At 67.5% G+C, this 112,944-nt stretch carries 100 protein-coding genes (2 of these 100 only partly in view); 52 read left to right on the top strand and 48 right to left on the bottom strand.

Features of this window, described 5'->3' with window-relative positions; translation table 11 throughout:
• Window positions 1-1,179 carry the 3' portion of a PLP-dependent aminotransferase family protein gene (locus tag ACP7AZ_RS05090; protein WP_426036689.1) on the top strand. It extends 255 nt beyond the left edge of the window, so only the last 1,179 of its 1,434 coding nucleotides appear in the window; the start codon falls outside the window, past its left edge; it ends in the stop codon at window positions 1,177-1,179.
• A 4-nt stretch (window positions 1,180-1,183) separates the two neighbouring features.
• Here ACP7AZ_RS05090 and ACP7AZ_RS05085 read toward each other — a convergent pair whose 3' ends face one another.
• Window positions 1,184-2,281, bottom strand: coding sequence for an alkene reductase (locus ACP7AZ_RS05085; protein WP_426036687.1), 1,098 nt, complete (start codon window positions 2,279-2,281; stop codon window positions 1,184-1,186).
• Window positions 2,282-2,442: 161 nt separating this feature from the next.
• Here ACP7AZ_RS05085 and ACP7AZ_RS05080 point away from each other — a divergent pair, with 161 nt between their 5' ends.
• Window positions 2,443-3,693: a hypothetical protein gene (locus ACP7AZ_RS05080; RefSeq protein WP_426036910.1), complete on the top strand. Its 1,251-nt coding sequence runs from the start codon at window positions 2,443-2,445 to the stop codon at window positions 3,691-3,693.
• Here the strand turns inward: ACP7AZ_RS05080 and ACP7AZ_RS05075 are convergent.
• Both ACP7AZ_RS05075 and cysQ read right to left on the bottom strand, forming a co-directional pair.
• Window positions 3,690-4,097, bottom strand: coding sequence for a hypothetical protein (locus ACP7AZ_RS05075; protein WP_426036685.1), 408 nt, complete (start codon window positions 4,095-4,097; stop codon window positions 3,690-3,692). The two genes, ACP7AZ_RS05080 and ACP7AZ_RS05075, sit on opposite strands and share 4 nt — an antisense overlap.
• 120 nt (window positions 4,098-4,217) lie before the next feature.
• Window positions 4,218-5,000, bottom strand: coding sequence for a 3'(2'),5'-bisphosphate nucleotidase CysQ (gene cysQ, locus ACP7AZ_RS05070; protein WP_426036683.1), 783 nt, complete (start codon window positions 4,998-5,000; stop codon window positions 4,218-4,220).
• Between the two features lie 97 nt (window positions 5,001-5,097).
• Here cysQ and chpT point away from each other — a divergent pair, with 97 nt between their 5' ends.
• The 8 genes from chpT (at window position 5,098) to recA (ending at window position 12,793) form a co-directional block, all read left to right on the top strand.
• A complete protein-coding gene (gene chpT, locus ACP7AZ_RS05065) occupies window positions 5,098-5,778 on the top strand; it encodes a histidine phosphotransferase ChpT (protein WP_426036681.1) in 681 nt (226 codons plus the stop codon).
• 88 nt (window positions 5,779-5,866) lie between these two features.
• Window positions 5,867-6,238, top strand: a complete 372-nt coding sequence (locus ACP7AZ_RS05060; protein ID WP_303695196.1) for a response regulator — start codon at window positions 5,867-5,869, stop codon at window positions 6,236-6,238.
• A 32-nt stretch (window positions 6,239-6,270) separates the two neighbouring features.
• Window positions 6,271-7,086, top strand: a complete 816-nt coding sequence (locus ACP7AZ_RS05055; RefSeq protein ID WP_426036678.1) for a CheR family methyltransferase — start codon at window positions 6,271-6,273, stop codon at window positions 7,084-7,086.
• Between the two features lie 61 nt (window positions 7,087-7,147).
• Window positions 7,148-9,031, top strand: a complete 1,884-nt coding sequence (locus tag ACP7AZ_RS05050) for a M20/M25/M40 family metallo-hydrolase (RefSeq protein WP_426036676.1) — start codon at window positions 7,148-7,150, stop codon at window positions 9,029-9,031.
• A 58-nt stretch (window positions 9,032-9,089) separates the two neighbouring features.
• A complete protein-coding gene (locus tag ACP7AZ_RS05045; protein ID WP_426036674.1) occupies window positions 9,090-9,782 on the top strand; it encodes a methyltransferase domain-containing protein in 693 nt (230 codons plus the stop codon).
• A gap of 67 nt (window positions 9,783-9,849) precedes the next feature.
• Entirely contained in the window at window positions 9,850-10,626 is a 777-nt protein-coding gene (locus ACP7AZ_RS05040) for a DUF1223 domain-containing protein (protein ID WP_426036672.1), read from the top strand.
• A gap of 85 nt (window positions 10,627-10,711) precedes the next feature.
• On the top strand, window positions 10,712-11,533 hold the full coding sequence (locus ACP7AZ_RS05035) for a DUF4344 domain-containing metallopeptidase (RefSeq protein WP_426036670.1): 822 nt from the start codon (window positions 10,712-10,714) through the stop codon (window positions 11,531-11,533).
• A gap of 177 nt (window positions 11,534-11,710) precedes the next feature.
• Complete coding sequence (gene recA / locus ACP7AZ_RS05030) at window positions 11,711-12,793, top strand: recombinase RecA (RefSeq protein ID WP_303695191.1); 1,083 nt, start codon at window positions 11,711-11,713, stop codon at window positions 12,791-12,793.
• A 276-nt stretch (window positions 12,794-13,069) separates the two neighbouring features.
• On the opposite strand, the gene ACP7AZ_RS05025 is transcribed toward recA, so the two are convergent.
• Entirely contained in the window at window positions 13,070-13,423 is a 354-nt protein-coding gene (locus ACP7AZ_RS05025) for a thiol-disulfide oxidoreductase DCC family protein (protein ID WP_426036668.1), read from the bottom strand.
• Window positions 13,424-13,526: 103 nt separating this feature from the next.
• Here ACP7AZ_RS05025 and ACP7AZ_RS05020 point away from each other — a divergent pair, with 103 nt between their 5' ends.
• The 3 genes from ACP7AZ_RS05020 to ACP7AZ_RS05010 all read left to right on the top strand — a co-directional run bounded on the left by ACP7AZ_RS05020 (window position 13,527) and on the right by ACP7AZ_RS05010 (window position 18,522).
• Window positions 13,527-13,727 (top strand): hypothetical protein, encoded by a 201-nt coding sequence (locus tag ACP7AZ_RS05020; RefSeq protein WP_426036666.1) that lies wholly within the window; start codon window positions 13,527-13,529, stop codon window positions 13,725-13,727.
• Between the two features lie 91 nt (window positions 13,728-13,818).
• A complete protein-coding gene (alaS, locus tag ACP7AZ_RS05015; RefSeq protein WP_426036664.1) occupies window positions 13,819-16,491 on the top strand; it encodes an alanine--tRNA ligase in 2,673 nt (890 codons plus the stop codon).
• A 249-nt stretch (window positions 16,492-16,740) separates the two neighbouring features.
• The gene (locus tag ACP7AZ_RS05010; protein WP_426036662.1) at window positions 16,741-18,522 is read left to right on the top strand and encodes a DUF885 domain-containing protein; all 1,782 of its coding nucleotides are present in this window, start codon (window positions 16,741-16,743) and stop codon (window positions 18,520-18,522) included.
• Between the two features lie 108 nt (window positions 18,523-18,630).
• On the opposite strand, the gene ACP7AZ_RS05005 is transcribed toward ACP7AZ_RS05010, so the two are convergent.
• The 3 genes from ACP7AZ_RS05005 to ACP7AZ_RS04995 form a co-directional block, all read right to left on the bottom strand.
• On the bottom strand, window positions 18,631-19,221 hold the full coding sequence (locus tag ACP7AZ_RS05005) for a DUF2939 domain-containing protein (protein ID WP_426036660.1): 591 nt from the start codon (window positions 19,219-19,221) through the stop codon (window positions 18,631-18,633).
• Window positions 19,218-19,814 (bottom strand): DUF2939 domain-containing protein, encoded by a 597-nt coding sequence (locus ACP7AZ_RS05000; protein WP_426036658.1) that lies wholly within the window; start codon window positions 19,812-19,814, stop codon window positions 19,218-19,220. The genes ACP7AZ_RS05005 and ACP7AZ_RS05000 overlap by 4 nt, the downstream gene beginning before the upstream one ends.
• 116 nt (window positions 19,815-19,930) lie before the next feature.
• Window positions 19,931-21,151 carry an NADP-dependent isocitrate dehydrogenase gene (locus ACP7AZ_RS04995; RefSeq protein ID WP_426036656.1) on the bottom strand — a complete coding sequence of 407 codons (1,221 nt, stop codon included), beginning with the start codon at window positions 21,149-21,151 and terminating at the stop codon, window positions 19,931-19,933.
• Between the two features lie 192 nt (window positions 21,152-21,343).
• On the opposite strand from ACP7AZ_RS04995, the gene ACP7AZ_RS04990 reads away from it, so the two are divergent.
• Genes ACP7AZ_RS04990 through ACP7AZ_RS04975 form a run of 4 tightly spaced genes read left to right on the top strand, consistent with a single transcriptional unit; the run spans window position 21,344 to window position 23,724 of the window.
• Window positions 21,344-21,478: a hypothetical protein gene (locus ACP7AZ_RS04990; protein WP_426036654.1), complete on the top strand. Its 135-nt coding sequence runs from the start codon at window positions 21,344-21,346 to the stop codon at window positions 21,476-21,478.
• Window positions 21,479-21,685 carry a DUF2945 domain-containing protein gene (locus ACP7AZ_RS04985; RefSeq protein WP_426036908.1) on the top strand — a complete coding sequence of 69 codons (207 nt, stop codon included), beginning with the start codon at window positions 21,479-21,481 and terminating at the stop codon, window positions 21,683-21,685.
• Between the two features lie 30 nt (window positions 21,686-21,715).
• Window positions 21,716-22,816, top strand: coding sequence for a DUF1176 domain-containing protein (locus ACP7AZ_RS04980; RefSeq protein WP_426036652.1), 1,101 nt, complete (start codon window positions 21,716-21,718; stop codon window positions 22,814-22,816).
• Window positions 22,813-23,724 (top strand): NAD(P)/FAD-dependent oxidoreductase, encoded by a 912-nt coding sequence (locus ACP7AZ_RS04975; protein WP_426036650.1) that lies wholly within the window; start codon window positions 22,813-22,815, stop codon window positions 23,722-23,724. The genes ACP7AZ_RS04980 and ACP7AZ_RS04975 overlap by 4 nt, the downstream gene beginning before the upstream one ends.
• A 235-nt stretch (window positions 23,725-23,959) precedes the next feature.
• Here the strand turns inward: ACP7AZ_RS04975 and ACP7AZ_RS04970 are convergent, their stop codons facing one another.
• Both ACP7AZ_RS04970 and ACP7AZ_RS04965 read right to left on the bottom strand, forming a co-directional pair.
• Window positions 23,960-25,759: a DUF885 domain-containing protein gene (locus ACP7AZ_RS04970; protein WP_426036648.1), complete on the bottom strand. Its 1,800-nt coding sequence runs from the start codon at window positions 25,757-25,759 to the stop codon at window positions 23,960-23,962.
• 24 nt (window positions 25,760-25,783) lie between these two features.
• On the bottom strand, window positions 25,784-27,613 hold the full coding sequence (locus ACP7AZ_RS04965) for a DUF885 domain-containing protein (RefSeq protein ID WP_426036646.1): 1,830 nt from the start codon (window positions 27,611-27,613) through the stop codon (window positions 25,784-25,786).
• A 351-nt stretch (window positions 27,614-27,964) separates the two neighbouring features.
• Between ACP7AZ_RS04965 and ACP7AZ_RS04960 the strand changes: the two genes are divergently transcribed.
• A complete protein-coding gene (locus tag ACP7AZ_RS04960) occupies window positions 27,965-28,885 on the top strand; it encodes a LysR substrate-binding domain-containing protein (protein ID WP_426036644.1) in 921 nt (306 codons plus the stop codon).
• Here the strand turns inward: ACP7AZ_RS04960 and ACP7AZ_RS04955 are convergent.
• The 7 genes from ACP7AZ_RS04955 to ACP7AZ_RS04925 all read right to left on the bottom strand — a co-directional run bounded on the left by ACP7AZ_RS04955 (window position 28,872) and on the right by ACP7AZ_RS04925 (window position 39,243).
• Window positions 28,872-30,653, bottom strand: a complete 1,782-nt coding sequence (locus ACP7AZ_RS04955; RefSeq protein ID WP_426036642.1) for a DUF885 domain-containing protein — start codon at window positions 30,651-30,653, stop codon at window positions 28,872-28,874. The two genes, ACP7AZ_RS04960 and ACP7AZ_RS04955, sit on opposite strands and share 14 nt — an antisense overlap.
• Window positions 30,654-30,910: 257 nt before the next feature.
• On the bottom strand, window positions 30,911-32,740 hold the full coding sequence (locus tag ACP7AZ_RS04950; RefSeq protein WP_426036640.1) for a M61 family metallopeptidase: 1,830 nt from the start codon (window positions 32,738-32,740) through the stop codon (window positions 30,911-30,913).
• A gap of 231 nt (window positions 32,741-32,971) precedes the next feature.
• On the bottom strand, window positions 32,972-35,035 hold the full coding sequence (gene cckA, locus ACP7AZ_RS04945; protein ID WP_426036638.1) for a cell cycle histidine kinase CckA: 2,064 nt from the start codon (window positions 35,033-35,035) through the stop codon (window positions 32,972-32,974).
• Between the two features lie 42 nt (window positions 35,036-35,077).
• Window positions 35,078-36,148: a flagellar biosynthesis protein FlhB gene (flhB, locus tag ACP7AZ_RS04940; protein WP_426036636.1), complete on the bottom strand. Its 1,071-nt coding sequence runs from the start codon at window positions 36,146-36,148 to the stop codon at window positions 35,078-35,080.
• The gene (fliR, locus tag ACP7AZ_RS04935) at window positions 36,141-36,914 is read right to left on the bottom strand and encodes a flagellar biosynthetic protein FliR (RefSeq protein ID WP_426036634.1); all 774 of its coding nucleotides are present in this window, start codon (window positions 36,912-36,914) and stop codon (window positions 36,141-36,143) included. The genes flhB and fliR overlap by 8 nt, the downstream gene beginning before the upstream one ends.
• Window positions 36,915-36,923: 9 nt before the next feature.
• Complete coding sequence (gene fliQ / locus ACP7AZ_RS04930; protein WP_425987983.1) at window positions 36,924-37,187, bottom strand: flagellar biosynthesis protein FliQ; 264 nt, start codon at window positions 37,185-37,187, stop codon at window positions 36,924-36,926.
• A gap of 247 nt (window positions 37,188-37,434) precedes the next feature.
• Window positions 37,435-39,243, bottom strand: coding sequence for a hypothetical protein (locus ACP7AZ_RS04925; protein ID WP_426036632.1), 1,809 nt, complete (start codon window positions 39,241-39,243; stop codon window positions 37,435-37,437).
• 92 nt (window positions 39,244-39,335) lie between these two features.
• Between ACP7AZ_RS04925 and ACP7AZ_RS04920 the strand changes: the two genes are divergently transcribed.
• Complete coding sequence (locus ACP7AZ_RS04920; protein WP_426036630.1) at window positions 39,336-40,487, top strand: acyltransferase family protein; 1,152 nt, start codon at window positions 39,336-39,338, stop codon at window positions 40,485-40,487.
• Window positions 40,488-40,619: 132 nt separating this feature from the next.
• Here the strand turns inward: ACP7AZ_RS04920 and ACP7AZ_RS04915 are convergent, their stop codons facing one another.
• Window positions 40,620-41,000 carry a VOC family protein gene (locus ACP7AZ_RS04915; protein WP_426036628.1) on the bottom strand — a complete coding sequence of 127 codons (381 nt, stop codon included), beginning with the start codon at window positions 40,998-41,000 and terminating at the stop codon, window positions 40,620-40,622.
• Window positions 41,001-41,106: 106 nt separating this feature from the next.
• Between ACP7AZ_RS04915 and ACP7AZ_RS04910 the strand changes: the two genes are divergently transcribed.
• The 3 genes from ACP7AZ_RS04910 to ACP7AZ_RS04900 are packed head-to-tail and all read left to right on the top strand — an operon-like array spanning window position 41,107 to window position 43,900.
• Window positions 41,107-42,249, top strand: coding sequence for a beta-ketoacyl-ACP synthase III (locus ACP7AZ_RS04910; protein WP_426036626.1), 1,143 nt, complete (start codon window positions 41,107-41,109; stop codon window positions 42,247-42,249).
• Window positions 42,249-42,944, top strand: coding sequence for an iron-containing redox enzyme family protein (locus tag ACP7AZ_RS04905; RefSeq protein ID WP_426036624.1), 696 nt, complete (start codon window positions 42,249-42,251; stop codon window positions 42,942-42,944). The genes ACP7AZ_RS04910 and ACP7AZ_RS04905 overlap by 1 nt, the downstream gene beginning before the upstream one ends.
• Window positions 42,945-42,946: 2 nt before the next feature.
• Window positions 42,947-43,900 carry a DUF6999 family protein gene (locus ACP7AZ_RS04900; protein ID WP_426036906.1) on the top strand — a complete coding sequence of 318 codons (954 nt, stop codon included), beginning with the start codon at window positions 42,947-42,949 and terminating at the stop codon, window positions 43,898-43,900.
• Window positions 43,901-44,045: 145 nt separating this feature from the next.
• Here the strand turns inward: ACP7AZ_RS04900 and ACP7AZ_RS04895 are convergent, their stop codons facing one another.
• Window positions 44,046-45,881, bottom strand: coding sequence for an AMP-binding protein (locus ACP7AZ_RS04895; RefSeq protein ID WP_426036622.1), 1,836 nt, complete (start codon window positions 45,879-45,881; stop codon window positions 44,046-44,048).
• Between the two features lie 128 nt (window positions 45,882-46,009).
• Here ACP7AZ_RS04895 and ACP7AZ_RS04890 point away from each other — a divergent pair, with 128 nt between their 5' ends.
• A complete protein-coding gene (locus ACP7AZ_RS04890) occupies window positions 46,010-46,966 on the top strand; it encodes a winged helix-turn-helix transcriptional regulator (protein ID WP_426036620.1) in 957 nt (318 codons plus the stop codon).
• Between the two features lie 6 nt (window positions 46,967-46,972).
• Here the strand turns inward: ACP7AZ_RS04890 and ACP7AZ_RS04885 are convergent, their stop codons facing one another.
• On the bottom strand, window positions 46,973-49,186 hold the full coding sequence (locus ACP7AZ_RS04885) for a TonB-dependent receptor (RefSeq protein WP_426036618.1): 2,214 nt from the start codon (window positions 49,184-49,186) through the stop codon (window positions 46,973-46,975).
• A 116-nt stretch (window positions 49,187-49,302) separates the two neighbouring features.
• Here ACP7AZ_RS04885 and ACP7AZ_RS04880 point away from each other — a divergent pair, with 116 nt between their 5' ends.
• The 9 genes from ACP7AZ_RS04880 (at window position 49,303) to ACP7AZ_RS04840 (ending at window position 60,423) form a co-directional block, all read left to right on the top strand.
• Entirely contained in the window at window positions 49,303-50,205 is a 903-nt protein-coding gene (locus tag ACP7AZ_RS04880) for an SDR family NAD(P)-dependent oxidoreductase (RefSeq protein WP_426036616.1), read from the top strand.
• A gap of 65 nt (window positions 50,206-50,270) precedes the next feature.
• Window positions 50,271-51,737: a carotenoid oxygenase family protein gene (locus ACP7AZ_RS04875; RefSeq protein ID WP_426036614.1), complete on the top strand. Its 1,467-nt coding sequence runs from the start codon at window positions 50,271-50,273 to the stop codon at window positions 51,735-51,737.
• A 22-nt stretch (window positions 51,738-51,759) separates the two neighbouring features.
• The gene (locus ACP7AZ_RS04870; RefSeq protein ID WP_426036612.1) at window positions 51,760-52,908 is read left to right on the top strand and encodes an acetyl-CoA C-acyltransferase; all 1,149 of its coding nucleotides are present in this window, start codon (window positions 51,760-51,762) and stop codon (window positions 52,906-52,908) included.
• A complete protein-coding gene (locus ACP7AZ_RS04865; protein ID WP_426036610.1) occupies window positions 52,908-54,596 on the top strand; it encodes an aldehyde dehydrogenase family protein in 1,689 nt (562 codons plus the stop codon). Before ACP7AZ_RS04870 ends, ACP7AZ_RS04865 begins: the two co-directional genes overlap by 1 nt.
• The gene (locus ACP7AZ_RS04860; protein WP_426036608.1) at window positions 54,593-55,819 is read left to right on the top strand and encodes a thiolase family protein; all 1,227 of its coding nucleotides are present in this window, start codon (window positions 54,593-54,595) and stop codon (window positions 55,817-55,819) included. Before ACP7AZ_RS04865 ends, ACP7AZ_RS04860 begins: the two co-directional genes overlap by 4 nt.
• Entirely contained in the window at window positions 55,816-57,303 is a 1,488-nt protein-coding gene (locus tag ACP7AZ_RS04855; RefSeq protein WP_426036606.1) for a class I adenylate-forming enzyme family protein, read from the top strand. The genes ACP7AZ_RS04860 and ACP7AZ_RS04855 overlap by 4 nt, the downstream gene beginning before the upstream one ends.
• Entirely contained in the window at window positions 57,300-59,015 is a 1,716-nt protein-coding gene (locus ACP7AZ_RS04850; RefSeq protein WP_426036604.1) for a class I adenylate-forming enzyme family protein, read from the top strand. Before ACP7AZ_RS04855 ends, ACP7AZ_RS04850 begins: the two co-directional genes overlap by 4 nt.
• Window positions 59,012-59,965 (top strand): NAD(P)H-dependent flavin oxidoreductase, encoded by a 954-nt coding sequence (locus ACP7AZ_RS04845; RefSeq protein WP_426036602.1) that lies wholly within the window; start codon window positions 59,012-59,014, stop codon window positions 59,963-59,965. The genes ACP7AZ_RS04850 and ACP7AZ_RS04845 overlap by 4 nt, the downstream gene beginning before the upstream one ends.
• Window positions 59,962-60,423, top strand: coding sequence for a PaaI family thioesterase (locus tag ACP7AZ_RS04840; protein ID WP_426036600.1), 462 nt, complete (start codon window positions 59,962-59,964; stop codon window positions 60,421-60,423). The genes ACP7AZ_RS04845 and ACP7AZ_RS04840 overlap by 4 nt, the downstream gene beginning before the upstream one ends.
• Before the next feature lie 144 nt (window positions 60,424-60,567).
• On the opposite strand, the gene ACP7AZ_RS04835 is transcribed toward ACP7AZ_RS04840, so the two are convergent.
• Window positions 60,568-61,785, bottom strand: a complete 1,218-nt coding sequence (locus ACP7AZ_RS04835; RefSeq protein ID WP_426036598.1) for an acetyl-CoA acetyltransferase — start codon at window positions 61,783-61,785, stop codon at window positions 60,568-60,570.
• A 12-nt stretch (window positions 61,786-61,797) separates the two neighbouring features.
• Window positions 61,798-63,327: a carotenoid oxygenase family protein gene (locus tag ACP7AZ_RS04830; protein ID WP_426036596.1), complete on the bottom strand. Its 1,530-nt coding sequence runs from the start codon at window positions 63,325-63,327 to the stop codon at window positions 61,798-61,800.
• A 134-nt stretch (window positions 63,328-63,461) separates the two neighbouring features.
• Between ACP7AZ_RS04830 and ACP7AZ_RS04825 the strand changes: the two genes are divergently transcribed.
• Complete coding sequence (locus ACP7AZ_RS04825; protein WP_426036594.1) at window positions 63,462-64,649, top strand: acyl-CoA dehydrogenase family protein; 1,188 nt, start codon at window positions 63,462-63,464, stop codon at window positions 64,647-64,649.
• A gap of 133 nt (window positions 64,650-64,782) precedes the next feature.
• Here the strand turns inward: ACP7AZ_RS04825 and ACP7AZ_RS04820 are convergent, their stop codons facing one another.
• Window positions 64,783-67,110, bottom strand: coding sequence for a TonB-dependent receptor (locus ACP7AZ_RS04820; protein WP_426036592.1), 2,328 nt, complete (start codon window positions 67,108-67,110; stop codon window positions 64,783-64,785).
• Window positions 67,111-67,466: 356 nt separating this feature from the next.
• Here ACP7AZ_RS04820 and ACP7AZ_RS04815 point away from each other — a divergent pair, with 356 nt between their 5' ends.
• The 5 genes from ACP7AZ_RS04815 (at window position 67,467) to ACP7AZ_RS04795 (ending at window position 72,296) form a co-directional block, all read left to right on the top strand.
• Complete coding sequence (locus tag ACP7AZ_RS04815; RefSeq protein WP_426036590.1) at window positions 67,467-68,825, top strand: spinster family MFS transporter; 1,359 nt, start codon at window positions 67,467-67,469, stop codon at window positions 68,823-68,825.
• Window positions 68,822-70,465, top strand: a complete 1,644-nt coding sequence (locus tag ACP7AZ_RS04810; protein WP_426036588.1) for an AMP-binding protein — start codon at window positions 68,822-68,824, stop codon at window positions 70,463-70,465. The genes ACP7AZ_RS04815 and ACP7AZ_RS04810 overlap by 4 nt, the downstream gene beginning before the upstream one ends.
• A gap of 31 nt (window positions 70,466-70,496) precedes the next feature.
• Window positions 70,497-71,435: a winged helix-turn-helix transcriptional regulator gene (locus tag ACP7AZ_RS04805; protein ID WP_426036586.1), complete on the top strand. Its 939-nt coding sequence runs from the start codon at window positions 70,497-70,499 to the stop codon at window positions 71,433-71,435.
• 94 nt (window positions 71,436-71,529) lie between these two features.
• On the top strand, window positions 71,530-71,931 hold the full coding sequence (locus ACP7AZ_RS04800) for a nuclear transport factor 2 family protein (protein ID WP_426036584.1): 402 nt from the start codon (window positions 71,530-71,532) through the stop codon (window positions 71,929-71,931).
• A complete protein-coding gene (locus tag ACP7AZ_RS04795; protein ID WP_426036582.1) occupies window positions 71,928-72,296 on the top strand; it encodes a nuclear transport factor 2 family protein in 369 nt (122 codons plus the stop codon). Before ACP7AZ_RS04800 ends, ACP7AZ_RS04795 begins: the two co-directional genes overlap by 4 nt.
• A gap of 114 nt (window positions 72,297-72,410) precedes the next feature.
• On the opposite strand, the gene ACP7AZ_RS04790 is transcribed toward ACP7AZ_RS04795, so the two are convergent.
• From ACP7AZ_RS04790 to ACP7AZ_RS04770, 5 genes are all read right to left on the bottom strand, one after another.
• Window positions 72,411-73,916: an AMP-binding protein gene (locus ACP7AZ_RS04790; RefSeq protein WP_426036580.1), complete on the bottom strand. Its 1,506-nt coding sequence runs from the start codon at window positions 73,914-73,916 to the stop codon at window positions 72,411-72,413.
• An 11-nt stretch (window positions 73,917-73,927) separates the two neighbouring features.
• Window positions 73,928-74,764 carry a DUF1295 domain-containing protein gene (locus ACP7AZ_RS04785; protein WP_426036578.1) on the bottom strand — a complete coding sequence of 279 codons (837 nt, stop codon included), beginning with the start codon at window positions 74,762-74,764 and terminating at the stop codon, window positions 73,928-73,930.
• 30 nt (window positions 74,765-74,794) lie between these two features.
• Window positions 74,795-75,553, bottom strand: a complete 759-nt coding sequence (locus tag ACP7AZ_RS04780) for an SDR family oxidoreductase (RefSeq protein ID WP_426036576.1) — start codon at window positions 75,551-75,553, stop codon at window positions 74,795-74,797.
• 11 nt (window positions 75,554-75,564) lie between these two features.
• Entirely contained in the window at window positions 75,565-76,098 is a 534-nt protein-coding gene (locus ACP7AZ_RS04775) for a nuclear transport factor 2 family protein (RefSeq protein ID WP_426036574.1), read from the bottom strand.
• Window positions 76,099-76,181: 83 nt separating this feature from the next.
• Window positions 76,182-77,204: a hypothetical protein gene (locus ACP7AZ_RS04770; protein ID WP_426036572.1), complete on the bottom strand. Its 1,023-nt coding sequence runs from the start codon at window positions 77,202-77,204 to the stop codon at window positions 76,182-76,184.
• Window positions 77,205-77,342: 138 nt separating this feature from the next.
• On the opposite strand from ACP7AZ_RS04770, the gene ACP7AZ_RS04765 reads away from it, so the two are divergent.
• From ACP7AZ_RS04765 to ACP7AZ_RS04745, 5 genes are all read left to right on the top strand, one after another.
• A complete protein-coding gene (locus ACP7AZ_RS04765) occupies window positions 77,343-78,305 on the top strand; it encodes an SDR family NAD(P)-dependent oxidoreductase (RefSeq protein WP_426036570.1) in 963 nt (320 codons plus the stop codon).
• 39 nt (window positions 78,306-78,344) lie between these two features.
• Window positions 78,345-82,025 (top strand): hydantoinase B/oxoprolinase family protein, encoded by a 3,681-nt coding sequence (locus tag ACP7AZ_RS04760; protein ID WP_426036568.1) that lies wholly within the window; start codon window positions 78,345-78,347, stop codon window positions 82,023-82,025.
• A 158-nt stretch (window positions 82,026-82,183) separates the two neighbouring features.
• Window positions 82,184-82,909, top strand: a complete 726-nt coding sequence (locus tag ACP7AZ_RS04755; protein WP_426036566.1) for a DUF969 domain-containing protein — start codon at window positions 82,184-82,186, stop codon at window positions 82,907-82,909.
• Window positions 82,906-83,871 (top strand): DUF979 domain-containing protein, encoded by a 966-nt coding sequence (locus ACP7AZ_RS04750; RefSeq protein WP_426036564.1) that lies wholly within the window; start codon window positions 82,906-82,908, stop codon window positions 83,869-83,871. The genes ACP7AZ_RS04755 and ACP7AZ_RS04750 overlap by 4 nt, the downstream gene beginning before the upstream one ends.
• Before the next feature lies 1 nt (window position 83,872).
• Complete coding sequence (locus ACP7AZ_RS04745) at window positions 83,873-84,892, top strand: DUF2891 domain-containing protein (RefSeq protein ID WP_426036562.1); 1,020 nt, start codon at window positions 83,873-83,875, stop codon at window positions 84,890-84,892.
• 84 nt (window positions 84,893-84,976) lie between these two features.
• On the opposite strand, the gene ACP7AZ_RS04740 is transcribed toward ACP7AZ_RS04745, so the two are convergent.
• On the bottom strand, window positions 84,977-87,979 hold the full coding sequence (locus tag ACP7AZ_RS04740; protein ID WP_426036560.1) for a TonB-dependent receptor domain-containing protein: 3,003 nt from the start codon (window positions 87,977-87,979) through the stop codon (window positions 84,977-84,979).
• A gap of 249 nt (window positions 87,980-88,228) precedes the next feature.
• On the opposite strand from ACP7AZ_RS04740, the gene ACP7AZ_RS04735 reads away from it, so the two are divergent.
• Both ACP7AZ_RS04735 and ACP7AZ_RS04730 read left to right on the top strand, forming a co-directional pair.
• Entirely contained in the window at window positions 88,229-88,774 is a 546-nt protein-coding gene (locus ACP7AZ_RS04735) for a hypothetical protein (protein ID WP_426036558.1), read from the top strand.
• A gap of 16 nt (window positions 88,775-88,790) precedes the next feature.
• Window positions 88,791-90,140 carry a putative 2OG-Fe(II) oxygenase gene (locus ACP7AZ_RS04730; protein WP_426036556.1) on the top strand — a complete coding sequence of 450 codons (1,350 nt, stop codon included), beginning with the start codon at window positions 88,791-88,793 and terminating at the stop codon, window positions 90,138-90,140.
• A gap of 64 nt (window positions 90,141-90,204) precedes the next feature.
• Here ACP7AZ_RS04730 and ACP7AZ_RS04725 read toward each other — a convergent pair whose 3' ends face one another.
• Genes ACP7AZ_RS04725 through ACP7AZ_RS04715 form a run of 3 tightly spaced genes read right to left on the bottom strand, consistent with a single transcriptional unit; the run spans window position 90,205 to window position 91,391 of the window.
• Entirely contained in the window at window positions 90,205-90,504 is a 300-nt protein-coding gene (locus ACP7AZ_RS04725; RefSeq protein WP_426036904.1) for a flagellar hook-basal body complex protein FliE, read from the bottom strand.
• A gap of 16 nt (window positions 90,505-90,520) precedes the next feature.
• Window positions 90,521-90,955 (bottom strand): flagellar basal body rod protein FlgC, encoded by a 435-nt coding sequence (gene flgC, locus ACP7AZ_RS04720; protein ID WP_303695124.1) that lies wholly within the window; start codon window positions 90,953-90,955, stop codon window positions 90,521-90,523.
• Window positions 90,956-90,974: 19 nt separating this feature from the next.
• On the bottom strand, window positions 90,975-91,391 hold the full coding sequence (locus ACP7AZ_RS04715) for a flagellar basal body rod protein FlgB (RefSeq protein ID WP_426036554.1): 417 nt from the start codon (window positions 91,389-91,391) through the stop codon (window positions 90,975-90,977).
• 120 nt (window positions 91,392-91,511) lie between these two features.
• Between ACP7AZ_RS04715 and ACP7AZ_RS04710 the strand changes: the two genes are divergently transcribed.
• The 3 genes from ACP7AZ_RS04710 (at window position 91,512) to ACP7AZ_RS04700 (ending at window position 93,151) form a co-directional block, all read left to right on the top strand.
• Window positions 91,512-91,781 carry a flagellar biosynthetic protein FliO gene (locus ACP7AZ_RS04710; protein WP_303695122.1) on the top strand — a complete coding sequence of 90 codons (270 nt, stop codon included), beginning with the start codon at window positions 91,512-91,514 and terminating at the stop codon, window positions 91,779-91,781.
• Between the two features lie 239 nt (window positions 91,782-92,020).
• Window positions 92,021-92,755: a flagellar type III secretion system pore protein FliP gene (gene fliP, locus ACP7AZ_RS04705; protein ID WP_426036902.1), complete on the top strand. Its 735-nt coding sequence runs from the start codon at window positions 92,021-92,023 to the stop codon at window positions 92,753-92,755.
• 117 nt (window positions 92,756-92,872) lie between these two features.
• Window positions 92,873-93,151 (top strand): HU family DNA-binding protein, encoded by a 279-nt coding sequence (locus ACP7AZ_RS04700; RefSeq protein WP_303695120.1) that lies wholly within the window; start codon window positions 92,873-92,875, stop codon window positions 93,149-93,151.
• Window positions 93,152-93,160: 9 nt separating this feature from the next.
• On the opposite strand, the gene ACP7AZ_RS04695 is transcribed toward ACP7AZ_RS04700, so the two are convergent.
• The gene (locus ACP7AZ_RS04695) at window positions 93,161-96,079 is read right to left on the bottom strand and encodes a hypothetical protein (protein WP_426036551.1); all 2,919 of its coding nucleotides are present in this window, start codon (window positions 96,077-96,079) and stop codon (window positions 93,161-93,163) included.
• 111 nt (window positions 96,080-96,190) lie between these two features.
• Between ACP7AZ_RS04695 and ACP7AZ_RS04690 the strand changes: the two genes are divergently transcribed.
• From ACP7AZ_RS04690 to ACP7AZ_RS04680, 3 genes are all read left to right on the top strand, one after another.
• Window positions 96,191-96,607, top strand: a complete 417-nt coding sequence (locus ACP7AZ_RS04690) for a DUF983 domain-containing protein (RefSeq protein WP_426036549.1) — start codon at window positions 96,191-96,193, stop codon at window positions 96,605-96,607.
• A 399-nt stretch (window positions 96,608-97,006) separates the two neighbouring features.
• Window positions 97,007-97,246 carry a hypothetical protein gene (locus tag ACP7AZ_RS04685; RefSeq protein WP_426036547.1) on the top strand — a complete coding sequence of 80 codons (240 nt, stop codon included), beginning with the start codon at window positions 97,007-97,009 and terminating at the stop codon, window positions 97,244-97,246.
• A 123-nt stretch (window positions 97,247-97,369) separates the two neighbouring features.
• Complete coding sequence (locus ACP7AZ_RS04680) at window positions 97,370-97,942, top strand: hypothetical protein (protein ID WP_426036545.1); 573 nt, start codon at window positions 97,370-97,372, stop codon at window positions 97,940-97,942.
• Between the two features lie 210 nt (window positions 97,943-98,152).
• On the opposite strand, the gene ACP7AZ_RS04675 is transcribed toward ACP7AZ_RS04680, so the two are convergent.
• Window positions 98,153-98,947, bottom strand: coding sequence for a DNA adenine methylase (locus tag ACP7AZ_RS04675; RefSeq protein ID WP_426036543.1), 795 nt, complete (start codon window positions 98,945-98,947; stop codon window positions 98,153-98,155).
• Window positions 98,948-99,257: 310 nt separating this feature from the next.
• Between ACP7AZ_RS04675 and ACP7AZ_RS04670 the strand changes: the two genes are divergently transcribed.
• Entirely contained in the window at window positions 99,258-99,461 is a 204-nt protein-coding gene (locus tag ACP7AZ_RS04670; RefSeq protein ID WP_426036541.1) for a hypothetical protein, read from the top strand.
• 70 nt (window positions 99,462-99,531) lie between these two features.
• Here the strand turns inward: ACP7AZ_RS04670 and ACP7AZ_RS04665 are convergent, their stop codons facing one another.
• The 15 genes from ACP7AZ_RS04665 to ACP7AZ_RS04595 all read right to left on the bottom strand — a co-directional run.
• A complete protein-coding gene (locus ACP7AZ_RS04665) occupies window positions 99,532-100,284 on the bottom strand; it encodes a hypothetical protein (RefSeq protein WP_426036539.1) in 753 nt (250 codons plus the stop codon).
• Between the two features lie 175 nt (window positions 100,285-100,459).
• On the bottom strand, window positions 100,460-100,786 hold the full coding sequence (locus ACP7AZ_RS04660) for a hypothetical protein (protein ID WP_426036537.1): 327 nt from the start codon (window positions 100,784-100,786) through the stop codon (window positions 100,460-100,462).
• A gap of 225 nt (window positions 100,787-101,011) precedes the next feature.
• Window positions 101,012-101,689 carry an N-acetylmuramidase domain-containing protein gene (locus ACP7AZ_RS04655; protein WP_426036535.1) on the bottom strand — a complete coding sequence of 226 codons (678 nt, stop codon included), beginning with the start codon at window positions 101,687-101,689 and terminating at the stop codon, window positions 101,012-101,014.
• A 575-nt stretch (window positions 101,690-102,264) separates the two neighbouring features.
• On the bottom strand, window positions 102,265-102,702 hold the full coding sequence (locus tag ACP7AZ_RS04650) for a hypothetical protein (RefSeq protein ID WP_426036533.1): 438 nt from the start codon (window positions 102,700-102,702) through the stop codon (window positions 102,265-102,267).
• A complete protein-coding gene (locus ACP7AZ_RS04645) occupies window positions 102,699-103,172 on the bottom strand; it encodes a hypothetical protein (RefSeq protein ID WP_426036531.1) in 474 nt (157 codons plus the stop codon). The genes ACP7AZ_RS04650 and ACP7AZ_RS04645 overlap by 4 nt, the downstream gene beginning before the upstream one ends.
• Window positions 103,173-104,265: 1,093 nt before the next feature.
• Entirely contained in the window at window positions 104,266-104,715 is a 450-nt protein-coding gene (locus tag ACP7AZ_RS04640; RefSeq protein WP_426036529.1) for a hypothetical protein, read from the bottom strand.
• Window positions 104,716-104,719: 4 nt separating this feature from the next.
• Window positions 104,720-105,514 (bottom strand): hypothetical protein, encoded by a 795-nt coding sequence (locus ACP7AZ_RS04635; protein ID WP_426036527.1) that lies wholly within the window; start codon window positions 105,512-105,514, stop codon window positions 104,720-104,722.
• 21 nt (window positions 105,515-105,535) lie between these two features.
• Complete coding sequence (locus tag ACP7AZ_RS04630) at window positions 105,536-105,856, bottom strand: hypothetical protein (protein WP_426036525.1); 321 nt, start codon at window positions 105,854-105,856, stop codon at window positions 105,536-105,538.
• Complete coding sequence (locus ACP7AZ_RS04625; RefSeq protein ID WP_426036523.1) at window positions 105,856-106,203, bottom strand: hypothetical protein; 348 nt, start codon at window positions 106,201-106,203, stop codon at window positions 105,856-105,858. Before ACP7AZ_RS04625 ends, ACP7AZ_RS04630 begins: the two co-directional genes overlap by 1 nt.
• A gap of 57 nt (window positions 106,204-106,260) precedes the next feature.
• Entirely contained in the window at window positions 106,261-106,467 is a 207-nt protein-coding gene (locus ACP7AZ_RS04620; protein ID WP_426036521.1) for a hypothetical protein, read from the bottom strand.
• Between the two features lie 90 nt (window positions 106,468-106,557).
• Entirely contained in the window at window positions 106,558-111,186 is a 4,629-nt protein-coding gene (locus tag ACP7AZ_RS04615; RefSeq protein ID WP_426036519.1) for a hypothetical protein, read from the bottom strand.
• A gap of 14 nt (window positions 111,187-111,200) precedes the next feature.
• Window positions 111,201-111,653, bottom strand: a complete 453-nt coding sequence (locus tag ACP7AZ_RS04610; RefSeq protein WP_426036517.1) for a DUF6950 family protein — start codon at window positions 111,651-111,653, stop codon at window positions 111,201-111,203.
• Window positions 111,653-112,276, bottom strand: a complete 624-nt coding sequence (locus ACP7AZ_RS04605) for a hypothetical protein (RefSeq protein ID WP_426036515.1) — start codon at window positions 112,274-112,276, stop codon at window positions 111,653-111,655. The genes ACP7AZ_RS04610 and ACP7AZ_RS04605 overlap by 1 nt, the downstream gene beginning before the upstream one ends.
• Window positions 112,276-112,866 (bottom strand): hypothetical protein, encoded by a 591-nt coding sequence (locus ACP7AZ_RS04600; protein ID WP_426036513.1) that lies wholly within the window; start codon window positions 112,864-112,866, stop codon window positions 112,276-112,278. Before ACP7AZ_RS04600 ends, ACP7AZ_RS04605 begins: the two co-directional genes overlap by 1 nt.
• Window positions 112,866-112,944: the end of a phage tail length tape measure family protein gene (locus tag ACP7AZ_RS04595; RefSeq protein ID WP_426036511.1), read on the bottom strand. It continues 2,342 nt past the right edge of the window; 79 of the gene's 2,421 nt are visible here — the last part of the coding sequence; its start codon lies beyond the right edge, outside the window — the gene reads right to left on this strand; its stop codon occupies window positions 112,866-112,868. The genes ACP7AZ_RS04600 and ACP7AZ_RS04595 overlap by 1 nt, the downstream gene beginning before the upstream one ends.

Raw genomic sequence — 112,944 nt, 5'->3', positions numbered from 1 at the left:
ACCTACACCGCCCTGCCCTTCCGTCGGGCCGAGCGGCTGGAAGGCCTGTTCCACGTCGCGTCGGGCCCTGAGGTTGTGAACATGGCGACAGCAGTCCTCCCGGCGGGCGCCCATGTCCATGCGGCCTATGCCCGGGCGCTGGAGTCGCTGCCGGCCCACCTGCCGGGCCACGGCTACGACCCCATCGGTCTCCTCCCGCTCAGGCGCGCGGCAGCCGAGGCCTATGATCGCGCTGGATTGCCGACGGCGCCCGACCAGATCGTGGTCACGGCCGGGGCGCAGAACGGCCTGGCCATCCTGCTCCGCGCCTTCGGGCGACCGGGCGACGCGGTGGTGATCGACCACCCGACCTACCCCCATGCCATTGAGGCCATCGTCCGCGCCGGAATGCGGCCAGTGCCCGTCGCCCTGACCTCGGCCGGCTGGGACATTGACGGACTGGTCGCGACCATCGAGCGGGTCCGGCCCCGGCTGGTCTATCTCGTTGGCGCGCACCAGAACCCGACCGGCCACGTCATGACGGCCAAAGACGAGGCGACAGTGGCCCGCGCCGTCGCCCGCGTCGGCGCCCTGATGGTCATGGACGACACCCAGCGCGAGCTCTGGTTCGACCAGCCGCCCCCGGCCCCTGCCGGGCCCGGTCCGCACGTCGCCCGCATCGGCTCCATGAGCAAGACCTGGTGGGGCGGTCTCCGGATCGGCTGGATGCGGGCGGAGACCGAGGTCGCCGACGCCGCCGTCCGCGCACGGGCCTCTCTCGATCTCGGCGCCGCGGTGATCGAACAGCTCGCCGCCGCCCACCTGCTGGCCGGGGATCAGACGCCTGTCGTGGAACGGCGCGCTGCCCTGGCCGTGCGAGAAGCGGCGCTGCATGCCCGCCTTCAGCATGTTCTACCGGACTGGAAGACGACACGGCCTACAGGCGGCCTCTCTCTGTGGGTCGCCCTGCCCCGCCCCGTCGTCGGGGCGCTCGTTGTTGAGGCTCAAAAGTCCGGGGTCATCATCGCGTCCGGCGCCCGCTTCGGCGTCGACGGCGCCTTCCAGCGCTTCGTCCGCCTGCCCTACTGCCTGCCGGTGCCGGAGCTAGAAGCAGCGATCGATACCTTGGCGGACGCCTGGAGCCGCATCGGCGACCGCCCGGCCCGGCGCGCGAAGACGCCGGAGCCGGACGTGTTCTGAAGGCCTACGCCTCCGCCGTTTCCAGAAACGGATAGTCGGTGTAGCCCTTGGCCCCGCCGCCGTAGAAGGTGGCCTTGTCGGGAGTATTGAGAGGCGCGTTCCGCTTCCAGCGCTCGACGACGTCGGGGTTGGCCAGCACGGGCACGCCGACGCTGACCAGATCGGCTCGCCCTTCGGACAGCGCCTTCTCGGCCGTTTCGCGCATCAGGCCGCCGTTCAGCATCAGCGAACCGCCGAACGCATCGCGGATGTCAGCGGCCAGCTGCGGCGCGCCGAACTTGATGTCCATCGGCGTGCCGGGCTCGCCCTCGATCAGGTGCAGGTACGACAGGCCGAAAGGCTTCAGCGCGCCTGCGGCGTGCAGGAAGATCGATGCCGGGTCGCTGTCCTTCGAACCGTTCGCGCCGTTCGACGGCGACAGGCGCACGCCCACGCGGTCGGCGCCCCAGACCGCGACGACGGCGGCCACGACTTCGAGCAGGAAGCGCGAGCGGTTCTCGACTGAGCCGCCATAGCTGTCGTCACGCTGGTTGGAGCCGTCCTTGAGAAATTGGTCGATGAGATAGCCGTTGGCTGCGTGGACCTCGATGCCGTCGAAACCGGCCTTCTTCGCCTGTTCAGCCGCGTGGACATAGTCGCCGACGATGCCCTGGATTTCGTCGACCGTCAGCGCACGAGGCATCTCGAACGGAGTCATCGAGAAGTCACGCTTCATCGCGTTGCCAACGGCGGCGATAGCTGACGGCGCCACGGCCTGGCCGCCGCCAGGCTGATAGTCGGGGATCGAAATTCGGCCGACGTGCCAGAGCTGGGCGACGATCTTGCCGCCCTTGGCATGCACTGCCTCGGTGATCGGTTTCCAGCCCGCGACCTGGGCGTCGGTGAAGAGGCCGGGGGTGTTGGGATAACCCTGACCCGACTGGCTGATCTGGGTGGCCTCGGAGATGATCAGGCCGACCGAGGCGCGCTGGGCGTAGTACTCGACCGCCAGCGGGTTTGGAACCTCGCCCTCGATCGCCCGGCTGCGGGTCAGGGGGGCCATGACGATCCGGTTCTTCAGATGGATCGCGCCGAGGTCGATAGGGTCGAAGAGGGTCGTCATGTGAAACACCTGGTGTTGCGGTCGCGAAGAGGTAGGCGCCCCAACTGTGCGGCGCAACAGGGCGCGCATGGAACCCGGTCGCGGCGTCGGGTTTGCTAGACAAGGGAGTGAACGCCTGAGACGGTCCCGATGCGGGACGACCGGAGAGTAGTGACGTGGCCATGTTCGAGTTCGGCAAGGATCTGAGACGGCTCTTCGTTCAGGCGCGCGAAAGCGACGACCTGGGCTGGCTGGAGCTGATCGGCATCGACCTGCTGGCGCGCGAGGCGAAGGCGTTGACCACCGACGGTGGCCGCGTTTCCTGTTCGCGGCCGTCGCAGACCTGGCATCGCGCCTCGATCCTGTGGCGAGAGCATGCCCGTCGCAGCGGCGCCCCCGACAGCATCGCCCGCGCCCTGGTCACCGCCGACGACTCCCTGAAGGCCGCCCGCACCGAGGACGAACGCGCCCGCGCCCTGCTGTCCGGCGCCCAGGCCCTGATCACGAAATTCGACCTGTTCGGAGACCGCAACGCCATCGTCCAGGCGGCGGAGTGGGCCCGCGGAGCGACGTCGAGACGCCTGCCGACCCTCGCCTCTTGCGCCGGGGTCCATGCCCGGATCCGCGCGCGTCAGGCCCGTTTGAGCGAAAAGGCGGCCGACCGCCAGGACGCCGCGGCCCTGATGGACGCGGCCCTGCACGCCCTCACCAAGCACAATCCGCTCGAGGCCGACGACCTGCGCCTCGACAGCGCGGCGCTAGCGCTGGAAGGCGGCATCATCCAGCGCGACGCCCGCCTGCTGGACCAGGCGGGACGCGACCTGACCGCTCTGGTGGAAGCCTGCTCGCCGGACACCCGCCCACTGACTCGCGCCCGGGCGCTCGCTCTCTGCGCCGCCGGCCTGTCCGCCCTCGCCGGCATGGCTGACGACGAAGCCGCGATGCAGACCGGGCACGAGATGTTCGACGCCGCCGCCGACCAGTTCTTTGTCGACCACAGCCCCCTCGACTGGGTCGCCATCCAGATCGCGCGTTCCATCGACCCGACCGCCCCCATCGAGCCGATCCGCCAATCCGTTGCGCTGACGACCGGCCACGGCACGATCCTGGGGGCGCTCGCCCTCGACCTGCTGGTCGCGCGCGAGATCGAGACGGCCGCGACCGCCGGCGACCTGACCGAACTCTCGAAGATCGAGACGCGCGTCCGTCGCCGCCTCGCCGACCGCACCGGCGCCCCATCGGTCATCGACTGGGCCGTCGACCAGATCGCCATGGCCCGGCTGATGATCGCCCGCAGCGAACTGATGGGTTCCGACCCCGATCAGGCCGCCTTCGTCCTCGCAGAGGCCGCCGAGGCCGCCCGCGAACACGGGGTTCCGGTCATCGCCGACCGCGCCAGGGGACTGATGATGGGGTTGCCCGTCCGGGCCTAGTTCTGGCGGGACCAAAGTCCCGAGACGCGGCTGTCCCGGATCGGACCAGAGACCCGGGCCACGCACTGCTGGCCGATCCCGCCGCGCCACTGCGCGATGTAGACGGCCGTCTCCTCTCCCACGCAGATCCCCTGGTTGCTCAGCCGGTGGTGAGGCACCGAGAGGCTGATCACCCCTTCATCGAAGCAATCGCCGAGGCTCTCGAGCCTGTAGACGTAACCGCGCCGCGTGGAAACATAGGCATTGTATCCATCCTTGACGTTGAAGTTGTTGACTTCTTCGCCCCGGAAGCACTGACCGGTGCGGACCAGCAACTGGCGTGCTTCCAAGCTATCGGGCGGGCCCGAGACCGCGCAACTGCCCAGCAGCATGGCCACAACGATGAGAAGCCGCTTCGATGACATAGGCGCCCCTTTGACCTGGTCGGTCGACAAGACCACGCGCGAAGAGGGAAGGCCAGTTCTGGAGCGCGGCCCGCACGGATGCAAAACCGCGACCAGCCATCCCGTCAGCTTGGTATCGCCCTACCCGCCCATCGCCACGAACGGCCCGTTCAGAAACCCCGGCTTGCCGTAGGCCAGCGGCTGACCGTCCGGGCCCAGCACTCGCCCTCCGGCGGCCTCCAGGACCGCCTGCCCCGCGGCCGTGTCCCACTCCGAGGTCGGACCGGTGCGCGGATAGGCGTCGAACCGACCCTCTGCGATCAGGCAGAACTTCAGCGACGAATCCGTGCCCTGCCACCGGGTGCAGCCGTGGCGGGCGGCGAGACGAGCGGCTTCTTCATCGGTGACGCTGTGGCTCAACAGGGCGAAGCCCTCGTCCGGCCGATTGCGCACCCGGATCGTGCGCCAGGCGTCGCCATAGCGGCGCATCTGGGCCCCGCCGCCGGGCGCGGTCCGCCAGGTCAGCGATGTCGCGGGCGCCGAGACCACGCCGACCGTCGGACGGCTTCCCTCGATCAGGGCGATGTTGACGGTGAAGCTTTCCTTGCCCTGGACGAAGCCCTTGGTGCCGTCCAGCGGATCGATCAGCCAGAAGCGATCAGCGGCGCGCTCGGGCTTGCCCTGGGCCTCCGACTGCTCCTCGGCCACGGCCTGGACTTCGGGATAGAGGGCGGCAAGGCGCGACAGAATCAGGGCCTCGGCCTTCTGGTCCGCCAGGGTGACCGGGCTGTCGTCCGCCTTGGAGAACACCTCTCCGCCCGCCCGCCAGTAGGGCAGGATGACCGCGGCGGCCTCCTCCGCGATGTCGGCGAGGGTGTCGTGCAGGGCGCCGGAGGCGAGGTCGGAGGACAGTCTGTCGGTCATTTGCCGGGGGATAGACCATCGCGGGCGGTTTCACGACGGCGCAAATCACGCGAGGGTGCGGGCCGATCTTGAAGCCTCTCCCGAGCCCGAGCCCCGCATGACCGACGCCGCCGTCTCCGCCCAGTCTGGTTCGCAGTTGGGCGAACTGCCCGTCGATGGCCAGGAACTGGCCAGCCTCATCGCGGCCAAGCTCTGCCACGACTTCATCTCGCCCTCAGGCGCGATCATGTCGGGGCTGGACCTGCTGGACGATCCGACGGCCCAGGACATGCGCGACGACGCCATGAGCCTGATCGCCGACAGCGCCAGAAAGATGGTCGCCCTGGTCCAGTTCTGCCGCGTCGCCTTCGGGGCCGCGACGACCGCCGAACGGTTCACCGGCGCCGAACTCACCGACCTGGTCGACAACGTCGTCTCGGGCGGTCGGGCGACCCTGGCTTGGAACCTCGGAGAAGGCGACTTCGGCAAGCCCCAGGCCCGCGCCCTGGTCAATCTGGCTTATCTGACTGTAGGCGCCTTGCCGATGGGCGGCGCGGCGACGGTCGCTGTGCGGCGCGAGGGCGCCCAACTGGTGATCGAGGGCGTAGCCGAGGGCGCGCGGGCCCGGCTGAAGGCCGAGGCGGCGACGGGTCTGGCCGGCCTGCGGCTGACCGAAGGCCTCGCGGGCCAGTGGATTCAGCCTTACTGGCTGTGGCTCACAGCCGATCAGGCGGGCGGAACGCTCACGGTCGAAGCTGTGGAAGGCCGCGTGTCGATGACCGTACGGATGCCGTCTTAATCCCGAATCCCAACGCCTCGTTAACCGCCCGGAAGCGATATTGGCGGTTGAAGCGGCGCTTGATTCGAGCCGTTTGGAGAAGACCGCGTTGGACGTCCGCACCTGCCTCATCGTCGACGACAGCCGGATCATCCGCAAGGTCGCGCGCCGCATCGTGGAAGGCCTCGGGTTCGAGGTCGACGAAGCCGCCGACGGGATCGAGGCCTTGTCCTACTGCACCGGCATGATGCCCGACGTCGTCCTGCTGGACTGGAACATGCCCGTCATGGACGGGCTGGCCTTCCTGCGCCGGCTGCGCACCACCCCCGGCGGGGACAAGCCCAAGGTCCTGTTCTGCACCATTGAGACGGCACCCGAACGCATCGCCGAGGCCCTGTCGGCCGGGGCGGACGACTATGTGATGAAGCCGTTCGACTCGGAAATCCTGCACTCCAAATTCAGTGAAGTCGGAGCGGTCTGAAGCCCAGCCATGACCCGCGCTGTAGCCGTCACATGATCCAGGACGATTTCGACCGCCTGCAGGCCCTGATGGCCTCTCGCGCCGGCTTCCGGCTGGGGCGTGATCGGATCCACCTCGCCGAGCACCGTCTGGCCCCTGTCGCACGGCGCGAGGGCTTCGACAGCGTCGACGACATGCTGGCCAGCCTGTGGGCCAAGCCGGTGGCCAGTCTCGGCTGGGCGGTCATCGAGGCCCTGCTGAACCCCGAGACCTGGTTCCGCCGTGACCGGACAGTGTTCGACACCTTCGCACGCGAGCTACTGCCCGCCATCGCCCGCGCCCGGCCTGAGGGTCTGGTGCGCGTTTGGTCCGCCGGCTGCTCGCACGGCCAGGAGCCCTACTCCCTCGCCATGGCCGGCCTCGAAGTCGGGGCCAATGTCGAGATCGTCGCCACCGACCTGTCACAGCGCGCGATCGAGCGCGGCCGTGCGGGATCCTACACCGCCTTCGAGATCCAGCGCGGCCTGCACGCCCAGACGATGCTGAACTGGTTCGATCCGGCGGACGACGCCTGGGTCGCCAAGCCGGTCCTGCGTAACGCCGTCCGCTTCGCCCGCCACAACCTGCTCGACGCCCCGGCCGACGCCGCCCGGTTCGACGTCATCCTGTGCCGAAACATCCTCTCGGAGATGGATCCGGCCCGGCGCGGCCAGGTCGTGGACGGTCTGGAGCGGCGACTGGTGGACGACGGCGTCCTGATTCTGGGAGCCGACGAGCGAATCGACGCCGACACCGTCGCCTTCCGCCCCGTGACCGGCCGCAAGGGCCTGTTCGTCAAGGCTCCCTCAGCCCTCAGCCGCGCCGCCTGATCCCGGTCGACACGGCCACGCCCGGCCCCCTATGGTCGCCGCAACGTCGGAGGGGATGACGATGCGTTGGGCTCTGTTTCTCGGATCGCTGGCAGTCGCTCTGCTGATCGGCGTGTGGGCCCTTCAGGTTCCCGGCGCGCGCGGGACCGACACGCCCGCCGCCGACTTCTCCGCCGTCCGCGCCATGGCCGATGTTGGGGCGATCGGCGCCCGCCCCCACCCCGTCGGCTCGGCCGACCACGCGCGGGTACAATCCTGGCTGTTCGGTCGCATGGCGGCGCTGGGGCTCAACCCGGCCCTGCAGGCCGGGGTTCTGTCGCCCGAAGCCATCGAGCGTCTGCGCCGTTGGGGCGGGGATCCGGCGTCAGCAGGCAATATGGCCGTCAATATCGTCGGCGTCCTGCCCGGCCGCGATCCATCGGCGCCGGCCGTGCTGATGATGGCCCACTACGACAGCGCCTGGAACTCTCCCGGCGCCGCCGATGACGGCGCCGGCGTTGCGGCGATCCTCGAAGCCGTGCGCGCCATCAAGGCGCGTGGCCCTGCCGACCGCAGCCTGATCGTGGTGTTCACCGATTCCGAAGAGCTGAATCTGGACGGCGCCCGCATCTTCTTCTCCGAACACCCCCTGCGCGACCGCATCGGCGCCGTGGTGAATCTGGAGGCCCGGGGCGGCGGCGGCCGCGCCTTCATGTTCGAGACCGGACGCGGTAACGCGGAAACCATCGACCTGTTCAGCCGGGCTGCCCGGCGGGCCGACGGCGGGGCTTCGTCCAGCTCCCTGTCGATCTTCGTCTATGAAAACATGCCGAACGGCACCGACTTCACAATCTCCAGGAACCGGGGCATCGCCGGGGTCAATTTCGCCTTCGTCGGCCGTCCGTCCCAGTACCACTCCCCGACCGCCACCCCGGACAACCTTGATCAGGGCGCGGTCCAGCATATCGGCTCCCAGGCGCTGGAGGCGACCGACGCCCTGCTCCGCGCCGACGCCTTGCCGATCACGGGCCGCAATGTCGTCTACGGCGACTATCTGGGTCTGTTCACCATCGTTCATTCGCTCGACCTCGGCTGGACCCTGCTGGCCCTGACTGCGGTGCTCGGCGCCTTTTCAGCCTGGGGGGCGCGCCATGCGACCGGGTTGACCGCCACCGACGTTGGACGCGGGATGCTGTCGGGCCTGTGGGTCGTGGCCATGGGGATCGTCGTCGCCCACGGCGTCCGAGTGCTGGCCGGGCCGATGTTGTCACGCGCCGAGTCCGCCGACGTCTACTACACCCTGCTCCGCCGCCTGCCGTGGATGGAGGCCGGAACGGGCCTTGCGATGGCCGCCGTCGCCCTCGCCCTGCTGGCGGGTCGTCAAGCCTTCGGGCCCAAACTGCTGGCCGGCGTCATCATCGTGGCGGTCGCGGCCGCCCAGACCCTCGGTGGTTTCGATCCCGTGGTGCTCGGTGCCGGTGTCGTGGCTCTGGGCCTGACGGTCTGGTCGCAGAGTGCGCCCAGGACGGTCTGGGGCGGTTGGCTCGGCCTGATTGCCCTGATCTTCGTCTTCGGCTTGATGGCCCAGGCTGCGGCGCCGGAAGCCGCCCTGATCTTCATCTGGCCGGGCCTGCTCGCGGCCATCGCGGCGGCGGCCTGCGCCTTCATCGGCGCGCGGCTGGAGAGCCCCCGCTCCCTGATCCCGGCGGTCGTCGCCACGGTCGTCGGCGGGGCCTGGATCCTGAACCTGTCGCACCAGGTCTTCCTCGGCGTCGGCATGGACCTGCCCGGCGTCCTCGCGCTCATGACCGTGCTGGTGCTGCTGTTCCTCGTCCCGCTCGCCCCGCGCTCGAAGGGCACGCTGGCGGCGGCGGCGGCGGCCTGTCTGATCCTCGCCTGCGGCCTGTCGCTGACCGCCCGATTCGCCGAGCCCGCGCCCCCGCCTGCCGCCGACGGCCCCACTTAGGCTTCCGGTAACCCTGCCACTTAAGCGGACGGCAAAGCCGGTCCTTTAACAGGGGCGCATGAACCTGATCCACGCCCTCCAGGACAACACCGATCCCAACTCGCTGGTCTCGCGGTTCCGCCGCGCCCGTGCACGAAGGATCATTGCGATGATCACCAGGATCCACGCCGAGAAGGGCGAGGTGAACATCATCGATCTGGGCGGCGAGGCCAACTACTGGACCCTGTTCGATCGCCAGTTCCTGGACGCCTCGAGGGTCCGGATCACCCTCGTCAATCCGGGCGGCATCGACGAGGTCGCGGACCCACGCCTGTTCACCATCATTGACGGCGACGCCTGCACCCTGCCGCAATACGAAGACCACGCGTTCGACATGGTCCACTCCAACTCGGTGATCGAACACGTCGGCGATTGGGCGCGGATGGAGGCCTTCGCCGCCGAATGCCGCCGCCTAGCCCCGCGCTACTACGTCCAGACGCCCTATTTCTGGTTCCCGGTGGAGCCGCATTTCTCGGCCCCCTTCTTCCACTGGCGTTCGGAACAGAGCCGCGCTCGCTCCCTGCTCAAACGCCGCCACGGCTTCTCGCAGAAGGCGCCGGACATGGGCGCGGCCATGCGCGACGTCCAGCACGCCCGCCTGCTGGACAAGGCCCAGTTCCGCTTTCTGTATCCCGACGCGGCCCACCATGACGAGGTCGTGGCCGGTCTGACCAAGTCCCTGATTGCGGTTCGCGACCCCACCTCGCACTGACACCCTGTTTCGTAACCTTCGCGGACCGGTCGGCGAACGCCGGGGCATGAACCGTAGAGAAAACCCGATGCCCGCCAAATCGCGCACCATGCCCGTGCAGGATGATCTGCGCCGCCGCCTGACCCTGTTTGCCGCCGTCGGCGTCGTCGCCGCCGCCCTTATCGCAGGTCACGTCACCACCCGTTCGGCCGAGGCCGCCGTGCCCGCCCCACCGCGTGCGGGCGACCTGACCGTGGTGGAGCTCTTCACCAGCCAGGGTTGCAGTTCCTGCCCGCCCGCCAATGACAATCTGGTCCGGCTGTCGACCCGATCCGACCTGCTGACGCTGAGCTTCAACGTCACCTACTGGGACGACCTGGGCTGGCCCGATATCTTCGCCAAACCCGCCTACACCCAACGCCAGCGAGACTATGAACAGGGCCTCGGAACCGACAACGTGTGGACGCCCCAGGTGGTCGTCGACGGCCGATCCCATGTCGTCGGCCAGCGGATGTCGGACATTGAGCGCCTGATCGCCGCCCATCGTCCCTTCACCGGTCCAACGGTGATCTTCCGCAGCGGCGGCGTGGGCCTGGCCGGCGGTTCGCCGCTCGCCGACCCCGCCGACGTCTGGCTGGTTCGCTACGAACCCCGACCGATCGCGGTCCCGGTGGCGCGCGGAGAGAACGGCGGCCGCACCCTCCCCCACGCCTCGGTCGTGCGCGATCTGGTTCGGCTGGGTCCATGGTCCGGCGGCCGGGCACGGGGGTTCGCCCTGCCCGCCGCCAGCCGGGCTGGCCTGTTGACCGCCGTCCTCGTCCAGGCGCCGAACGGCGGACCGATCCTGGCGGCGGCCAAGGGCTGACCTGACGTCGCCTGACGACCTGGCTCTGGCCATTGGCGTCGCCCCCTCGTGACCGCTAGAGCATGATCGTTCAGGGGGGAACACCATGTCCATGTCGATCGGGACGCACGCGCGTCGCTTCACGCTTATCGCCTTCGCGGCCCTGGCCATCTCCGCCTGCGAGGACGGGACCGCCTCGGCCGAGGCCTCTGCCGCCCGACCTGCCCAGGATCGCGGCGACTTCGTCGTCCGCCCGGCCGTGCTGGAAAGCGACGACTACACCGATCTGGCCGCCCAACTGAGCGAGGAGCGCTGGCTGGAGGACGTCGCCGACGTTCTGAACGAGAGCCTGATCCTGCCCGTCGATATCGGCCTGCGCTTCGCCGAGTGCGGCGAGAACAACGCCTACTACATCCCCGAGGATCGCGAGATCCAGATCTGCATCGAGATGTTCGAAGGCGAGCGCGAGACCTTCGGCGCCTACTACGAGACCGACGAAGAGATCGAGGATGCGGTCAACGGCTCCTTCCTGTTCACCGTCTTCCACGAAGTCGGCCACGCCCTGGTCGACGTTCTGGAAATTCCCTTCACCGGCCGCGAGGAAGACACGGCCGACAGCCTGGCCGCCTGGTGGCTGATCGACGGCGATGAAGGCGAGGAATCGGCCATCGCCGGCGCCCTCAGCTTCTACACCGACCCCGAAGAGGCGGCCGAGGTCGACGAGAGCGACTTCGCCGACGAGCACTCCCTCAGCCAGCAGCGCTACTATACCCTGACCTGCCTGGTTTACGGCTCCGACACCGACAAATACGCCAACCTCCTCGAGGAGGAATGGCTGACCCCGGAACGCGCCGAACAGTGCCCGGCCGAGTTCGAGCGCCTGACCTCGACCTGGTACACCCTGCTGGATGCTCATCTGAAGGAGTAGGCGTCAGAAACGGACGTAGCCTCACGGCTGCGTTCACCGTTCCGTAAAGAACATATTGGCAACCAGAACAAACCATGCACATAGTCCTGCTCACAGGGAGCGGGTCACGGTCATCGGACCGAGGGCGGGCCTCTCCCCAGGGTCTCAACGGGAATCATGGCAAGGGAGAGTGGCAAGGTGGCAGCTCAGGCGAATCTGAAATTGGTGGGCAAGGACGACGGCGACAAGCAGCGCGCGCTGGAGGCGGCGATCGCACAGATCGACCGCGCGTTCGGCAAGGGCTCGGTCATGAAGCTGGGCAAGGGAGGCGTCGCCGACGTGATCCCCTCGGTGTCCACCGGCTCGCTGGGCCTGGACATGGCGCTGGGCATCGGCGGCCTGCCGCGCGGTCGGGTGATCGAGGTCTTCGGTCCTGAATCCTCCGGCAAGACGACTCTGGCCCTGCACACCGTGGCCGAGATCCAGAAGGCCGGCGGCACCGCCGCCTTCGTCGACGCCGAACACGCACTCGACCCCGGCTATGCCCAGAAGCTCGGCGTCAATCTGGACGACCTGCTGGTGTCTCAGCCCGACACGGGCGAACAGGCGCTGGAGATTGTCGACACCCTGGTGCGTTCGGGCGCCGTGGACATCGTGGTGATCGACTCGGTCGCCGCCCTGACCCCGCGCGCCGAGATCGAGGGCGAGATGGGCGACAGCCTTCCGGGCCTTCAGGCCCGTCTGATGTCCCAGGCCCTGCGCAAGCTGACCGCCTCAATCTCCAAGTCGAACTGCATCGTCCTGTTCATCAACCAGATTCGCCACAAGATCGGCGTCATGTACGGCTCGCCGGAAACGACCACGGGCGGCAATGCGCTGAAATTTTACGCCTCGGTCCGCCTCGACATCCGCCGCACCGGCGCGATCAAGGACCGCGACGAGGTCGTCGGCAACACCACCCGGGTCAAGGTGGTCAAGAACAAGGTCGCCCCGCCGTTCCGCGAGGTCATCTTCGACATCATGTACGGCGAGGGCATCTCCAAGCTCGGCGAGATCATCGACCTGGGCGTCAAGGCCGGGATCATCGAGAAGTCGGGCAGCTGGTTCTCCTACGACTCGACCCGCATCGGTCAGGGCCGCGAGAACGTCCGCGCCTTCCTGAAAGCCAACCCCGACATGGCCGACGCCATCGAGGACAAGGTCAGGAAGTCCACCTCGAGGATCGCCGACGAGCTCCTGGGCACACCCGAGCCGGACGAAGGTCAGGATCTCGACGGCTAGATCCTCCCCCATCGGGGGAGGGGGACCGCGTCTTCGTGGTGGAGGGGGCAACGCCAGACACCGAATTCGCGGCCGCCTCCCTCCGTCACGTCGCTGAAGAGGCGACGCGCCACCTCCCCCGACGGGGGAGGACCAAAGACACTCCGTCCGGCCGGTCCCTGCGACCCGCCGCCGACCCCCGCGGGGCTCGGGCTGGACGGAGCCGCCCGCCCGGTTCGTCCGGGCGGGCTCTTTTCTGTTCCAGTCAGGCCGGCACCCACATCTGCAGACCGGCGCTCAACCCCGTCCACCCAGTGCGCGCTGCAAGCCCGGCCGCACCCTCAGAAACACCAGATAGAGCCGCTCAAGAACGCCCAGCACATGCCGGTTTCTCGCCAGGCGGCCGAGAGGGGCCAGCAAAGGGATCGCCCGCCACATCGCCGCGAAGGCCTCGGCGCCGGACACCAGACGCCCGTCCTCCCGTGCGTGAAACCGGCTAAGCAAGACGGCGCGGTCGATGGGACAGTGTCCCTCACCCGTCGCCACATCGGTGAAAGCGATCGCACCCTTTCGATCGAGACGCCGCAGCAGGGCGATCTCCCGCCGGCAAAGCGGGCAATCGCCATCGAACCAGACTTCAAGCGTGGACATTCCCCAGCATAGCACCCCAACTCGGCATTGCCCCGCGTCACGCCGACGCCCTAGAACGCCAGCCTTCCGCCTGCGGGCGGTTCATTCGCCGAGGAGATTCCCCGTGGCCGAAGACAACCCGACCCTGACCCAGTTCAACCTCGCCGAAAGCGACGACGGCTACCTGCTGGAGATCGCCGGCAGCGACGGCGCCGTACTTCGCGTCGCCGCCAGCGCCGAACAGATCGGCGCCATCATGGAGGCCCTCGACGCCCTCCTCTCGGACGGAGACGACGCGGTGGACGAGACCGTCACGCCCGACTGACCCGCCTTGGCCGGAAAACCTTGGCTCACGGCCCCGCCGGTCTCTATATGCCCGTTCCCAAATCCTCGACGCGCAAACGACTGAACCGACCATGGCCAGCCTGAAACAGATCCGCTCGACCTTCCTCGACTATTTCGCGGCCGACGGGCACACGAAGGTCCACTCGGCCCCGTTGGTGCCGCAGAACGACCCGACGCTGATGTTCGTCAACGCGGGCATGGTGCCGTTCAAGGATTACTTCACCGGCGCCGCCGTGCCGCCCTACCCGCGCGCCACCTCCTCGCAGAAGTGCGTCCGCGCCGGCGGCAAGCACAACGACCTGGACAATGTCGGCTACACCGCTCGCCACCTGACCTTCTTCGAGATGCTGGGGAACTTCTCCTTCGGCGACTATTTCAAGGAACACGCGATCGAGCGCGCGTGGAACCTGGTCACCAGGGACTACGGCCTCGACCCGAACCGGCTGCTGGTCACCGTCTACATCGACGACGACGAGGCTGCAGCGATCTGGAAGAAGATCACGGGCTTCGGCGACGACAAGATCATCCGCATCGCCGGCTCGGACAATTTCTGGGCCATGGGCGACAACGGCCCCTGCGGCCCCTGCACCGAGATCTTCTGGGACTACGGCGACCATATCGCCGGCGGCCCTCCCGGTTCGCCGGATGAGGACGGCGACCGCTATGTGGAGATCTGGAACAACGTCTTCATGCAGTTCGAGAAGGAGAACGACGAGATCGTTCGCAGCCTTCCCAAACCCTCGGTCGACACCGGCATGGGCCTGGAGCGGATGACCTCGGTGCTCCAGGGCAAGAACTCGGTCTTCGACACCGACCTGTTCCAGATCCTGATCGCCGCTTCCGAAGACGCCACCTCGACGAAGGCCGAAGGCGCACAGGCCGCCAGCCACCGCGTCATCGCCGACCACCTGCGCTCGTCGTCCTTCCTGATTGCCGACGGCGTGACCCCGTCGAACGAGGGGCGCGGCTATGTCCTGCGTCGCATCATGCGTCGCGCCATGCGTCACGCCCACCTGCTCGGCGCCGCCGATCCCCTGATGCACCGCCTCGTCCCGACCCTCGTGGACCAGATGGGCGAGGCCTTCCCCGAACTCGCCCGCGCCCAGGCCTCCATCGAAGACACGATGAAGCAGGAAGAAATCCGCTTCCGCACCACCCTGGGCCGCGGCATGGGCCTGCTGGACGAGGCCACCTCGGGCCTGTCCGAAGGCGGCGTCATCTCGGGCCAGACCGCCTTCAGCCTCTATGACACCTACGGCTTCCCCCTCGACCTCACCCAGGACGAGGCGCGCCGTCGCGGCCTGACCGTCGACAACGACGCCTTCGAAGCTGCGATGGCCCAGCAGCGCGGACGCGGCAAGGCCAACTGGAAGGGCTCCGGCCAGACGGCCTCGGCCGGCGAATGGCTGTCCCTGCGCGACCGCCTTGGACCGACCGTCTTCACCGGCTATGACGCCATCGAGGGCTCGGGCGAGGTCCTGGCTCTCGTCCGCGGCGGTGAATCCATCGACGCTCTCGAGCCCGGTCAGACGGCCGACGTCCTGTTCGACCAGACCCCCTTCTATGGCGAAGGCGGCGGCCAGACCGGCGATCGCGGCGAGGTCGAATGGACCGATGCGAGCGGCCAGCAAGGCTTCGGCGTGGTGCTCGACGTGCAGAAGCACGCCGGCGGCGACCTCTACGCCCACAAGATCGAGATCGAGTCCGGGACCCTGACCATCGGCGCCCGCGCCCAGCTCCGCGCCCATGCCGAACAGCGTCTGACCACCCGCGCCAACCACTCCGCCGCCCACCTTGTGCACGCGGCGCTGAAGAATGTGCTCGGTCCGCACGTGGCCCAGAAGGGTCAGCTGGTCGACGCCGAACGCATGCGTTTCGACTTCAGCCACAACGCCCCGGTGACCGAGGACCAGCTGGCCGCCATCGAGACCGAGGTGAATGCGGTCATCCGCCAGAACGTCCCGGTCACGACCCAGCTTATGACGCCCCAGGACGCTATCGACGCCGGCGCCGTCGCCCTGTTCGGCGAGAAATACGGCGACGAGGTCCGCGTGGTCACCCTCGGCCGCGCCCTGACGGGCGACAACAACGGCCCCTACTCCGTCGAGCTTTGCGGCGGCACCCATGTCGCCCGCACCGGCGACATCGCCCTGTTCAAGATCACCGGCGAGACCGGCATCGCCGCAGGCATCCGCCGCGTCGAGGGCGTGACCGGCGAGGCCGCCCGCCAATACCTGCTGGCCCAGGCCGGCGTCGCCAGGACGCTCGCCCAGTCGTTCAAGGTTCAGCCGCTGGACGTCCCCGCCCGCGTCGAAGCCCTGTCGGCCGAACGCAAATCGCTGGAGAAACAGGTCGCCGACCTGAAGAAGCAACTGGCCCTGGGCGGCGGCGGCGCATCGGCCAACGCCGCGTCTGAGGAGATCAACGGCATCAAGCTGATCGTCCGCATCCTCGACGGCGTCGACGGCAAGGGCCTGCGCGGCGTGGCCGAGGAGTTCCGCACCCAGGTCGGCTCCGGGGTCGTCGCCCTGATCGGCGTCACCGACGGCAAGGCGGCGGTCACCGTCGCCGCGACGTCCGACGTCACCGACCGCGTCAACTCGGCCGACCTCGCCCGCGCCGCCGTCATCGCGATGGGCGGCCAGGGCGCCGGCGGCAAGGCCGACTTCGCCCAGGGCGGCGCGCCGGACGGGTCGAAAGCCGAGGAAGGCCTCGCGGCCGTTCGCGCGGCGCTGGCGGGGTAAGACAAGCCCCCTCTCCCCTTGCGGGAGAGGGAGCTCGCGCACGGCGGCGCAGCCGTCGTCCTTGCGCGATCGGGTGAGGGGTCACACCAGCCCTTCCGCTGAACCCCGCCCTCATTCCACCCGCCGGCGTGACCCCTCATCCGTCAGCCTTCGGCTGCCACCTTCTCCCGCAAGGGGAGAAGGGAACACGCCCCATTGACCTCCCGCCCGCGTTCGGGTCCCCATGCCGCCCTCAGTTCGGGGATCTCCATGAATCGCTTCGTCGTCGCCGCAGGCGCGGGTCTGCTTCTGTCCACCTCGGCGATGACCGCCTCCGGCCAGACCCCTGCACCGCCGGCCGCCATGGCCGAGAACCCCGCTCTCGCCTCGATCATCGCCGACTACGACGCCTGGCAGCTCAGCCTGAACCCGATCCAGGCCGGCCGCGAGGGCGACCAGGCCGCCAAGTCCCGCCTGTCCGACCAGTCCCGCGCCGCCGAGCTCGCGCGCCTCGAGCCCCTGAACGGGTTCAAGCGCCGCCTAGCCGCCGTCGACGTCTCGACCCTGTCCTCGAACGACGCCCTGAACCGCGACTTCCTCGCCATCATCGTCGACCGGTCGATCGAGTCCATCGCTCTCGACGGCGGCCGTCTCGCCTTCAACTCCGAGGGCGGGCCCGGCCAGAGCGCGGGCTTCCTCGCTGCCGGGACGCGCATCACCAACCGCGCCGACGCCGACGCCTGGCTGAGTCGCCTCGAAGGCCTGTCCGCCTGGTACGACGAAGGCCTCGCCGACGCCCGCCGGGGTCTGGCGACCGGCTTCGTCCAGCCGAAGTCCGTGGTCGAAAGCGCCCTCGCCATCTTCCGCAACGAGGCGGCCTTCACGCCTGCGACCGACCCCCTGCTGCGGCCCTTCGCCAGCCTGCCCCCGTCCATTCCTGCGGCCGATCAGGACGCTCTGCGCACCCGCGCCGCCGCCATCGTCGCCGAGCGGATCGTCCCCCGTCGCCAGGCCTGGGTCGATTTCACCGCCAGTGAATACCTGCCCGCCGCCCCGGCCGAGGTCGGCATCGGCTCACGGCCCGGCGGGCGCGAGTTCTACGCCTTCGAGGCGCGCCGCTACACCACAACCGACCTGACCCCCGACCAGATCCACCAGATCGGCCTGGACGAAGTCGCCCGCATCCGCGCCCGCATGGACGCGGAGATGATCGCCTCCGGCTGGACCGGCGACTTCCCCGGCTTCCTCAACCACCTGCGCACCGATCCGCAGTTCTACGCCACCTCGCGCGAAGACATGCTGGAGAAGGCCTCGGAGATGGCCAAGCGGGCCGACGGCGGTCTGCCGGCCCTGTTCCGCACCCTGCCCCGCCTGACCTACAACGTCCGGCCGGTCCCTCTGGACATCGAAGACAACTACACGACCGGCCGCTACAACGGCGGCTCGCTCGAGGAGGGGGTGCCCGGCGGCTATATCGTCAACACCGGCAAGCTGGACCAGCGGCCGCTCTACGAACTGCCCGCCCTGACCCTGCACGAGGCGGTCCCCGGCCACCATCTCCAGATCGCCCTGCAGCAGGAGGCGGCTGCGGGTCCGGCCTTCCGTCGCAATGCGGGCGTCACCGCCTTCACCGAGGGCTGGGGCCTGTATTCGGAATTCCTCGGCGAGGAGATGGGCTTCTACCGCACGCCGGAGGAGCGGTTCGGCCGCCTCAGCTACGAGATGTGGCGCGCCTGCCGCCTGGTCGCCGACACCGGCATGCACTGGATGGGCTGGACCATCGAACAGGCCCGCGCCTGTTTCACCGACAACTCCGCCCTGTCGCCGCACAACATCGAGACCGAGCTGCAGCGCTACATCGGCTGGCCGGGTCAGGCCCTGGCCTACAAGATCGGTGAAATTCGCCTGCGCGCCATCCGCACCCGGGCGGAACAGGCCCTGGGCGAACGGTTCAACCTGCGCGACTTCCACGACGCCCTGCTGGTCGACGGCCCCCTGCCGCTCGACCTGCTCGACCGCCGCATGGACGCCTGGATCGCGACGCAGCAGTAATCCTCCCCATCGGGGGTCGAGGAGGGCTCGCATGCGAGCCAACGAGGGGACCGCGAAGCGGTGGAGGGGGCTAGCCGCAGACGCGGAGTATGGGGCGAGCCCCCTCCGTCACTCCGCTGCGCTCCGTGCCACCTCCCCCGACGGGGGAGGATTGGGCAGGTCGATCCCCGCCAGCTTCCAGCCGAACAGGCCCTGGCGCTTGAACAGCAGCTTCAGCTTCTCTTCCGGCCGGTCCGGATCGGTCAGGCCCAGCACGAAGGTGTTCAGGTCGCGATAGGCGTAGCTCTGGCGTATGTCCCTGTCCTCGCTCTCTGGCTCAGGCGTCGTCGCCGTCGCCGTCGCGGCGTCGATCGCATCGGGCGTCTCGGCGGTGCGCACCATGGCGGCGATGGTCGGGGCGTTGACCAGGGCGTCCACCGCCCCGCCGACCAGCATGGGCGCCAGCATCATGCCCAGACCGCCCAGGGCGCTGTCGCGGACGTCAGGATCAGCCTGGGCCTCCGCCATCAAGCGAGCGGTCAGTCCGTCCTTCAGGCTGTCGCGGAAGGCCGGGAAATCGACCATCCGCTCCAGCGCCGCCTCATCGCCTGCCTTGGCCGCCGCGACGATGGCGTTCACCGTCAGGGTCGGCGAGGCCAGATAGGCGACGAGGAAGGCGACGACCGCCAGGACGACAACCCCCTTGATGAAGCCTTTCATCGTGTCGTCTCCGGAGCGGGCGTGACAGGCGCGGCAACTGCCGCGACAGGTTGCGGCGTCGCGCCGTCCGGCAGGCCGATGTGGACCAGCTTCCACTCGAACGGCCCCTTGCGCTCGAAGGTGAAGACCGTGTCCGACCCGCCCTCGTCGGTGACCGCCATCCGGGCGCGGTTGATCCCCCAGTAGATCGGCCTCGGCCAGGGCGCCGAGGCGTCATCCGTGCCCGGCCGGGCCGTGCGCACGGCGGCGTAGCGGCCTTCGGCGCGCGTCAGGCCATCGATGGCGTCCGGCGTCAGATAGGCATCCGGGTTCGGCCCCTGGGGCGCGGCGGCCTCCTCGAACTGGCGGCGGACGGCGCCGATGGGGTCGTTCATAAAGGACGGCGGCGGCGTCAGGGCCTCCGGCCGCCCCGACAGCTGGGGCCGCAGCGAGGCGCGCACCGCGTCGAAATCGACCAGTCTCTGCAGCCCCGCAACATCGTCCGACTGAGCCGCCGAACGGATGCCGAACAACGCCACGGCCGGGGCCGCGAAGAAGCTGACCACCGCCAGGGCCATAGCGACCAGCACCAGTTTGCCGAATACGTTTTTCACGCGGTGGTCTCCCCTCCTCCGACGCAGACGCCATCAATGCACGTCGAGGCTCACCGCTCAAACGAAACCCCGCCGGAGAAGCTCCGGCGGGGTCGAAAGATTCGAACCGGGTTCGCTTAGCCGACCGACGGCAGCGCCTTCTTCAGGTTCTCGGCCACCTTGTCGAGGAAGCCCTCGGTGGTCAGCCACGACTGCTGATCGCCGACCAGCAGGGCCAGGTCCTTGGTCATGAAGCCGGCCTCGACGGTGTCGACGACGACCTTCTCCAGGGTCTCGGCGAACTGGGCCAGCTCGGCATTGTCGTCCAGCTTGGCGCGGTGCTTGAAGCCGGCCGTCCAGGCGAAGATCGAGGCGATCGAGTTGGTCGAGGTGGCCTCGCCCTTCTGGTGCTGGCGATAGTGGCGCGTCACGGTGCCGTGGGCGGCCTCGGTCTCCATCACCCTGCCGTCCGGCGTCAGCAAGACCGAGGTCATCAGGCCCAGCGAGCCGAAGCCCTGGGCGACGATGTCGGACTGCACGTCGCCGTCGTAATTCTTGCACGCCCAGACGAAGCCGCCGGACCACTTGATGGCCGCGGCCACCATGTCGTCGATCAGACGGTGCTCGTAGGTCAGGCCGGCGGCCTTGAACCTGTCGGCGTATTCGGCGTCGAAGATCTCCTGGAAGATGTCCTTGAAACGGCCGTCATAGGCTTTCAGGATCGTGTTCTTGGTCGACAGATAGACCGGATAGTTGCGCGCCAGGCCGTAGCTGAACGAGGCGTGGGCAAAATCACGGATCGAGTGGTCAAGGTTGTACATGCCCATGGCGACACCCGAGGACGGGAAATCGAAGACATCATAGTTCAGTTCTTCGCCATTGGCGCCGACCCACTTCATGGTCAGCTTGCCGGGGCCGGGCACCAGGAAGTCGGTGGCCTTGTACTGGTCGCCAAAGGCGTGACGGCCGACGACGATGGGCTGGGTCCAGCCCGGAACCAGACGGGGCACGTTCTGGCAGATGATAGGCTCACGGAAGACCACGCCGCCCAGGATGTTGCGGATGGTCCCGTTCGGAGACTTCCACATCTTCTTCAGGCCGAACTCGGCGACCCGCGCCTCGTCAGGCGTGATCGTGGCGCACTTCACGCCGACGCCGTGCTTCTGGATGGCGTAGGCAGCGTCGATCGTCACCTGGTCATCGGTGGCGTCGCGGTGCTCCATGCCCAGGTCGTAGTAGTCCAGCTCGACGTCCACGAACGGGAAGACCAGCTTGTCCTTGATCCATTGCCAGATGATCCGGGTCATCTCGTCGCCGTCGATGTCCACGATGGGATTGGCGACCTTGATCTTGGCCATGCGGCTTCGTCCTGTTCTGCAAGTTTCCGGAGGTGGCGGCGGTATAGCGAGCGCGGGCGCGCGAGGCAAAGGGGCAGACGCCGGCGATTAACCCTGCCTGAAAAAAGCCGCCTGCGGTCAAGCTGAACCCGATCCTGCCAGGAGGGTTCTCCGCGGTGGAAGGGCGTGCCCTACTCCAGAGGGATACGCGACGTGGACACAGAGACCGAACGCCTGATTCAACGCTGGATCACCGCCTTTTGTGAAGTGCCGATCCTGGTCGACGCGGAACTGATGCGGACGGTCCTTGCTGATGTAGAAGCGAAGCAGGAGACACCGAACCCATGACTGAAAAGACCTTCAGACCGGCGAACGGGTAGAATAAGCCACAGCCGGGGGACCACGGCCGGCAGGATCGTCCACAAGCTGACCAGTCCCGCAGCCATCAAGACCCACACGGTTGCGGCCTCCCCCGATAACTCCGATTATCTGGTCGACAGCGGCAAGACCGGCGCCCGCGCCGCGCACAAGACATCGGAACTGCGCGAGGCCTGAGGCAGCGTCTGCGCATTGGGGGGAAGAACGATGCGTATGATCGCACTGACGGCCGTGGCCGCCTTGCTGGCCTCCTGTGGCGATGGCCAGTCCGCCATGGCTGGTCCCGCAACGGGCGTGCGCGGCGCGTCGGCCGGCGCCGAGGCTGACGCCCAGAACCCCAACCAGCGCACCTTCCGCGACTGGCTGGTCGTCTGCGACAACATCCGGACCTGCCACGCCTTCGGCCATGCGACCGAGGGAACCGGCTGGGTCCGGATCACCATGACCGCCGGACCGGAGGCGACGCCCCGGATCGCCGTCGGTTTCTGGCCCGAGAACGGCACGTTCGGCGGGCCGGTGACGGTGCGCGTGGACACGACCACCTTCAACGGCTTGACGGCGGCGACCGGCGAAGACGCCCCCTCCCTCGCCACGGTCGGTTCCGGGATGGCCCGCGCCCTGGTCGATGAGATGGCTCGGGGCCAGACCATGACCCTGAATGCCGGCGCCGAGACCGTGCCGATCTCCCTGAGCGGCGCCGCCGCCTCCCTCTTGTGGATCGACGAACATCAGGGGCGGCTGGATACGACCACCGCCCTGATCCGCAAGGGGTCGCGCCCCGCCTCCGCCGTCCCCGCTGCGGCACCCGTCCCCCGCGTCACGCCGGCGCCGGCCGTGTCCCAGACGGAATACGGCGACCAGGAGGGCCAGACCCTGCCGGCCGCGATCGACGCCCTGCCTGCCGTGGTCCAGTGCCGAGCCGACACCGATTTCAACCCCGACCTGCAGAGGGTGATCTCTTCCGCCCGGCTGGACGCGAACACCGTACTCTGGAGCGTGCCCTGCGGGGCCGGGGCCTACAACTTCTCCAGCGCCTGGTTCACGGCGACGCCCCAGGGCGCGAACCCGCGCCGGGTCAACTTTCCCACCGCGTCCGGGGAGGCTCAGGATCAGTTGGTCAATGCCGCCTATGACCCGGCGACGCGGGTTATCGACGCCTTCAACAAGGGCCGAGGCCTCGGCGACTGCGGCATGGCCGACAGCTGGACCTGGACCGGCCAGGGCTTCGTTCTCAAGTCGTCGTCGGAGATGTCCGAATGCTGGGGCGTGCCCAGCGAGTACTGGCCGACAACCTGGGTCAGCAAGTGACCGATCGCACGGACATCGACGTCCTCGTCGTCGGCGCCGGCCCTGGGGGGCTGACGGCCGCCAACTATCTCGCCCGCTTCCGGCGCTCGGTCCTTGTCGCGGACGGAGGCTGTCCCCGAGCGAGCTGGATCCCCCTCAGCCACAACACGCCGGGCTTTCCCGCCGGGATCAGCGGCGACGCCATCCTCGCCCGGATGCGCGAACAGGCCGAGGAATATGGGGCGCGGATCGAGCCCGGCTGGGTGCATGGCCTCGTCCGCGACGGCGCGGGGTTCACCGCGTCGATAGACGGCCGCGAGGTCCGGGCGCGGGCTGTGTTGCTGGCGACCGGCGTCGTCGATCATCACCCGGATCTGCCGGGCGTCGAGCGCGCCATCGAGCGGGCGCTCGTCCGCATCTGTCCGATCTGCGACGGCTATGAAGCCACCGAAAAGGCGGTCGCGGTTCTCGGTCACAGCGACAAGGGCGCGAGCGAGGCGGCCTTTCTGCGCACCTATTCGAACCGTGTGACCCTGATCCACGTCGGACCGCCCGGCGACCTGACCGAGCGCGAGGCGCTGGTGCGTCTGGGCATCGAACTGGTCGAGACGACGATCGAAGCCGTTCGGCTGGAAGGCGACCGGGTCACCGCCTTCTGCTGGGGCGGCGCCGACCGATCGTTCGACCTCGTCTATTCGGCGCTGGGCACGTCGCCGAACGCCGGGCTGGCCCAGGCGCTCGGCGCTCGACTGGCCGACGATGGCCGCCTCGAGGTCGATCTGCATCAGAAGACCAGCGTCCCCGGCCTCTACGCCGCTGGCGACGTCGTGCGCGGCCTCAACCAGATCGCCGTCGCCACCGCCGAGGCCGCCGTCGCCGCAACGGACATCCACAACACCCTGCGTCAGCAGGATGGGCAGACCGTCTAGTTTCTCTGCCAAAAGCGGGATGAAGCATTTATTCTTATCCTCCCCTTGCGCAGCATGACCCTGCTTCCCACGTCCGGGCCGGATGTTTGACAGTTAAATCCGGCACCGGAGGCGAATGCCTGGACTGCGGTCGAACCGGACATTTCGGGTCGAACAAGGTGTTGATTTCTCTCAACCGACTAACCCGTTCGTCCGTTTCGTCATCCTGTTTTGGGTCCGGACGATCCGGACAGGATCAGGCGAAGGCTGCCCTCACCCGGCGCTCCAGGACCGTCAACGGCATCCGGCCGCCGTCCAGAACGGCCGAGTGGAACCGCTTCAGGTCGAAGCCCGGTCGCCCCTTCATGTCCTCCCGCAGGGCCGTGATCGCGATCTCGCCCATCTTGTAGGAACAGGCCTGGCCCGGCGCTGAACAATAGCGGTCGATCTCCGTCTCGTTCGGATCGCCGACGTTCTCGGCCATGTAGCGGATCGCCTGTTCGCGGCTCCAGCCCCTGGAATGCAGGCCGGTGTCGACCACCAGACGGCAGGCACGGAACAGGAAGCTCTCCAGATAGCCGATGCGGCCGAATGGATCGCCGTCGTAAAGGCCCAGCTCATCGGCCAGCCGCTCCGCATACAGACCCCAACCCTCGCCATAGGCCGAGAAGCCCACCGTCTTGCGATACAACGGCAGGTCCGACGACTGCAGCGCCAGCGCGCCCTCGAACAGGTGACCCGGCGCCGCCTCATGATAGGTCAGGGTCTTCAGCGTCCAGCGCGGCCAGTCCGCCGTGTCCTTGAGGTTGATGAAGTAGATGCCCGGCCGCGTCCCATCCAGGCTGCCGCCCTGGGCATAGCCGCCGGGCGCCCCGGCCTCGATCGCGGGCGGGACCCGGTTGACCAGGAACTCGCTGGTCGGAACCCGGGCAAAGACCTCGGGCATGCGCGCGCGGACGCGGTCCATCTCGGCATTCACGTAAGTCAGCAGGTCCGCACGACCGGCGTCGGTATTAGGCCACACGAACCGGGCCTCGGTCCGCAGGGCCGCCATCCGCTCGGCGACCGACCCCTGGGAATAGCCCTCGCCCTTCAGCAGCAAGTCGGCCTGGGCCTGAATCTCGGCGACCTGGTCCAGGCCCAGCTGGTGGATCTCGGCGGCGGTCGCGGTCGTGGTGGTAAAGGCCTTCAGGTTCAGGGCGTAGTAGGCGTCGCCACGCTCCAGCCGTCCGATGCCCGCGTCGTGGACGGCGCTCTCGCGCTGGATCTTCAGGGCCTCGATCTGGCGTTCCAGCGCGACGCGCACCGGTCCGTCCAGCAGGGTCGTCGCCCGCTCGACGTGGTCACCTTCGATCCCGGCCTCCGACATCTTGCGGGCCAGGCTGCTGACCATGGCCTGGTCTGCGCCCGGCTGGTCCCGCAGCGCCGTCAACTGCCGGATCGTTGTGTCGAGGATGAAGTCGGGCGCGACCACCCCCATCCCGGCGTGGGCGACGCTGCGTTCGGTGTCGCCGTCCAGCGCGCCTGCAAAGGCGTTCAGCCGCTCGATGAAGGCGTCGGCGTCCTCGCGGGTTTTCACCGGATGGGTCGTGTCGAGGAAGCTCGGCACGTCGATATAGGCGCCGTTGATCTGGCTGACCGCGTAGGGGGTGCGCCGCCAGCCGCTGGCCGTGTGCCACGGGAAGTCTGCCGCGGCCGCGGCGACCTCCTTCTGGAAGCCCAGGATGTCGTAGCTCAGTCGCCCTGCGTTCGAGAGGGCGGCCGGATCGATGGTCTGGAGTTCGGCCAGCTGCGCCCGCGCCACGGACCGGCCGGCCTCGGCATGGGCGAGGGAGCGATCGTTCAGGCGGGCGCGCTGGCCGGCACGCGCGCCGACATCCAGACCCAGCGATGTCGCCTGTTGCGGGGCGTCGTTCAGGTCGGCCTCGAACTGGCGGGACAGGATCGCGTCCAGGCGGGCGTCCTCATCCGCAGGACGAGCGAAGGCCAGGGTCGGCAGGGCGGCGAGCCCCGCAGCGGCGGCGGCGGAGCCGAGCAGGCGGCGACGGTCGATCATGTCGGTATCCTTGAGTTTCGAGGGTCAGGTGGCCGCCTGGGCCGCCGTCCATTCGGTGATGACCCGCTCGAGCACCGTCAAGGGAACCCCCCCGGTGTTCATGCCCGTGTCGTGGAAGGCCTTGATATCGAACTTGTCGCCCAGCGTCGCCTTTGCCGTCTCGCGCAGCTCGACCCATTTGGTGTGGCCCAGCTTGTAGGAGCAGGCCTGGCCCGGCCAGACGCAGTAGCGTTCGATCTCCGTCGTCACCGCGCTCTCGGCGTCGCCCAGCGCATCGACCATGAAGCGGATCGCCTGTTCGCGGCTCCAGCGCTTGGCATGCATGCCGCTGTCGACCACCAGACGCGTGGCCCGGAACATCAGCGACTGCAGGTATCCGATCTTCCCGGTCGGATTATTCTCGTACATGCCGATCTCGTCGGCCAGCTGTTCGGCGTACAGACCCCAGCCCTCCGAATAGGCCGAAAAGCCCAGCACCTTCATCAGCAGCGGCGTATTCGCCTTCTCCTGCGCCAGGCTGATCTGGTGGTGATGGCCCGGCACTGCCTCGTGATAAGTCAGGGTCGGCAGCTGCAGCTTCGGCCACTCCGCCGTGTCGCGCAGGTTTATATAGTAGATGCCGGGCCGTGACCCATCGAGCGCTGGCGAGTTGTAGTAGCCGCCCGGCGCCCCGGCCTCGATCGCCTTGGGGACGCGCCGGATCTCGACGGCGGCCTGCGGCAGGCGGCCAAAATAATCGGGCATCCGCCGGCGGACCTCGATCACCTGGGCGTTCAGGTCGGCCAGAAGCTGTTCCTTGGCCTCGTCGGTATTGGCATAGAGCTGGGCCGGGTCTTCGCCCAGCGCCTTGATCCGCGCGCCCACAGATCCCTGGGTCAGACCCTGAGCCTTCAGCAGCTCGTCGGCGCTCGCCGACAGCTCGGCCAGTTGAGCCAGCCCGATCTCGTGGATTTCGTCGCCTGACAGATTGGTCGTCGTATAGCTCTGAATGCCATAGCGGTAGAAGTCCTCGCCGCTTGGCAGCCGCCAGACGCCGGCGTCATGGGTCGCCCCGGCCTGACGCGCTCGCAGCGCATCCGCCTGACGCGCCAGAGCCGGGAAGACGGCGTCGTTAACGATGGTCTCGGCGCGTGAGCCCCAGTCGCCGGAGATCGACTTCTCACCCGTCCGGCGGACCACCGACTGGACCAGGGTCGTCCCCGCCGCGCCAGGCGACATAAGCGACTCCATCTGGCTCAGGGTGCGGGCGATGATGAAGTCGGGCGGGACCGCCCCGGCCTCGAACTCGGCCTCGATTCGCGCCGTCTCCTGATCCAGGGCCGTGGCGAAGGCCGAGACGCGGCTGAGGTAGGCCTCGGCGTCCTCGGACGTCTCGATCGAATGCTGGCTGTCGAGGAAATCGGGAATGCCCTGATAGGAGCCGGTCAGTTGACTGACGCTGTAGGGAGACGGGCCGAACCCGCCGCCGCCGTAGGGGAAGTCGTAGCCGATCATGGCCGTGTCGCCGAAATACTCGAGCGAGTCGTACCAGACCTTCTCATCGGTGCTCAGGGCGGCGCGGTCGACGGCCTTCAGATCGGTCATCTGGCGGCGGAACGTCGCCTTGTCGGCGTCGATCTTGGCCTGGGACCGGTCGTCGAGCAGAGCCTTCTTCGCCGCGTTGGGTCCCTTGTCGAAGCCGAGCGAGGTCAGCAGCTCCGGAGACGTCATCAGCGTCTCCTGAACGATCGAATTCATGACCGCCATGAAGGCCGCCGATGCCGTTCCGGCCTGGGGCCGGGCGATGACCTGACCGGCCGCCATCAGGCTGGCTCCGGCGGCGGCGGTGAACATCAGGCGGCGGCGGTCGATCATGGCGGGCTCCCGAAAACAACGACCCGCATTGGTCACCAACCGCGCCGCCTGGACAAGCGCTCTGTCGTTACAAATCCGTCAGGCGGACCAGCCGCTGGGCGAATGGTGGCTCCAGGGCGTCACTACGTCCGTCGAACGGCGTCGCGCCGCCGGCGTCCGCGTACGGCGCCGGGGAAATCCGTAGAGGACGGCGACGACCACAGCCAACCAGCCCCACGCGGTGCCCTTATGTTTATGATGGATCTCTTCCATGGCGGTCTCCCGTTCCGATTGCCTTCGATATTGGACGTATCGGCTTGACAACACCCGTTCGCAAACCAGTAGTATGACAGGTTAGCCCTAGGTGCCCTTATGCCTGATCCGCTTGCCGGCCTCCCCCTGTCGTCGATCCGCGTGTTCGAGGCGGCTGCGCGTCTGACCAGCTTCACCCGCGCGGCGGAGGAACTGGGCATGACCCAGGCAGCGGTCAGCTGGCAGATCAAGGCGCTCGAGACGCGGCTGGGTTTCAGCCTGTTCCGGCGCCTGCCAAGGGAGGTGCAGCCGACCGAGCCCGGTGAGCGGCTGGCGCGGGCCGCGACCGAGGCTTTGACCTTGCTGCGGCGGGCCTTCGCCGAAGTGACCGAAGCGGATCAGGGGGTGCTCTCGATCACCACCCTGACGACCCTGGCGACCCAGTGGCTGGCGCCCCGGCTGGGGGCGTTCCAGGTCGCCAATCCGGGGCTGGCGGTGCGGCTGGACACCAGTCCAACGATCATCGACCTGGCGCGCGAAAACATGGACATCGCCCTGAGGTCCGGGGACGGCGACTGGCCCGGCGTCGAGTGCGCCATGCTGATGCCCAGTGTCTTCACCCCCCTTTGCAGTCCCGCCCTGTGCGAGCGGCTGGCGCTGGAGAATCCGGCCGACCTGGGCGATGCGCCACGGGTCGGGGATGAGAAGGAGTGGGCGGCCTGGTTCGCCTGCGCCGGGGTCACGACGGCGGCGACGCCAGCGTCCCGGCTGCGGGCCGATATCCAGGGCCTGGAGGTCGCGGCGGCCATGGGCGGTCAGGGGGTCGCCCTGGGGTCGCCCATCCTGTTCGCCCGGGAGATCAAGGCGGGGCTGCTGGTCCGGCCGTTCCGCCAGACGGTGAGACTGTCGAAAGGCTATTTCATCGCCTGGCCGCAGGACCGCAGGCGGTCGCCCAAGATCGCCCGCTTCCGCGACTGGCTGCTGGCCGAGGCGGCGGCCGATCCCGACATCGCCGCCGAGATCGCGCTTACGCCCGCATGATGCCCTGAAGCACCGCCAGCGGCACCGAGCCGTTGAGGAGCATCCGGTCGTGGAAGGCCTTGATGTCGAAGCCGGGCTTCGCCTGGGCCTCCTGACGCAGGCCCTCGATCACGGTCTGGCCCAGCTTGTAGGAGCAGGCCTGACCCGGCCAGACGATGTAGCGATCGACCTCGGACTGGGCCGAGTTGGCCGGGGTCGCGGCCTCGGCGATCATATAGGCGATGGCCTGTCCGCGGCTCCAGCGCTTGTCGTGCAGGCCGGTATCGACGACCAGGCGGACGGCGCGGAAGAGGTAGGCCTGGAGGTAGCCGATCCGGCCCAGCGGGTTGCCCTCGTACATGTTGAGGTCATCGGCAGCGACGCGCTCCGAGTACAGGGCCCAACCCTCATTGTAGGCCGAGAAGCCGCTGGCCCGACGATAGATCGGCAGGGTCCCGGCCTCGCGCGCAACCGAAATCTGGAAGTGATGACCCGGCACCGCCTCGTGATGGGTCAGGGTCGGCAGCGACCATTTCGGCCGGTTCGCCGTGTCGCGCAGGTTGATGTAATAGGCGCCCGGTCGCGAGCCATCCAGCGACGCCGCCTGGTAGTAGCCGCCCGGCGCCCCGATCTGGATCGACACCGGCACGCGACGGATCTCGACCGGCGCCTGGGGCAGGGTCGAAAAGACCTCAGGCAGGCGCGGCGTGATGGCCGCGACCATGTCGTTCAGCGAGGCGATCAGGGCGACCTTGCCCTCGTCGGTGTTGGGCCACAGGTGCTGAGGGTCCTGGCCGAGCGCATTGACGCGTTCGCCGACCGTGCCCTCGGTCATGCCGAGGCTCTTGAGGATGGTGTCGATCTCGGCCTGGATCGAGGCGACCTGCTGCAGGCCGATCTCGTGGATTTCCGAGCCGGTGTAGGTGGTGGTCGTGTAGCCGCGAAGCCCGAGATTGTAGAGGGTCTCGCCCTGCGGCAGGCGCCAGACACCGACATCGTTCGAGGCGGTCGGGCGCTGGGCCTCGAACACCGCGATCTGACGGCCGAGAGCCGGCTTTATCTCCGCGTCGACGATGACGCCAGCGCGGGCGCCCCAGTCTCCGGCCAGCGACTTCTCGCCGGCCTTGCGGACCAGGGCCTGGACCATGGCCATCTCGGCGGCGGGCGTATCGCGCAGCGTCTTCAGCTGGGTCAGGGTCTTGTCCATGATCACGGCCGGCAGGGTGATGCCCGCCCCGGCGTCCGCCTCAAGCCTGGCGTTCTCCTGATCCAGCTGGACCGCGAAGGCCTTGAGCCGCGACAGGAAGGCCTCGGCGTCGGCCGGGGTCTCCAGCCGGTGCTGGTTGGTCATGAAGTCGGGGACGCTGAAATAGGCGCCGCCGTTCTGGGCGACGATATAGGGCGATCCGGCGAAGGGCAGGTCGGCCCGCAGGGCGGCGGTCTCGGCCTGGAACTGCGAGACGGCCAGAGTGACCTTCATGCTGTCGGACAGGCCGTCGGTCGACCAGCCCTTCAGGCGTTCCCAGCGGGCGAGGTCGCGCGCCTTGTCCTCGCGCTCGGCCTCAAGACTGAGATCGCCGAGGCGGCCCGCCAGGTGGGCGCGGTCGTCCTTGTCGATGCCCAGGCTGGTTGCGAAGGTCGGGCTGCGCTCGACGTTGTCGTAGAACCACTCGGTCAGCAGGGCGTCGAGCGCGGCGTCCTGTTGCGACTGGGCGAAGGCCGCGACCGGCAGGGCGGCGATGAGGCCGGCGCCGGCGGCGGAGAGCATGAGGCTACGACGATCGAGCATAGTAGAACCTTCCAGAACGCGGGTCCGGCGGCTTTATCCGGACCAAAAACAGGGTGACGAAACGGACGAACTGACGAGCCGTTTTAGTAAAATCAAAGATTCGCCTGAGCCCGAAGGGGCCGGCGGCGGGATTATCCGAAATTTTCGGTCGAAACGGACCGACGGAAAACCCTGGGACGTTTCAAAGATGACTCGCCTTCAGATGGCTGTCGGTCCCATTCGGCGCAAGGGCGGGGCCGGAATAAAGTCCTTGACCGTCATTCCATCGCGACGCCGAGCCAGGCTTCGCGGAAGGCCAGTTGTGCGGGCGTAACAAGCCCGCCGCCAGCCTCGACGCGTACCAGGGTGAACGACGGATCGGGGGCGAAGCGCAACATGGCGGATCGCTCCACCCCGCGCTGGAGGAAGCGGATCGAGACCTCGTCGCCGGGCTTCGCGGCGGCGAGCGCGGCGGTCCAGTCCGTCTGGCCGGCGATGGCCTTGTCGCCCACCGCGACGATCTGGTCGCCACGATCCAGGCCGGCGGCGTAGAGCGGCGTGCCGGGCGCGAGGGCGGCCGCGATGACGGGAGCGCCCGTTGCCGGAAGGCGGACCGCTCCCGCCCAGGCGGCGGTCGGACGGACGGGCTGGATCAGGACGCCCGCCTGGGCCAGCAGCGGGCCGAAGTCGGGCAGGTCGCTGCCCTCGATCGTGCGGGCGAACCAGTCCCGGGCGAAGGCGGGATCGCCGGTGACCTCGGCCAGAGCAGCCTCGATGTCGGCGGGCGCATAGGGCCGCTCGGGCACGCCGTGGGTGCGCCACATCGCGCGCATCAGGTCGTCCAGCGTCACGCCGGGGAACCGCTGGCGCAAGGTCAGATCCAGACCGAAGCCGATGACCGCGCCATACGGATAGTAGGAGACGAAGATGTTCGGATTGGTCGGGTCGATGGACGTGGCCGCATCGACGAACGGCGCTCGCAGGCTCATCTCCTGGGGCGAACCGAAGCGACGGCCGGCCGCGTTCTGAACGAAGTCCAGCTGGCCGCCCATCTCACCGAGGAAGGCGTCGGTATTGGCCACGCCCGCCCGGCGGATCGTCAGAGGGCCGTAGTAGCTGGTGAAGCCTTCGGCGAACCACAGGGACGGGGTCGGATTGGCGCGGGTGAAGTCGAACGGTTCCAGTTCGTCGGGGCGGATGCGCTCCACATTCCAGGAGTGGAAGAACTCGTGGCTGAGGGTTCCCAGCTGGTCGAAGTTTGCGTCCTTCAGGGAACGGGTGTCGTTGATGATGGTGGAGTTGCGATGCTCCATCCCGTCGCCGTTCACCCAGGGCAGGTAGTCGGCGATGAAGGTATAGGTCCCGAAATCGTAGTCGGGCACGTCGCCGAAGACGGCGATCTGCTGGTCCACGATTCGGCGGGCGCGCTCGGTGAAGGTGTCCATCTCCGCGTCCGTGCCGGCATGGTGCATGGCGATGCGGATGGTGCGGGGAACGCCCGCGTCATCGACCGTCCACTCGCGCACCATGTGAGCGCTGAGCTCGGTCGGACTGTCCATCAGATACTGCAGGTTCGGGGCGGCGAAGGTGTTGGGCTCTGCCTGCGGCTGGAGCTGGGTCGCGACGATCCAGTCGGGCGAGAACGGCTTGAAGCGCACGGTAACCGGCCGGTCGTCGAAGCCTGTCGCCCAGGCGAGGGTCGCGGGCATGTTCAGGTGGGCGTGGCTCGCGTCGATCTGGGAATAGGTGCCGTCCGAGCGATCGGCGAACAGGGTGTAGGAAAGGCTGACCGTGCCGTCATGGCCCGGAACGGTCCAGCCGTAGGGATCGGTCCGATCGATGGTCAGCGGACGCCCGCGCCCGTCGACCGCGGAAACGGAATAGATGTTCTTGGCGAACTCGTGGATCGCATACCGGCCGGGCGAGGAGCGCGACATCTGGAACCGCACCGGGGCCGAACCGACCTCGCGATAGGTGACGGTGATCCGCGCCTCGTGGTGAACGGCGTTGTCGAAGCTGACGTCGTAATCCTGGGCCTGTGAGATGCCGGCCCCGAAGGTCAGGGCGGCGAAGCAGGCGGACGCGGTCAGCAGGCGACGAACGGACATGGGAACTCCGGAACTGGGACGGGCACATAGGGGCGCAAGCGGGGCCGGGAGGCAAGGGGTGGCTCATTCTCCCTCCCCCTCGGGGGAGGGTCGTCGATGCGCTTGCATCGACGGGGTGGGAACGGCCGGTGATGCGGACACAGGACAATGGAGTTTCGCCTTGCCGCCCCCACCCGGTCTCCGCTGCGCTCCGACCACCCTTCCCCGAAGGGGAGGGACAGAAGTATCGCGTCAGCCCGGACGCAGTTCCTGTTTTACCCGTTCGGCGAGCGTCTTGATGTCCAGCGGCTTGGGCAGGAAGGAGACGCCAGCCTCGTCCTGCAGCAGGTCGGAGAAGTCGCTCTCGGCATAGCCGGAGATGAACATGACCGGGGCGTCGCCGAGGTACTGGCGGGCCTTTTTCAGCAGGCTCGGTCCATCAAGGCCCGGCATGATCACGTCCGAGATCATCATATCGATCTGGCCGGCCCACTCCTCGGCGAGCAACAGGGCTTCCTCGCCGTCGGCCGCCTCGATGACCTCGTAGCCGCGCTGGCGCAGCAGGCGGGCGGCGATGCCGCGCACTGCGGCTTCGTCTTCAACGAACAGGATGCGGCCGTTGCCCGACAGGTCGCGGGGGGCGCTCTTGACCTTGGCCACGACCGGGCCGACCTCGATCAGCTCCTGTTCCGAGGCGGCGGGCAGGAAGATGCGGAAGGCCGCCCCCGCCCCCTCCAGATTGGTCACACCGATATGGCCTCCGGCCTGCTGGACGATGCCGTAGACGGTGGCCAGGCCCATGCCGGTCCCCTCATTGACCGCCTTGGTGGTGAAGAAGGGTTCGAAGATCTTGTCCAGCAGTTCGGGCGGGACGCCGGGGCCGGTGTCAGAGACCTCGATCAGGGCGCTCTCGCCGTCGGGCGCCTCAAGCCAGCCGAGGGTCCGCGCATCCGCCTGGGTCAGACGCAGGGTCTTGATGGTGACGACGCCTGCGCCGGGCTCGACCACGCCGCGCATGGCGTCGCGGGCGTTGACGGCAAGGTTCATGACCGCCGTCTCCAGCTGGGACTTGTCGGCCATGACCACCGGCAGGTCGCGCCCATAGTCCGTCTCCAGCCGCACGTCCTCCCGCAGCAGGCGGCGCAGCAGGACCGCAAACTCCCCGACCAGCTCGCCGAGATCGAGCCGCTCGCGACGCACGGTGGACTTGCGCGAGAAGGCCAGCAGCTTGCGCACCAGGTCGGCGGCGCGGATGCCGGTCTGACGGATCTGGTTCAGGCCATCATAGGACGGATCGCCGACCGGGTGGCGTTCAAGCAGCTCGGACAGCTGGAGCTGGATCGCGGTCAGCAGATTGTTGAAGTCGTGGGCCACGCCGCCGGCCAGCTGACCCACGGCCTGCATCTTCTGGGCCTGAGACAGCTGCAGCTCCATCGACTTCTGGGCCGAAACGTCGAACAGCCAGACGCGCCGCTTGTCGCCTTCCGGGGCGACATAGAGGTGCAGCATCCTGTCGGGATGGGCGCGAGCGACCAGCTCGATCGGGCCGGTCGATCCGGCGGCGATGCGGGCGCGGGCCTCGGTCACTCCGGCGGGATCGAACAGATGGCCGAAGGCGGCGTCACGGGCCGAGGCGGGGCCGGTCAGGGTCGCCAGCGCCGGATTGGGCTCCTCCGCGCGGCCGGCGAAGATGTCGTCCCCCGCGATGACAGCCGAGCCGAACGGAGCGCCGGCGGCCATGGCGCGCGCGTCTCCGTTCGAGGCGGCATAGGCGGGCGCGGGGACGGCGGTCGGGGTGTTGCTGAGCGTCGCCTCGGGCGCCTCACGGACCAGGAAACGCCCCTCCCCGGCCTGGCCGATCAGGACCTCGATCTCCCGGTCGCCGATCAGGACGATGGCGCGACCCTGCTCGCCTTTGCGGGCCTGGGCGAAGGCCATATAGAGGGCCTGGGCCGACTTGCCCTTGGGCAGATTGACAGTCGCGCCATTCTGGGAGGCCCAGGCGCCGTTATAGGCCAGCACGGCGCCGGAGGCCCAGACCAGGGCGGCGGGCTCGGCCATGGCGTCCAGCATCTCCACCGCCACGTCGCCGGCGGGCCGGTCGCTGCGGCTGTGGACATCGATCCGGTTGAAGGCGAACAGGCCCATCAGGGCGACCGCGGCCACCGTGACCAGCAGGATCATGTGCGGCGTCGTCAGGGGCCCGGCCTGGAAGGCGGGCCAGGCCAGGGCCGCGATGGCCACGGCGAAACCGACCGCCATCAGGATCACGGTGATGTCGAACTTCGGCGCCGACGGCGCGTTGGAAACGGTCATGGCAAGTCAGCCCCCGCGAATCAGTGGGCTGATCATACAGCGCTATCGCCGCTTCCGCTTCTGCATGACGAAGCCGATGATCCTGGCCGCCGCCTCGAAATGTTCGCGCGGGATGGTCTCGTCGATATCGACGGCGGCGTAGAGGGCGCGGGCCAGGGGCACGTTCTCGACGATCGGGACGTCGTGCTCGCGCGCAACCTCGCGGATGCGCAGGGCCAGGGCGTCGACGCCCTTGGCGACGCAGACGGGGGCGGCGTCGCCGGCCTCATAGCGCAGGGCCACCGAATAGTGGGTCGGGTTGGTGACGATGACCGTGGCTTTCGGGACGTTCTGCATCATCCGCTGGCGGCTGCGCTGCATGCGGATCTGCCTCAGCTTGGCCTTCACGTGGGGGTCGCCCTCGGTGTTCTTGTACTCTTCCTTGACCTCTTCCTTGGTCATGCGCTGACGCTTGGCGAACCGCATCCGCTGCCAGATGAAGTCCGCGCCGGCGCCGAGAACCAGGAAGACCAGGGTCGAGGCCATCAGAGCGATCATGAGGTCGCGTGTGAGCGGCAGGATCGCGGCGGGCGACATCGCCGCCATGTTCTCGAACTCGCGCATGTGCGGCTTCAGGACCATCCAGCAGATGACCGACACGGCGACCAGCTTGGCGAAGGTCTGGGCGAACTGCATCAGGCCATCGGGGCCGAAGATGCGTTTGAGCCCCCCCATCGGGCTGATCTTTTCCCATTTGGGCTTCATCTTCTCGGCCGAGAACAGGAAGCCGGACTGGAAGACGTTGCCGCCCACCCCGCCGATGATGGTGGCCAGCATGACCGCACCGAGGAAGGGCGCCACGGCCCAGACGGCGTTCATGCCGATCTCGACGCCCGCGCCCGCCTCCAGCCCGCCGATCAACAGGTGGGGCGAGGCAATGAAAGGCATGAAGGCCTCGCCGATCGAGGTGGCGAAATAGCCGCCGCCCATGACGATGACGGCGGTGGCGCCGAGGAGGCTGAGGGCCGGGGCGACGTCGGCGGATTTCGCGACGTCGCCCTTTTTTCGCGCTTCCTCGAGTTTCTGGGGTGTCGCCTCTTCTGTCTTCGAGTCGGGATCCTTGTCGTCAGCCACCGACCCCTCCCGAGACGAACAGGTTGGCCAGGTTGCGGTAGCGGTCGATGAAGACCGTTCCCAGCGCGCCGAGCGACAGGGCGAAGATCGACAGGCCCAGAATGATGCTGAGCGGGGCGGCGGCGAAGAAGATCTGGAACGCCGGCATCACCCGCCCGATCAGGCCCGCAGCGAGGTTGAAGATGAGGGCGAAGACGATCACCGGCGCCGACAACTGGACGCCCAGAATGAAGCTGTCGCCCACCGTGCGGATGGCCAGTTCGACGAAGTCGGCGGCGATCAGGGGACGCGCCGGGGCGATCAACTCGTAGGACCCCACCAGCCCGGCGATGAACAGGTGATGGGTGTTGGTGGCGAAGACCAGGACCGTGCCGAACAGCATCAGGAAGGCGGCGATGGTGGTGTTCTGGCCGCCCATGAGCGGGTTGGCGGTCTGGGCGAAGCTGAGCGTGGTTTGCAGCGAGACGATCTCGCCGGCGGTCGACAGGGCGCTGGTGAAGATCCGCAGGATGGAGCCGATCATCAGGCCGGTGATCACCTCGCGGATGACCCAACCGACCGTGGCGCCGAGGCTGTCGGGCAGGGCCGGAAGGGACCCGCCGATGACAGGCCACAGGCAAAGCGAGATGACGAGGGCCAGGGACAGGCGGATGCGCGGCGGGACGTAGGTCTCGCCGATGCCCGGCAGGGTCAGGATGATCGCGCCGATGCGGGCGAAGATCAGCCCGCCGGCCCAGACCTGATCGGCGGTGGCGTAGGGCTCCATTCAGCCCCGCTACATGCCCGAGATGCGCGCCGCGATGGTCCGCATGAAGGCGCCGAGAAGGCCGCCCATCAGCGGCAGGAACAGCAGCAGGGAGATAAAGATGGCGATGATCTTGGGGGCGTAGACCAGGGTCTGTTCCTGGATCTGGGTCAGGGCCTGGAACAGACCGATGCCGACGCCCACGACCAGACCGACGAGGAGCACGGGCGCGCACAGCTGGATCGTCAGCCACAGGGCGTCGCGGCCCACATCCAGAACTTCCGCGCCGCTCATTGTCCAACCCTGGTAACTACTGGGCAGAAAATGCCGGGAGCGTGGTTAACGGGGGGTTAGCGTGACGACGGAACCCCTGTCTTAGACGGGTATATTCCCGCCCGCGCCAGCCGTGGGCGCCGCCGCCGTCCTGTCGAACGACGGCGATCCCGGCGTCGAATGAAGCCCCGCGGTCTGAGACAGCGACGAACATGTCGACGCCCGAGGCCGACGACACCGGCGAGGTCGTCGGGCTCAAGGCCTGGTTCTAGGTCGCCGCCTTCTCGCGCTGCGCTTCGGCGTCCTGCCGTCGCCCCAGCCGGTCCAGCGCCACAGCGTGAGCCAGATGCAGCTCCCGCCATTCGGGAGCGAAGGGTTCCGCCTCGACGTATTTCGCGGCGGCCTCGGCCCAGCGGCCCTGGGCGGCCAAGGCATCGCCCCAGCCCTTGAGCGGATCAGCCCAACGCGGGCCGCGCTGGTGGGCGTCGCGGAAGCGGGTGACGGCGCGGGCCGCGTCGCCGCGCGCCAGCAGGGTCAGGGCGCGGCGCTGATAGGCGAACGGCAATGACGGAGCGAGGCGGATGGCGACGCCATACTGGCGGTCAGCCTCGGCGTGCAGGCCGCGCGCCTCCAGCACATCGGCGCGGAAGGCGGCGCAGGACATGTAGCGGTCGCCGCGCACGAAGGCGGCCTCGGCCTGGGCATACCGTCCGGACAGCCCCTCGGCGAGACCAAGAAAACAGGGCGCCTCATAGAAGGTGAAGGCGACATCCTCATCGGACTGCCAGATCGCATCCAGCGCCTCGGCGGCGGTGAGAGCCCCGGCGCGGTCGCCTGAGCCGAGAGCGCGGTAGGTCTCGATCATGCGCCGGGCCGCGAGGGTCAGGGGAGCGTCGGGAGCCGCGCCGGCGAGATGGCGGAATGCGCCGGCGTAGTCATGACGGCGGCCTTCGGAATCGGCGAGGCTGATTTCCTGACCGCCCAGGGCGCCCTCCCCGCCGGTCCTGTCGATGTCGGCCTCGGCGCGCTCGATGGCGCCGGTCCAGTCCTGGGTCAGCAAAAGGCCATTGGCGCTCAACATCGGCTCGCCGTCGGGGGTGGATCGCGCCGCCATCTGGCGCGCCGCGCGGGCGGCGGCTTCCTCGCCCTCCGCGTCGAACAGGGTGGTGACGAGCATCTCCCAGACATCCGGGTCGCCAGGCTCGATGTTGAGCGAGAGCCGGAGCTTGTCGGCCGCTTCCGCCGGGCGGCCGAGGGTCGCCAGCAGGATGCCCCAGTCATAGGCCAGCGCGGCCCGGGACGTCGGATGGGCCGCATAGGCGACGGGGATGAACCGCTCGGCATCCTCGTAGCGCCGGGTCTCGAGCAGGTAGCTGGCGAACAGCTGGGGCTCGAACCGGCCGTAGATGTATTCCGCCGCCTCGGTGATCAGGCGCGGCATCTCCGCTTCCGGGCCGGTGAAGGTGCGGCCGCGCACGCCGTCGGCGCGGATGGTCAGGGAGACCTCGCCGTCCTGGCTGACAGTCACGGCGCCGCCGATGTGGGTCTCCTTGCCGAACCAGCCGCGCAGCAGCTTGTCGATCTCGCCGAGCGAGACTCCGGTCGAAGGCACGACGACTGCGACGTCGCGGGTCCAGTTCAGGGCCACGGCGCGGCTCTCGGCGGAATTTCGAGCGTCCGTGCCGATGGTCGTGACCACGTCGGCGACGCCGCGGGCGATGACCTGGCCCGTGTGCCCCCTGCGGGTGAGGCCATAGGGGCTGTCGAACGGATCCACGACCACCGCGCGCGAGTTGGCGGCGGTCCAGACCATCATGGCCAGGCCCGCGACGAAGACGACTCCGACCAGGGCGGTCATCACGCGCAGGACGAATCCCATCCGCTCGTTTGAGACCTGGGCCTTGATCAGGCGGCGCTGTTCCTCGACCAGAAGCACGGCAGGGTCGGGCGGTCCCATGGCCTCTTCCGTGGCCTCCATGACGTTCTCGGCCATCTCGATGGCGTCGAGGCTCTCGGTCGCCTTGTCGCGACGCCGGCCCAGCCGGATGCGTCCCTCGCGCGGATCTTCGTCGGTCATCCAGCCCCCTGAAGGCGCCAGACTAGACCGATGTTCGCTGAGGGCAAAGCGGCCCGATCCTTGCGGATTTCGCCTCGGAAGAGAGATTTCCCATGGCATGGACCGCGAATTCGACCCGAAACGAGACACCGCCCATCGCGCGCGGCGGGTGGCTCGACGCCCTGCGTTTCATTGTGGCCTCGATGATCATCCTGCATCACTTCCAGGCGGCGGGCCCGGTTCCGCTGGCGGAAAGCCTGCATCCGGTGTTCGAGCGCGGCGGCTTTCTGCTGACCAACTTCTTCCTGATCGACAGCGGCTATGTGCTGATGCGCGTCTATGGCGGCGCCGTCGGACGCGGCGCGATGTCGCCGGGCGACTTCTTCATCAAGCGGTTCCTGCGCGTCTATCCGGCGCATCTGATGATGGGTCTGGCGCTGGTGGCGCTGGTGTTGCTGAGCGCCGCGTTCGGCATGTCGCCGCGCAATCCGGAATGGTTCGCCTGGGACCAGTTGCCGGCACAGCTGACCCTGACCCAGGCGTTCGGCATTCACGGCGGCCTGGGCTGGAACGCACCGAGCTGGTCGATCTCGGCCCTCGTCGGCTGCTATGTCCTGTTCCCCTATGTCCTGCGGACGCTGAAGAGCGTCGGGCCGTGGGGCGCGCTGGCGGGCGTCATCCTGCTGTATCTCGTCGCCAACGAAGCCTGCCACGCCTTCCTCGGCTATCCCGTCTATCAGATGCCCCTGAAGTTCGGCTTCCTGCGGGCCCTGCCGCTGTTCATTCTCGGCATGGGGCTGGCGGTGTTTTCGGAGAAGGTGTTCGTGGCGCCGCGCATGGCCCGGATCATCGGTGTCGCGGCGGCGGTGGGGCTGGCGATCGTGCAGTTCGACGGCAAGAACGCCTTGATCTCGTTGACCTTCATCTCCCTGATCATCCTGGCGGCAGGCGCGATCCCGGTGCTGCGACCCTCGAAGCTGATCGAGCGGGCCAGCGTCGTCTCCTTCTCGATGTTCATCACCAATGAGGTGGTGCGGATCGCCTGGTTCGGCGTCGCCAATGTCCTGATCGCCAAGTACGCCCTGTCCACTGACGCTCAGTGGGCCATCTGGGGTGCAGGCGTCCTGGCCGCCGTCGGCTTCGCCTTCGCCTTCCACGCCTTGATCGACGACCCGATGCAGACCTGGATCAAGCGCCGGCTAGCGCGCGGTCGGACCTCGCGCCGGCCGGTCGAACAGGGCGCGGTGGTCTCGATCGAGGGGTAGCCGCAATCCTCCCCATCGGGGGAGGCGGCTCGAAGCGCAGCGCAGAGAGGGATGGGGGCATCCGCGAACGCCGGCGTGAGCCATTGGCCCCCTCCACCGCTTCGCGGTCCCCCTCCCCCATCGGGGGAGGATTTAGTCGCCCGAGTTCAGGAGCAGAATGTTGCCGTCCGGATCCTTGAACCAGACCATTCGGAAGTCGCCCATTTGGTGGACGCCGTTCTCGTAGGTCGCGCCCTCCATGTCATAATGCTCGAAGGTCACGCCCTTGCCGGCCAGTGCAGCGACGATGCTCTCGATCTCGTCGCCGACGCCCCAGACGACGGCGTTGGCCTTGTTGGTCCCGGCAAACTCAGAGACGTAGACGCAGATCACCGTCCCGCCGGTCTTGTACATGGCGACGTCGTCGCCGGATTTCGGCTCGAGTTTCAGGCCGAGCGTCTCGCCGTAGAAGGCCTTGGCGTGGTCCAGATCCTTCACGCCGACGATGGCGGCGGAGTCCTTGTCCTTCAGCATGTTCGTCTCCCTTGGCGGTTTATAGAACAGCGTCCGGACCCCGACCTGCGTTCCGTCAGGGATCGTCGGCTTGCGGGCGGACGCGCAATCGTGCGCATTGGGAGCCATGTCTCCGGGTCTGCTTCGCGACGTCTACATCACGGGAACCGGCGCGTTCCTGCCCGGCGACCCTGTCGGCGTCGAGGCGATGGAGGACTTCATCGGCCGCATCGGCGGGCGCAGTTCCGCCGTCGGTCGGCGGGCCCTGCGCTGGAACGGGGTCGAGACGCGCCACTATGCCCTGACGCCAGAGGGGCGCCCGCTGCATTCAAACGCCTCGATGACGGCGGAGGCGACGAAGGCGGCGCTGGAGGATGCGGGGTTGTCGATCGGCCAGCTGGGCCACCTCGCCACGGCCACGACCCAGGGCGACTATATCGTGCCCGGTCACGCCAGCGCGGTGCATGCGGAACTGGGGGCGGGCCCCATAGAGATCGCCAGCTATCAGTCGGTCTGCGCGTCCGCCCTGATGGCGGCCAAAGGGGCGTGGCTGCAGATCCGGGCCGGAGAAGCCGAGGTCGCGGCGGCGGCGGCGGGGGAGTTCTCGTCGCGCTGGTTCCGGCCGGAGTTCTATGAGGGCACATCGCTGCTGGACGCCAAGGGCAGGGTGCCGGTCGAGGCGGACTTCCTCAGGTTTACCCTGTCAGACGGCGCGGGCGCGGTGGTGATGGAGCGGAAACCCAGACCGGACGGCCTGTCGCTGAAGGTCGACTGGATCGACCTGACCTCCCTGGCCGGGCGGTTCGATCCCTGCATGTGGGCCGGCTCCACCTTCGCCGACCGCGCGGACATGAAGTCGGCCTGGAGCCATGCGGGGCCGGTCGCGGCCCATGCGTCGGGGTCGATCGCCCTGGTACAGGATTTCGAACTGCTGAAGATCGTCATCCGCGCCTGGATCGGGGTCTGGCTGAAGAAGGTCGATCAGGGGCGGATCGTGCCGGACGAGGTCGACCACCTGCTGTGTCACTATTCGGCCCGGTCGCTGCGGGAGGAGATCGTCTCGGTCCTGAAGAGCACTGCCGCCATGATTCCCGAGGAAAAGTGGTTTTCGAACCTGCCGACCGTGGGCAACATCGGCGCGGCCTCGATCTGGGTCATGCTGGATGCCTTCATGCGGTCGGGACGGGCGAAGCGAGGCGAGAAGGTCCTGCTGATCGTGCCCGAGAGCGGACGAGCCATGGTCGGTTTCATGATGTGCGAGGTGGTGTGATGGCGGACGGAGCGCGCATTGAGCAACGGGGGGACGACCAGGTCGCGGACACCCTTCGGAAGCTGGCGGTGGTCTTCGCCGATTTCGAACAGCGGCTGGAGGCGACGCCCCTGATCCGCAAGCTGACGCGCGGACGGTTCGAACTGACCGACTACCAGCTGTTCCTGATCAACCTGCGCCAGCAGGTGAAGGACGGCGCGCTGTGGATGTCGCGCGCGGCGTCGAACGTCGGCGAGAGCCACCTCGAACTGCGCTCGACCCTCATGCGCCATGCGGTGACCGAACATCGCGACTTCCGCCTGCTGGAGGCCGACTTCGTCTGTTCGGGCGGCGAGGTCGAGGAGATCCGCTCGGCGCCCAAGAACGTCGGCTCCGAGGCCATCTCGGCCTGGATGTTCCATGAGGCGTCGAAGCCCGATCCGTTCGGTCTGCTGGGGGCCATGTTCATCATCGAGGGACTGGGCTCGATCAAGGCCGCGCCCTGGGGCCGGCTGGTCAAGGAAAGGCTCAGCCTGCCCGACGAGGCGGTGCGCTTCCTGCTCTATCACGGCGAGAACGACGCGGAGCATATGCGCGAGTTCGAGGAGATGCTGCGCATGGTCCTGCCCGACGACGCCGTGGCCGAGCGAATCGTCATGACGGCCAAGGTGACCGCTCGCCTCTATGCGCTGCAGATCGAGGAGATCGCAGCGTGAGCCTGTCCGACGGCGGCGATACGGCCGGGTGGAAGACCGATCCGTTCGACGCGCGCCGCTATGACGCCAACGATCCCGACCCGTGGCTGGCGCTCTATCTCGACCACTCCCTGCCGATCGATCCGCAGGCCAAGCGGGCGCTGTTGCTCGGCGCGAGGTCATGGTCCCGGCGCTGGCTGTTCCCGGTCTCGCGGCCGCTGGTCTTCCTCTTCTTCGGCCTCGTGAAGGTGTTGCGGGCGATCTCGCCGAGGTATCCGAACCTGAACGGCCTGTTGCACAAGTCCATCCACTGGGGCCTGCGAACCTTCGGGTCTCCCGAGTGCAACACATTGATCCTGCGGCATTTCCACGTCGGGACGGAGCTGCTGGCCTTCATGAAGGCCAATGCGGGGATCGACCCGGCCATGGTCAAGACCGTGCCGCTGAAGCCGCTGACGCTGAAGGACCTGGAGGACAATGTCTTCCTCCAGCACGACCTGAACATCTTCAACTTCATCATCGAGCTGAACATGGCTCTGCGGGCCGCCGGCAAGGAGATCACGCCACCCGAGCGCGTCGACTTCTCCATGCTGTCGGACATCGAACCGGCGTTCGAGACCTTCCCGACCGGGTTGCTGAATCGGATCGACATCCAGACGGCGGTGGAGTTCTACACCCCCTTGTATGCCCTGATGCTGCCCCGCGCCGACTTCATGCGGGCCAGCCATTCGCTGCAGCTGGACGAAATCGTCGGCATCTATATCGGGCGGATTCTCGGGACCGACTACCACATGCATTTCGTCAAGAACGGCCACCCGCTGGTGACCCTGTCGACGCTGCAGGCGGGGTTCCGGCTGATGATGCACGGTCTGGACTGCGAGGCCATGCACGGCTGGCTGCGGGTGCTGAAGGCGAGACAGGCGGCGGGGCTGCCGCTGGATCCGAGGGACCCGACGGGCGGACCGGAGCTGGGGTAGGCCCTGTCAGTCCGTGCATCCCCGCGAAGGCGGGGACCCAGGGCTTTGGGCGATGACCTTCACCCGGCGCGCGCAAACCTCGATCCCGAGCACCGAGGTGCAGGTGAAACCTGGGTCCCCGCCTTCGCGGGGATGCACGGAAAATCTAGGGCGCTGGCGAGATGCAGACAGCCGCGTTGGCGAACAGCCGCGCCACATCCTCCGCCCGACGGTTCAGCACCATCCGCCGGTTGATCGAGCCCTTGTCGGAGACCTCGTGCGCCTCGGGGTCCGGCGGATCGGCGAGGAACAGCAGACGACCGATACGGCTGGACTGGCCGGGATTGTCGCGGTTGTGGGCGGCAAGCGCCCCGGCGACGGCCGACACGACGGCGGGGTGTCCGGTGTCCGCCCCGCCGGTCAGGCGACGGAGCCCCTCCGGATCAGCCCAGGCAAGGACGGCGACCTCGGCCTCGCCATCACCGCAGATGACGACCTCGCGCACCACGCCGGCGAGCCGGCCGAGCAGGGAATCCCTAAGGCGACCGGCGATGACGAAGGTGCCGTTCATAAGCTTGAACTGTTCCGCACGGCGGCCGGCGAAATACAGGCCGCCCTCCGGCCGGTCACGGTCGTGGAAATCGGCGAGATCCTCCATGCGCAGGAACCCCTCCTCGTCGAAGGCCGCAGCGGTCTGGTCCGGGTCTGCGAAATAGCCGGGCGTGACGGACGGTGCCTTGACCCGCACCTCATAGACGCCGTCGCAGGGCGCCAGCTTGAACGCCGCACCCGGGACCGGCAGGCCGATGCCGACGCGGGTGTCCTCCCACCAGGTGTAGCTGATCGCCGAACCGGTCTCGGTCGAGCCGTAGCCGGAGACGAAGACGAACCGCCGTCCCGTGGCGCGCACCGCGATCCGTTGCAGCCGGTCATGCAGCGCCTGGGGCAGGCCCGCGCCGCCGAACAACATGGCGCGCAGCTCGGTAAAGAAGCGGCGGGCGAAGTCGCCATCGGCCTCCAACGCATCGGCCAGCATCGCATAGCCGTTCGGCATGGTCCCGTAGTAGCGAAGCGGAAGCTCCTTCAGGTTCCGGATCGTCTCGTCGAACTTGCCGGGCATCGGTCGCCCGTCGTCGATGTAGAGGGCGCCGCCGAGGCAGGTGATATTGGTCATCAGCGACGAGCCGGCGATGTGGCTCCAGGGCAGCCAGTCGAGCGCCTGACGGTCCCAGGCGAAGGCGTCACCCATGGCCTGGAAGCCCGAATGGGTGTTGCCCGTCGCCATGGCCATGGTGTGGATCACCGCCTTGGGCCGTCCGGTCGATCCGGAAGTCAGGAGGTAGCGGGCGGGTTTCGTCGGATCGAGGGCGGCGATGTGAGCGGACAGGTCCGGCGTCGGGAAGCCGACAGCCTCGCTCCAGTCGACGGCGCCCGGAATCCCGGACGCGGCGGTGACAATGATCGCGTCATCGGGTGCGACGGCGGCGATGGCTGCGGCGAAGAGCCCGCCCTGTTCCGCATAGACCAGGCCTGGCCGGATCAGGTCGACGACATGACGCAGCCGCTCGAAGTCGGTCGACAGCAACGAATAGTTGACGCTGACCGAGGTGACCGGGACGCCCGCCACCATTCCGGCGAAGATCAGGACCGCGTGGTTCAGCGAATTTTCCGACAGGACCAGGATCGGCCGGTCGGCGGTCACCCTGCGAACCATGAGCCAGGCGGCGACCGAAGCCACGCGCGCCCAACCCTCGCCGTAGGTCAACCGGGTCCAGTCCCGCTCCGGACCCTCTCGCCTCGCCAGCCACAGCCTGTCCGGCGTCGCATCGGCATGACGCCGGAAGGCAGCGGCCAAATTGGGGTCGTAGGGTTTCAGCGGCGCCCTGCCAGAGACGATGACCACCCCGTCGGGACGACGCTCGATCTCCACCCCCACCTCTCCGAACCGCACCGGGCGACAGGGCGCGGCGGTCAGGTCGATGGCGGAAAGCGTGTCGATCATGGGGCGATCCTAAGCCCGGCAAAGTCACTTGCAAATAAGGATTTATCGACGGGCGACGTGTGGCGCGATCTGATGCTAGGATCGACTCGGCCCAACGCAGATCGGGTTGAAGACAAAGACCAGTCCGCGTGACGCTTCCTTCCACCCGCAACCTGATCATGGGCAATCCCGTGGCCCGCGCCTTCGCCGTTACCGGCGACGCCTGGACCCAGTTGATCCTGCGCGAGGCCTTCTATGGCGCGCGGCGCTTCTCGCACTGGCGCGATCGGCTGGGTATGCCGCGCAGCGTCCTGACCGACCGGCTGAACCGGCTGACGGCGGCGGGCCTGCTGGAACAGCGCGAGGCCAAGGGGTCGGCGACGCGGATGGAATACCGGCTGACCGAGATGGGTCTCGACATGTTCGGGGTCGCCGTCATGCAGGGTCAGTGGGAGCGGAAATGGGCGCGTTCGCCGCTGCAGGAACGCTACGCCATGGCCTTCTTCGACAGGGAGACGGGCGCGCGGGTCACGCCTGCGGTCTTCGACCATGAGGGCGGTCGATCGATCGAACCGCATCACGTCCGCTGGGAGGCACGCGAGGGCCTGGTCCCCATCGCCCCGCCGACCTCGCGGCGGCGTCGTACCCAGCCGATCGAGACCGACCGGGCGATCATCGATCGCTCGACCGACATCATGGGCGATTACTGGAGCTGGGCCGTGCTGGCCGCCGCCTTCTTCCGCCTGCGCCGGTTCGACGAAATCCACGAAGCGCTGGGCGTGGCGACCAACATCCTCGCCGACCGGCTGAAAACCATGGTGTTGCAGGGGGTGCTGGGGAAGCGCCTCTATCAGCAGGCGCCGCCGCGGTTTGAATACCGGCTGACCGAGGCAGGCCGCGACCTCTATCCGATAATCATGGCCATGCACGGCTGGTCGGAGCGATGGCTGTGCCCGGACGGCTCGCCGCTGCGGCTGATCGAAACCGGGACGGGCGATCCGATCTCGGCAGTGGTCTGCGACATCGCGACCGGGCGGAAGATTGACCCGCGCAACATCCGCTGGGAGGTCGAGGCGGCGGCGCCGGTCGAGACCAGCGCCGCCTGAGTCCGATCAGAAGCTGCGGCTGATCGCGATGCCGTAGGAGCGTGGCGGACCGAAGACGCTGAAGCCCACCCCGACGTTCTTGATGATGTGCTGCTGGTATTCCTCGTCGCCCAGGTTTTTGCCGTAGACGGCGATCTTCACCCCGTTCGCGGCCTCCCATGACGCATAGGCGCCGACCAGGCTGTGGGCCGGCGAGCGGACCTCAGGATTGTTCGACGGGTCGAAGAAGAAGTCGTCCGTCCATTGATAGTCGATGCGGGCAGCCAGCTCGCCGCCCCACATGTCCCACTCGCCGTCGGCGTACAGGGTGTACTGGCTCTCGGGCGAACGCGGCAGGGTCAGGCCGTCGTAGCGGAGGATCGAAGCGCCCGAGACAGCGTTCGAGGTGAACTGGGCATCCAGCGAGGTGTAGGAACCGCCGATCGTCAGGTTGTTCGTGACCGCGAAGGCGCTCTCGATCTCATAGCCATTGACCTCGGCCTGGGCGTTGGACGTGACCAGGTTTAGACCCAGCAGTTCATAGACCTGCAGATCGTCGTACTCGAGCTTGAAGGCAGCGGCGTTGAAGCGCAGCCGGCCGTTCATCACAGTCGACTTGAGGCCGAGCTCGTAGTTGTCGAGCAGTTCCGAGCGCAGCGGCGTGCCGGCCTGGACGCCCGTCTGGGCGCCTGACGGGAAGGACCCGGCCTTGTAGCCCCGGTCGTAGGAGGCATAGAGGCGCACGTTGTCGAACGGCTCGACCGCAAGGGCGATCTTCCAGGTCGGCTCCTCGAAGCTGGCCTCAGCGCGGACGTTGTAGGGGGACCCGGTCGGCCCCAGGGGGATGCCGACGGGGGGGTTGAGACCAAGGTCATTGTCCAGGGCGACCTGATGAATCTCGCGCTCGTCATGGGTCCAGCGGGCGCCGAGAGTCAGTTCCCAGATATTGGCGAACGGAATGGTCGCCTGACCGAAGGCGGCGTAGCTCGAGTTCGCGGCCGTCTGGTTGAATGTGGTGTCACCGCCGAACGATGGCGGCGCGATCGGCAGGGCGGCCTGGACGATGAAGCGCTCCGAGCGGTCCACGTCCTCGCTGAAGTAGTAGACACCGGCGACCCAACTGACCGCTGAGTCCGGCTTGGAAACCAGGCGGACCTCCTGGCTGAACTGGCTGGCGTCCTCTGTGGCCCGGTCATCGACCATCAGCGGGAAGTTCGGGAACGGCAGCCCGCCCAGGTTATCGCGCCAGCTGTATTCGTTGTTGCGATAGGAGGTCAGGGAGACGACGTCGAAAGCCTCGGCAGCATACTCGGCCCGCACCGTGGCGCCCCAGTTGTCGCGGTCCTGATAGTTGTCGGGCGAGGAATAGCTCTGGCGAACATCCAGCCCGGTGCGAAGGCCGTTAATGAGGGCGACAAAGGCCGGAGCCGTGCTCGACGTCGTGACCGGAATACGGGCGTGACCGTCCATCCGGTCGCGAGAAACATCGACCGATCCGGTGAGGGTCCAGGGACCGGCCTCGGTCATCAGCGAGACTCGCGCGCCGAACTGGTTGCCGCCCTCCAGCCCTCGCTCTGAGGGTACGTTCTCGGCATAGCCGTCGTTGGAGTTGACGCGGACGGCCAGGCGGGCGGCCGAAGCCTCGCCCATCATGCGGTTGATCACTGCCTCGCCGCCCCATTCGTTGAAGCTGCCATAGCGCAGCAGCGCCATCGTCGTGTCTTCAAGCTGGGGCTTGCGGGTATAGACGTTCAGCGCGCCGCCCGAGGCGTTGCGGCCGTAGAGGGTGCCCTGGGGCCCGCGCAGGATCTCGACCCGCTCGATGTCGAGGAAGGCCAGGGAACTGGCTCCAGCTCGACCGATGGACACCTCGTCAATGGAGACCCCGATGGAGGGGTCGCTGGCGGCCGAGTCGCTCGTGGTGCCGACACCGCGGATGTAGAGCTGGGGCTCGCCGATATTGAACTGGGTCAGGGTCACGCCCGGCGCCTTGGACGCCACATCCTGGATGCCCTGTGCCGCCGTACGCTCCAACGTCTCGGCGTCGAAGGCGGTGATGGCGATCGGCACGTCCTGCAGCGACTGTGCGCGACGCTGGGCGGTGACGATGATGTCGTCCAGCGAGGCGGCCTCGTCCTGCGGTGCGGGCGTTCCAGTGCTTTGGGCGAAGGTCGGCGTAGCCAGGCCGGCGGCCAGAATCAGCACGGCGGCGGACGCGGTCTTCTCGATGATGGTCTTCATGTTGGCGGTCCCGTTCCCATGATTGGCCCCCTGTTGCCGGAAGCTCTACCGAGAGGCTTGCGCCAACAGACCAGATTTGCAAGTCCTTTTACGCAAGTGTTGAGCGAGGAGAGTTCATGGCCGACCGATCGCTGGAGAACCGTGTTGTCATCGTCACGGGCGCAGGGCGCGGCCTGGGTCTGGCCTATGCGCTGGATCTGGCGGCGCGGGGCGCGAGTGTGGTGGTCAACACCCGACCCAGGGCTCAAGGCCAACCGGCCTCAGCGGATGCGGTGGCCGCCCGAATCCGCGCGGAGGGCGGCAAGGCTGTGGCCTGCGCCCTGGCCGTCGAGCAGGACGGAGCCGGAGACCGGCTCCTTGCGGCGGCGCTGGACGGGTTCGGTCGCATCGACGGGCTGATCAACAACGCCGGGGTGCCCGAGGCGATGAGCCTGCACAAACAGAGCGTCGAACAGGTGCGGGGCGTCTTCGACATCAACTTTTTTGGAACCCTGACGGCGACCCTGCCGATCTATCGGCACATGCGCGAACAAGGGGCGGGCCGAATCGTGATGACCACCTCGGCGGCCGGGCTGCACGGGGTGCACGGCATGGCGGCCTATTCGGCGTCGAAGGCAGCAGTGATCGGCCTGATGCGGGTCATCGCCCTGGAGGGCGCGTCCAAAGGCGTCCACGCCAATGCCGTCGCGCCCTACGCCCTGACCGCCATGACCGAGAAATACGTCAATGACGCCACCGCCGCAGCCATGCCCGCCGAACTGGTCGCGCCCGTGGTCAGCTGGCTGGTCAGCGCAGGTTGTCAATTGAACGGCGAGACCCTGGTCGCCGGGGCCGGCAAGGTACGGCCCGCACATCGGATCGAGGGGCCGGGACTGGATTTCGGGCGGGATCCGGACATGCCGCTGGAACGGTTCAACGCGGGCCGCGAGGCGATGATGTCTGTCGAGAGCTGGACGCGTCCCTCTGACGGCAACACCGCTTTCGAGGAGTTCCTGGCCGCCACGCCTCCCGGGGCGTGAGACCTGACTTGCGTTAAGATACCGCCGCGCGTAACTTGCCTTTCTGGATGGATGGAGCTTGAGCCATGGCCGACGACGCCGCCGTAGCCCGCAGGATCTCGACCGGCGAATTGACCGGCCTTAACACCCTGAATCCCTATCTGCAGGGCCTGTACGAGCCCGTCGCGGCCGAGACGACGGCGCTGGAACTGCCGGTCATCGGCGAGATCCCGAAGGATCTGCACGGGTCCTTCGTCCGCAATGGCCCGAATCCACATGAGGCGGCCGAGGGGATGCACCACTGGTTCGACGGCGACGGCATGATCCACGCCGTCTATTTCGAGAACGGCAAGGCGGAGTACCGCAACCGCTATATCGGCACCGACGACTATCGCGCCGAGAAGGCTGGCAAGGCGATCGGCGCCGGCGGTGTCCTGATGCCGTCGTCGAAGTCGCGGCCGGATTCGACGCGGGGCGAGCTTGTCTACAAGGACACGGCCAACACCGACCTGGTCTTCCACAACGGCTCGCTGATGGCCCTGTGGTACATCTCCGGAAAGCCGGTGCGGGTCGATGCGCGCACCCTTGAGACGCTCGGCAACGAGACCTTCGGCGGCGGCCTGTCACGCCACGTCTCGGCCCATGGAAAGGTCGATCCGAGGACCGGTGAGTTCTGCTTCTTCGACTATTCCCTGACAGAGCCTTGGATGACCTGGGGCGTCGTGTCGAAGGACAATGTCCTGACCAACTTCCAGCGCGTCGACCTGCCCGGTCCGCGCCTGCCGCATGACATGGGGCTGACCGAGAACTACGTCATCCTGCACGACCTGCCGGTGGTCTTCACCGAGGGCGGGCTGCGCAACCACATGTGGCAGATCAAGGTCGCCGATCAGCCGGCCCGGTTCGGCGTCGCGCCCAAGAACGGCAGGGGCGACCAGATCAAATGGTTCGAGACCGACACCTGCTACATCTATCACGTCGTCAATGCCTGGGAAGACGGCGACGAGGTCGTCATGACCGCCTGTATGATGCAGCCGAACGGCTTCCCGCCGAACCCGGCCTATGGCCCCTACGCCTCGATGGTCAACGTTCTGGCGCTGAACGCCGTGCCGGTCGAGTGGCGGATGAACATGGTCACGGGCGAGGTGAAGAAACGCCAGCTCGACGACCGCATCGGCGAGTTCCCGGTGATCAACCTCGACCACACCGGCGCCAAGACGCAATGGTCCTACCATGTGTCGATGGCGCCCGAGGAACTGCAGCGGTTCGATGGTCTGCTGAAATACGATCTCGGCACCGGTCAGGCGCAGGAATACAAGTTCGGCGGCGGCATCGGCGGGTCCGAGCCCGTGTTCGCACCCCGCGTCGGATCGACCTCCGAAGACGAAGGCTATGTTGTGGTCTTCGCCACGGCGCCGGACGGAACCTCCGAGGTTCAGGTCCTGAACGCCCAGGACTTCGACAAGGGCCCGATCGCACGGATCCCCCTGCCCGTCCGCGTTCCAGCCGGATTCCACGGAACCTGGGCGCCCGGCGACCAGATCGCGTCCTGATCCGAACCTCGGGGAGTAGCTTGTGACCGCATACATTCTGGACGCCGTGCGCACGCCGCGCGCCAAGGCCCGCCCCGACGGAGGCCTGGCCTCGATGAAGCCGCATGAGCTGATCGGCGGTTTGATCGACGCCCTCGACGCCCGCAACGGCGGCGCGGCGCGGAAGGTCGACGCCCTGATTCTGGGAGCCGTCGGCCAGGTCGGGGCGCAGGGCGCGAACGTCGCCCTGGTGTCCAAGATGTACGCCGGCCTGCCGGACGAGGCCTATGCCTATTCGATCAACAACTACTGCGTCTCGGGTCTGACCGCGATCGGGCAGGCCGCGCAGATGGTCGAGGCGGGCGGGGCGAAAACCGCTCTGGCCGGCGGGGTCGAGATGATGTCGCGCGTGCCTTTCATGGGTGACAAGGCCGACTACTACGAGGACGCCAGCTTCCCGCCGCGCACCCGCTACATCCCCGTCGTCATCGCCGCAGACCGGTTGGCAGAGGACCTCGGCGTCAGCCGCGAGGAGATGGACGCCGCGGCCCTCACCTCGCAGCAAAGGACGGCCGCCGCCGAGGGCACGCCGCTGGTCAAATCCCGAATCCCGCTCAACGGCCTCGACAAGGAGGAACCGGCCCGGGGCTCGACCACCGCCGAGAGCCTGGCCGCCATGCCCGCCGCCTTCGGCGCGCTGGGCGAACAGTATGCCGAGGCTCTGGAAGGCAGGGTCATCGACCACCGACACACCGTCGCCCACGCCCCGCCGATGTGCGACGGCGCCGGCCTCGCCATCGTCACCGGCGAGGCGGCCGGGGCGCGCGCGAAGATCGTCGCCTATGCCGAGGCGGGCGGCGACCCGGCCGCGTCCCTGACCGCCGGGTTCACGGCCATGGACCGGGCGCTGGCCAGGGCGAACCTGAGCCTCGACGACATGGACCGGATCGAGTTCATGGAGGCCTTCGCCGTCACCATCGTCAAGTTCATGCGCGAGCGAAAGGTCGACCCCGACAAGGTCAATGTCGGCGGCGGCCACATGGCCAAGGGCCACCCGATGGGGGCGACCGGCGCCATCCTGCTGTCGTCGCTGCTGGATGCGCTCGACGCCTGCGAAGGACGCTACGGCATCGTCGTGGCGCACGGAGCTCAGGGCGTCGGCTCGGCGATGATTGTCGAGCGACTGGGCTGATGGACGGGTCCGCGACCAGCCTGGACGACCGCCGCAGTGCGCTGATCGCGCGCCATGCCCCGACGCTGGCGTGCGCCATCGACGCGGTCGAGACCCGCAAGAGCTGGAGCCCCTACAGCGACAGTCCGTCCACGAAGATCCACGGCCCCGACAAGCCGGGCGCCGGCAAGGCGGCGTTCGAGGCGCGTCTGGGCACGGCCTTCGACCTGGGCCAGCCCGGCGGCGTCGGCGAGGTCGGCGAGGAGGTCTCGCCCTTTACCCAGAAGCCGCTCGGCATCCGCTATCCGCAGAGCGATCCGGAGGCCCTGGTCGCTTCGGCCGTCAGCGCCATGGGCGACTGGCGCGAGGCCGATTTCGAACTGCGCATCGCCCTGTGCCTGGAGATCGCAGCCCGTCTCTACGACCGAAATTTCGAGATGGCCCACGCGGTCATGCATGTCGCCGGCCAGAGCTATACCCAGGCGTTCAGCGGCTCCGGCCCCAATGCGCTGGACCGGGGCGTCGAGGCGCTCGCCTATGCTGCCAAGGCGATGCGCGATGTGGCGCCGTCGGCGACCTGGCGCCGCACCTTCGCCGGTGAACAGGTCACCCTGGAGAAGACCTATGTGCTGGTCCCGCGCGGCGTGGGGCTGGTGATCTGCTGCGCCTCCTTCCCGACGTGGAACGCCTATCCGGCGATGTTCGCCAGCCTGGCCACCGGCAATCCGGTCATCGTCAAGCCGCACCCCATCGCCATCCTGCCCATGGCCATCGTGGTCGAGACCAGCCGCGCGGTCCTGGCCGAGTTCGGCTTCGACCCCAACCTGGTGACGCTCGCCGCCGATACCCTCACAGAGCCGGTCGCGCAGACGCTGGTCGACGACCCGCGCGTGCAGATCATCGATTTCACCGGCAGCCCCCGCTACGGCGGCTATCTGGAACGCACCGTCGTCGGCAAGCAGCTGTTCACCGAGACGGCCGGGGTCAACACGGTGGTCATCGAGAGTGTCGCCGATCTCAACGCCGTCGCGCGCGCCGTCGCCCGTTCGTCCAGCCTGTTCTCGGCCCAGATGTGCACCAGCCCGCAGGTGATCTACATCGCGCCCGATCTGTTCGAGCCCATGTCCGCCGCCATCGTCGAAGAGATCGACGCCATCGCCTCCGACCCCGCGCAGGCGGCCGGCATCATGGGCGCGATCCAGGGCGAGGTGTCCCTGACGGTCGTGGCCGAGGCGCGCGCCGCCGTCACGGACCTGGCCGGGGTGCGGACGCTCCGCGAACCCGCACCCTACGCCCATCCGCAGTTCCCGGCCGCCCGCACCCTGACCCCGCTGGTCATCGCCGTGGAGGACGGCCAACACGGCGATCTGTATGCGGAGGAACGGTTCGGTCCGGTCCTGTTCCTGGTAAGGAAGGACGCCGGCGAGGCGGTCATGGAGGCGACCTGGCTGGCGAAGACGAAGGGGTCGATCTCGTCCTACCTCTATTCGACCGACGAGGATTTCATCGACAGCGCCACGCCCGCCTACGAGGCCGCCGGAGCGAACCTGTCGATCAACCTGACCGGCGCGATGTGGATCAACTTCGCCGCCGCCTACAGCGACTATCACGTCACGGGGCTGAACCCGGCGGGCAACGCCTGCCTCGCGGACCTCGCCTTCGTCGCTTCGCGTTTCCGCATAGTCCAACGAAGACGGCCCGGGGCGTGAGCGGCGACGTCTTCATCGCCGGGATTTCGATGACCCGCTTCGGCAAGCGGCCGGACGACAGCGTCAAGTCGCTGACCGCCGAGGCCGTGAAGGCGGCCCTTGCCGACGCGGGCGCCGCCGTCAGCGACATCGAGGCGGCCTGGTTCTCCAACACGCGCCAGCCGATGCTGGAGGGCCAGAACACGGTACGGGGCCAGATCGCCCTGCGGCCGCTGGGCCTGACCGGTATTCCGGTCGTGAACGTCGAGAACGCCTGCGCCTCCGGCTCTACGGCGCTCCTCTCGGCAATCCACTGGATCAAGGCCGGCGCGGGCGATATCGCCCTGATCGTCGGGGTCGAGAAGATGGTCTGGCCGGACCGCCCCGAGCGCGTCGCTGCGGCCTTCGCCGGCGGCACGGACATCCACGACCGCGAGGGGGTCGTCGCCTATATCCGGTCGATGGGCGGCGAGGACCCCGGGCCCGATCGCAGCCTGTTCATGGACCTCTATGCCGCCCAGGCCCGCGCCCATATGGCTCGCCACGGCACGACCCAGGAAGACTTCGCCCGTATCGCGTCCAAGAACCACACCGTCGGCGCCCTGAACGAGCGCGCCCAGTACCGCACGCCCATGACGGTCGACCAGGTCCTGGCCGACAAGCCCGTGGTCTTCCCCTTCACCCGCGCCATGTGCGCCCCTGTCAGCGACGGTGCGGCGGCGGCGGTGGTCTGTTCGGCGGCCGGTCTGGCGCGCCTGTGCGGGCCGGGCCGGGCTGTCCGCGTGCGCGCCTGCGTCCTCGTCAGCGCCAGCGACCGGGCGGCAAACGACCTCGAGAATCATATCGGCCGCCGCGCGGCGGCGAAGGCCTACGAACAGGCCGGCATCGGGCCGGTCGCCGTCGATCTCGTTGAGGTCCATGACGCCACCTCCTATGCCGAGGTGCAGCAAATCGAGAACCTGGGTCTGGCCGAACCGGGCACCGTCGGCGCCCGCCTTCGCGCAGGCGACTTCGCCCTGGGCGGCCGGACGCCGGTCAATCCGTCGGGCGGTCTCGTGTCCAAGGGGCATCCGGTCGGGGCGACCGGGATCGCCCAGCTGTTCGAGTTGGCCACCCAGTTGCGCGGCGAGGCCGGGGCGCGGCAGGTCGAGGGGGCGCGCATCGCTGCGGCCGAGAACGGCGGCGGCTTCCTCGGCGTCGAGGAAGCCGCGACCGTCGTGACCATTCTGGAGCGGGCGGCATGATCCACCCGATCCGCGCCCTCTATGACAACCGGGCCGCCAAGGCCGATCGTCCCGCCCTGTTCGATGGCGATGTGACCCTGACCCACAGCGAATTGATCTCACAGGTCGAGGCGGCGGCCGGCGATCTGGCGGCGCGCGGCGTCGGACCGGGCCACCGTGTCGGACTGTGCGCGCGGAACAGCTGGCGCCACGTCGTGGCCTCTCTGGCCATCCTCCGGGCCGGCGCGGTGTGGACGCCGCTCAATCCCCGCAACGGCGCCCGTTTGAACAGCGACTTCCAGGCGCGCGCGAATCTCGCCCTGACCCTGATCGACGCCGCATCGAGCGAGTCCGCCGGCGCCTCAGCCAACCCCCTGTCGCTGGAGACCTGGCTGGATGGCCTGGGCGCGGCGACGCCGCCTCCGATCACGGATGATCCCGACGCGCCGTTCGCCCTGAAGTTCACCGGCGGCTCCACCGGCGTGCCCAAGGGCGTTGTCCAGAGCCAGGCCAGCGGCGCGGCGGCGTTGCGCTCGCTGTCCGACTTCTACGGTTTCACTGCCGGCGACATGAACCTGGCCGTCGCGCCCCTGACCCACGGGTCATCGCACTACGTCCTGCCGGTGCTGGCGGCGGGCGGAGCGCACATCCTGCTGGCCGAACCCGACCGCGCGGCGATACTGACCGAACTCAAGACGAGGGTGACCACCGTCTTCATGCCGCCGACCCTGATCGCCTTGCTGATGGGCGAGGCCGAGTTCCAGCCCGACGACTTCCCCCGCCTGCGCCACCTGACCTATTCCGCCGCGCCCATGTCGCCGGACCGGATCGCCCAGGCTATCGCCCGTTTCGGCCCCGTCGTCTCCACCCTGTACGGCCAGACCGAGGCGCCCATGACTATCGCCGGACTGTCGCCCGCGGAGATGGCCGATCCCGATAAGAGGGCCAGCGTCGGACGGCCATTCGCGGACACGCCCGTCCGCTTGCTGACGGCCAACGGAGATCTGATCGAGCGGGGCGAGGGCGAGATCGTGGTCGGCGGCGACCTGACCCGGACCCACTATCTGGACGCGCCCGAGTTGACGGCGGCTTTGCGCCTTGAGGGCTGGCTGAAGACAGGAGACATCGGCCGGATCGACGACAACGGTCTGCTGAATCTCATCGGCCGGTCCAAGGACCTGATCATTACCGGCGGCTACAATGTCTATCCGGGCGAGGTCGAGGCGGCGCTGAACCTGCATCCGATGGTGCGCGAGGCGTGCGCCTTTTCCGAGCCCGACGACGTCTGGGGCGAGCGTCTGGAGGCGGCGGTCTCTGTAGCCCCCGATGCGGACGCCGCCGCCATCACCGCCTTCGTCCGGGACCGGATGGGCCCGGTGCGCACGCCCAAGCGGCTGCACCTGCTGGACGCCCTGCCCCGCAATCCGGTCGGCAAGGTGGTGCGAGACGACGTCCGCGCCCTGTGCCGCCGAAGCCAATCCAAGACGCTGGAGACCGTCCCATGATCGTGATCCCGAAGGACCGCATCAAGGAGATGAAGTCGAAGGGCTGGTGGGGCGACCAGACCCTGGACGACCTGTTCCAGAAACATGTCGCCGCCCATCCTGACATCGAGGCTCTGGTCGATCCGTTGAACGCAGCCGATGTCGTCGGCGGCCAGCCCGACCGCCTGACCTGGCGCGAAACCGCCCATGCCGTCGATCGGCTGGCGGCCGTCCTGGTCGCGCATGGGATCACCAAGGACAAGGTCGTGGTCATCCAGCTGCCCAATATCGCCGAACTCAGCATCGCCTATCTGGCCTGTCTGCGTCTCGGCGTGATCGCCAGCCCGGCCCCGGTCCAGTACCGCGAGAGCGAGCTGGCCTACATCATCGACCGGACCGATGCCGTCGCCGCGATCACCGCCGACCGGATCGGGAAGCAGCAGCACGGCCAGATGATCGTCGCGCTCAAGGCCCGCTGCCCGACGCTGAAGACCGTTTTCGTCCTGGGCGAGACCTGTCCGGCCGGCGCGCTCGATCTCGAACCCCTGATGGACGGGGTCACCGGCAAACAGCACCGCGCGGCGCAGAAGGCGGCCAGGGACGCCCGCATCACCGCCGATGACATTGTCACCATCTGCTGGACGTCCGGCACCGAGGCCCAGCCGAAGGGCGTGCCCCGCAGCCATAACGAATGGATCATCATGGGCGCCGGCGTCATCGACGCAGCGGACCTGGAGCCGGGGGCGAGGCTTCTGAACCCGTTCCCCATGGTCAATATGGCCGGCATCTCGACGGCCTTCGTCGGCTGGCTTCTGCTGGGCGGCGTGCTGATCCAGCACCAGCCGTTCGACCTGCAGATCCTGCTGCGCCAGATCCGCGAGGAGAGGATCGACTACACCGTCGCCCCGCCCGCCGTGCTGAACCTGCTGCTGCAGAACGAGGCGCTGCTGGAGGGCATCGATTTCAAACGATTGAAGTCCATCGGCTCGGGCTCTGCGCCCCTGTCGGAATGGATGGTGCGGACCTTCCACGAGAAGCACGGCGTGCAGATCGTCAACTATTTCGGCTCCAACGAAGGGGCCTCCTTCCCCAGCGCTCTGAAGGACATTCCGGACCCGGCCGAGCGCGCCACCCTGTTTCCGCGCCTGGGCGACGGGTTCAAATGGAACTGCCTGCTCCATGACCGGATCTTCACCCGGCTGGTCGATCCGGAGACGGAGCGGGAGATCACTCAATCGGGCCAGCCCGGCGAGCTGCGGGTCAAGGGCGCGACCATCTTCTCGGGCTACTGGCGCGCTCCGGAGATCAATGCCCGGGCTTTCGACAAGGATGGCTGGTTCCGCACCGGCGACCTGTTCGAACTGGCCGGCGACCGGCTGCAGTATCTGAAGTTCGTCGGCCGGCTGAAGGACATCGTCATCCGGGGCGGGATGAACATCTCTTCCGAGGAGATCGAGAACCATCTCGTCGCCCATCCGGCGATCGCCGAGGCCGCCGTGGTCGGTTCGCCCGACGCGAACCTGGGCGAGCGTCTGGCGGCCTTCGTCGTCTATCGGCCAGGCCAGACGGCGACGATGGAAGAGATCAATCGCTTCCTCACCGTCGAGCGTCAGGTCGCCGTCTACAAGCAGATCGAGCGGCTGGAAACGCTGGACGCCCTGCCCCGCAATCCGGTGGGCAAGGTGCTGAAACGCGACCTGCGCGCTGCCTTCAACCAGACCGAGACCGTATGACCCCCCCCTTCGACACGCTTCGCCTCCCCGTCTTCGCCGCGCCCATGTTCCTGGTCTCTGGACCAGAGATGGTCATCGCCGCCTGCAAGGCCGGGATCGGCGGGGCCTTCCCGACCACCAATTGCCGCACGGTCGAGGACCTTGATGGCTGGATGGCCCGGATCACCGGAGCCCTGAAGCCCGGCGACGCGCCCTGGATCGCCAACCTGATCACACATTCGACGAATGCGCGTCTGGCCGAGGATCTGCGCCTGGTGGCTCAGTACAAGCCGCCAGTCGTGATCACCGCCCTGGGGTCGCCGAAGCCGGTGATGGAGACGGTCAAGGCCTACGGCGGGCTGGTGTTCGCCGACGTCATCTCCATGACCTTGGCGAAGAAGGCTGCAGCTGCCGGGGTCGACGGTCTGACCTGTGTGAGCGCGGGCGCGGGCGGACACACCGGGCACCTGTCGCCCTTCGCCTTCATCTCGGCGGTGCGTGAGTTCTTTGACGGCTATATCGCGGTCGGCGGCGGCGTGGGCGACGGGGCCGGGATCGCAGGAGCGGTCGCGGCCGGGGCGGACTTCGTCTACATGGGCACCCGCTTCCTTGCGACGACCGAGAGCATGGCCCAGCCGGCCTACAAACAGATGGTCATCGACTCCGGGCCGGACGATCTGGTGGTGTCGGACTCGGTCACCGGCACTGCCGCCTCTTGGCTTAAGCCATCGCTGGCGGCCGCCGGTCACGACCCTGACAATCTGGGCGGCCCGGCCGAGCGCAACTATGCATCCGGCGGCGACAACAAGCGCTGGCGCGACATCTGGGCCGCCGGCCAGGGCGTCAAGTCGGTCAAGGCCGTGGAGCCGGTCGCCGACGTCGTCAGCCAGCTTGAGCGAGAGTACATCGCCGCAATCGAGCGCTTCGAACGCAAGACATCCAAGCGTCCGGCCCTGCGCGGGGCGGCGTGAGCGAACCTGTCCGGTTCCTGCTGGATCCGACCCTCGACGGACTGGACCTGCTGCGGCGCTGGATGGCGGCGGGCGACGGGGTCGGCGGCTTCCTGAAGCGACTGGGCGCGCATCCGGTAGAGGCGCGCGAAGGCTTCGTGCGGGTGGCGCTCGACATCGACCCGGGTCACGCCAACTTCATCGGCCTGGTCCATGGCGGAGTGACGGCGGCCCTGATCGACATGGCCGGCGGGGCGGCGGTGATGAGCATTCTGAAGCCCGGCCAGACCCTGGTGACGAGCGATCTGACAATGCGGTTCCTGAACGCCGCGCCCAGCGAGACAGCGCGGCTGGAGGCGACGGGGACGGTCATCTATCGGGACGACCGCAAGGCCGTGGTCGCGGCAGAGGTACGTTCTGATAAGGGCTTGGTGGTGGCTCAGGGGACCGTCGGCGTCGCGATCCGGGCGGTGCGCTAACATCCGTGCATCCCCGCGAAGGCGTGGACCCAGGTTTTAGCCAAGAGCACGGTGCGTGGTATCCGGGTCAACGCGCACGCGATGAGTCCCATCGCCCAAAGCACTTGGTCCCGCCTTCGCGGAGATACACGGAAACAGGGCGCCCTAAACCCCCACCACGAAACTGACCGTCGTCGTGGTCGATCCGCCGATGTTGAGGGTCTGGACGGTCTTCGCACCCTCGACCTGATAGTCGCCGGCCGTACCCGTGGTCTGCTTGAAGGCATCCAGCGCCATTCGCACGCCCGTGGCTCCCACCGGATGCCCGCAGCCGATCAGCCCGCCAGAGGCATTGATCGGCAGTTTCCCGCCCATCTCGATGTCGCCGGCCTCGATCGCCTTCCAGCTCTCGCCCGGGGCGGTCAGGCCCAGGTGGTCGATGGCCATATATTCGGTCATGGAGAAACAGTCGTGGGTCTCCACCGCGTCGATGCCCGACAGGTCGAGACCGGCCCGGGCGCGGGCGTCGTCGATGGCGCGCTTCACCTGCGGGAAGACATAGGGCTGGCCCTCGCTGGCCTTGATCTTGCGGCCGTAGTCGATCGGCGCGTTGCGGTGGCCCCAGCCCTTGATGCGGGGGATGCTCTCCAGCGGGATTCCGCGTTTCCGGGCATACTCAGCGGCGCGCTCGGGTGAGGCCAGGATGACCGCAGCGGCGCCGTCGGTGACCTGGCCGCAGTCGGTCTTGCGGACGCGGCCCTCAATGACCGGGTTGGCCTCGTCGTCGTCGGTGAAGCTGGCGTTCGAGAAGCTGTAGTTGCGGGTCTGGGCATTCGGATTGCGCCGGCCGTTCTCGAAATTGATTTGCGAGATGCGACGCAGGTGCGCCTCGTCGATGCCGTAGCGGCGGTCGTATTCCTCGGTCAGGTCCGAGAAGGCGCGTGGCCAGGCGTAGGTCGCGTCCAGATATTCGTGCCCGGCCCAGGCCGCAGCGCCCAGATGCTCGGCGGCCGTCACGCCGGGGACATTGCGCATCATCTCCAGACCCAGGACCATGGCCGTGCCGTAGCGGCCGGACTCGATATCGGCGGCGGCGGCCATGATGGCCAGACTGCCCGAGGCGCAGGCGGCCTCGTGGCGCGAGGCGGGCATGCCGGTGAACCGCTCGTCGGCCATGGCGAAGAAGCCGCCCAGCATCCCCTGCCCGGTGAACAGGTCGCCGACGAAGTTGCCGACGTGGCCCACGTCGATGTCCTCGGGCTCCAGACCGGTCTCGGCCAGGGCGCCGTGGACAGCCTCCGCGAAGCCGTCGCCGATCTCCAGCCCCTCGCGAGCATAGTTGCGCGCGAAGTCCGACTGCCAGCCGCCGAGGATATAGGTCATGTCAGGTTATCCTTACGCTGCCTTGGCCGCCAGCATCGCCTTCGAGGCCCGGATGGTCGCGCCCTGCTCCCAGGTCGCATGGGTGCCGCTGGAGATCCGCCCCGGCAGAATGATGCGCGCCACCGGACCGTCGGCCAGTTTGCGCGCATCATAGATGACGCATTCGGACCGGTCCTCAATCATGTCGGTGACATAGGTGATCAGGTAGCCGTCGTCCTCCTCGGTCGCCCCGACACGCGGCGCGAAGCCGGGCTCCGAGCCATACCGTTCCGGCCCGAAGTCGATGGCCCAGCTCTCGAGCGAATCCATGTCGTGCTTGACCAGTCCGGTGAACAGGAACCAGCCGGGCCTGGACACCGCGGAATAGGCGTAGCGGTATTTCACGCCAGCGAACTGGTTGCTGATGATGCCGAACTCCAGCACCCGGTCGTCGAGCCGCTGTTCCGTCGTCTCGCCCGTCGTCAGGTTGAAGCGCCAGCGGTGCAGCTTGGGCTCCAGCATGTTCTGATCCAGGAAGGTCATGATCCGCTCATGCCCGGGCCAGGCGTCCGGACTGGTCTTGGGCACCGGATTGTCCTGGAAATAGCCGTCCAGAACGACAGTGTCGCCGTCCTCCCAGGCGTTCAGGAAGTGCAGGACGTAGGTGGCGTCGCCCTCGAACCAGCGGACGTCATTCTCGCCGCCGAAGCGCGGAACCAGGCCGAAGCGGGACTTCAAGTCGGCGTGGAAGCGGGCGACGTGGAAGCCCTTTGGCAGCAGATCCTGCTCCCAGAACAGGGGGAAGTCGTTGAGGATCGACCAGTTCGTAGTGAAGGCCATGTCGTGCGGCAGGCGCGGCCCGGGCAGGGGCACGGGTGTGAGGTGCTTCAGCCGATTATCGGCGCCGACAACGCCGTAGTGCATGTAGGGCGCGGCCTTGGAATAGTTGAAGAACAGCAGTTCGCCCGTCTTCGGATCGACCTTGGGGTGGGCCGAGATACCCTCCGGCGGGCACCAGCCGTCCGTACCCATCGGCTCCAGCGTATAGGGATCGATCCGATAGGCCTCGCCGCACTGGTAGAAGGTCGAGAGGATGGCGCCGGCGTGAATGATGACATCGGTCGAGGACGAGTCCTTCAGCCCCCCGTGAGCGCCCCAGCCGGGCTTCTCGGACAGCGACGGATGCTCGGCCAGACCGGCCCACAGGGCGCGACCCGCCTCCTGCTCCGCCTCGAAGCCCTTGGTGCGGACGAAGCGGTTGCGATAACTGGCCTTGCCGTCCCTGAACGAGATCGCATGCAGCATGCCGTCGCCGTCAAAAGGATGATAGCGGCCGAGAGGCTGATGCACCGGGTTTTCGGTGTTGCGCACATAGACGCCGTCGATATCGGTCGGGATCACCCCAATGACCTGCATGTCGTCGGCAGTGTGCTCATAGTGCTGAGGCGTCCAGGCGCCCTGCATATAGGGATGCTCGCGGTCGGTCAGTGTGACCTTCAACGGCGTCTGTGCGACGCCGTCCTTGAAGGATGTGCGGGCCTCGCCCGTCTGTTCCAGTCCCATCGGTCGCTCCTCAAGCCGCCGGGCCGTCGCCCAGTGGGTTGCGTTAGCATACCATGCTTGCGGCGGATGGCGAGGGGGGATTAGTATGAAAGTGAAAGCGATGCCGGACACGCCGGCAGTTGAGGGAAACGACCATGGCCGATCATACCCCGCCCGCGCTCGATTTTGACGGCCTAAGGCCGCCCAGCCCCTTCATGACGCCGGAGCATGACGCCTGGCGGAGCAAACTGCGCAGCTTCGTGAACGGCTATATCGCGCCGCATCTGGACGAATGGGACGCGGTCTCCGACTTCCCCGACAGCCTCTACAACGACGCCGCCCGGGAAGGGATCAGCGGCATGGGCTTCCGTGACGACCTGGGCGGCACCGGCGAGAACGTCGACCTGTGGCATCGGATCATCTTCGCCGAGGAGTTCTTCCGCATGGGCTCAGGCGTGGTTTTCGCCGACCTCGCCACGCCCTGGATCGCCCTGCCGCCCATCATCAATGGCGGAACGCCCGAAATGCTGGGCCGCGTCGCCCGGCCCGTGCTGGCCGGGGACAAGAAAATTGCCTTCGCTGTTACCGAACCCGGCGGCGGGTCCGACGTGTCGGGCTTCACGGCGACCGCTGAGCGCAAGGGCGACGTCTTCGTTGTCAACGGCGGCAAGACCCTGATCTCCGGCGCCATGAAGGCCGACTTTCTGCTGACGGCGGTTCGCACCGGCGGCCCGGGCATGGGCGGCCTGTCGATGCTGCTGATCGAGACGGATCGGCCGGGCGTGACACGCGGCTCCCTGCCCGGCCTGCAATGGTACAACCGAAACAACGGCTGGCTGAACTTCGACAACGTCGAAGTGCCCGTGAGCAATCTGGTCGGCGTCGAGAACCGGGGATTCGCCGGCCTCGCCAGCCAGTTCAACATCGAGCGGTTCTCCGGCATCGCCGCCACCCTCGCCATGACCCGGACCTGCGTCGCCGAGGCCATCGCCTTCGCTCGCGAGCGCCAGACCTTTGGCAAACGGCTGATCGACCACCAGGTCATGCGCCACAAGATCGTGGACATGGTCCAGCGCATCAAGGTCGCCTACGCCATGCTCGATATCCTGGTCTGGCGCTTCGGCCGTGGAGAGGTTCCGGTCGCGGATCTGGCCCTGCTGAAGGTCCAGGCGACGATGACGCTGGAGCACTGCGCGCGTGAGAGCCTGCAGGTTCTCGGCGGCCGCGCCTACACCGGCGGCAACCGGGTCGAACGCATCTATCGCGAGGCCCGCATCTTCGTCATCGGCGGGGGTTCGGAAGAGATCCTGCGCGACCTGGCGGCGAAGCAGATGGGGTTCTGACGTCGCGCTGGTTCTCCCTCCGCCTGCAGGGGAGGGAAACCACCGCTTAGTGATCCGCACGCAAAAAACAGGCCCCGCTGCTCACACAGCGGGGCCCAGGTGTCTCAGGTCAGGAAAACCCGGAAGAAGCGGCTCAGAAGTTGCGCCGCAGGGTGACCCCGTAGGTGCGGGGGTCGCCTAGGAAGGCCGAGTAGGATCCCGCCTGGAAGGTCGCGGGGATCACGCGGCGATAGTAGTCCTGGTCGAAGACGTTCCGGGCGAAGACGTCCAGCTGCCAGGCCTCGTTCGCGTCCCGCAGGGAGAAGCGGACGTTGGCGGTGGTGAAGCTGTCCTGTACGCGGTTCGGGTCGAACCCGCCGGTGAAGAACTCGGAAGAGTAGCGGGCGTCGGCATAGGCGACCCCGGTCAGGCTGTCGCCGATCGGGAACTCCCAGGTGACCGACGAGACGTTGACCCAGTCCGGCGACTGCTCCAGCTCCCGGCCGGAATACTGACGGTTCAGTACGTTCGTCGGATAGTAGGCGTCCGTATAGCTGAGACCGTTGGTCAGGGTCAGGCCGGGGGTCGGCTCCCAGGTGACTTCCAGCTCGGCGCCCTTGGTGATGACCTCGGCCAGCGAACGGACCACGAAGCTGACGCCCGTGAACTCGATCAGCTGGAAGCCTTCGAACGTCTGGTGGAAGGCGGCGAAGTTGGCGCGCAGCGAGCGATTGAAGAACTCGCCCTTGATGCCGATCTCATAGGCGTCGACCGTCTCCTCGACGAAAGCAAGGTCGGCGGCGTTGGGCGTCGCCGGGGTCGTGAAGGCGGCGCGGTCGAAGTTGTAGCCGCCAGACTTGTAGCCCCGCGAGTAGGACGCATAGGTGTTGAGCGACTGGCTGACCCGATAGGCGATGTTCACCGTTCCGGTCGTGGCCTCTTCGGTGCGCGCGTCCGTGTCGCCCGAGGGGTTCAGGCGCGTGTCCCAGAAGGGGGCGCAGAACCGGGTAATGCCGGCGGCGTCACTGGTGCGGACGGCACTGTCGCAGGCCGGGTTGAAGTTCTCGCCCCGGTAACTGATCTCCTTGTCGTTCTGCGTGTAGCGCAGGCCTGCAGTAATGCTGAGCGCATCCGTGACGCGGAAGACGTTGTGGGTGAACAGGGAGACGTCCTGTCCGCTCTGCTCGCCGATGCCCCGCGCGCCGTCGCCGGGCTTGAATGCCGCCAGGGTCGAGGCCTGGAAGGTCGCCGCGCCGCCGTAGATCAGCGGATAGTCGGCGCCCATCCGGAAGGCGCTGTCGTTCAGCACCGTCTCGTCGGAGTAGAACAGGCCCACTAGCCAGTCGAGACGGCCGTTTTCACCCTGTAGACGCAGCTCCTGGGTCAGAACGTCGAATTTCTGGTGCAGGCCGTCGGGCGCAAAGAACCCGAGGTCGGCGCCCGAGTGGTCGAAGTCCTGGGAGCGGAAGGCTTCCCAGCTGCGGAAAGCGCTGACCGAGTTCAGCTTCGCCCAGCCCAGATCCCACTCGGCCGAGGCGGACACGCCCATATCCTCGATGTCCTCCTGGTTCTGGCGGATGTTGTTCTTGGAGGCGCGCCGGTCGAACGGATTGGTCGAGGGGTAGCCGATGCCGCCGCGCGCGGCCGCCAGCTGGTTGACCAGATTGTAGGTCGGGCCGGCGATGGCCAGAAGCGCCACGCAGCAGTTCTCATTGCGGTTGGTGTAGTCGGCCGCGAAGGTCCAGCTCAGGGTCTCGGACGGACGCCACAGCAGCTTGCCGCGCACGAACTGGCGGTCGAGATTGTCCAGGCTCTCGCCCGAGTTGGCATCTGAATGGAAGCCGTCACGCAGCTCGTAGCTGCCCTCGATGCGCAGGGCCAGTTCATCGTCGACCAGCGGGAAGTTCGCGGCGCCCGAGATCCGGCGATCGTTGAAGTTGCCGTAGGACCCGGTGATGTTGCCGCTGATACCGTTGAAATCCGGCTGTTTCGTTGTGACATTGATGATGCCTGACGAGGTGTTCCGCCCGAACAGGGTGCCCTGCGGGCCCCTGAGGATCTCGATGCCCTGAAGGTCGCCCAATTCCGAAAGGGCGACCCCCGTTCGGGCCCTGATGACGCCGTCGATGATGACACCGACGGAGGATTCCAGGCCCGGATTGGTCGAGGTGGTGCCCACGCCCCGGATGCGGATCGAGGAGTCCGCACCGCCGCCGGGCGTCTGGAACTGAACGCTGGGGGCCAGACTGGCCAACTCACGGATGTCGCTGATGCCGGAGTTCTCCAGCTGCTCGCCGCTGACGGCGGTCACGGCGACCGGCGCCTCTATCAGACGCTGCGCCCGCCGTGTGGCGGTGACGATGATCTCATCGACGACCGTCGCCTCCTGACCGGCAGGGGCGGTCTGGGCCAGGGTCGGCGTCGCGGAAAGCGTCGCGGCGATGAGCAATGCGGATACGCTGACTGTGCCTCTGATATTCACGCCCAATCCTCCCATGAGCCCCCGTTAGCCGAGGTGCTTCTGGTGACAATGTGTAACTGGCGAATTGAGACTGTCAAATAGCTTTTGTAATCAGACCGACTTGTGTGCTTCAGTGTGAGCAAGGTGACACGGTCCAGCCGAACTGAGGTTGTGTCCGTCGGGACCGACCGGCGGTACGGGGGATTTTCGGGCGATACCTTGTGCGACAACAGGGAGTTGCGAGTGTATTATCGCCGTTCATACACCTTCGTGCCACGATCGACCGACAGGATCGGTGACGCGAGGGCGCAACGAACGGGCGGTCATCTCGCAACTGCGAAAGTCACTTTCATCTTGAGATTGAACGGGATCGCGGCATGAGCGTGGGTGATGGTGTGACAGGCGCAGGGCAACCGGCGGCGCCGAGGATATGGCCCCATTCCGGCTGGGCCTGGTTCGCGGTCGCGGCCCTTATGGTGGCCTACACCTCCAGCTTCATTGATCGCCAGATCCTCACCCTGCTGGTTCAGCCTATCCGGGCCGATCTGACCATCACCGATACCCAGTTCAGCCTGCTGGCCGGGATCGCCTTCTCCCTGTTCTACACCGTCATGGGCGTGCCCCTGGCCAGGCTGGCGGATCGGGGCAGCCGACGCTGGATCATCTTCTGGGGCATCGTGGTGTGGAGCGTGATGACCGTGGCCTGCGGTCTGGCCAACAGCTTCTGGGCCTTGTTCGCCGCGCGCATCGGCGTCGGCATCGGCGAGGCCGCCCTCTCGCCCGCCGCCTATTCGATGATCTCCGACTATTTCCCGCCGCGTCAGCGCGCGCGCGCCCTGGCTGTCTATTCGATGGCCCCCTACCTCGGCGCCGGGCTGGCCCTGATGATCGGCGGAGCGGTGATCGACGCCATCGCCCAGGCGGGAGCGATGCAACTGCCCTTCGTCGGCGAACTGGCGCCCTGGCAGCAGACCTTCGTCATCGTCGGGGCGCCGGGCCTGCTGATCGCCGCCTTGTTCATCATCGTTCGAGAACCACCGCGTCACGGCGTGACCAGGTCGGGCGTCCAGGCCGGGGTCCTCAAATACATGTGGTCCCGAAAGTCGACCTTCTATGTCCTGATCATGGCCTTCTCGATTTTCGGCATGGCCGGCATCTCCTATCTGGCCTGGGCGCCGGCGGTACTGATCCGCCAGCACGGCATGACGCCCGCCGAAGTCGGATTCGCCTACGGGGTCGTGCTGCTGGCCGCCGCCACCCCGGGCGTTCTGGTCGGCGGCTGGATGACCGACTGGTTCGCCAGCAAGGGCCGGACCGACGCGCCGGTCCGGGTCGCCATCCTGGCGCTGATCGCCAGCCTTCCCTTTGCCGTCGCCATGCCGCTGATGCCGACGCAGGGCATGGCCATCGCTGCGCTCGCAGGCTTCAGCTTCTTCGCCGGCGTTATGAACAGCCTCCCGGCCACGGCGCTGCAGGCCGTCGCCCCGAACCAGCTGCGAGCGCAAATCACGGCCATCTATTTCCTGATCGGCAACCTGATCTCCCTGGGCCTCGGCCCCACCATCGTGGCTGCGATCAGCGACAATTTCCTGGGCGGCGACGAGAACATCGGCCTGTCGCTGGCCATCGTCAGTGGCGTCACCATCACCCTCGCCTCCTTCCTGCTGGGCCGGGCGCTGAAACCCTTCCGGGACAGCGTCGAGGAGGCCCGTGAGTGGCAGGAGCCGGCCCGATGAGCGGCCTGGCTGAGGATCAGCGCCTCTCCCTCCCCTGGTTCGACCCGGCTCCGCCCTCTGCCGAGGACTGTGTCATTCCCCGGCTGATCGACCGCTGGGCCGCCGAAACGCCGGAGGTGGTCTTCATCCGCTTCGAGAGCGGCGAGACCTGGACCTGGGCCGAGACGCGCCGGCGAGCGTTATCAACCGCCGCCGCCCTGCAGGCGCGCGGCGTCAACGGCGGGGACATCGTCGCGGCCTGGGCCCCGAATGGACCGGCGCTGCTGCGTGCCTGGTTTGGCGCCAACTATGCGGGCGCGGTGCTGGCGCCCATCAACACCAGTTTCCGCGGCAAGCTGCTGGAACACGCCATCGGCAAGACCGGCGCGAAGGTGATGATCGTCCACCCCGATCTCGCGCCCCGTCTGGAGGGCCTGTCGCTGGGTGCAGCCGAACGTCTGATCCTGACCGGGCCTTCCGCGCCCTTGAACCTGCCCGTAAAGATCGAGGTCGCGTCCGCTCTGGACGGCGATCCCGCCGCCTGCACCCCCGTGCCCCAGCATCCCTGGGACCCCCCGGTGATCATCTTCACCTCCGGCACCACCGGTCCGTCGAAAGCGGTGATCACCTCCTATGTTCAGGAGTGGACCACGGCCAAGGTGACCTACGGCTATATGGTCCAGTCCGACCGGATGCTGGTGAACCTGCCGATGTTCCACGTCGGCGGCATCGCGGCGATCACGGCGGCGGTGGCCTGCGGAGGCTCGGTGGCCCTGTTCGAGGCCTTCGACACGCGCCGGTTCTGGGAAACGGTGCGCGAGACGGGCTCGACCGTCTGCTCCGGCCTGATCGGGGCCCTCACCTCCTTCCTGATGAAGGAGCCGCCGAAGGCCGACGACGCCGACAATCCCCTTCGCATGGTGACCCTGTCACCGATCAACGAGGATACGGCCGCGCTCGGAAAGCGGTTCGGTTTCGACTACCTGTCCGGGTTCAACATGACGGAGGTGTCGGGCCCGCTGATCAGCGCAGTCAACGATCCGGTGATGCGCTCCTGCGGTCGGGTGCGCGTCGGCATGGAGTGCCGCATCGTGGACGACCAGGACAACGAGGTTCCACACGGCCAGCCCGGCGAACTGGTGATCCGCTCGGACAATCCCTGGACGCTGTTCAGCGGTTACCTCGGCGATCCGGAGGCGACGGCCCGGGCCTGGCGCAACGGCTGGTTCCACACCGGCGATCTGATGTGGCGCGACGCCGAGGGCTGCTTCTTCTTCGTCGATCGCAAGAAGGATGCGATCCGCCGACGCGGCGAGAACATGTCCTCGCTGGAGATCGAGATCGAGGTCGTCGCCCACCCGGCCGTCCGCGAATGCGCCGCCTACGGCGTCGACCTCCCAGGCGGCGAACAGGAGGTCATGGTGGCCGTGGCGCCTGTCGACGGGGCCCGGATCGACCCGCGCGAATTGATCGAATGGCTGATCCCGCGCATGACCCATTTCATGGTGCCTCGCTACGTCCGGGTCGAAACCGCACTGCCCAAGACCCCGACCAACAAGATCCAGAAGACCGGCCTGCGCGACCAGGGCGTCACCGCCGCGACCTTCGACCGGGAGGCGGCCGGGCTGGTGGTTCGACGTCAGAAATTGTCGGTTGCTTGATAAGACCTGACGGCGGCGCCTAATAGGGAGAATGTCCCGCATCGCGCCGAAAATTCGTCTGGTTCCAAAGAGCTCCGTCAACCGGGCCCTCAATGCTTTGGGCGATCGATGGAGCCTGTTGGTCGTCCAGGAGGCCTTTCTGGGGGCCACACGGTTCGAGGAATTCCATGCCCGTCTGGGCGGCGCCCGCTCGACCCTGTCCAGCCGGCTCGCCGCCCTCGAGCGCCACGGCATCCTGGTCAAGAAGCCCCACCGCGACGAGGGTGTGCGCATGGCCTATCACCTGACGCCGCGCGGCCTCGGCCTGTTCGATTCCATGATGCTGATGTGGGGCTGGGGCGTGCGCTGGGGCGTGACCGGCGGCCGGGCCCCGACCGTCTTCTCCCACACGGAGTGCGGCAAGCCCATGCTGCCCGAACTACGCTGTGGCGGCTGTGGCGAGCCCCTCACCCTGCACACCTGCACCTACACCGAAGGTCCCGGACAGGGGATGGAGCGGTTGCCCGTGCAGCGGATGCATCGTCGCCGCCAGCCGAACGATGAGGCGCCGACTATCGAACTGGTCGATCTGCTCGGCGACCGCTGGACTGCCCTTGTGGTCAGCGTCCAGTATTTCGGCCTGCACCGCTTCGACGAGATCCAGGGCGTTCTCGGCATCGCTTCCAACATCCTGACCGACCGTCTGCGAACACTGGAGATGTCGGGGATCTTCGAGCGACGCCTCTATGAAATGACGCCGCCCCGCTATCAGTACCGGCTCACCAAGAAGGGCCAGGACCTCTATCCCCATGCCCTGGCCATGATGACCTGGGCCGACACCCACCTGAAAGATCGGGCCGGGCCGCCCGTCAAGATCCGGCACGTCTGCGGAGAGCCGCTGAATCCGCAGATCAGTTGCAGCGCATGCAAGGGCCGTCTGACACTCGAGACGGTGGTGATGAAGGCGGGGCGGATCAAGACTTCGGCGTGAGGTCAGTCCGGGTTTGAAAGCGACCTCACAGCGCTTGCATTAGCAGACTTATGGTCCTAGCGTTTCTCCAACGAGAACGCATGGGAGACGACGCGTGGCTGACAACATGAAGGTCGTGGAGGCCATGATGGCCGCCTGGAAGAAGCGCGACGTGGAGGGCTTCATCGCCACCCTCGCCGACGACATCGAATACCACTGGCACCCGACCAAACGTCCGGCCGTCGGCAAGGACAAGATGCGGAAATTCCTCTCCAACTACGAGGCCGGCTTCGACCAGCAGGAGTGGCGCGTCACCCATTCAGCCGAAAACGGCGAAGTCCTGTTCGTCGAGGGCATGGAGGTCCTGGTCGATCGCGCGACCGGCGTGAAGATGGACAACCCCTTCGTCCAGGTCTTCCAGGTCCGCGACGGCCTGATCTACCGGATGCGCGACTACTACGACACGTCGCAGGTCCATGCCCCGGCGAAGCCTGAGACCCAGGCGGCGTCGGCGTGAGCACGCCGATCGAGCGTCTGCGGGCGCTCATGGCCGTGTCGGAGGCGCGCGACAAACCCGCCTTCCTCGACTTCTTCGCCGACGACGTCGAGTACCACTACCACGTCGGCACCCGCCCCCTGATCGGGAAGGACTGGGTCGATAAATTCATCACCAAATACTGGGCCAACCACTCGGCGACGAAGTGGACGCTCGTGAACTGGGCCGAGAACGGAGACATGGTCCTGACCGAGGGGCAGGAGGACTACGTCAACGCCGACGGCGTCAGCGTCTCCCATCCGTACATGGGCATCATCGAGTTCCGGGACGGCCAGATCGTCGCCTGGCGCGACTATTTTCAGATGAAGGACCCGGCCGCCGCCTAGAACCGCCCGGACTAGGTTTGGAGACTAAACCAATAACTTGTAAGTTTTTGATACGAGGTTGCATTCGGAATTGCACTCCGTGGACTCGGTGCTCTCCGAGTGCAATTCGCGCCTCTAGACGGCCTGCATCCGCTCGGCCCGCAAGGCCGAGCGGCGCACCTTGCCCGCATCGTCGCGCAGCCGTTCTGTCGTGACCTCCAGCGAGCGCGGCCGCTTGTAGGGCGCGATCTTCTCGGCAAGGAAGGCGTTCAGCGCCGCCTCGTCGAGCACCCCGTCCGCCGTCTCTACGATCGCATGCACCCGCTGGCCGAAATCCGCGTCTGGCAACCCCACCACCACGCTGCACTGGACGCCCGGGAAGCTGTCGATCGCTGCCTCGACCTCGGCCGGATAGACGTTGGCCCCGCCCGAGACGATCATGTCCACCCGCCGGTCGGCCAGATACAGCCAGCCGTCCTCGTCGACATAGCCCATGTCGCCCAGGGTCTCGAATGTCCCGTTCGCGCGCGGCTCGGCGCCGAGGTATTTGTAGGTCGTCCCCTGCCCCCGCAGCGGCATGAAATAGATCTCGCCGACCTCACCCGGTGCGCAGGGCTGACCGGCCTCGCCGAGCACCTTCATCTCGTAGCCCGGCAGCACCTTGCCGACCGAGCCGGGGTGATCCAGCCATTCGACGCCGCGAATGCCGGTGCCGCCCAGGGCTTCGGTGCCGGTGTAGATTTCCCAGACTGTTTCCGGTCCGACCCAGTCGATCCACTTCTGTTTCAGCCACGGCGGACAGGCGGCGGCGATATGCATGACGGCGTCCACCGACGACATGTCGTACTTCGCCTTCACCTCGTCCGGCAGGGACCAGATGCGGTGCATCATGGTCGGCACCTGGAACAGCCAACTGACCTTGTACCGATCGACCAGCCGCAGCGTCTCTTCCGCGTCGAAGCGCGGCATCAGGATGATGTGCACGCCCCAGCCCATGGCCAGACAGGTCATGCCGAACGGCGCCGCATGATAGAGCGGCCCGGGGTTCAGCAGCACGTCCTCGGGGATCATGCCGAGCAGCAGGATGTCGGGATCCGCCATCGCCGGGGCCATGTCGACGATCACCTTGGGCCGGCCCGTCGAGCCGCCGCTGGCGATGGCCTTGAGGTGTTTCGATGCGATCTCCGGCAAGGGAGAGGCGTCGGCCGAGGCGTCCCAGGTCTCCGCCTCCGACAGCCGCTTCGTCGCGCCTGCCTTGGCCGCATCGTCGATGACGATCAGGCGCGGCTGGAGCAGTTCGACTATCCCCGCCAGCTCTGCCGCCGGCAGCTTGTGCGACAGGGGCGCCGGCGTGGCGCCGAGCGCCCATACCGCGAACGCCAGCTCCAGGAACGCCGGACAGTTGGGCAGGGCGATGGCGACGAAGTCCCCCTCGACCACCCCCGCATTCTGCAACGTCCGCGCCCGCCGGTTGACCCGGTCCGCGAGCTCGCGCCGCGTCAGGGTCACGCCTTCGAAGGTCAGGGCCGGGCGGTCAGGATCACGGTCCGCCTGGATGTTCAACAGCATGCCGACCGCCCGCACCCCTGACAGGTCTGTCATCGCCGTCGACAGGGTGCGGGGGCGGTTCGGACGACGCATCGGGGATTCCATCAGGCGGTGTTCGTCCCGCCAGCCGCCGCCACGCGCTTGGGCGGCCACGGTATCAGGGGACTGGTCCGGGCAATGTAATCCGCATATCCGGGCCGATGATAGGTCAGCCGCTTCTCGTACGAGGGACCTCCCGAATATTTGAGGAACAGCACCAGCAGCAGCAGTGGCCCGACGATGCCGAAAAGGCCCAGCGTCGTCTCGGCGGCGATGCCGAACAGACCGAACCAGGTGCACAGATCGCCGAAATAGTTGGGGTGCCGCGTATAACGCCAAAGGCCGCTGTCGAACACCTTGCCTGCGTTGGCCGGGTCCGCCTTGAACTTCACAAGCTGATAATCGGCCAGGCTCTCGAAGCAGATGCCGAACACCACGAGCGCGGCGCACGCCCAGCCCAGGGTCCCGACCTCCACCGGCGTCGACGACATCTGACCCAGTTGCACAGGCAGGCTGGTCGCCCACAGGATCGGCGCCTGGGTCATGAAGACCAGGCGCCAGGACGCCTTGCCGAAGCTCCAGCCCTTCACGTCCATGGCCCGGTCCAGCATCTTCACATAGCGCCTGTCCGGCCCGTGCGAGCGCCAGCGCCAGAGGATGTAGAGCCCAAGTCGCAGCCCCCAGACGCAGGTCAGGACGGTCATCAACTGCATCCGCTCGGGCGCGCCGTCGGCCATGAAGAAGGTCGTCACCGCCATCAGGGCCAGGCCCAGCGCCCACCAGGCGTCAATGAAGGACACGTCCTTGATGGCGCACCCGACCCGCCACAGGATCACGAAGGACGCCAGCGCGATCAGGAAGTTGATCCCGAGAATGCTCAGGATTTCGGTGATGGGCGGCATGGTCTGGTCTCCCCCTTGTTGATCCGGCGTCTAGCGGCCGGTCGACAGTTCCTTGGCGTGCAGCATCTTGGCCATGCCCCGCTCCATCCCCTTGGGATCGCGGGCCAGGGCGGCGCGGCTCTCGATCGCGAACCGGTCGGTGTCGATCTCGTCGACGCCCCGGGTGATGCCCTTCATGGCGGCGCGGGCGATATCCTCAGGCGCCTCCTTGGAGCCTTTCACATGCGAGGCCATCCGGGTGTCGACCGAGCCGACGATCAGGGAGGTGACGCTCGTCCCCTGGCCGGCCAGCTCGGCGCGGATACAGGACCCGGCGGCGCGCATGGCGAACTTGGACGGGCTGTAGCCGCCCATGTTGGGCACGGCGACGATGCCTGCCACCGACAGGACGTTCAGGATCGCCCCGCCGCCGTTGGCCTTCAGCACCGGCGCGAAGGCGCGGGACATGGCGACGGGACCGAAATAGTTGACCTCCATCTCCTCGCGCATCGCCGACATGTCGTCGGCGCCGATCAGGCACTTGCCCGTTGAGACGCCGGCATTGTTGACCAACACGGACACATCGGGACAGGCGGCGGCCGCCTCGACGATCTGGTCCGGCTTCAACACGTCGAGACGCACAGCGAAGACCTTGCCCGGGTACTGATCGACGAGATGCTGGGCCGAGGCGGGATCGCGGGCGGCGGCATAGACTTTGGCCGCTCCCTGCTCGATCAGCACATGCACGAAACCTTCGCCGATGCCTCGGTTTGCACCGGTGACGATGGCGACGCAGCCCTGAACTTCCATGCTCACGATCCTCAGGCGGCGGGCGTGTAGAGAATGTCGTCGGGCTTCTTGCCGCCCCGGCGGAGCAGTGACGGGTCTCTGGTGATCGCCCCGCGCGCCCAGGTCTCGGAAAGCTCGTGTTCCTCGTTCCATTCCCAGCACATATTGCGGCGCTTGATGCGCCACTCCGAGCCGCGCTTCTCCATGTGGTCGACGCAGCGGGCCAGGGTCCGGGTGTCGAATTCATTACCCTTAACCGTCAGGCGCGAGGCGGTCAGAATGTAGGTCTCGGCGATGGCCGTGGTCGGTCCCGTCATGTCGATGACCATGTTCATGGCCAGGTGGTTCATCAGCCCGGCCTTGGGCAGTCGCTCCTTGATCACGGCCACCCATTCGGACGCTGGCCCGTCGAAGGTCCCGCCATGATCCTCCCAGCCGTCGGGCCAGTAGGCGCGTTCAACGAGGTCGAGGTCGGCGCGATCACAGCCGCGAAGGAACTTCAGCAGCACCTCCTCGATCGCCTTCTTGTCGAGCAGAGCGTGCACCTCGGGGTCGCGGTCGACCATCCTGATATCCTCCGATGACCGTTATTCAGTCTTGAAACGAAAGTGACATAGCTTGCGTTAGCGGGCAAGTCGGCTTGACCGGTCTAGAGCCTCAGCAGGCCCGGCGGCGCCGCGACGACGCGCGGGAGGGCCTGGGTCACCATGGCCGCCACGGCGAACTGTTCGGGCCGGGTGCGGACGCTGTCGGGGGCCGTGTCGACCAGATCCATGGCGATGCGGACGCCAGGCAGGCCGTCGATCTCGATCTCCCAGTGCGGCTTGCCGGCGAACGGCGCCTGGACCGGATCCATGATCCAGTTGACCTCGTGGGTGATGCGCCGGACGCCGTCGATCAGGCCGTGCACGCGCCAGGTCGTCGCCGAGACCGTGCCCTTGGGAATGACCCCCGCGGCGATGGTCAGGTCCCGCTCAGCCAGGCTGACTTCATGGTCCGGTTCGAACCGGTCGAGCGACAGGCCGAGCCTCTGGGCCAGCCCCTCGACACTCTGGGAGAACATGGCCGTGAAAGTCTCGGCCAGCGGCCCGTTCGTCAGATCGATCGCTCCAGCCGCAGAGCCGAAACCCAGGGCCCCGAAAACATAGTCGGGGTTTGGAACCGTTGTGCAGTCGATGATTTCGCGGGTCGCGATGTTGCGGTGCGACAGGCACAGGGCGACGGCGTTGACCGCCATCCGCTCCGCCACCCAGCCCGGATTGACGCCGGTCCCCGCCAGGGTCACCCCGCCCTTGAGCGCGCTGTCCGCCAGCCCGTTCGCGTAGCCGAGGCCCAGGGCAGCGGGCTCGAAATAGTGGTTGATGCTGACGACGTTCTTGCCGGATTCCAGCAGCCGCTTCACGTCGGCATCATGCCCGACATAGGGTGCAGACAGCATCGGGGCGTGGATCACCACGTCAGCGTCGACCGCCAGGATCTCGTCGATCGAACGGGTCGCGATCACCCCCGTCTCGGGCCGCCGCGCAATGTCGCCGGCGTCGCGTCCGGCCTTGGCCTCGCCGTAGACGAACAGGCCGACCAGCTGGAACCGGTCGTCGTCCAGCACGGCCCGCAGACAGGCCTTGCCCATCGAGCCGGTCGCCCACTGGATCACCCGGATGGGTCTGGTCATCGCGCCTCCCGACGCAGTCGACGCGTCTTCTGCATCAACGGTGAAGCGATAAGTCCATAAACGCAAGCTGCTTGCCAAGCGCCTCCGAACGATTAGTGTGCTTACGCAAGCGACAGCGGGTCGCGCGGAGAGACGTCCATGGCCGAGCCCCCCTTCTGGCAGGCGCTGATGAAGTCGGTGAATTTCTACGCCCGCTTCGCGCCGTCCTTCACCCGCGTCGGCTATGTCGCGCGCGGCCTGCCGTTCAAGCCGGTGAAGGCGAACTACGCCGGCCAGAACTGGCTGGTGACCGGCGCGACGGGCGGCCTCGGCAAGGCCACGGCGCTGCGCGCCACCGCCAAGGGCGCGACCGTCTACGCCGTCGGCCGCAATGTACAGGCGCTGGGCGACCTGGTGCGTGAGGCCAAAGGCCCCGGCAAGATCGTGCCCGTCACCTGCGACCTCGCATCGATGGCCGCCGTCGCCGGCCTGTCGAAACGGCCAGAGATCGCCGCGGTGAAGTTCGACGTTGTCGTCAACAACGTCGGCCTCCTGATGCGCCACTATCAGCCGACACACGAGGGGCTGGAGACCTCCTACGCCACCAACCTGCTGGGCCACTGGATCCTGACCGAGGACCTGCACAGGGCCGGCGAACTCAAGCCCGGCGCGGCGATTATCAACGTCGTCTCCGGCGGCCTCTATAACCTCGGCCTCAACAAGAAGATGCTCAACATTCCCGAGGAGCATTTCAACGGTTTCGCCGCCTATGCCGCCCACAAGCGCGCACAACTGGCCCTTGCCGAGCACTGGCGCGCCGCCTGGGCCGCCGAGGGGATCAGGACCTACGCCGTCCACCCCGGCTGGGCCGACACCGCCGGCGTGAAGACCAGCCTGCCGAAGTTCCGCAAGATCCTCGCCCCGATCCTGAGGAACGACCACGAGGGCGCCGACACCATCGACTGGCTGGCCGCGACCCGTCCGCCCGAGGTCGTCGACGAGATCTGGTTCGACCGCAAACCTCGCACGGCTCACGCCTATCCGCATACCCGGAACCCGCGCACGACCATCCCCGACATCGTCGCCTTCCTCAAGGCCGACCGGCAGCGTCTGGCGGTCTGAAGCCTTGCCGCCGCCGTCCCGATCCGCGATGGATCAGGGATGGCGAGCGACACGACATCGACCGAGGGCTGGCGGTTCTGGATCGACCGGGGCGGCACCTTCACCGACATCGTCGCCCGTGCGCCCGACGGCGCCCTGACCACGGCCAAGCTCCTTTCGGACAGCCCCGATCAATACGAGGACGCCGCCGTCGAGGGCGTGCGCCGCATCCTCGGCGCCGGTCCCGGCCCCCTGCCGGCGGGCGTCGTCTCCGACATCCGCATGGGCACGACGGTGGCGACCAACGCCCTGCTCGAACGCAAGGGCGAGCCTACGGTCCTGGCCATCACGCGCGGCTTCGGTGATGCGCTGCGTATCGGCTGGCAGGCCCGGCCCGACATCTTCGCCCGCCATGTCGTCCTGCCCGAGCCGCTGCACGACCGGGTCATCGAGATCGAGGAACGCGTCCGGGCCGACGGGGCCATCGACCGCCCGCTGGACGAGGCTTCGGCTCACCAGGCCCTGACCGCCGCCTTTGCCGACGGCTACCGCGCCCTGGCCATCGTCCTCGTCCACGGCTGGCGCTTCACCGGTCACGAGACCCGCCTCGCGGGGATCGCCCGCGAGATCGGCTTCAGCCAGATCTCGGTCAGCCATGAGGTCGGCGCACTGATCAAGCTGATCGGGCGCGGCGATACGACGGTGGCCGACGCCTATCTGTCGCCGGTGCTCGACGCCTATGTCGCCCGCGTCGGTCGCGCGCTCGGCCCCGACGTCCCCCTGATGTTCATGCAGTCGTCCGGCGGCCTCGCCAGCCCCTCCGCCTTCCGGGGCAAGGACGCCATCCTGTCCGGCCCGGCCGGCGGGGTGGTCGGCATGGCGGCGACGGCCGGGGCCGCCGGCTTCGATCGCGTCATCGGCTTCGACATGGGCGGCACCTCGACCGACGTGTCCCACTATGCCGGTTCGTTCGAGCGGACCTCCGACGCCGTGGTCGCGGGCGTGCGGCTGAGGGCGCCCATGCTGTCGATCCACACCGTGGCGGCCGGCGGGGGCTCCATCTGCCGCTTCGACGGATCGCGCCTGCGCGTCGGCCCCGAGTCCGCCGGTGCCGTGCCCGGCCCCGCCGCCTACCGTCGCGGCGGCCCCCTGACTGTGACCGACTGCAACGTCCTGCTGGGCAAGCTCCGCTCCGGGTTCTTCCCCGCCGTCTTCGGCCCGAGCGGCGACCAGCCGCTGGACCACGCCGCCGTGGCCAGGAAGTTCGACGCCCTCGCCGCCGAGGTCGCCGAAGCCACCGGCCGCCCGACCGACCCTCTGGATCTTGCCGAAGGCTTCGTCGCCATCGCCGTCCAGAACATGGCGGAGGCGATCAAGTCGATCTCCATCCAGCGGGGCCATGACCTGACCGGCTATATCCTGAACTGTTTCGGCGGCGCCGGGGGGCAACACGCCTGCCTCGTCGCCGACGCCCTGGGCATGACGACGGTGATGCTGCATCCGTTTGCAGGCGTCCTGTCCGCCTACGGAATGGGCCTGGCCTCGGTGCGGACCATCCGCCAGACGACTGTCGCCGCACCGCTCATCTCCCTGTCCGACCCCGTCTTCACCGAGCGCATCGCCGCCCTCGACACCGAGGCCCGCTCCGACCTCCTGGCCCAGGGTCTGCCCGCCGCCTCCATCACCACCGAGGCCCGCGCCGAGATCAAGTTCGCTGGCAGCGACACCCCCCTGACCGTCGCCTTCGGCCCCGCCGCCGACATGGCCGCCGCGTTCGGGACCCTGCACCGCCAGCGCTTCGGCTTCTTCGCCGAGGACAAGGCGCTGATCGTGGACATGCTGGAGGTGGAGGCAATCAGTTCTCCCTCCCCTTTATGGGGAGGGACAGGCGGCGAAGCCGCCAGGGTGGGGTCCGAGTCGAGAGTTCGCACGGGCGGACAAACCCCACCCGGCCTCGCTGCGCTCAGCCACCCTCCCCACAAGGGGGAGGGAGAAGTCAGAGTCCGCCTCGCCGGCGCCGAGCACGACACCCCCGTCCACCACCGCGACCATCTGGCTACCGACACCCAGATCCCCGGCCCCGCCGTGATCCTCGAATCCACCGGCACCACGATCGTCGAACCCGGCTGGTCCGCCCGCGTCGACGCCTCGGCCAACCTGATCCTTGAGCGCACCACCCCGCTCGCCAACCGCGCCCACGTCGGAACCCACGCCGACCCCATCCTGCTGGAGGTGTTCAACAGTCGCTTCATGGCCTGCGCCGAACAGATGGGAGAGGCCCTGCGCGCCACCGCCTGGTCGGTGAACATCAAGGAGCGGCTCGACTTTTCCTGCGCCATCTTCGACAGCGCGGGCGCCCTGATCGCCAACGCCCCGCACATTCCCGTCCACCTCGGCTCGATGGGCGAGAGCATCCGCGTCGTCATCGCCTCGCGCGGTGCGGCCCTGAAGCCGGGCGACGTTGTCATGCTGAACGCCCCCTATAATGGCGGCACCCATCTGCCCGACATCACCGTCATCATGCCGGTCTTCCTCGACGCAGAGGCGGCGCCCGCCTTCTTCGTCGCCGCGCGCGGCCACCACGCCGACGTCGGCGGCATCACGCCCGGCTCCATGCCCGCCTCCTCCACCACGGTCGAACAGGAGGGCGTCCTGATCGACGACTTCCTGCTGGTCGAGGGCGGCCGCCTCCGCGACGCCGAAACCCGCGCCCTGTTCGCCTCGGGTCCCTGGCCGTCGCGCAACGTCGATCAGAACATGGCCGACCTGAAGGCTCAGGTCGCCTCCTGCCAGCGCGGGGCCGATGAGCTCAACCGCATGGTCGTCGAGTTCGGCCGCCCGGTGGTCGAGGCCTATATGGCACACGTCCAGTCCAACGCCGAGGAAGCCGTCCGCCGCGCCATTGCCGCCCTGAAGCCGGGCTCATTCGCCTACGAGATGGACGACGGCGCCGTCATCTGCGTCCGCATCGACGTAGACGCAGAGGCCCGTACGGCGACCGTCGACTTCACCGGAACCAGCGACCAGCGCCCCACCAACTTCAACGCCCCCCTGTCGATCACCCGGGCGGCGACCCTCTATGTCTTCCGGACCCTGGTGGACGACGCCATCCCGCTGAACGAGGGCTGTATGAAGCCCATCACATTGATCGTGCCGGAGCGGTCGATGCTGAACCCCCGCTATCCGGCGGCGGTCGTCGCCGGCAACGTCGAGACCAGCCAGGCGGTGGTCGATACCCTGTACGGCGCGCTCGGCATCCTTGCCGCCAGTCAGGGCACGATGAACAACTTCACCTTCGGCGATGCGACCCGCCAGTATTACGAGACGATCGCCGGCGGCGCGGGCGCCGGCCCGAACGCTCCGGGCGCCAGCGCTGTCCAGAGCCACATGACCAACAGCCGCCTGACCGATCCCGAGGTGCTGGAAACCCGCTTCCCGGTGTTGCTGGAAGAGTTCTCGATTCGCCGAGGCTCCGGCGGCGCGGGCGCGGCGAGAGGCGGCGACGGCGCGACCCGCCGCGTTCGCTTCCTCGAACCGATGACCGCCGCCATCCTGTCCGGCCACCGCCGCATCGCGCCGTTCGGGGCGGCGGGCGGCGAACCCGGCTCGGTCGGGGCGAACCGCATCGAGCGGGCGGACGGGTCAGTGGAAATCCTGGGCTCGACCGCCGAAACCTCCATGCAGCCCGGCGACGTCTTCGTCATCCAGACCCCCGGCGGCGGCGGGTTCGGCAAGCGCTGAACCCACCTCCGTGCACCCCGGCGAAGGCCGGGGTCCAGATCCCGGACCCGGTCGACGGGATGAGCCTTCGGGTCTCTCGTCCAGGAGAGCGTCTGCCATCTGGACCCCGGCCTTCGCCGGGGTGCACGGTGTGAATTGAATCGAGGGGGAAATCGTCGATGCTCGTGCTGCTCGGAATACTGGTCGTGGTCGCGGGCTTCGTAGCCAGGATCAACCCGCTGTTGGTCATCCTGGCCGCGGCCATCGTCACCGGCGTCTGCGCCGCCATTGCGCCCGGCGTCAGCGCGAGCGCCCTGGTCCAGGCCGGCGTCGCGACCCTGACCGCCTTCGGCGACGCCTTCAACGACAACCGCTATTTCCACGTCGTCTGGCTGATCCTGCCGGTCATCGGCCTGCTCGAACGGGCGGGCCTGCAGGAGCGCGCCCGCATGTCGATCGCCAAGGTCCGCGCCGCCTCGGCCGGTCGCCTCCTGATCGCCTATCTCATCCTCCGCCAGGCGACCTCGGCGCTGGGCCTGACCTCGCTCGGCGGCCACCCCCAGATGGTTCGTCCCCTTGTCGCCCCCATGGCCGAAGGCGCCGCCGAGGTCGAGGCCGGCGGGACCCTGCCCGACCCGGTCCGCTACCGCATCCGGGGCATGTCGGCCGCGACCGACAACATCGGCCTGTTCTTCGGCGAGGACATCTTCATCGCCATCGGCTCCATCATCCTGATGGTCGGCTTCCTCGAACAGGCCGGCATCATCGTCGAGCCGCTGCAGCTGTCGGTCTGGGCCATCCCCACCGCCATCGCCGCCTTCCTCATCCACGGCGCCCGCCTGCTGGTCTTCGACCGGTCGATCCGCAAGGCGATCTCCGACGCCCGCACGGAGACGGGCCAATGATCACCCTGGATCAGGTCTATATCCTCGTCGGACTGATGTTCCTGGCCTTCGCCATCCTGACGCTGCGCGACCCCGCCCACCCGACGCGGATCCGCAGCGCCCTGTTCTGGGGCCTGCTGGCCGGGTCCATGCTGTTCGGGTCGTATCTCGGCGGCCTGGGCAACGGCCTGCTGGTCGTCGCCCTCGTTGCGCTCGGCGGCCTGTCGAAGCTCGGCGTCGGCAAGCCCGAAACCACCACGACGGAGGAACGCCGCGAGGGCGCCGCCCGGCGCGGCGACGGACTGTTCCTGCCCGCCCTGATCGTCCCGGTCGTCGCCGTCGGCGGGACCCTCGCCGCCAAACATACCGGCTGGGGCGAGGCCCTGTTCTCCTCGACCCAGACGACCCTGATTGCCCTCGCGCTCGGCTGTCTGATCGCCCTCGGCGCCGCCATGGCCTGGCTGCGGCCGCCGGCCGCCGCGCCGCTCCATGAAGGGCGCCGCTTGATCGATTCCATCGGCTGGGCCGTGCTCCTGCCCCAGATGCTGGCCGCCTTGGGCGCCATCTTCCTGGCCTCCAACGTCGGCGGCGTGGTCGGAGAGGTGGTGACCCAGGCCGTGCCGATGAGTTCGCCCCTGATCGCCGTCCTCGCCTACTGCCTCGGCATGGCCCTGTTCACCGTCATCATGGGCAATGCCTTCGCCGCCTTCCCGGTCATGACCGCCGCCATCGGCCTGCCGTTCGTGGTCGGACAGTTCGGCGGCGACCCGGCCATCGTCTGCGCCATCGGCATGCTGGCCGGCTTCTGCGGCACCCTGCTGACGCCCATGGCCGCCAACTTCAACGTCGTGCCGGCGAACCTGCTGGAGCTGCCCGACCGCAACGCCGCCTTCAACGGCGTCATCCGCGCCCAGGCCCCGACCGCCCTGATCCTTCTCGGGGTCAACATCGCCCTGATGTATTTCCTAGCCTTCCGGTTCTGACATGTCCAAAGCTCTCGACGCCGCCACGGCAGGCCGCTTCGCCCGCGCCGCCCTCGGCCATGTGACGAAGGCGTATCCAAACAAGCTGGATCACGTCCTGAACGGGCCGGAGGACGCGCTTGGCCCGCGCGCCCTGCATCCGGTCTTCTTCGGCAGTTTCGACTGGCACTCCTGCGTCCACGGCTGGTGGACCCTGTTCACCCTGCGCCGCCTGCATCCGGACATGACCGAGGCCGTCGCCATCGCCGATCTGGCAGACGAGCTGTTCACGCCCCCCAACGTCGCGGCGGAGGTCGCCTATCTCGACCGGCCCAACGCCCGAGGCTTCGAGCGCCCCTACGGCTGGGGCTGGCTGCTGATGCTGCAGGCCGAGCTGCGTCGCCACCCTGACCCGCGCGGCCGCGCCTGGGCCGAGATCCTGCGACCACTGGCCGAGGCCTTCGCCGACCGGTTCAAGGCCTTTCTGCCGATCTCGACCTATCCCGTGCGGACCGGGACCCACTACAACACCGCCTTCGCCCTGCGGCTCGCGCTCGACTACGCGGAGAGCGCTGCCGACGCGGAGTTGGCCGACCTTTGCCATGCCGCTGCCCTGCGCTGGTATTCCGGCGATCGCGGCTGCCAGGCCTGGGAGCCGTCGCAGGACGAGTTCCTGTCGCCGACGCTGATGGTCTCGGAACTGATGCGGCGCGTGATGCAGGATCAGGACTTCGGATCCTGGTTCGATCTCTATCTTCCGCGCCTCGAACAGCGCGAGCCCGCGACCCTGTTCGCCCCCGCCACGGTCAGCGACCGGTCGGACGGCAAGATCGCCCATCTGGATGGCTTGAACCTCAGCCGGGCCTGGTGCTGGCGCGGCGTCGCATCGTCGCTGGCGTCGGATGACCCTTGTCGCCCCGTCGCCCTGAAGGCGGCAGAGGTCCACCTCAACGCCGCCCTGCCGCATGTCACCGGCGACTATATGGGCGAGCACTGGCTCGCCAGTTTCGCTCTCCTGGCCCTGCTCGCCGAACCGGATTGAGACAGGCGTCTCCAGCACTACAGGCAAAAGAAAGGGGCGGCCGATACCATCGGCCGCCCCCAACTTTTTAGCTTCGACGCGCCTTTAGAAGCGGGCGGTCACGCCGACGTAGTAGCGGCGGCCGAGCACGTCATAGGCGGACGGATCGGTGTTGGCCGCGACGGCTGGCGCATAAACGGGCGGCATTTCGTCGGTCAGGTTGTTGATGCCGGCGCGGATCGCGACGGTGTCGTTCACGGCCCAGGAGCCGTTCAGGTCGAAGTAGTCGATCGCGTCGATGACCTGGGCGCGGTTGTTGAAGTTCGCGGCCGAGCCCTGGTAGCGCCAGCGAACGCCGAGGCCGAAGGAGCCCATGTTCCAGTTGACGGCGGTCAGCGACTTCCACTCAGGCAGGGTCAGGCCGAAGGAGTTCGACAGGGTGCCCGTGCGGTCCGTGAAAGTGCCGCCCGGCAGGTCCTGACGCTTGTACTCTTCCAGCTTGGTGCCCGTGACGTTGACGGCCAGCGAGCCCCAGTCCGGCAGACCGAGGTCAACCAGAGCAGCGCGCCAGTCGACCTGGAAGTCGATGCCCGAGGTCACGAGCGCGCCCAGGTTGGCGTTGGTTTCGAACGTGTTCGAAACCTGGCCCGAGGCGCGGTCGCGGCTGAACAGCTGGCAGTAGACGTTGTTCGGATCGTAGGTCGTGTTGGACGCGCCATCGAAGTTGAAGCAGCGACGCAGCTGCTCGGTGACCGACACGGTGCCGACCACATTGGCGATCTCGATGTTGTAGTAGTCGACCGAACCCGAGAAGCCCGACAGCCAGGGGTTCTGGAACGGCGACTGCAGCACGACGCCGACGGTGTAGGAGTCGGCGGTTTCCTCGAACAGGCTCGGGTTGCCGCCCGACAGACCCGAAACCTGCTGGTTCGGGAAGGTGTATGTGTCGATGACCTGGCTCGGAACGCCCTGCGTGAGGCAGAGGGCGCGGACTGCGGCGTTGGTCGAGGCCGCCAGGTTGGAACCCGAGGTCGAGCGATAGGCGGTGCGGATGTCGCAGGGATCCGCTGACAAGGCCGGAGCGCCGCCCGAGGTCGGCGAACCGATCGACGGGAAGTTCAGGTTCTGCGGGCTGAACAGTTCGCCGATCGACGGAGCGCGAACGGCGCGCTGGATGCCGCCGCGAACGGTCAGACCGTCGAAGACGACCCAGTTGGCGTCCGCCTTGTAGGATTCGACCACGCCGACCGAGTCATAGCTGGAGACACGGTAGCCGAGGTTCGTTTCCAGGCGCTGGATGAACGGCAGATCGCGCAGCAGCGGGATCAGGATTTCGCCGTAGCCTTCGAACACCTGGTCCGAACCGGACAGGGAGTTCTGGGCGTTGAAGCCAGCGATGTCGTTCTGGGTCGTCAGGACCGTGGTCGTGCCGTTGAACGACGGCAGCAGCGCCGTGGCCGACAGCGAGGCGTCGGCGACGAAGTCGTAGTTCTGCTCACGGTAGGTGCCGCCCAAGGCGACGCGAACTTCACCGGCCGGCAGGTCGAAGACGCCGCCTTGCAGGTTCACTTCAAAGACGCGCTGGTCGTTGACGGTGGTGTTCTTCGATTTCCGACCGATGTAGGCTTGGCAAGCGGCGCTCAGGGTCGATTGACCGAACGGGTTGAAGCCGCCGGCGCAGAGGGACGCGCCGCCGTCAGCGGCATCGAGCAGACGCTGAACCGCCGAACGCGAGACGTTGCCGCTCTGGGTCGTGGTGTCGTCAACGCGGCCATAGGACAGATAGGCGTCGTAGGTCCAGTCACGCGTGCCTTCCAGATCGCCGCGGACGCCCGTGGTGAACTGATAGACGCTGACGGCTTCGTTGCCGACGCGCGAGCCCAGGGCGCTGAAGCGCTTGTCGAGGCGGAAGGTGCCGGCCGGGTTCGGACGGCTGTTCAGGACGGTACGCAGCTCCGACGAGATGAACGGGTTCGTCGAGGGGATACGGAAGCCCGTGGCCGTACCGGCAGCCGGCGTGGCGGCCAGCAGGTTCGAGGTCTCGTACTGCGAGAACAGGAACTCGGTATAGACCTCAACCGACGGGTTGATCTCATAGGAGGCTGCCGCGAAGGCGTTGTAGCGGTTCTGCGGCAGGACGCCGTAGTTCAGGGGGCCCGTATTGTAGGCGAAGTCTGTCTGCTGCAGCGGGCCTGCGGTGCGGAAGCCTTCGAAGTCGATGCCGCCCGGCGAAACGTAGTCGCGGGCGCCCTGATAGGTGAACAGCGTGCCGTTGTTGTTGAAGCCGAAGGTGTTGGAGTTCACGCCGCCGGTGATGAAGCCGCTGACCACGGCCGTCGTCGGCAGGTTCTGGGCGTCAAAGATGGTCGAACCTAGGGGCGAAGCGCCCGAGAAGCCCGAGATCGCCGAGAACGGGCGAGCTGCGTTGAAGATCGGCGAACGGTGCGAATAGTCGAACGACAGGACGGCGTGGCCGCGGTCGTCGCCGAACTTGCCGCCGATGGTCAGGTTGACCGAGTTGGTGTCGGCGTCGTTACGGTCGGTTTCGCCGTATTGGAAGTCCATCCGGACCCCCTCGAAATCGTCGTCGAGCAGGAAGTTCAGCACGCCGGCCACGGCGTCGGAGCCGTAGGTGGACGAGGCGCCGCCCGTGATCGTTTCGATCGAGCTGATCAGCGAGGTCGGCAGGACGTTCAGATCGACGACCGAAGAGGCGTTGGAGGCCACGATGCGGCGACCGTTCATCAGCACCAGGGTGCGGCCGGTGCCCAGGCCGCGCAGCTGCACGTTGGCCTGACCGCCGTTGGACGGGTTGTTGGACGTGGCGTTTGCGGCGGGCGTGAACTGCGGCAGGTCGTTGATCAGGGTGTCGATGTTGACCGAACCCGTGGCCTGGAAGTCCTCGGCGGTGACCGTGACGATCGGCGAGTTGGCGATATAGTCCTGACGGGCGATGCGCGAACCGGTCACGACGATGTCGTCGACCTGGTCATCATCGGCCTGTGCGGTCTGCGCCATGGCGGGCGCTGCCATCAGGGTCGCGGCGATCATCGCGCCGGCGAACATCGAGGTGCCGAGAAGTCGGCGGCGGTAGGTAGTATCGGTCAAAGGGGCTTCTCCATGAGCAGTCTGTTTTTAGGCCGGACCTTTGGCCCGCCCGTCCCGAAACTCGCGTGGACGCAAATCTGGAGCTTGCGCGGAGCGTTACCGCACACTGGGGCTCGGTCAATGAGGATGGCCGAAACGCGACGCTTTAGTAAAGGATTGTCACATTCAGACCACGCACCGGCCCCATTGCCGCTACGGGGAAAATATCGCGTAAGAAGCAGCGGGATCACTCTTCTCGGGAATATGAACATGCGCAAGAAAGCTCGACCTCTGACAGTGTCGGGGCTCATCCTGGCCGCGGCGGCTTTCGCCGCCCCTATGACCGGCCATGCGCAGGACGCGGCGACCGCCAGACCCGCGCTGCTCGAGGGTTTGCTGGCCTGTCGGGCGATCACGGCAACCGACGCGCGGCTGGCCTGTTTCGACGCCGCGACGGCCGCATTCGACACCGCCGAACAGCGGGGCGAGGTCACGGTGATCGACCGGATCCAGGCGCGCGAGACCCGCGCCCGCCTGTTCGGTCTCGACCTCGCCACCGCCAATCTGTTCGGGCGCCTGCGACAGGATGACCCGGTCGACGCGATCGAGACGACTTTAGCCAGCGGACGCCAGGATGGACGGGGCCAGTGGACCTTCGTCCTCGCCGACGGTGCGATCTGGCGTCAGATCGACATGGAGCGCGTCACCGCCCGTGTCGGGCCGGGGGCCGTGGTGCGCATCCGTCAGGGCGCGGTGGGCAGCTATCTGCTGAGCGTCGGCGGTGCGCGGTCGGTTCGCGTCCGTCGCGAACGCTGACCCTGCCGTAAAAGCCGTGAACGGCCATGGCCCCGAATCGACGGCGCGTCTCCAGACCCTGGAGCAGGCTGTCGCAGCCCGTCCCGCGAGCGCCGTGGCCGAGCACAATCTGGCCGCCGCCCTTGGGGACATGGGTGACGCCGAGGGGGCTCTGGCGGCTGTCCGGCGCGCCTTCGCCAAGGGCGGGGACGCGCCGGAGACCTGGCTGGTGTTCGCCCGCGCCCTGATGTCGTCGAGCCGGCTCGCAGAGGCCGAAGAGGCCCTGCGCCAGACCCTGATACGTCGACCGGACTATGCCGACGCCCTGCGGGACCAGGCCCAGCTCATCTGGATGCGGAGCGGTGACGCCCGTGCGGCTCTGGCCGCGATCGACGCCCGGCTCCAGTCGGCGCCGACCGCGCCGCTGGCCGGCCTGCGCGCAGGGATCGTGCGAGACATCGTGGGCGACGAGGCGGCCTACCGCGGGCTGGAACGGTGGCTGACCGGGCCCCACCCTGCGTCTCTCGACGCGACAGCCTCGGCCGCCGCCTCGGGATTCGATCCGGCCCTGGCCCTGAAGCATGCCGAGGCTGCGGCCGGCGCCGCGCCGGGCGATGCCGACGCCCGGGTGGCGCGGCTGGCGGCCCTGATGGCCTGCGGTCGATCCGGCGAGGCCCTGCCGGGACTGGATGCGCACCTTGCGACCACGCCGGGCGATCAGTACGCCCTCGCCCTGCGCTACGTCGCCTGGAGGGTGGTCGGCGACCCGCGCGCGCTTTCCGCCGACGACTATCGCCGGCTGACCGCCGCGTTCGATCTGGCCGGGCCCGTCGGCCAGGATCGCGAGGCGTGGCTGGCCGAAGCGACCGCCGGCCTGCGCGCCCTTCATCCTTTCCGGGCCCAACCCCTGGGCCAGTCCATCCGCTCCGGCGTGCAGGCTGCGCTGGACCCGCGTTTCGCCGGCGATCCGGCCATCGACGCGATCTTCAGCGCCCTGACAGACCCCATCCAAAGCTACATCGGCGCGATGGCCGGCCGGGACGACCCGATGAGCCGCCGTGCGGGTGGAGGCTTCGAGATCATCGGCGCCTGGTCCGTGCGGCTCACCGCCGGAGGGCGCCACAGCGACCACATCCATCCGAACGGCTGGGTCTCCTCGGCCCTGTATGTCCAGACCCCGGAGTTGTCGCCGGACCAGCCCAGAGCCGGCTGGTTGCGGTTTGGAGCCTGTCGGCTGGGCATCGGGCTGGAACTGGCTCCGGAACACTGGATCGAGCCGAAACCTGGCCGCGTCGCCCTGTTCCCATCCTGGATGTGGCACGGCACCGAGCCGTTCACGGGCGGCGGCGAGCGCCTGACCGTCGCATTCGACGTGCAGCCCAGGTGAGGCTGCCGCGCCGACCTGCGCTCAAGCAGCGAGGCTCCGCGAGCCGAGCTCTAGCGCCCTACCCTTAAATCGGCATCCGCATGATTTCCTGATAGGCGGAGATCACCTGGTCACGCACCGCGATCACGGTCTGCAGCGAAGCCTCGGCGCTGGAAATCGACGTGACCACGTCGATCATCGAGCCCTGCCCCTGAACGGCCTGGGTCATGTTGGTCTCGGCCACGCGCGTCTGTTGCGTCATGTCGCCCATGACATTGGACAGCATCTGCGAAAACTCGGGGCCGCCCGCGACCGCGGCGCCTGCCGTCGCTCCGCCGGCTCCCTGGGCCTGGGCATAGGCCCGGGCGGCCATCAAAGGGTTCATCGACATCGATCAGGCCCTATCGCTTGAGGATATCGAGGGTGCGGCTTTCCATCGACCGCGCCGTCTCGATGACGTTCAGATTGGCTTCGTAGGCCCGCTGCGCCTCGCGCATGTCCATGGCCTCGATCAGGGTGTCGACGTTGGGTCGCAGGACATAGCCTTCGCCGTCGGCCGCCGGATGGGTCGGGTCGTATTCACGGCGGAAGTCGCTCTGGTCCGGCCGAACCTCGGCCAGCGACACCCCGGTGGCGCCGTCGATGCCCCGCGCCTCGAAGACCGGGATCTGGCGGCGATAGGGATTGCCTCCGGCCGTCGGAGCCGTCGATTCCGCGTTGGCGATGTTCTCGGCGATGATCCGCATGCGCGACTGCTGCGCGGTCAGGGCGGAGGCGGCGACCGCCATGGCGCTGTTGCGCGGCGTGCCGTTGCGGCCGTTGATCGGATCACTCATCGGGTGCTTCCCTTACGGCTCATCGACCCGGAACCTTGGCCGCCAGGCCGATCATGGCCATCGCCTTGGTGTAGAGTCCGATCGCGGCGTCATAGGCCATGCGGCTCTCGGCCATCTTCAGCATCTGCTCCTCGACCACCACCGCATTGCCGTCGAGCGTGGTTTCGGAATCCGGCGAGGCCTCCGACGTGAAGCGGGCCACCGGCGCGCCGTTCGGTCCGCCGACAGGCATGTGGCTGGCCGAGGTCTGGACCATGCGCAGTCCTCCCCCGTCCCGCATGGCGGCGGCGAAGTCCGTCGGGGCTCTCAGGTCGCGGCCGACGTAGCCGGGCGTATCCGAGTTGGCGACATTCTGGGCGATCAGACGCTGGCGTTCGTCCAGCCAGGTCATGCGGCCCTTGATCTGGCTCAGAAGGGAGATGTCGGCGACGCCCATCGGGATCGTTTCCTTGATCGATGGGCAGAAAATGCCGCCTGTATGGTTAACGAGGGCTTATCTAAACGCGACGTTAACCACGTTGGTTAAAGTTCCCCGAGTTCTCCGGGGCCCTTCAGAATGAACTTCCTCGATCTCGCTCGCGCCATTTTCGGCCTCGCCTTCACCCTGGGCCTGATCGGCCTGGCCGCCTGGGCCGCGCGTCGCTATGCGCCCCAGTTGATGGCCAGGCTCAACGCCGAGCGCGGCGAGCGCCGGCTGAAGGTCGTCGAGACCCTGGTCCTCGACCCCGCCCGCCGCCTCGTCCTCGTCAGTATCGATGACGAGGAACGCCTCCTCCTGCTGGGCGAAGGCCGCGAGTTGATCGAGCCGCGAGGCATCGAGAAATGAGCGGACCGCACGATCTTCTCCCTCCCCGTTCGGGGAGGGTGGCTGAGCGAAGCGAAGGCCGGTGGGGGCGCCAAGGCAGGGCAAACTCCGCCCGCAGTCCTTCCGCCTTGCCCCCCCCACCCGGTCGCTCCGCGACCTCCCTCCCCCGCAGGGGGAGGGAGAAGTGGTTCGTCGTCCCCAACCGCGCGGAGTTCCTCAACGCGCTCAAGCTGTCCGCGATCACCACCCTGCTCTGCCTCATGTGGCCGCTGGCCGCCTTCGCCCAGGATGCGGCGGCCGCCGGCGGCGCGGGCGCAGCGATCAATGTCGATCTCGGCACCGGCGCAGGCCTGACCGAGCGCGTCGTCCAGCTGGTCGGTCTGATGACGGTCCTGTCGCTGGCGCCGTCGATCGTAATCATGACCACCAGCTTCGTGCGCATCATCGTTGTGCTGTCGCTGCTGCGCACCGCGCTCGGCATGCAGCAGTCGCCGCCGAACGCCGTCCTCGTGTCCCTGGCCCTGTTCCTGAGCGCCATCGTCATGGCTCCCACGTGGCAGGACGCCTATGATTCGGGCATCCGACCCCTGATGGATCAGCAGATGGAACTGCCCCAGGCCTTCGATCTGGCGTCGGAACCTGTGAAGACTTTCATGCTCGCCCAGGTGGACCAGGGAGACCTCGCCCTGTTCACCCGGCTGAGCCGTCTGGAGGTCCCCACGACGGCCGCCGAACTGCCCCTGCGGGTCATCGTTCCCAGCTTCATGATCTCGGAGTTGAAGAAGGCTTTCGAAATCGGATTTCTCCTTTTTATTCCGTTTCTTGTGATCGATCTTGTGGTCGCCAGCGTGCTCATGTCCATGGGTATGATGATGCTGCCGCCGGTGGTGATTTCACTGCCGTTCAAGCTGATCTTTTTCGTGCTGGTTGACGGCTGGAGACTGGTCGCCGGGAGCCTGGTCGAGAGCTTCCGACAGGCGTCTGGAACGGGCTAGGTTCCCACCCTCAAAGGCTTTGCGCGCCATTGGCGCTTGCCAAGTCGCCCAAAAGACGTGTTGATCCATCCGTCGTCGCCCGGAATCACGGGCGAGCTTTTCGGGAAACGACCCATAATGACCACTCAAGCTGAACTCATCGCCGCCGTCGCCAAGGATGCCGGTGTCAGCCAGGCCGACGCCGGCCGCGTGCTGGAAGCCATCGTCAAGAACATCCATTCGTCGCTGACCGGCGGCGGCGATGTCCGCATCTCCAACCTGGGTGTTTTCGACACCGCCGCTCGCGCCGCTCGCGAAGGCCGCAACCCGGCCACGGGCGCGACCATCAAGATCGCCGCTTCAAAGGCCGTGCGCTTCCGCGTGTCGAAGCCGCTCAAGGATGCGGTCAACTCGTAAGACAGGGCTCTAGCCGGCCGCGGGCGCCGCGGCGGCTGGAGCAGTGGGACGGGCGGGCGTCGCGGCAGCGCGATTCCCGCCCGTTTTTTCTCTGAGCTGGGTCTTCATCTGGTTGACCCAGCCGGTGAAGGTGTCGGCGCCGGCAGTCAGTCCGGCGAAGTCCTGGGCGTTTGCCGCCCCTTCCATTCCATCCAGCCCGTCCAGGGCGATGCGCAGCGCCGCCGCCGCCGACCGCGCACGGCCCTTGAACGGGGCATAGTTCCGCGACAGTCGCGACAGCGCGCCCGCATCCCTCGCCAGCGAGTAGCCGACACCGGCCCGGATCACCTGGCTTTCCTCGGCCGGCGTCAGAGCCGTGGCCGTGTCCTTGTAGCGATCGCCCAGCCGGGACTCGTACAGCGCCGCCGCACCGGCCCAGTTTTCCTGCTTCCAGAAGATGTCGGCCCGGACCTGCTGCGCCTCGGCGCTGCGGTCGTCGGCCAGGGTTTCCAGTGCGTGGTCGTATCGGCCGAGATCCATCAGCGCCCGCGCCTCCAGCGCCCGACGCTCGGCGTTCAGGGCGGTCGGCAACAGGGTCGTGCGCGAGGCCCAGATGGCCTGCAGAGCCGGCTCGGGCTGGCGGTCCATCAACAGGACCGTGGCCAGGGTCGTCGCGACCTGGGCCTTGGCGACACCCTCCAGCCGGTTGTCGACCTGGTATTTCAGCAGTTCGGCGGCCTGGTCCAGCAGGTCGACGTCGACCAGACGCCGGGCCAGACGACGCACCATCTCGTCCCCGTCGGCGCCCACCGGCGTCAGGTCGCGGAAGTCGTAGAACAGGGCCAGCGCCTGCACCGGCTGCAGCCCATCGGCGGCGCCGTCCAGGAACAGGGCGCGGAAGGCGGTCGACAGGTCAGTCTGCAGTTCGACGGCCCCCGGCAGGTCGCCCAGCCGCTTGCCCGCGCCGCGCAGCGCATCCAGCGCCTCGCGATAGCGCCCCTGCGAAAGATAGAGGCCGCCCAGGGTGCGGATGACCGACAGTTCGGTCGCGTCTCCGCGCCAGCGCCACTTCAGCTGCTCCAGTTGAGCGGCCGCAGCCGTCGGCGTCAGCGTGCCTTTGGCGAGCTCGATACGGATCACCCCGAGCTTGGCCGGGGTGGCGATGCCGTCCAGCGGCGCCCGGCCGATGGCCTTGTAGACCGCCAGAGCCCGGTCGGTGGCCCCCTCCAGTTCGAACAGCCTCGCCTGCACCAGGCGGGCGACCAGTTGGTCGGCGGCCGGCGCCTCCTGCGAGAAGCTGTAGGCCAGCAGCGACTTCGAAGCGTCCAGATCGCCGGTCTCCAGCGCCGCCATGGCGTGGGCCGCGCCGAAGCGGGCGCGCCAGATCGGCGGGAAGTCGTCGATGGCGGCGGCCCCGCCGGCGAAGGCACGGCGCGCTTCGCCCCAGTCGCCCCGCTCGGCCGCCAGCCAGCCCTGCCAGACCTTCGTCGAGGGATCACCGGCCAGAGCGCCGGACGAGAAGTCCAGCGTCGCCTCTTCCAGCCGCCCGATGGAGGCCCGCGCCGCGCCGCGCAGGCCGCGCAGTTCCGGCTCGCCTTGCAGGGACGGTGTTTTCGCAAACATGGCGTTGACGACGCCGATGGCCTCGAAACCGAGTCCCGATCCAACCAGGAACCGCGTCAGGGCCAACCGCGCCTCGATCGGCGCGCGCGGGTTGTCGGAGGCGGCGATCGCCTCCAGCGCCGCAGCGTCCTGGAGCTTGCGGTAACGGGTGGAGAAGCCCTCCTCGCCCGCATCGCCCCATTCGCTCAGGATCAGGGCGGGAAACTTGGCCTTCCCCGGCGCCTCGGCATGGGCGGGCTCGGCCGCCTCAAGCGCCATCGAAGGCGGCGACAGGAGCAGGCCGCCCGGCCGCGACAGGGTGACCAGGTCGCCCTCGGCCTTGATCGACAGGTCGTCGGTCGGCGTCTCGATCGCCAGCCCCTGGGCCGTCGGCAACAGGGTCAGGTCGATCGTGCGGCGCGTGTCGGCGAACCCCTTGCCGGGAGCCAGGGCCGTAACGGCGGCGAACCGGTCGCCGACCATCGGATCGGTCAGCCAGACCGTCCGGGTCGCCCCGGCCATGCTGGCCACAAGCGCCGTGTCGCCGGTGTCGTCGCGATCGATCACGACGCTGGCCGGGGGCGCGGTCGGTCCGCCGATCGTGACGGTCCAGGTCGCACCTTCTCCCTTGGCGGAGACCGACAGGGCTTCCGGCGCCGAGATGCGGATGGCGGTATAGTCTGGCCCCACGGCCCAGCGCGCATCCCCGGCGACCCCCAGGTCGCTTGCCTTCGACATGTCCATGCGGGCGGCGGTGTCGAACACCACCCAGACCGCGTCGCCGCGCCTGAACACGGCCGCGCCCACCGGCGCCCCCCAGGCGAACGACAGGTTGACCTGTTCGGCGGCCTTGGTCGCGATGACAGGCACCGCGCCGCCCGCGGGCACGGCCGCTCCGGCAGGCGCGGCCGGCGCGGCGCCGGCGGGATAGAGGTTCAGCCAGACCGCACTATCCGCGCTTCCGGTGCGGGCGTCCGACCCTTCCGCCAGAGTGATGACCAGTTCGGTGGCGTCCAGGGCCGCGCGGGTCTCGACCTTCGCCACGCCCGGAGGCGGATCGACCTTCAGCCGACTGACGTCGGGGGCGGCGGTCGAGCCGATCCGCACGACGACGGTCTGGCCGTCACGACGCACGCGCGAGCGCGACCCGACGATGCCCGCGAACTCGATCCGGGTGAAACCGTCATTGGCGCCGACCCGGATGGTGATCGGATCCAGGGCGGCTGCGGCCTCCTGGGCAAAGGCCGGAACGACGGCTCCCGCGATCGGGGCGAGCGCAATCGTCCCTGCGACGCCGAGCGCCGCCGTGGTTCGTCCTATCGCGGTGCTGGAGCGCGGGCCTGCCATTCGCGCGCACACTCGCGCGATCGCCCTTTAGAGGCGGTTAATGGGATGTGACTGAAGGCCCCCTTGCCACGCCCGGGCGAAGCGCCGACGTGAGAGGCGTCAGGAGCCACCATGATCCCCGCCGAAGCCCCCGCCTATCCCCGTCTCTCGACCCTCTCGACCGGTCTGCGCTGCCGTTGCCCGCGTTGCGGTGAGGGTCCGCTACTGCAGGGATATCTGACCATTCGGCCCGCCTGCCCCGTCTGCGACCTGGACTACAGTTTTGCCGAACCCGCGGACGGCCCGGCCTTCTTCGCCATGTCCGCCATCGGCATCCTCGGCATGATGGCCTTCATGGCGTTCGAGTTCACGGTCCACCCGCCGATCTGGGTGCATTTCGCCTTCACCTTCCCCCTGATCGCGGCCGCCTGCCTGCTGGTGCTGCGGCCGTTCAAGGGCTGGATGGTGTCCGAGCAATACGTCCACAAGGCCGCTCCGCCCGAGTGGGAGAGCGTCGGCAGCCATGGCGAAGGCTCGAAGTGGCGATAGCTCGCTGAAGGGATGGCGACCCCGGAGGGAGGAGTCTATTACTGACAAATCGAGAGGTTAGGTGTGTCTAACCGTGAGATATCCGGCCAGCCTCGCGTTGGCCAATCAACCGAATGTCTAACCGGTTCAACCCTGTTATCTCCCCTACCGCGCTACCCGAATCCCGTTACTCCAAAAGCCGGACGCCGTTACGGAGTAGTTGACGACTCCGTCAAAGCGTTGCCAAGTTCGATATCAACCCGTATAAGCGCCGCTCGGAGCCGCCACGTTAATCACCCATTCAGCTAGCGTAGCCCATGTTCGGGCGGTCACATTGTGTGTGACCATCGAAACACTATGTCTGCTGAAGAGTTGACGCAACGGACCGGGCCTCATGGTGAGGCCAAAATGGAGAGAGTAATGACCCAGGAGCGCGATAAGCTCGCTACGCTCCTCTTCCCAGAGGGAGGCGGAGCTGAGTTGATGAACTTTAAGCTTCACCGTTCGTCTGGTGAAGCTGTATCGGAGCAGTTCATCCGAGACGAGATTCATTCGGCGCTGACCCAAGCTTGGGTCACCCGCCAAGCCAAGACTACCAACCAGTTTCGCCGTTCGGGCGCGACTTCGGTGAATATCGCCGAGATGGTTGAGCGAATCTAAGAAAACCGTCTATGTTGATGAATGTGGGGTCTGGCGGGAACGTCAGGCCCCTTTTCTTTGGTCCCTTCAATGCACCCTATCCGCAAGCTCATTAACGAATTCGAGTCCCGGACCGATTGGCCCGTGGAGCCCGCTGACGTGCAGGAATGGGTGATCAAGAACGGATTCTGCGACGAGTTCATCATCCACTACGTCGACTGCGATCCCGCCGCGTTCGACGGGCTGTACCTCGAGCGCCAGGGCAACGAGCTCATCCGGCACGCCGTGGTATACGGCGAGCCGATCTTCGCGCGCGAGATCTTCATCAACGAGCGACTCCATGAAGCCCAGCGGCGCGTTGCCGAGGTCAAAGAGACGCTCCATATCCTGGACCAGTGCGGACAGAAGACGACAACCAAGCGTGGGGTCGACGACATGATTTCGTTCGCGGCAACGCGAATGAAGCTTGGTCACGACGGCGGCGCGCTGACCGACGTCATGGCATTGCCACAGGCGCTGGCCGTCCTCTTCCCGTGGGCCGCACGTGAACTGATCAAGCCGAAGTACGACGAAGGCCTGATCTCAGCTGAAGAGCTCGCCCAGACGGCACGGCTCCCGGTCGCCTATATCGAGTTGGTGCTCTCCGACCGGTGGGAGGACAGCTACCAGATCATCATCAACATCGAGAACGGCTTCGCCAAGGACGCGGCAGAGTAGCGACTGTTCAACACGGTGAGCGGTGGATTCATAACCCACAGGTCGGCGGTTCGATCCCGCCTCCAGCCACCAGCGCATTCAATGAAAACAGAGACTTACGCCTTGCGGGGGCGAGGCGCTCGTTGCCGAGATCGGAACAAATCGTAGCCACACGCGCCGGATCGGAGGGAATGTCCCGGAATAGTCCCGGAGGATGTTTCCGGTGCGTTCTCATATCAGCCTCGCCTGCGCCGCCGCCGGCGCCAGCTCAACCCCCCTGCCGATCAGCAGCTCGCCGACATTCGTGTCCACGTGCGCGCCGCCTGCGATGGAGTAAGTCGTCTTCACGGCCTCGATGTCTGCCCAGGCGAAGATTTCCCGCACCTCCGGCCGGTCATTGATCGACAGAAGGAACTTGGCCTTCCCGGCCTGCAGGCGATCTGCCATGCGCTGGAAGTCGCCCTGGATGAACAGCCCGGAACCATAGTCGCCCTCGCAGCCCCAGTAGGGCGGATCGAGGTAGAACAGCGTCTCCGCCTTGTCGTAGCGCGCCAGGAAGTCGAGCCAGTCCAGGTTCTCGATCACCACCCCGGCGAGGCGATCGTGCAGCCTCCGAATCCGCCGCTCGATGCGCGCCAGGTCGAAGTTGTGGGGCTGGCTGGTGGCGGTGCCGAAGTTTTGGCCGGTGACCTTCCCTCCGAACGCCAAGGTCTGCAGGTAGAGGAATCGCGCCGCGCGCTCGATGTCGAGCAGGTCGCAGTCGCGCATCTCCTTCAGCCTGTCGAACTCGGCCCGCATCGCCGGTCGCCACTTCAGCTCGCGCAGCAGCGCCTCGGGAAACCGCTGCAGCACGCGGAATAGGGTGACGACGTCGCCGGAGATGTCGTTGATTACCTCGACCGGTGGTCGCACGCGGCGGCGAAGGAAGACCCCGCCCATGCCGATGAACGGCTCGCAGTAGGCGGTGTGCGGCGTTGCGGCCAGGGCGGCGCAGATCCTGCGGGCCAGGTGGCGCTTGCCGCCCATCCACGCTGCTGGCGGGTCGCAATCGCCCACAGGCGACTGGGTGACGATGAGAACATTACGAGAACTTTTCATTGCGAAGGGGCCTTTTGCACGAGTAGGAGTCCCCGGCTCGCGTGAGCGGGGGCGGCGACCGGCCGGACGGCCGATCGGTCCTGTCGTGCGGGCGCTTTCCCGCAGATCGGCGCGTTACAGCGCGCCGATCCCGCCCCGGACGTGAGGCATGGATGAAGGAGGTGGAAATGGTCAGGGATCGGAAAGCGAACCCGGTTCGCCTCAATGGGGCTGTCGGGTTGACGCCCAGGAGGACGACATGGACGAAGACGAGAAGACCGCTGACCAGCTGATGGACGCGGTGATGCTGATGATGGCGAGCGGTCCCGAGGCCCTGGTCGGCGCCCGCGCCCTGTTGCGCGAGATCCGCGACCGAAATCCCGGCAAGTTCGACATCACCGCCGCCGGCATGCAGGCCCGCCGCCTGAACCTGCGACGACCGGCGAACAGCCTCGCGGTCTGATGGGCTGCCTCATACCGACCTGCGCCGGAACGGTCGGGGCCTGCATCGACAACTGCGTGACCGTGCAACGCTATTGCGAGGGCGAGGGAAGCCAGCCCGGCACTGCCAGCGGCAACTGGTCAAAAACGCTCTGCAGTGCATCCCTGATCAGAAATAGGGTCGGCTCATCAATAGGGACGGTATGCTGAGCGCCATCTTCGCAGAGGGTCGTGTAGCCTTCGTTGGAGAGGTTGCCGACAACGATGCCGGGCGACTGGGTATTGATACGCTTCTTCCCATTCTTTAGCCCTAGGATGCGCTCGTCGAGGTGCGCGATGGAATTCCGGACGCGGTTCAGGTGGGGCAAGGCCTCATCGACTCTGCCTAAGGCCGCCTCGGCTGCATTTTCTAAGCCCTGAAAGACCCCCAAGGCGCTGATCCCAGAGCGTACCCTGTGAATATTGATCACGAAGCCCTCCGCGTGGGCAAATATCGCTGCGTGCTGAAGTTGGCGAGGAGTACGACCGGCCTCAAACTCTTGCTGAAGATGTAATTTTTGCGCTTCTGCGATTAGATCTCTCATCTGCTTGGCGTTCGGCCTGGGCTGCCCGAACTCTCCTTCAAATTTCCTAACGATCAGAAGTTGCGCATCTCGGTCAGCAAGCCACTCTCCTTCCCTGTCGCCGCTCCAAGCGTACTCTTCAGAGAACTTTCTGAACTGCAAGAGCTGCATCGTGGCAGCGTGAGTTTGTGTACAGCACAGGTTTATGAGCGATTGAATGCTCAACCAGTCTTCATCTCGAACATCAAGGCTGTGGCCAACTGTCAGAAAGGGGATTTTCAACGGCTACTCCGTCTCATCCTGGCATTAGCGCCGCCGAGCCGAGCGACCCGGTACATGGTATGACCGAACGCGGTCCGAACGCAAAAAAGTCCGCCCGCCCCGGTGAAGGAGCGGGCGGGCCAATGATGCGGAGCCGGGGGCTCGACGCTGGGGTCGTGGTCGGAATTCGGGCCAGCTAGCCCGGCAAGAGCGTTCGCCACCACGGTCGGTTCAGCCTCGCTGTGATCGTCGCGTCCCTGACCTCGCAGGCATTGATGATCGCGAACCCGGTCACCTTGTCGTCGTTCGCCTTCGTCAGTTGGCCGGTCTCGGCGGTCCCGTAGAGCTGCCAGTCCAGAGCAACGTCGCCGCTGTCGCCGATCTCAGCGTGCGGCGTTTCCCGGTCCAGGATCGGTCGGGCCAGTTCCGAGCAGCCGGTCGCAATTGGGACGGTGCTGCAGGACGCAGAGACGATGGCGAGCGACGCGGTCGCGGTCAGCAGGAGCAGCTTGGCGGATTGCATTCTCAGCCTCCAGGACTTGGGTTTCGGTGACACCGGCGCGGCCTTCCAGCTTGCCGATTTCGGAGATGGCCTCGACCGCGGACTCTGTGCGGGTCTGGGCCATGGTGGCGTCGTCGCGAGCCTGCCGGGCGGCTCCGCGCGACGGGCCTGTGACCTGGCAGTAGCCGAGGGTCAGCAGGGCCAACGCGCCGACCACGGCCAGCGATAGGTACACAGCGCGCGGGGTCATCTTCCGCCCCGTGCGGCGTAAGCGGCCGCCAGCTTGGTGTCGTAGGAATTGATGGCGTAGTTCGGCCCATTGTAGGCGCGAGCGAATGCGGCCCACCGCTTGTCCCGGAGTTCGTCAACCAGCCCCTTGGACTTGATGAAGGCGGCAAAGGCCTGAAGGTGCGCGCCCTCGCCGGCTGCCATCTCACGGGCGAAAGCCCAGGGCGTCGATTGTCCGACCGCTGCGTGGTTGAAGCCCATGATCTGGAACAGCCCCCAGCTGGCGGACTGCAAGGCGGCGTCGGGGGCTAGGGCGACCGCCTTCAGCATTTGGTCCCAGCGCTCCGCCTGCGTCTTCGGATAGCCGCCGGGTTTGGAGTTGGAGATCGCGGCAAAACCGTTGTGGGCCCCATTGGTTAGGCGCGCGAACCAGTGGCGCTCGAACAGGATGATCGGCAGACCATCCGACGCCATGCCGTTGCCCCGGCTTTCTACGTCATAGACCGCGCCGACGTGGGCCGGGGTCAGGTCTAGGCTCGCCGCCACGGCCGCAATCTGTTCGGGAGCCAGCCGGTCCCGGGTGCCCGTCAGAGCGGCTTTCAGTCCCGCCTTACTGGCCGGGCCGAATGAGCCATCGATCGCCCCTGCATAGCAGCCGAGCGCATGCAGTCGGCGCTGAAGGTCGCGCACGTCCATCGTAATCTCCGATATTCGGGGGTTGGCGCACAGCGTGCGCATTGGCAGAGTGTGGACGCCGGGCCGTCTGCTGCCCGGTGTGCGGCCCCCGCTATCCCCGCGTTCCCCTCGCGAGGCCGGGCCGCCATAAATCAACGCCAAGCAGTCACCGAGATCAGGCTTCTGGTGATCTCTGGTTGTTGAGGGTTTGGCGCACAACGTCCGTCCGTGTTATATTGACCGGGCAACGAGGATCAGGCCTCGGAGCGGACGACCCGGCTGGTTCCAACCCTCTTCCAAGCCCGCCGGGTCGTTTCGCCGGGAAGACCAGCGGAGGAAGCGCAATGCGACGCCGCGACCACGAGGAATGGGTTTGGATCACGCTCATGATCATCGCTGTCGCGGTGATGATCGGGCTGACGGTCTGGGACTGGATCGGGCGCTAGGGTGAACGCGAGTTAACGCAACCTTCAGATCGCGCGGGTCTTCTGACCGAATGGATCTCTCGCGCATCGAAGCTTTCTGGCTTTTCGTGACCATCGGCAGCGGGCTTGTCACGCTGACGGCGGCCTTCACCTAGGCGAACCGGGTTCGCGTCAGTCGCCGGGCGGACTGTCCGGGAACCGATAGCCGGGAACGGTCGGGTCCAGCTTGTCCAGCAGCCGGGCGTTGGCGGCGTCCATAGCGGCGGGCATGGCCTCATAGACTGCATCGGCGACCACGGCTGCGTCTGCCTGGCGAACCTCGGCGACGACCAGCCGACCGTCATGGACGTTCATACTGATCAGCATCGCCGTCGAGGTCACCGCGCACAGGGCGAGGAACCAAGCCACGGCGTCCGGCAGATGCGCCCCACCCCAGATCTCGAACGCCACGAAGACGCAGGCCAGTGAGGTGGCGTCCATCAGCAGGCGCACGAGGAGGTTGCTGGCATAGGCGCTCTTGACGCTGGGCCGGAGCAGCTCGGTCCGCGCGAATACCGTCGCCCCGGTGATGGCGGCCCCGACAAACCCCAGGGTGTCGACCGGCGTCATGGCTTGGCTCCCATGGAGGTCAGCCACCGCAGGGCGAGGTCTCTCAGAGTTGCCGGGTTGGAGAACAGCTTGAGGGCGCCGAACAGGCCGGGCGCGAACCGCCATGCCGCCATGCCGACGCCGAACCCGATGGCGCGCAGATCGGACGGTGATGCTGCGGGCCAGAAGCGGGCCGCGCTGGGTCCCCAAAAGCCGGCGACCAGAGCGCCGACCAGGATGGCAAACCCGCCTTCGATCAGGGCGCGGGTGATCTCGCGACGTCCCGCCGGTTCGGCCGCGAGGGACACGACGCCGATGTGGACCAGGGCGGAGACCAGCCCGCCGGCTGCGCCCGACAGGGCGACCCACTGCGGATCGACCGACCGGGCGTCTATGACCCCGGCATAAGCGACCGCGCTGACCGTCAGGTTCAACGCGGCCCCGATCCCGGCGGCGGAGCAAGGCTCCAGCCACTTCACGACGCGTTCCATGGGCGATACTCCGCGCCGATGTTGAGGGAGGGGTGGTCAACCGACGCGAGGCGTGGGCTTCACACCAGGTTCATGTCGATAAGCGGAGGGTGGCGACCCTGAGAGGACGGACCTGATGTTCGGCGAAACCCTTGCGTTTCTTCACCGCCACAACCGCGCCGTGGCCGTGCTCGTTGTTGCCCTGCCGCTGCTCTGGTTTTTCTAGGGCCAGTTGGCCGACACCAACCCCCGCTCCGCCGGCCAGGGCGACCCACTGTGCCTAGGCCGTCAAGACGCCGCCGAGGAGCGCGACGACGCCCTCTTATGCCAGGTGAGGCACGAGGTGGTCACCCGCGGACATGCGCCTTCCGATGGATCAGCCGATACAAGGCGGCCGAGGCGAGGCGTGGCTTGGGTCAAAGTCAGGGGACGGGGGTGAGGTCGCCGGTGTTGGTATTAGGGAAGGCGCGGAGCGGTCCCCAGATGACGCGGAGGCCGCCCGGCCCCGGTTGTCCAAGCTCACCGGAACCTAGCTGACCAGCACCGCCGCCATAAGTCCCGCCGTGAGGGCTTGCGTATTGACTGTTCCCCGAGTTTCCGGGTGCCCCTGCGCCACCGCCCGTGAGGGGAGTTCCAGAGCCGCCGCCGCCATAACCTTGCCCGGCAAGTGCGTTGCCGCCGTCACTCGTGTAACCCGCAGCACCGCCGCCCCCCAAAACCGCCGCATTTTCTGCCCCGTCGCCCCCTGAGTATTTAACTTGTCCTGTTCCAAGACTGGCCTGTCCGCTTCCTATGTTTGACGTGCCAGCAGCAGCCGCCACAATAGAAGTTCCAGATCGCGTAATCTTGGTTTCGGTAGAGTTTATGGTGACAAGAAGCGTTTCGCCGGGCGTTACCGCAATGTTGTTCGAGTAGGACAACGCCCCGCCTGATCCACCATATATAAACCCGTTGGCTCTCGTATGTTTAGGGCAACCAGCGCCTATGGCGACAATACAAATAGTCGTCACGTTGGCCGGGACAATCCAGTTTACACCACTTGTAAATAGCGCCTGATTAGTAGGATGCGGCCCCGCCCCACCCGTCAAAAATCCCGGCGTGATTGCGGCCAGCATCAGCTGAATGCCTTCGACAGGCCCAGCCGGATGATCGGCGAACCGCCCCCGGTCTCGACGTAATAGGACAGGACATCGACTGCCCCTGCCGCCGTCGAAAGCGTCAAGGTGCCCCCCGGCTTTTTGTAGGCCGAGGCATAGGCCAACGTCCGCGAACCAGTCCCGTCCTGGGTGATCGTGATTACGCCGCTCTGGCCGGCCTTGGCGTTCGTTGGCGCGCCCAAGGTGCGGTTGCCCGCCAGGGTCAGGGTGAAGTTCTGGCCCGACGCCAGATCGACGGCCACGGTCGCGGCGTCGGTCAGGCCGACGGGCGCAGCGGCGTCGAACACCGACTTGCTCGTCAGGAACTTCGTGTCGTCGGTGCCCGTGCGGAAATCCGCGCCAGTCGCCTTGGTGTCGAAGGCGCTTGTTCCAGACCCGTTGGTAAAAGCTGGGCTTAAGACCTGCATCGGATCAGGCCGTAACGGTGACGCGATACTGTGCCGCCGCAGGCGCCGAAGCAAAGATCAGCGTGATCGAGTTGATGGTCGTTGCGCCCCAGTCCACCAGGACCTGCTCATAGGCCCCGCTGTTGCGGCGCACGTTCACCATAACGTCGCGTGTCGCGAGGTTGTGGGTCACGGTGTAGGAGGTCGCTGACCCGTCACCCACGTCTGTCGAATACCGCTTGGCCCGGCCGGAAAAGTTGGCCAGCTTCAGCGGCGTGACCATGCGCTGGTCGTCGCTTCCAGTGTCGGTTTCGGCCTGGGTCGCAGTCTCTGCGATCCCCGCAGTGGTCTCCGAGGCTGCGGCCGCGCCGGCGATGAAACTGGAGAAGGCGATCGACGTCGTACCCACGGTCGGGTTGGCGGCCGTCTGACGCCAGGTCGTCCCGCTGTTCACGGTGCCAGAGCGAACCGGCACCACGGCAGCGTTGAACTCGGACGAGACGTTCATGTCGGAGGCCCGCGACGCGACGGTCGAGGCTCCGTTCCAGATGTAGACGCCGTTCTCGGCCCCGGCCGTCTGATCCTTCGCCAGGAACCTGTCGTTCGTAGCCATGGTCACGCCGTCGATGGTCGCTCCCGGTGCCGACAAGTTGATGTTCGCCGTTGAGGCGGCGACCACGTCGTCCTTCCACGCCAGCCCCTCAAGGGCGGCGTTCATTTGATCCAGCGTGACCGGCTGCCCGGACGCTACCGCTTGCGGCAGCCCGGTGATCTTCGCCCCGCCAGAGAAGTCGAAGTCGGAGAGGATTGGCTTACCCATGGTCAGTTCCTTTCAAGGAAATCAGATGCAGCGAACGCTGCCGGTTTGCGGTTGGGGGAAGATCACGCGGAGCTGGTTCGTGGAGGCGTGGACGACTTCGGCCAAGACCTCGACGCCGCCCGCGGACAGGACGGTTGCAGTGGGCCGGAAGCCGAGGTTGTGATTGACGATCCAATCCGCTGACGGGCTGTTCTGGACGAACTCGAAGCCCGCGCCGTTGATGCCGGGCCGGCCCCGCGCGCCGGTCACGATCCGCATGCTAGGCGGCGTGAGAACCCGCGTGGTGGACGGCCCGACGATCACCCGGTCGGGCGCGCGGGCGATGATGATGCGGTCCGCCATCAGGGTTCGACCGTCACCACGGACTTGCCGGTCACCAGGGGCGTCTCGGCCTCGCTCGCGCCATAGGACAGCAGCCATGTCCAGCTGCCTGTGGGGATGGTCTGGGTTTCGTCTCCGGCGACGGTCAGGACCATCTCGCTGCCGACGATCGAGAAGTGACCCGAGGTGATCGACCAGACCAGGGTATCGGTCGCGGGCAGCCCGACCCGCGCCATGCGGAACTCGACCGCCCCGACCCCGGAGAGGTCCTCGGCGGGGCCGCTCGCCGTCTGGGCGATCTCCCAGGAATGGGCGAAATCCTTGCCCGCGATGATCGCGAGCGGAATGGTCGATACCGCGTGCGTCATGGTCGTCTCCAGCATTCAGGCAGGGGATGGGGGAAGGGTGGCGAACCGGGTTCGCGTCTATTCCGCGCCGGGCATCGGCAGCGGCGGAGGCGTCCAGCCGAAGGCCTGCGCCAGGTTCAGCGTGCGCGCGAGCTGGGGCGGCAGGCCGGTCGGATAGGCCCCCGCCTCATGCGAGGCCCAGATCTGTGAGCCGAGCGCCTTCAGCGCCTCTTCGGAAGCGGCGGTGTCGGCGGCGGCGGTGGCCGCGCGTTCGGTGGCGTTCATGGAGGGTCCTTTCAGGGCCGGGTGTCGGCAAGGGGTGTGAGGTCTATGAGGCCCGTGCAGGCAGCGGCCCGACCCTGGCGCTCGCGTCGGTCACTTGACGTAGGTGACCTTCATCGTGCCGTTGACGGAGCCGGGCGAGCCGTCGTTGGGGGATCCGCCCGCACACTGCAGCTGGAACTGGACCGTCCCCGCGCCGGGGTTGTCGAGCGCGACGGCCATTCCGGCGGTGTCGAACGCCAGGTAGTCCTGGCTGGCGGTCTCCGGATTGACGTAGGCCCCGACCTGCACATTGCCCGTGGGGTGATACATCACCACCCGCATGATCCCGCGCGCCGCGGGGCTGACGCCGCTAGCGTCCGAACTCATGAAGGCGTTCGAGAACTCGATGTAGAACCGGCCTCCGCTGGGATAGGCGGTCGCTTCGGTGACGGCGATTCCGGTGTTGGGATAGCTGGTCGTGGGGCCGATGAAGCCGAAGAAGGGAACCTGTCGGATGATCACGACCGACCCGCCCCCGGCGTTCGCCATGGCACTGAGCAGTGCGGTCTTGGCCGCCACATAGTCCGAGAACTTCGAGACGTAGGTCGAGCCGACGATCGGCGTGTCCAGCGTCTGGTCGCTGAACGATGGTGACAGGCCCGACAGATAGGTTCCCAGCGCGGCATAGGCGTTGATGTAGGTCGTGCGCTCTGTCGTCACCCCGGCCGTCGCGGCGGCCGCGATCAGCCCCGAGTATTCGGCACCGTACTCGGCGTACTTCGCGATCTCGGGCCGCTTTTCCTCCTTGGCCAGAATGTTGTCGGCGGCGAGAGCCAGCAGGCGCGCGTTGGCCGCCGCCCCATCGGCGCCGACGGCCGCCGTCAATGCGACCTTCAGCGCCGTGCGCGCCGTGTCGGCGTCAGTGAATTTGGTGGCGAAGGTGGAGCCGACGATGACGGTGTCGGTCGTGTAGTCGTTCCAGGCGGGCGACAGGCCCGCCAGGTAGGTGTTGAGCGCCCCGACGGCCGTGCTGTAGGCCGAGGAGCTGACCCCGAATGAGGCCGCCTGGGCTATCAGCAGCGCATAGTCCGAGGTCAGGAAGGTCCAGTCGCGAACGATCTGGGGCTTCTCGTCGGCGGTCAGCCAGTTGTCCGAAGCGATGCGGTTCAGCCGGTCACGCTCGATGCCGATGTCAGTCGCGAGGGCGGCGTCGATGGCCGTCATCAGCGCTTGGCGAGCCGTGGCGCAGTTGACGAACAGCGTCCGCAGGGTCGAGCCCGTGATCGGGGTGTCGACGTTGAGATCGAACCAGGTCGGCGTTAGCCCGTCGAGATAGGCGTTCAGCGCATTGATCGCGGCCGCATAGGCCGTGCTGCTCACGCCTCGCGCCAACGCCTGGGCGGCCAGGCCCGGATATTCGCCGTTGATGATCTGATGCTGCCGGATGACCTCCGACTTCTCGCCGCGCGACAGCTGGTTGTCCGAAGCGATGACCGCGATCCTGTCCCGCGCCTCGGCGGCATCGGCCCCGATCGCGGCCGAGATCGCGTTGAGCACCGACTGCCGCGTTCCGGCGCAGGCCAGGAACAGGCTGCGCAGCGTGGTTCCCGAGATGGGCGTCGACTGGGTGACATCGCTCCAGACAGGGGACAGGCCGTTCAGGTAGGCGTTCAGCGCCGTGATTGCGTCGGTATAGGCGGTGCTGCTGACCCCGACTGCCGCCGCCTGGGCCGCGATGCTGGACGCCTCGGTGTTGATGGCTCCAACCTGACCGATGACCACCCGCTTGTCGGCGCCGGGCGACAAGATGTTGTCCGAGGTGATGTCGTCAATCTGGTCGAGGGCATCGGCCGCATCCGCCCCGACGATGGCCAGCAAGGCGGTCTGCACCGCGCTCTTGGCCCCGGCGTAGGCCGAGAACCGGGCGGCCAGCACCCCGGCCGTTACGGGCGTGTCGGACTCTGGGTTGTTCCAGGCGGGCGTCAGGCCGGTGAGATAGGACGTCAGGGCGTCATAGGCTGCGATCAGGGCCGTCCGTTGCGTCGTCTCCCCGATCGCCAGAGCCTGCGCTGACAGGGCCGGATATTCGGCATAGATGACGAGATACTGGCGCTCGACCTCGGGCTTCTCGCCCCTGGACAGGTAGCCGTCGCTGTCGATGATCGCCAGCCGCGCCAGGGCCGTCTGAGCGTCGATTCCCGCCACTCCGATCAGGGCGTTGAGCAGGGCCTGTTTGGCGACGTAATAGGCCTCGAACGCCTCGTTAAACGTGGCCGAAACAATGGGCGTGTCATTGGCCGTGTCCGACCAGCCCGGCGACAGCGACGCCAGATAGGTCCCGAGATCCGAATAGGCCGCGACATAGGCGGTTGTCGCCGCCGCCGCGCCCGCGCCGCCGGCCACCCCCTGAGCCTGAAGCGCGACCTTCTCCCCGTCGATCGCCAGCCACAGGCGGATGACGGCGGGCTTCTCCCCACGGGTCAGGATGTTGTCGTTGGCGATGTCAGCCAGCGCATCCAGAGCCGTGTCCGCATCCGCCGCCGCCTGTTCGGCGACAACGGCGATGGCGGCAGAGATCGCAGTCCTCAGCGCCTCGCGCGCCACGAAGGCGTCGCGGAACCGCGTTGCGAACGTCGTGCCTACAATCGGCGTGTCCGTCGTGTAGTCCGTCAGGCTTGGCGACAGGCCGTCCAGATAGGGGTTCAGCGTCCCCACGACCGCAGTGTTGTAGGCCGCGCTGCTGACGCCCTGCGCCAGCGCTTGGGCCAGCAGCCCATTGTAATCCGCCGTCAGCGCCTGGTAGGTCCGCACGACCTCGGGCTTCTCGTTCTTCGTCAGCCAGTTGTCTGAGCCGATGCGCTCGAGGATCGCGAGAGCAGCCGCGTCACCGGCCGACAGCGCGACCAGCTGGCTCGCCGTGTAGGGCCCGAAGACCGTCCGCGCCGAGGTGTTCTGACCCCGGACATAGGACAGGCCGATATCGTAATCCTCGCCCGACTGGACGCCCGTGATCGGCACGCCGGTTGTGGTGGCGGGCCAGATGCCGCCTTCCGCCGTCCACTGATCTGCCCCGGCCGGCGACCACTCGACCAGCAGACCGGTCGCGGTCGCGCTTTCCACGGCGCCGACAACGTCGAACCCCGGGGTCTGTGTGCCGTCGATGGCGGCGGCGCGCGGGGTGATCGTCCAGGCTGCGGCGGTCGGCGCCGTGACGAAGGTCGGGTCCGCCGGCCTAAGATTCGGGAACGCTGGCAGGGTCGTGGTCTTGCCGAGCGCCAGATCGACCTTGCCGTCCGTCTCGGACCGGAAGCTGATGCGCGCCTCGCCCGTCTGCGCCGTATAGGAGCGGCCCAGGACGATGCACTTCACCCCGCTCAGCAACAGACCGGGCGCGTCGATGGTGAACCGACTGCCGGGCTTCAGCCGGCGCATGTGGGGCTTGAGCGGAACCGTGCCGGAGAAGGGCTCGCGGGCGTCCAGGATGTCCAGCGCCGCCAGCTCGGCCGCCTGCTTGGCGACGGGGACGAAACGATAGTCGATCTGGTCGCCGGTCTCGACGCCGTCTTCCTCAATCAGGCTGGGGAAGCTCACAGGCGAGCCCGCGACGGGCTGCCAGCCGGCCGCTTCCGACATGAACTTGGGCGTGATGGTCGTCAGGCGGTTGAACAGGGTCGCGCCGGTGTCGAGTTCGATGGGCCCGGCCAGGTCCGCCTCGGTGACGGTCACGACGCTGGGCAGAACCGCGCCCCGCGTGACGCAGCTGATCCGGCCGGAATGGCGCGCCCGCGATGCGCCTCCCGCCTGAAGCATCTGGTCCAGCACGACTGACACGTCTTCCGACGTGTCGGGCCAGGCGCTGATGGTCCAGCCGTTGGCCTCGCTGACGTTCGCGGCCTGCAGGAAGCTGTCGACGTCCACGCCGTCAATCGACGCGCCGATGCCGCCGACGATCTTGCCGTTCTCGACCAGGCCGAGCGCCCAGTTCAACCCGGCGATGATGGGGTCGGTGATGTAGCGATAGGTGGAGCGGTTTCCGAGGCGGCAATCGCCCATGCCGCCCGGCCAGGTGTCGTCATAGCGGCCGTCCCAGCCGTAGATGCCCTCGCACAGGTGCTGCGGAACAGGCTCGCCGTTGGGATAGGCGGTGCGCTTGGAGTTCTCGCCGAGCACCTGCAGGTAGCTGGCCTTGCCGGACAGCTTGTGCGCGGAACCCCATTCCGGAAGCGTCGCGCCGCTTTTCAGGCCGGAGGGCGAGACCAGCGCCGTATCCGGCTGGTCGCCCATCCGGTAGCGCATCCACATCTCGCCGGTCCACTGCGAGGCGTTGGCCTTGCCGGACCCGTCGAAGGTGACCGGCTGGTCGTCGCCCTTGAAGCCGAGGATGCTCTTGATCGGGCCGGCGCCGGACAGGACGCCGACGATGCCCTGATACATGTTGTCGTCGGGGCCGAACTCGTCGCGGTGGACGATCTTGCCAGCGACGCCCATGCGACCGAACAGGAAGGGCGTCGGCTGGTCGGGATTGGACGTCCAGTCGCCGGGGTTGCCGGAGCCCGAGGACTTCGGCTTGTCGAGCGCGCTGCCGACGGCCGCCAGGCCCGACGCAAGCGTTCCCAGCTGTCCGACGGTCAGCGACCCCGTCAGGGTGCTGATGCCCATGGCCGCGACATTGAGGCCGGCTAGAGCGCCGACGCCCGTCGCGATCAGCACCGCTCCGCCGACGATAGCACCGACGGTCATCAGGGCCTTTCCCATCAGATGACCCTCCAGGCGATAGGTCCGATGTCGTCACGGGCAAACCCGGTGATGCTGGTCAGCACCTCGCAGGTGTCCGTCAGGCCGGTGAAGGCCAAGGCCTCGCCGTTGCCCATCGACACGGCCAGCGCCCCCACCTTGTGGTCGGTCTCCAGCGCGATCAGATCGGCGGGCCGCGCCATGGCGGGGGCGATGCGCGGCAGACCCAGGCTATCGACGGCGGTGATCAAGTCTGCGAACCCAAGCGCCTTCAGGATGCGCAGCCCATCGGCCTCGTTCTTCCAGCGCAGCCCCTTGGCGAAGGGAACCGGGACGCGGACGCCGCGCAGGGCATGAATGGCCAGACGCGGGCAGTCGTGAACGCCGGGCTTGTAGACCTTGCCCTGGAACCGCGCCCGGCAGGCTTCGGCCGCCCGCACGCGCAGGCGATTTTCGACGATGCGGTTGTCCATCAGTAAGCCTGCGTGACTTCGCCGCCGCCGCCGGTGAAGCCTCCGCCGGAGGTCACCCCGCTGGGCTGGGCCCGACGCCAGTAGATCTTGCGCTTCAGGCCGGTGACGTGGATCAGGCCCAGCTCGCCAGGCCAGACGTAGGAGTGGTGGGAGTGCGAGAGACGGCGCTGCTGGTTCGGTTCGTTCAACAGGGCCTCCTCGGTCGCGCACTCCAGGATGACCTCCCAGCTCTCGCCGTTGATGATCCGCGGGAAGTCGACCTGGCCCCGGAAAAGCAGGTCGGGCTCGCCGATCAACAGGCCGGTCTCAGGGGCCACCGACGCATCCCAGATCGAGACCTTTGACCGCTGATGCTTTCGGTCCGCGACTTCGGCCAGGGCGGCTTCGGATGCCGGGAAGATCGAGAGGTTGCAGCGTGAGTTCTGGTTGTCGATCCCGTCCTCGAATGTCGGCAGATCGCCGAGGACGCCGTAATCGGCATGGCGGTCCAGATAGACTTCGCCGGCCCAGATCAGGAACCCGCCCGTGCTCCACAGGGCGGTGAAGCCGTTGGCCTCCCATCGGATCAACTGGACCAGCCAGACGGCCGGCAGCGAGCGCGCGGCAATGGAGGCGGAGTCCATCAGTCACGTTCCTCGAGCAGGAACTTGAGCCGGACCAGCCGATCGGCGGCGATCTCAAGGCTGCTTTGGTCGACGGTTGCATAGCCCTCGGCCTTGGGCTGCTGGATCGCGACCACGGCGCTGTTCGCGGGTGAGCGGCGGAGCATGGTGCGCAGCGGGACGGTGACGTTGCCGCTACCATCGACGGTCACGGCGGACCGGGCCTTGTAGGCGTACCACTGGCCGGAGACCTGGAACGACAGCCACTGACCCTTGCGGATCAGATAGCCGACCGTCAGGCCCTTCAGTGACAGGGACATCCCGGCCTGACCCGAGCCGTTGATCTGGGGCGAACCCGGTTCGCCTGTATCGAGGCCGGGCTGCAGAATCTCCATCACGACCGTCTCGTGCTCGGACAGCAGGTCGTCCCACGCCAGGCTGTCGGCATAGGTCATGGGCGGCATCTGGCAGTCCCACGCCCAGCGCGTGCCGGGGCGGAGGACGCGCGTGACGGGCCCGCGTGACGCCGGCCGCATCTCGCCCCGCGCGCTGATCGGATAGGGCGTCATCGCCGACGGACGCGGCGTGGTGGGCAGGACCAGACCGGCCATCAGCGAACCTTTCGACCGACAGTGTGCTGCTGCTGCTGGGCCGTCTGGCTCATCGTCAGCTTCGGCGCGCCCGTCATG

Origin of the sequence: Brevundimonas sp. DC300-4 (assembly GCF_049897365.1) — a bacterium.
GTDB lineage: Bacteria > Pseudomonadota > Alphaproteobacteria > Caulobacterales > Caulobacteraceae > Brevundimonas.
Note: the sequence above shows the minus strand (reverse complement) of the source record. Positions and strands in the feature narration are given on the sequence as shown.

Excerpts from the sequence above, each read along its gene's own strand:
- ACP7AZ_RS04995 (WP_426036656.1), bottom strand. The coding sequence starts at position 21,151 with ATGGCCAAGATCAAGGTCGCCAATCCCATCGTGGACATCGACGGCGAC.
- ACP7AZ_RS04710 (WP_303695122.1), top strand. The coding sequence starts at position 91,512 with ATGAACTTCCTCGATCTCGCTCGCGCCATTTTCGGCCTCGCCTTCACC.
- ACP7AZ_RS04785 (WP_426036578.1), bottom strand. The coding sequence starts at position 74,764 with ATGCCGCCCATCACCGAAATCCTGAGCATTCTCGGGATCAACTTCCTG.
- ACP7AZ_RS04810 (WP_426036588.1), top strand. The coding sequence starts at position 68,822 with ATGAGCGGCCTGGCTGAGGATCAGCGCCTCTCCCTCCCCTGGTTCGAC.
- ACP7AZ_RS05075 (WP_426036685.1), bottom strand. The coding sequence starts at position 4,097 with ATGTCATCGAAGCGGCTTCTCATCGTTGTGGCCATGCTGCTGGGCAGT.
- ACP7AZ_RS04650 (WP_426036533.1), bottom strand. The coding sequence starts at position 102,702 with ATGACGCCGGTCGACACCCTGGGGTTTGTCGGGGCCGCCATCACCGGG.
- ACP7AZ_RS04775 (WP_426036574.1), bottom strand. The coding sequence starts at position 76,098 with ATGGTCGACCGCGACCCCGAGGTGCACGCTCTGCTCGACAAGAAGGCG.
- ACP7AZ_RS04770 (WP_426036572.1), bottom strand. The coding sequence starts at position 77,204 with ATGACCAGACCCATCCGGGTGATCCAGTGGGCGACCGGCTCGATGGGC.
- ACP7AZ_RS04830 (WP_426036596.1), bottom strand. The coding sequence starts at position 63,327 with ATGGGACTGGAACAGACGGGCGAGGCCCGCACATCCTTCAAGGACGGC.
- ACP7AZ_RS04920 (WP_426036630.1), top strand. The coding sequence starts at position 39,336 with ATGGCATGGACCGCGAATTCGACCCGAAACGAGACACCGCCCATCGCG.
- fliQ (WP_425987983.1), bottom strand. The coding sequence starts at position 37,187 with ATGAGCGGCGCGGAAGTTCTGGATGTGGGCCGCGACGCCCTGTGGCTG.
- chpT (WP_426036681.1), top strand. The coding sequence starts at position 5,098 with ATGACCGACGCCGCCGTCTCCGCCCAGTCTGGTTCGCAGTTGGGCGAA.
- ACP7AZ_RS04715 (WP_426036554.1), bottom strand. The coding sequence starts at position 91,391 with ATGGGCGTCGCCGACATCTCCCTTCTGAGCCAGATCAAGGGCCGCATG.
- ACP7AZ_RS05045 (WP_426036674.1), top strand. The coding sequence starts at position 9,090 with ATGAACCTGATCCACGCCCTCCAGGACAACACCGATCCCAACTCGCTG.
- ACP7AZ_RS05010 (WP_426036662.1), top strand. The coding sequence starts at position 16,741 with ATGAATCGCTTCGTCGTCGCCGCAGGCGCGGGTCTGCTTCTGTCCACC.
- ACP7AZ_RS04850 (WP_426036604.1), top strand. The coding sequence starts at position 57,300 with ATGATCGTGATCCCGAAGGACCGCATCAAGGAGATGAAGTCGAAGGGC.
- ACP7AZ_RS04605 (WP_426036515.1), bottom strand. The coding sequence starts at position 112,276 with ATGGACTCCGCCTCCATTGCCGCGCGCTCGCTGCCGGCCGTCTGGCTG.
- ACP7AZ_RS04950 (WP_426036640.1), bottom strand. The coding sequence starts at position 32,740 with ATGTCCGTTCGTCGCCTGCTGACCGCGTCCGCCTGCTTCGCCGCCCTG.
- ACP7AZ_RS05025 (WP_426036668.1), bottom strand. The coding sequence starts at position 13,423 with ATGTCCACGCTTGAAGTCTGGTTCGATGGCGATTGCCCGCTTTGCCGG.
- ACP7AZ_RS04630 (WP_426036525.1), bottom strand. The coding sequence starts at position 105,856 with ATGGCGGACCGCATCATCATCGCCCGCGCGCCCGACCGGGTGATCGTC.
- ACP7AZ_RS04865 (WP_426036610.1), top strand. The coding sequence starts at position 52,908 with ATGGACGGGTCCGCGACCAGCCTGGACGACCGCCGCAGTGCGCTGATC.
- ACP7AZ_RS04625 (WP_426036523.1), bottom strand. The coding sequence starts at position 106,203 with ATGACGCACGCGGTATCGACCATTCCGCTCGCGATCATCGCGGGCAAG.
- ACP7AZ_RS04880 (WP_426036616.1), top strand. The coding sequence starts at position 49,303 with ATGGCCGACCGATCGCTGGAGAACCGTGTTGTCATCGTCACGGGCGCA.
- ACP7AZ_RS04875 (WP_426036614.1), top strand. The coding sequence starts at position 50,271 with ATGGCCGACGACGCCGCCGTAGCCCGCAGGATCTCGACCGGCGAATTG.
- ACP7AZ_RS04675 (WP_426036543.1), bottom strand. The coding sequence starts at position 98,947 with ATGGGCGGCAAGCGCCACCTGGCCCGCAGGATCTGCGCCGCCCTGGCC.
- ACP7AZ_RS04925 (WP_426036632.1), bottom strand. The coding sequence starts at position 39,243 with ATGACCGACGAAGATCCGCGCGAGGGACGCATCCGGCTGGGCCGGCGT.
- ACP7AZ_RS05080 (WP_426036910.1), top strand. The coding sequence starts at position 2,443 with ATGTTCGAGTTCGGCAAGGATCTGAGACGGCTCTTCGTTCAGGCGCGC.
- ACP7AZ_RS05050 (WP_426036676.1), top strand. The coding sequence starts at position 7,148 with ATGCGTTGGGCTCTGTTTCTCGGATCGCTGGCAGTCGCTCTGCTGATC.
- ACP7AZ_RS04825 (WP_426036594.1), top strand. The coding sequence starts at position 63,462 with ATGGCCGATCATACCCCGCCCGCGCTCGATTTTGACGGCCTAAGGCCG.
- ACP7AZ_RS04960 (WP_426036644.1), top strand. The coding sequence starts at position 27,965 with ATGCCTGATCCGCTTGCCGGCCTCCCCCTGTCGTCGATCCGCGTGTTC.
- ACP7AZ_RS04760 (WP_426036568.1), top strand. The coding sequence starts at position 78,345 with ATGGCGAGCGACACGACATCGACCGAGGGCTGGCGGTTCTGGATCGAC.
- flgC (WP_303695124.1), bottom strand. The coding sequence starts at position 90,955 with ATGAGTGATCCGATCAACGGCCGCAACGGCACGCCGCGCAACAGCGCC.
- ACP7AZ_RS04855 (WP_426036606.1), top strand. The coding sequence starts at position 55,816 with ATGATCCACCCGATCCGCGCCCTCTATGACAACCGGGCCGCCAAGGCC.
- ACP7AZ_RS04965 (WP_426036646.1), bottom strand. The coding sequence starts at position 27,613 with ATGATCGACCGCCGCCGCCTGATGTTCACCGCCGCCGCCGGAGCCAGC.
- ACP7AZ_RS04815 (WP_426036590.1), top strand. The coding sequence starts at position 67,467 with ATGAGCGTGGGTGATGGTGTGACAGGCGCAGGGCAACCGGCGGCGCCG.
- ACP7AZ_RS04735 (WP_426036558.1), top strand. The coding sequence starts at position 88,229 with ATGCGCAAGAAAGCTCGACCTCTGACAGTGTCGGGGCTCATCCTGGCC.
- ACP7AZ_RS04765 (WP_426036570.1), top strand. The coding sequence starts at position 77,343 with ATGGCCGAGCCCCCCTTCTGGCAGGCGCTGATGAAGTCGGTGAATTTC.
- ACP7AZ_RS04745 (WP_426036562.1), top strand. The coding sequence starts at position 83,873 with ATGTCCAAAGCTCTCGACGCCGCCACGGCAGGCCGCTTCGCCCGCGCC.
- ACP7AZ_RS05055 (WP_426036678.1), top strand. The coding sequence starts at position 6,271 with ATGATCCAGGACGATTTCGACCGCCTGCAGGCCCTGATGGCCTCTCGC.
- ACP7AZ_RS04635 (WP_426036527.1), bottom strand. The coding sequence starts at position 105,514 with ATGGGTAAGCCAATCCTCTCCGACTTCGACTTCTCTGGCGGGGCGAAG.
- ACP7AZ_RS05005 (WP_426036660.1), bottom strand. The coding sequence starts at position 19,221 with ATGAAAGGCTTCATCAAGGGGGTTGTCGTCCTGGCGGTCGTCGCCTTC.
- ACP7AZ_RS04655 (WP_426036535.1), bottom strand. The coding sequence starts at position 101,689 with ATGGACGTGCGCGACCTTCAGCGCCGACTGCATGCGCTCGGCTGCTAT.
- ACP7AZ_RS04615 (WP_426036519.1), bottom strand. The coding sequence starts at position 111,186 with ATGACCGTCGGTGCTATCGTCGGCGGAGCGGTGCTGATCGCGACGGGC.
- ACP7AZ_RS04640 (WP_426036529.1), bottom strand. The coding sequence starts at position 104,715 with ATGCAGGTCTTAAGCCCAGCTTTTACCAACGGGTCTGGAACAAGCGCC.
- ACP7AZ_RS04780 (WP_426036576.1), bottom strand. The coding sequence starts at position 75,553 with ATGGAAGTTCAGGGCTGCGTCGCCATCGTCACCGGTGCAAACCGAGGC.
- ACP7AZ_RS04915 (WP_426036628.1), bottom strand. The coding sequence starts at position 41,000 with ATGCTGAAGGACAAGGACTCCGCCGCCATCGTCGGCGTGAAGGATCTG.
- ACP7AZ_RS04845 (WP_426036602.1), top strand. The coding sequence starts at position 59,012 with ATGACCCCCCCCTTCGACACGCTTCGCCTCCCCGTCTTCGCCGCGCCC.
- ACP7AZ_RS04955 (WP_426036642.1), bottom strand. The coding sequence starts at position 30,653 with ATGCTCGATCGTCGTAGCCTCATGCTCTCCGCCGCCGGCGCCGGCCTC.
- fliP (WP_426036902.1), top strand. The coding sequence starts at position 92,021 with ATGTGGCCGCTGGCCGCCTTCGCCCAGGATGCGGCGGCCGCCGGCGGC.
- fliR (WP_426036634.1), bottom strand. The coding sequence starts at position 36,914 with ATGGAGCCCTACGCCACCGCCGATCAGGTCTGGGCCGGCGGGCTGATC.
- ACP7AZ_RS04670 (WP_426036541.1), top strand. The coding sequence starts at position 99,258 with ATGGACGAAGACGAGAAGACCGCTGACCAGCTGATGGACGCGGTGATG.
- ACP7AZ_RS04970 (WP_426036648.1), bottom strand. The coding sequence starts at position 25,759 with ATGATCGACCGTCGCCGCCTGCTCGGCTCCGCCGCCGCCGCTGCGGGG.
- ACP7AZ_RS05040 (WP_426036672.1), top strand. The coding sequence starts at position 9,850 with ATGCCCGCCAAATCGCGCACCATGCCCGTGCAGGATGATCTGCGCCGC.
- ACP7AZ_RS05035 (WP_426036670.1), top strand. The coding sequence starts at position 10,712 with ATGTCCATGTCGATCGGGACGCACGCGCGTCGCTTCACGCTTATCGCC.
- ACP7AZ_RS04610 (WP_426036517.1), bottom strand. The coding sequence starts at position 111,653 with ATGGACAACCGCATCGTCGAAAATCGCCTGCGCGTGCGGGCGGCCGAA.
- ACP7AZ_RS04980 (WP_426036652.1), top strand. The coding sequence starts at position 21,716 with ATGCGTATGATCGCACTGACGGCCGTGGCCGCCTTGCTGGCCTCCTGT.
- ACP7AZ_RS04620 (WP_426036521.1), bottom strand. The coding sequence starts at position 106,467 with ATGAACGCCACCGAACGCGCGGCCACCGCCGCCGCCGACACCGCCGCT.
- ACP7AZ_RS04660 (WP_426036537.1), bottom strand. The coding sequence starts at position 100,786 with ATGCAATCCGCCAAGCTGCTCCTGCTGACCGCGACCGCGTCGCTCGCC.
- ACP7AZ_RS04700 (WP_303695120.1), top strand. The coding sequence starts at position 92,873 with ATGACCACTCAAGCTGAACTCATCGCCGCCGTCGCCAAGGATGCCGGT.
- ACP7AZ_RS04695 (WP_426036551.1), bottom strand. The coding sequence starts at position 96,079 with ATGGCAGGCCCGCGCTCCAGCACCGCGATAGGACGAACCACGGCGGCG.
- ACP7AZ_RS04805 (WP_426036586.1), top strand. The coding sequence starts at position 70,497 with ATGTCCCGCATCGCGCCGAAAATTCGTCTGGTTCCAAAGAGCTCCGTC.
- ACP7AZ_RS04755 (WP_426036566.1), top strand. The coding sequence starts at position 82,184 with ATGCTCGTGCTGCTCGGAATACTGGTCGTGGTCGCGGGCTTCGTAGCC.
- ACP7AZ_RS04600 (WP_426036513.1), bottom strand. The coding sequence starts at position 112,866 with ATGGCCGGTCTGGTCCTGCCCACCACGCCGCGTCCGTCGGCGATGACG.
- ACP7AZ_RS04910 (WP_426036626.1), top strand. The coding sequence starts at position 41,107 with ATGTCTCCGGGTCTGCTTCGCGACGTCTACATCACGGGAACCGGCGCG.
- ACP7AZ_RS04685 (WP_426036547.1), top strand. The coding sequence starts at position 97,007 with ATGACCCAGGAGCGCGATAAGCTCGCTACGCTCCTCTTCCCAGAGGGA.
- ACP7AZ_RS04725 (WP_426036904.1), bottom strand. The coding sequence starts at position 90,504 with ATGAACCCTTTGATGGCCGCCCGGGCCTATGCCCAGGCCCAGGGAGCC.
- cysQ (WP_426036683.1), bottom strand. The coding sequence starts at position 5,000 with ATGACCGACAGACTGTCCTCCGACCTCGCCTCCGGCGCCCTGCACGAC.
- ACP7AZ_RS04750 (WP_426036564.1), top strand. The coding sequence starts at position 82,906 with ATGATCACCCTGGATCAGGTCTATATCCTCGTCGGACTGATGTTCCTG.
- ACP7AZ_RS04895 (WP_426036622.1), bottom strand. The coding sequence starts at position 45,881 with ATGATCGACACGCTTTCCGCCATCGACCTGACCGCCGCGCCCTGTCGC.
- ACP7AZ_RS04645 (WP_426036531.1), bottom strand. The coding sequence starts at position 103,172 with ATGGAACGCGTCGTGAAGTGGCTGGAGCCTTGCTCCGCCGCCGGGATC.
- ACP7AZ_RS04835 (WP_426036598.1), bottom strand. The coding sequence starts at position 61,785 with ATGACCTATATCCTCGGCGGCTGGCAGTCGGACTTCGCGCGCAACTAT.
- ACP7AZ_RS04690 (WP_426036549.1), top strand. The coding sequence starts at position 96,191 with ATGATCCCCGCCGAAGCCCCCGCCTATCCCCGTCTCTCGACCCTCTCG.
- ACP7AZ_RS04885 (WP_426036618.1), bottom strand. The coding sequence starts at position 49,186 with ATGAAGACCATCATCGAGAAGACCGCGTCCGCCGCCGTGCTGATTCTG.
- alaS (WP_426036664.1), top strand. The coding sequence starts at position 13,819 with ATGGCCAGCCTGAAACAGATCCGCTCGACCTTCCTCGACTATTTCGCG.
- ACP7AZ_RS04790 (WP_426036580.1), bottom strand. The coding sequence starts at position 73,916 with ATGCGTCGTCCGAACCGCCCCCGCACCCTGTCGACGGCGATGACAGAC.
- ACP7AZ_RS04905 (WP_426036624.1), top strand. The coding sequence starts at position 42,249 with ATGGCGGACGGAGCGCGCATTGAGCAACGGGGGGACGACCAGGTCGCG.
- cckA (WP_426036638.1), bottom strand. The coding sequence starts at position 35,035 with ATGACCGTTTCCAACGCGCCGTCGGCGCCGAAGTTCGACATCACCGTG.
- ACP7AZ_RS05085 (WP_426036687.1), bottom strand. The coding sequence starts at position 2,281 with ATGACGACCCTCTTCGACCCTATCGACCTCGGCGCGATCCATCTGAAG.